The organism is Terriglobia bacterium (assembly GCA_032252755.1).
Taxonomy (GTDB): domain Bacteria; phylum Acidobacteriota; class Terriglobia; order Terriglobales; family Acidobacteriaceae; genus JAVUPY01.
The window spans coordinates 1-115343 of sequence record JAVUPY010000032.1; the positions used below are offsets into that span (position 1 = coordinate 1).

Annotated in this window: 92 protein-coding genes and 1 tRNA gene (1 of these 93 running past the window's edge); 43 read left to right on the forward strand and 50 right to left on the reverse strand. The window is 57.7% G+C overall.

The window, feature by feature from the left end; all coding sequences use genetic code 11:
- The 6 genes from cysK to ROO76_07875 form a co-directional block, all read left to right on the forward strand.
- On the forward strand, positions 1-924 hold a 924-nt coding region (gene cysK / locus ROO76_07850), incomplete at its 5' end, for a cysteine synthase A (GenBank protein MDT8068066.1).
- A 269-nt stretch (positions 925-1193) separates the two neighbouring features.
- Positions 1194-2189, forward strand: a complete 996-nt coding sequence (locus ROO76_07855) for a hypothetical protein (GenBank protein ID MDT8068067.1) — start codon at positions 1194-1196, stop codon at positions 2187-2189.
- A 142-nt stretch (positions 2190-2331) separates the two neighbouring features.
- A complete protein-coding gene (locus ROO76_07860) occupies positions 2332-3213 on the forward strand; it encodes a polyprenyl synthetase family protein (GenBank protein ID MDT8068068.1) in 882 nt (293 codons plus the stop codon).
- 32 nt (positions 3214-3245) lie between these two features.
- Positions 3246-4001, forward strand: coding sequence for a bacillithiol biosynthesis deacetylase BshB1 (gene bshB1, locus ROO76_07865; GenBank protein ID MDT8068069.1), 756 nt, complete (start codon positions 3246-3248; stop codon positions 3999-4001).
- Between the two features lie 111 nt (positions 4002-4112).
- On the forward strand, positions 4113-4916 hold the full coding sequence (locus ROO76_07870; protein ID MDT8068070.1) for an RNA methyltransferase: 804 nt from the start codon (positions 4113-4115) through the stop codon (positions 4914-4916).
- 81 nt (positions 4917-4997) lie between these two features.
- Positions 4998-6365: a replication-associated recombination protein A gene (locus ROO76_07875; protein ID MDT8068071.1), complete on the forward strand. Its 1368-nt coding sequence runs from the start codon at positions 4998-5000 to the stop codon at positions 6363-6365.
- Between the two features lie 68 nt (positions 6366-6433).
- On the opposite strand, the gene ROO76_07880 is transcribed toward ROO76_07875, so the two are convergent.
- Positions 6434-6841, reverse strand: a complete 408-nt coding sequence (locus ROO76_07880; protein ID MDT8068072.1) for a CoA-binding protein — start codon at positions 6839-6841, stop codon at positions 6434-6436.
- 208 nt (positions 6842-7049) lie between these two features.
- A complete protein-coding gene (locus ROO76_07885) occupies positions 7050-7478 on the reverse strand; it encodes a PilZ domain-containing protein (GenBank protein ID MDT8068073.1) in 429 nt (142 codons plus the stop codon).
- Positions 7479-8195: 717 nt separating this feature from the next.
- Between ROO76_07885 and ROO76_07890 the strand changes: the two genes are divergently transcribed.
- Positions 8196-9062 carry a DsbA family protein gene (locus ROO76_07890; protein ID MDT8068074.1) on the forward strand — a complete coding sequence of 289 codons (867 nt, stop codon included), beginning with the start codon at positions 8196-8198 and terminating at the stop codon, positions 9060-9062.
- On the forward strand, positions 9059-10852 hold the full coding sequence (locus tag ROO76_07895; protein ID MDT8068075.1) for a hypothetical protein: 1794 nt from the start codon (positions 9059-9061) through the stop codon (positions 10850-10852). Before ROO76_07890 ends, ROO76_07895 begins: the two co-directional genes overlap by 4 nt.
- Positions 10853-10921: 69 nt before the next feature.
- On the opposite strand, the gene ROO76_07900 is transcribed toward ROO76_07895, so the two are convergent.
- The 3 genes from ROO76_07900 to ROO76_07910 form a co-directional block, all read right to left on the reverse strand.
- Positions 10922-13390, reverse strand: coding sequence for an NEW3 domain-containing protein (locus tag ROO76_07900; GenBank protein ID MDT8068076.1), 2469 nt, complete (start codon positions 13388-13390; stop codon positions 10922-10924).
- A 698-nt stretch (positions 13391-14088) separates the two neighbouring features.
- Entirely contained in the window at positions 14089-16206 is a 2118-nt protein-coding gene (locus tag ROO76_07905) for a molybdopterin cofactor-binding domain-containing protein (protein ID MDT8068077.1), read from the reverse strand.
- Positions 16203-16712, reverse strand: a complete 510-nt coding sequence (locus tag ROO76_07910) for a (2Fe-2S)-binding protein (GenBank protein MDT8068078.1) — start codon at positions 16710-16712, stop codon at positions 16203-16205. The genes ROO76_07905 and ROO76_07910 overlap by 4 nt, the downstream gene beginning before the upstream one ends.
- Positions 16713-16956: 244 nt before the next feature.
- Between ROO76_07910 and ROO76_07915 the strand changes: the two genes are divergently transcribed.
- The 3 genes from ROO76_07915 to ROO76_07925 all read left to right on the forward strand — a co-directional run bounded on the left by ROO76_07915 (position 16957) and on the right by ROO76_07925 (position 19140).
- Positions 16957-17502 (forward strand): hypothetical protein, encoded by a 546-nt coding sequence (locus tag ROO76_07915; protein MDT8068079.1) that lies wholly within the window; start codon positions 16957-16959, stop codon positions 17500-17502.
- Positions 17503-17508: 6 nt separating this feature from the next.
- Entirely contained in the window at positions 17509-17748 is a 240-nt protein-coding gene (locus ROO76_07920; GenBank protein MDT8068080.1) for a hypothetical protein, read from the forward strand.
- A gap of 81 nt (positions 17749-17829) precedes the next feature.
- On the forward strand, positions 17830-19140 hold the full coding sequence (locus ROO76_07925; protein MDT8068081.1) for an NCS2 family permease: 1311 nt from the start codon (positions 17830-17832) through the stop codon (positions 19138-19140).
- An 85-nt stretch (positions 19141-19225) separates the two neighbouring features.
- Here the strand turns inward: ROO76_07925 and ROO76_07930 are convergent, their stop codons facing one another.
- The 15 genes from ROO76_07930 to ROO76_08000 form a co-directional block, all read right to left on the reverse strand.
- Entirely contained in the window at positions 19226-20635 is a 1410-nt protein-coding gene (locus ROO76_07930; protein ID MDT8068082.1) for a hypothetical protein, read from the reverse strand.
- Positions 20635-21357 (reverse strand): WecB/TagA/CpsF family glycosyltransferase, encoded by a 723-nt coding sequence (locus ROO76_07935; protein MDT8068083.1) that lies wholly within the window; start codon positions 21355-21357, stop codon positions 20635-20637. The genes ROO76_07930 and ROO76_07935 overlap by 1 nt, the downstream gene beginning before the upstream one ends.
- Entirely contained in the window at positions 21347-22372 is a 1026-nt protein-coding gene (locus ROO76_07940; protein MDT8068084.1) for a glycosyltransferase family 2 protein, read from the reverse strand. The genes ROO76_07935 and ROO76_07940 overlap by 11 nt, the downstream gene beginning before the upstream one ends.
- Positions 22360-23682 (reverse strand): hypothetical protein, encoded by a 1323-nt coding sequence (locus ROO76_07945; protein ID MDT8068085.1) that lies wholly within the window; start codon positions 23680-23682, stop codon positions 22360-22362. The genes ROO76_07940 and ROO76_07945 overlap by 13 nt, the downstream gene beginning before the upstream one ends.
- Entirely contained in the window at positions 23679-24746 is a 1068-nt protein-coding gene (locus ROO76_07950) for a glycosyltransferase family 4 protein (protein ID MDT8068086.1), read from the reverse strand. The genes ROO76_07945 and ROO76_07950 overlap by 4 nt, the downstream gene beginning before the upstream one ends.
- Entirely contained in the window at positions 24743-26191 is a 1449-nt protein-coding gene (locus ROO76_07955; protein ID MDT8068087.1) for an oligosaccharide flippase family protein, read from the reverse strand. Before ROO76_07955 ends, ROO76_07950 begins: the two co-directional genes overlap by 4 nt.
- Before the next feature lie 7 nt (positions 26192-26198).
- Positions 26199-27359, reverse strand: coding sequence for a DegT/DnrJ/EryC1/StrS family aminotransferase (locus ROO76_07960; GenBank protein ID MDT8068088.1), 1161 nt, complete (start codon positions 27357-27359; stop codon positions 26199-26201).
- Positions 27356-27781 (reverse strand): FdtA/QdtA family cupin domain-containing protein, encoded by a 426-nt coding sequence (locus ROO76_07965; protein ID MDT8068089.1) that lies wholly within the window; start codon positions 27779-27781, stop codon positions 27356-27358. The genes ROO76_07960 and ROO76_07965 overlap by 4 nt, the downstream gene beginning before the upstream one ends.
- A complete protein-coding gene (locus tag ROO76_07970; GenBank protein MDT8068090.1) occupies positions 27781-28293 on the reverse strand; it encodes a GNAT family protein in 513 nt (170 codons plus the stop codon). The genes ROO76_07965 and ROO76_07970 overlap by 1 nt, the downstream gene beginning before the upstream one ends.
- Positions 28294-28453: 160 nt before the next feature.
- Positions 28454-29374, reverse strand: coding sequence for a dTDP-4-dehydrorhamnose reductase (gene rfbD / locus ROO76_07975; GenBank protein MDT8068091.1), 921 nt, complete (start codon positions 29372-29374; stop codon positions 28454-28456).
- Positions 29375-29416: 42 nt separating this feature from the next.
- On the reverse strand, positions 29417-30310 hold the full coding sequence (gene rfbA, locus ROO76_07980) for a glucose-1-phosphate thymidylyltransferase RfbA (protein ID MDT8068092.1): 894 nt from the start codon (positions 30308-30310) through the stop codon (positions 29417-29419).
- On the reverse strand, positions 30298-31380 hold the full coding sequence (gene rfbB, locus ROO76_07985; protein ID MDT8068093.1) for a dTDP-glucose 4,6-dehydratase: 1083 nt from the start codon (positions 31378-31380) through the stop codon (positions 30298-30300). Before rfbB ends, rfbA begins: the two co-directional genes overlap by 13 nt.
- Positions 31381-31432: 52 nt before the next feature.
- Positions 31433-32641: a GNVR domain-containing protein gene (locus tag ROO76_07990; protein ID MDT8068094.1), complete on the reverse strand. Its 1209-nt coding sequence runs from the start codon at positions 32639-32641 to the stop codon at positions 31433-31435.
- Complete coding sequence (locus ROO76_07995) at positions 32641-35037, reverse strand: SLBB domain-containing protein (GenBank protein MDT8068095.1); 2397 nt, start codon at positions 35035-35037, stop codon at positions 32641-32643. Before ROO76_07995 ends, ROO76_07990 begins: the two co-directional genes overlap by 1 nt.
- Before the next feature lie 21 nt (positions 35038-35058).
- Positions 35059-35613, reverse strand: a complete 555-nt coding sequence (locus ROO76_08000; protein ID MDT8068096.1) for a UpxY family transcription antiterminator — start codon at positions 35611-35613, stop codon at positions 35059-35061.
- Between the two features lie 430 nt (positions 35614-36043).
- On the opposite strand from ROO76_08000, the gene ROO76_08005 reads away from it, so the two are divergent.
- The gene (locus tag ROO76_08005) at positions 36044-38722 is read left to right on the forward strand and encodes a hypothetical protein (GenBank protein MDT8068097.1); all 2679 of its coding nucleotides are present in this window, start codon (positions 36044-36046) and stop codon (positions 38720-38722) included.
- Between the two features lie 125 nt (positions 38723-38847).
- Here the strand turns inward: ROO76_08005 and ROO76_08010 are convergent, their stop codons facing one another.
- The gene (locus tag ROO76_08010) at positions 38848-40761 is read right to left on the reverse strand and encodes an ABC-F family ATP-binding cassette domain-containing protein (GenBank protein MDT8068098.1); all 1914 of its coding nucleotides are present in this window, start codon (positions 40759-40761) and stop codon (positions 38848-38850) included.
- A gap of 330 nt (positions 40762-41091) precedes the next feature.
- Here ROO76_08010 and ROO76_08015 point away from each other — a divergent pair, with 330 nt between their 5' ends.
- The 11 genes from ROO76_08015 (at position 41092) to ROO76_08065 (ending at position 51530) form a co-directional block, all read left to right on the forward strand.
- Entirely contained in the window at positions 41092-42390 is a 1299-nt protein-coding gene (locus ROO76_08015; protein MDT8068099.1) for a glycosyltransferase family 87 protein, read from the forward strand.
- 154 nt (positions 42391-42544) lie between these two features.
- Positions 42545-43102, forward strand: coding sequence for a MarR family transcriptional regulator (locus ROO76_08020; protein MDT8068100.1), 558 nt, complete (start codon positions 42545-42547; stop codon positions 43100-43102).
- A gap of 28 nt (positions 43103-43130) precedes the next feature.
- Complete coding sequence (locus ROO76_08025) at positions 43131-43565, forward strand: OsmC family protein (protein MDT8068101.1); 435 nt, start codon at positions 43131-43133, stop codon at positions 43563-43565.
- Between the two features lie 156 nt (positions 43566-43721).
- On the forward strand, positions 43722-44312 hold the full coding sequence (locus ROO76_08030) for a 4Fe-4S dicluster domain-containing protein (protein ID MDT8068102.1): 591 nt from the start codon (positions 43722-43724) through the stop codon (positions 44310-44312).
- Entirely contained in the window at positions 44309-45187 is an 879-nt protein-coding gene (locus ROO76_08035; GenBank protein ID MDT8068103.1) for a CoB--CoM heterodisulfide reductase iron-sulfur subunit B family protein, read from the forward strand. Before ROO76_08030 ends, ROO76_08035 begins: the two co-directional genes overlap by 4 nt.
- On the forward strand, positions 45180-47174 hold the full coding sequence (locus ROO76_08040; protein MDT8068104.1) for a CoB--CoM heterodisulfide reductase iron-sulfur subunit A family protein: 1995 nt from the start codon (positions 45180-45182) through the stop codon (positions 47172-47174). The genes ROO76_08035 and ROO76_08040 overlap by 8 nt, the downstream gene beginning before the upstream one ends.
- Positions 47167-47646 carry a hydrogenase iron-sulfur subunit gene (locus ROO76_08045; protein MDT8068105.1) on the forward strand — a complete coding sequence of 160 codons (480 nt, stop codon included), beginning with the start codon at positions 47167-47169 and terminating at the stop codon, positions 47644-47646. The genes ROO76_08040 and ROO76_08045 overlap by 8 nt, the downstream gene beginning before the upstream one ends.
- Entirely contained in the window at positions 47639-48610 is a 972-nt protein-coding gene (locus ROO76_08050; GenBank protein ID MDT8068106.1) for an oxidoreductase, read from the forward strand. The genes ROO76_08045 and ROO76_08050 overlap by 8 nt, the downstream gene beginning before the upstream one ends.
- A gap of 23 nt (positions 48611-48633) precedes the next feature.
- Complete coding sequence (locus ROO76_08055) at positions 48634-50157, forward strand: Ni/Fe hydrogenase subunit alpha (protein ID MDT8068107.1); 1524 nt, start codon at positions 48634-48636, stop codon at positions 50155-50157.
- A 30-nt stretch (positions 50158-50187) separates the two neighbouring features.
- Positions 50188-51276 carry a hypothetical protein gene (locus ROO76_08060; GenBank protein ID MDT8068108.1) on the forward strand — a complete coding sequence of 363 codons (1089 nt, stop codon included), beginning with the start codon at positions 50188-50190 and terminating at the stop codon, positions 51274-51276.
- Positions 51277-51441: 165 nt separating this feature from the next.
- A tRNA-Leu gene (locus tag ROO76_08065) sits at positions 51442-51530 on the forward strand.
- A 103-nt stretch (positions 51531-51633) separates the two neighbouring features.
- On the opposite strand, the gene ROO76_08070 is transcribed toward ROO76_08065, so the two are convergent.
- A complete protein-coding gene (locus tag ROO76_08070) occupies positions 51634-52608 on the reverse strand; it encodes a PAS domain-containing protein (protein ID MDT8068109.1) in 975 nt (324 codons plus the stop codon).
- 302 nt (positions 52609-52910) lie between these two features.
- Here ROO76_08070 and ROO76_08075 point away from each other — a divergent pair, with 302 nt between their 5' ends.
- From ROO76_08075 to ROO76_08095, 5 genes are all read left to right on the forward strand, one after another.
- Entirely contained in the window at positions 52911-53522 is a 612-nt protein-coding gene (locus ROO76_08075; GenBank protein ID MDT8068110.1) for a response regulator, read from the forward strand.
- Positions 53523-53897: 375 nt separating this feature from the next.
- A complete protein-coding gene (locus tag ROO76_08080) occupies positions 53898-54125 on the forward strand; it encodes a hypothetical protein (protein MDT8068111.1) in 228 nt (75 codons plus the stop codon).
- 92 nt (positions 54126-54217) lie between these two features.
- Positions 54218-54832, forward strand: coding sequence for a DUF4126 domain-containing protein (locus ROO76_08085; GenBank protein ID MDT8068112.1), 615 nt, complete (start codon positions 54218-54220; stop codon positions 54830-54832).
- Positions 54833-55018: 186 nt separating this feature from the next.
- Positions 55019-55636, forward strand: coding sequence for a DUF47 family protein (locus ROO76_08090; GenBank protein MDT8068113.1), 618 nt, complete (start codon positions 55019-55021; stop codon positions 55634-55636).
- 29 nt (positions 55637-55665) lie between these two features.
- Positions 55666-56724, forward strand: a complete 1059-nt coding sequence (locus tag ROO76_08095; protein MDT8068114.1) for an inorganic phosphate transporter — start codon at positions 55666-55668, stop codon at positions 56722-56724.
- A 154-nt stretch (positions 56725-56878) separates the two neighbouring features.
- Here the strand turns inward: ROO76_08095 and ROO76_08100 are convergent, their stop codons facing one another.
- Both ROO76_08100 and ROO76_08105 read right to left on the reverse strand, forming a co-directional pair.
- Complete coding sequence (locus tag ROO76_08100) at positions 56879-58780, reverse strand: alpha-amylase family glycosyl hydrolase (GenBank protein ID MDT8068115.1); 1902 nt, start codon at positions 58778-58780, stop codon at positions 56879-56881.
- Positions 58781-58847: 67 nt separating this feature from the next.
- Complete coding sequence (locus ROO76_08105) at positions 58848-62342, reverse strand: TonB-dependent receptor (protein MDT8068116.1); 3495 nt, start codon at positions 62340-62342, stop codon at positions 58848-58850.
- A 277-nt stretch (positions 62343-62619) separates the two neighbouring features.
- Here ROO76_08105 and ROO76_08110 point away from each other — a divergent pair, with 277 nt between their 5' ends.
- On the forward strand, positions 62620-65085 hold the full coding sequence (locus ROO76_08110) for a glycoside hydrolase family 31 protein (GenBank protein MDT8068117.1): 2466 nt from the start codon (positions 62620-62622) through the stop codon (positions 65083-65085).
- A 660-nt stretch (positions 65086-65745) separates the two neighbouring features.
- Positions 65746-66453 (forward strand): hypothetical protein, encoded by a 708-nt coding sequence (locus ROO76_08115; protein MDT8068118.1) that lies wholly within the window; start codon positions 65746-65748, stop codon positions 66451-66453.
- Positions 66454-66475: 22 nt separating this feature from the next.
- Here ROO76_08115 and ROO76_08120 read toward each other — a convergent pair whose 3' ends face one another.
- Together ROO76_08120 and ROO76_08125 are read right to left on the reverse strand one after the other, a co-directional pair.
- Positions 66476-68914: an ABC transporter permease gene (locus tag ROO76_08120; protein ID MDT8068119.1), complete on the reverse strand. Its 2439-nt coding sequence runs from the start codon at positions 68912-68914 to the stop codon at positions 66476-66478.
- A gap of 679 nt (positions 68915-69593) precedes the next feature.
- Positions 69594-70247 carry a LuxR C-terminal-related transcriptional regulator gene (locus ROO76_08125; protein MDT8068120.1) on the reverse strand — a complete coding sequence of 218 codons (654 nt, stop codon included), beginning with the start codon at positions 70245-70247 and terminating at the stop codon, positions 69594-69596.
- Positions 70248-70375: 128 nt separating this feature from the next.
- Here ROO76_08125 and nirK point away from each other — a divergent pair, with 128 nt between their 5' ends.
- The 5 genes from nirK to ROO76_08150 all read left to right on the forward strand — a co-directional run bounded on the left by nirK (position 70376) and on the right by ROO76_08150 (position 76753).
- Positions 70376-72277 (forward strand): copper-containing nitrite reductase, encoded by a 1902-nt coding sequence (nirK, locus tag ROO76_08130; protein ID MDT8068121.1) that lies wholly within the window; start codon positions 70376-70378, stop codon positions 72275-72277.
- 27 nt (positions 72278-72304) lie between these two features.
- Positions 72305-72631, forward strand: a complete 327-nt coding sequence (locus tag ROO76_08135; protein ID MDT8068122.1) for a cupin domain-containing protein — start codon at positions 72305-72307, stop codon at positions 72629-72631.
- A 294-nt stretch (positions 72632-72925) separates the two neighbouring features.
- A complete protein-coding gene (locus tag ROO76_08140) occupies positions 72926-73510 on the forward strand; it encodes a hemerythrin domain-containing protein (protein ID MDT8068123.1) in 585 nt (194 codons plus the stop codon).
- Positions 73511-73857: 347 nt separating this feature from the next.
- Complete coding sequence (gene malQ / locus ROO76_08145) at positions 73858-75390, forward strand: 4-alpha-glucanotransferase (protein ID MDT8068124.1); 1533 nt, start codon at positions 73858-73860, stop codon at positions 75388-75390.
- Positions 75391-75445: 55 nt separating this feature from the next.
- Complete coding sequence (locus ROO76_08150) at positions 75446-76753, forward strand: MFS transporter (protein MDT8068125.1); 1308 nt, start codon at positions 75446-75448, stop codon at positions 76751-76753.
- Between the two features lie 51 nt (positions 76754-76804).
- Here ROO76_08150 and ROO76_08155 read toward each other — a convergent pair whose 3' ends face one another.
- From ROO76_08155 to ROO76_08170, 4 genes are all read right to left on the reverse strand, one after another.
- Entirely contained in the window at positions 76805-78400 is a 1596-nt protein-coding gene (locus tag ROO76_08155; protein MDT8068126.1) for a glycosyltransferase family 39 protein, read from the reverse strand.
- 227 nt (positions 78401-78627) lie between these two features.
- Entirely contained in the window at positions 78628-79551 is a 924-nt protein-coding gene (locus ROO76_08160) for a PfkB family carbohydrate kinase (protein MDT8068127.1), read from the reverse strand.
- Positions 79552-79565: 14 nt separating this feature from the next.
- Positions 79566-80426, reverse strand: a complete 861-nt coding sequence (gene mtnP, locus ROO76_08165) for an S-methyl-5'-thioadenosine phosphorylase (protein ID MDT8068128.1) — start codon at positions 80424-80426, stop codon at positions 79566-79568.
- 186 nt (positions 80427-80612) lie between these two features.
- Positions 80613-82094, reverse strand: a complete 1482-nt coding sequence (locus tag ROO76_08170) for a hypothetical protein (GenBank protein ID MDT8068129.1) — start codon at positions 82092-82094, stop codon at positions 80613-80615.
- Positions 82095-82267: 173 nt separating this feature from the next.
- On the opposite strand from ROO76_08170, the gene ROO76_08175 reads away from it, so the two are divergent.
- A complete protein-coding gene (locus ROO76_08175) occupies positions 82268-82723 on the forward strand; it encodes a tetratricopeptide repeat protein (protein MDT8068130.1) in 456 nt (151 codons plus the stop codon).
- A 72-nt stretch (positions 82724-82795) separates the two neighbouring features.
- On the opposite strand, the gene ROO76_08180 is transcribed toward ROO76_08175, so the two are convergent.
- The 15 genes from ROO76_08180 to ROO76_08250 form a co-directional block, all read right to left on the reverse strand.
- Positions 82796-83863 (reverse strand): 3-isopropylmalate dehydrogenase, encoded by a 1068-nt coding sequence (locus ROO76_08180; protein ID MDT8068131.1) that lies wholly within the window; start codon positions 83861-83863, stop codon positions 82796-82798.
- 41 nt (positions 83864-83904) lie between these two features.
- Positions 83905-85350: a hydroxysqualene dehydroxylase HpnE gene (gene hpnE, locus ROO76_08185; GenBank protein ID MDT8068132.1), complete on the reverse strand. Its 1446-nt coding sequence runs from the start codon at positions 85348-85350 to the stop codon at positions 83905-83907.
- A complete protein-coding gene (locus tag ROO76_08190) occupies positions 85347-86288 on the reverse strand; it encodes a phytoene/squalene synthase family protein (GenBank protein MDT8068133.1) in 942 nt (313 codons plus the stop codon). Before ROO76_08190 ends, hpnE begins: the two co-directional genes overlap by 4 nt.
- The gene (gene hpnC, locus ROO76_08195) at positions 86285-87238 is read right to left on the reverse strand and encodes a squalene synthase HpnC (GenBank protein MDT8068134.1); all 954 of its coding nucleotides are present in this window, start codon (positions 87236-87238) and stop codon (positions 86285-86287) included. The genes ROO76_08190 and hpnC overlap by 4 nt, the downstream gene beginning before the upstream one ends.
- 117 nt (positions 87239-87355) lie before the next feature.
- A complete protein-coding gene (locus ROO76_08200; protein ID MDT8068135.1) occupies positions 87356-88393 on the reverse strand; it encodes a zinc-binding dehydrogenase in 1038 nt (345 codons plus the stop codon).
- A 34-nt stretch (positions 88394-88427) separates the two neighbouring features.
- Positions 88428-89546: a zinc-dependent dehydrogenase gene (locus ROO76_08205; protein MDT8068136.1), complete on the reverse strand. Its 1119-nt coding sequence runs from the start codon at positions 89544-89546 to the stop codon at positions 88428-88430.
- An 8-nt stretch (positions 89547-89554) separates the two neighbouring features.
- The gene (locus ROO76_08210) at positions 89555-90262 is read right to left on the reverse strand and encodes a hypothetical protein (GenBank protein MDT8068137.1); all 708 of its coding nucleotides are present in this window, start codon (positions 90260-90262) and stop codon (positions 89555-89557) included.
- A complete protein-coding gene (locus tag ROO76_08215) occupies positions 90259-91278 on the reverse strand; it encodes an NAD-dependent epimerase/dehydratase family protein (protein MDT8068138.1) in 1020 nt (339 codons plus the stop codon). Before ROO76_08215 ends, ROO76_08210 begins: the two co-directional genes overlap by 4 nt.
- Before the next feature lie 66 nt (positions 91279-91344).
- Positions 91345-91749, reverse strand: coding sequence for a hypothetical protein (locus tag ROO76_08220; GenBank protein ID MDT8068139.1), 405 nt, complete (start codon positions 91747-91749; stop codon positions 91345-91347).
- Positions 91746-92855 carry an adenosyl-hopene transferase HpnH gene (hpnH, locus tag ROO76_08225; GenBank protein ID MDT8068140.1) on the reverse strand — a complete coding sequence of 370 codons (1110 nt, stop codon included), beginning with the start codon at positions 92853-92855 and terminating at the stop codon, positions 91746-91748. Before hpnH ends, ROO76_08220 begins: the two co-directional genes overlap by 4 nt.
- Positions 92856-92887: 32 nt before the next feature.
- Complete coding sequence (gene shc, locus ROO76_08230; GenBank protein ID MDT8068141.1) at positions 92888-94840, reverse strand: squalene--hopene cyclase; 1953 nt, start codon at positions 94838-94840, stop codon at positions 92888-92890.
- 81 nt (positions 94841-94921) lie between these two features.
- On the reverse strand, positions 94922-95896 hold the full coding sequence (locus ROO76_08235; GenBank protein MDT8068142.1) for a 4-hydroxy-3-methylbut-2-enyl diphosphate reductase: 975 nt from the start codon (positions 95894-95896) through the stop codon (positions 94922-94924).
- Between the two features lie 443 nt (positions 95897-96339).
- Positions 96340-97932 carry a HAMP domain-containing sensor histidine kinase gene (locus tag ROO76_08240; protein MDT8068143.1) on the reverse strand — a complete coding sequence of 531 codons (1593 nt, stop codon included), beginning with the start codon at positions 97930-97932 and terminating at the stop codon, positions 96340-96342.
- Positions 97933-98043: 111 nt separating this feature from the next.
- A complete protein-coding gene (gene recN, locus ROO76_08245) occupies positions 98044-99738 on the reverse strand; it encodes a DNA repair protein RecN (protein ID MDT8068144.1) in 1695 nt (564 codons plus the stop codon).
- A 125-nt stretch (positions 99739-99863) separates the two neighbouring features.
- The gene (locus tag ROO76_08250; GenBank protein MDT8068145.1) at positions 99864-100259 is read right to left on the reverse strand and encodes a DUF6249 domain-containing protein; all 396 of its coding nucleotides are present in this window, start codon (positions 100257-100259) and stop codon (positions 99864-99866) included.
- Between the two features lie 95 nt (positions 100260-100354).
- Between ROO76_08250 and ROO76_08255 the strand changes: the two genes are divergently transcribed.
- Positions 100355-102448, forward strand: a complete 2094-nt coding sequence (locus ROO76_08255; protein MDT8068146.1) for an N-6 DNA methylase — start codon at positions 100355-100357, stop codon at positions 102446-102448.
- Here ROO76_08255 and ROO76_08260 read toward each other — a convergent pair.
- A complete protein-coding gene (locus ROO76_08260; GenBank protein MDT8068147.1) occupies positions 102429-103136 on the reverse strand; it encodes a hypothetical protein in 708 nt (235 codons plus the stop codon). The genes ROO76_08255 and ROO76_08260 overlap by 20 nt on opposite strands.
- A gap of 328 nt (positions 103137-103464) precedes the next feature.
- On the opposite strand from ROO76_08260, the gene ROO76_08265 reads away from it, so the two are divergent.
- Positions 103465-104391 (forward strand): hypothetical protein, encoded by a 927-nt coding sequence (locus ROO76_08265; protein MDT8068148.1) that lies wholly within the window; start codon positions 103465-103467, stop codon positions 104389-104391.
- Between the two features lie 31 nt (positions 104392-104422).
- On the opposite strand, the gene ROO76_08270 is transcribed toward ROO76_08265, so the two are convergent.
- The 3 genes from ROO76_08270 to ROO76_08280 all read right to left on the reverse strand — a co-directional run bounded on the left by ROO76_08270 (position 104423) and on the right by ROO76_08280 (position 107375).
- On the reverse strand, positions 104423-105823 hold the full coding sequence (locus ROO76_08270; protein ID MDT8068149.1) for a DUF58 domain-containing protein: 1401 nt from the start codon (positions 105821-105823) through the stop codon (positions 104423-104425).
- An 84-nt stretch (positions 105824-105907) separates the two neighbouring features.
- Complete coding sequence (locus ROO76_08275) at positions 105908-106528, reverse strand: DedA family protein (protein MDT8068150.1); 621 nt, start codon at positions 106526-106528, stop codon at positions 105908-105910.
- Position 106529: 1 nt separating this feature from the next.
- A complete protein-coding gene (locus ROO76_08280; GenBank protein ID MDT8068151.1) occupies positions 106530-107375 on the reverse strand; it encodes an alpha/beta hydrolase in 846 nt (281 codons plus the stop codon).
- Positions 107376-107733: 358 nt separating this feature from the next.
- Here ROO76_08280 and ROO76_08285 point away from each other — a divergent pair, with 358 nt between their 5' ends.
- The 5 genes from ROO76_08285 (at position 107734) to ROO76_08305 (ending at position 115154) form a co-directional block, all read left to right on the forward strand.
- On the forward strand, positions 107734-108294 hold the full coding sequence (locus ROO76_08285; protein ID MDT8068152.1) for a GNAT family protein: 561 nt from the start codon (positions 107734-107736) through the stop codon (positions 108292-108294).
- 41 nt (positions 108295-108335) lie between these two features.
- On the forward strand, positions 108336-108656 hold the full coding sequence (locus tag ROO76_08290) for an antibiotic biosynthesis monooxygenase family protein (GenBank protein MDT8068153.1): 321 nt from the start codon (positions 108336-108338) through the stop codon (positions 108654-108656).
- A gap of 365 nt (positions 108657-109021) precedes the next feature.
- Positions 109022-111850, forward strand: a complete 2829-nt coding sequence (locus ROO76_08295; protein ID MDT8068154.1) for an ATP-binding protein — start codon at positions 109022-109024, stop codon at positions 111848-111850.
- Positions 111843-113291 carry a sigma-54 dependent transcriptional regulator gene (locus ROO76_08300; protein ID MDT8068155.1) on the forward strand — a complete coding sequence of 483 codons (1449 nt, stop codon included), beginning with the start codon at positions 111843-111845 and terminating at the stop codon, positions 113289-113291. Before ROO76_08295 ends, ROO76_08300 begins: the two co-directional genes overlap by 8 nt.
- A gap of 69 nt (positions 113292-113360) precedes the next feature.
- Positions 113361-115154, forward strand: a complete 1794-nt coding sequence (locus ROO76_08305) for a DUF2339 domain-containing protein (protein ID MDT8068156.1) — start codon at positions 113361-113363, stop codon at positions 115152-115154.
- Positions 115155-115175: 21 nt separating this feature from the next.
- On the opposite strand, the gene ROO76_08310 is transcribed toward ROO76_08305, so the two are convergent.
- On the reverse strand, positions 115176-115343 hold the 3' portion of the coding sequence (locus ROO76_08310) for an amidohydrolase family protein (GenBank protein MDT8068157.1). Its footprint extends 672 nt past the window's final position; the window shows 168 of its 840 coding nt (coding positions 673-840); the start codon falls outside the window, past its right edge — the gene reads right to left on this strand; the stop codon is at positions 115176-115178.

Sequence of the window (115343 nt, forward strand, 5' to 3'; positions counted from 1 at the left end):
GTGCGGCTGAATCGCGTTACGAAGGGTATCGATGCGACGGTGGTCGCAAAATTGGAGAGCCAGAATCCGCTCAGCTCGGTTAAGGATCGCATCGGTGTGAGCATGATTGAAGATGCGGAGAAAGCGGGGAGAATCTCGCCGGGGAAGACCGTGCTGGTGGAACCGACGAGCGGCAACACGGGAATCGCGCTGGCGTTTGCGGCAGCGGTGAAGGGATACAGACTGGTTATCGTGATGCCGGACACGATGAGCCAGGAACGGCGAATCCTTCTGCGCGCGTTTGGCGCGGAGGTGATCCTGACGCCGGGACCGAAAGGCATGAAGGCGGCGATTGCCAAGGCAGAAGAAATTGTGCGCGACACGCCGAACGCTTACATGTTGCAACAGTTCAACAATCCGGCGAATCCGAAGATTCATTTCGAAACGACCGGTCCGGAGATTTGGAACGACACCGACGGGAAAATTGACATTCTCGTCGCCGGCGTGGGCACCGGCGGAACCCTGACCGGCGTTGGCGAGTACATCAAGCCGAAGAAGCCGGGCTTCAAGATTGTTGCCGTGGAGCCCACTGACAGCGCGGTACTGAGCGGCGGAAAACCTTCGCCACACAAGATACAGGGACTCGGTGCGGGCTTCATACCGGCGATCCTGGAGACGAAGCTGATCGACGAAGTTGTGACGGTCACGAACGACGAGGCGATCGAAATGGCTCGGCGGTTGCCGCGCGAGGAAGGACTGCTCGTAGGAATATCATCGGGAGCGGCGGTACACGCCGCGTTAAAAGTCGCAAGCAGGCCGGAGAATAAAGGGAAGCTGATCGTCGTCGTAATACCGAGCTTCGGCGAACGGTACCTGAGTACGGTTCTGTTCGAGAATTTGCGAAAAGAAGCAATGGAAATGGAAACCGTGGCAGTGCCTGCTTAGCGGCAGTTTCCACGGGACATCGGACCAACGATGCGGGAGCAACTTTGCTCCCGCATTTGCATTTATGCGGTTTACAAACAATTTTCTCGCCCTGTTCTCTCACCCGCCCGCATAGTCCTCACTTAGTACTCTCAATACGAAAATCTGCGTCCAGCTCACTTTGTGCTTGAGGCGGAGTTGATGGGCGGTTTAAGTTGGCCGGTCGACGTTCGTGAGCTGAAGTTTCAGTCGCGAGCGCGGCGAAAATCAAATCCCCTGGAGTATCGCGAATGTTTTTGTTGTTCCCCCGCACGATACGCACGATCACGCGCGCGACTGTCCTGACAATGCTTGCCTGCGGAACGGCCATGGCGGGATCTATCACTTACTATTCACCGAGCAGCGGGTCCACCGTTTCCTCGCCCATCCACGTTCACGCACAGGCAAGCTCGTCCACCTCTATTCAGTACACGAATCTCTACCTTGATGGAAAAAAGATTGCTGGCGTTTCCGGCGGCAGCATCGACAAATATGTCAGCGCGGGAAGCGGTAGCCACCGAATCGTTGTGCAGGCCAAGGACAGTTCCGGCTCCCAGTTCTCGAAGGCAATCTATGTTACGGTCAGCAGTACCACAACAAGTTCAACCAGCACGAAGACGTATTCCAATATCGACCAGATGAGTTCCTGGTCGAGTTGTTCCGCATGCGCAGGCTCCGGCGGCAGCGGGCCCATCGCTTACTACAGTCAAACACTCTACATCTCTTCTCCGTCAATGGACGGCAACTCGAGCAAGTTCCATATCGGCGGAAGCACACCTTACGCGAATGCACTGTGGTGGAAGCAGCTGGGTGCCAATAGCAGCGCGCATAACTTCACCTACGATCTCTATTTCTACCTGAAGAACCCGTCGGCGGCGCAGGCGTTGGAATTCGACGTCAACCAGTCGGTTAACGGAAAGAAATACATCTTTGGCACGGAGTGTACCGCGGCCCGCGTCTGGATGGTCTATTCTGCAAGCCTGCGCTGGGTAAACACGGGAATCGGTTGCCCCAAGCCGACGGCCTACAAATGGCACCACCTCATCTGGGAGTTTCAGCGCACCAGCGGCGGCTACGTGCACTTTGTGGCCGTGACGCTGGACGGAGTGAAGCACTACGTCAACCGGTCGTACGCGCCGAAGAGCAGTTCGGCGAACGAGATCAATGTCGCGTTCCAGATGGACGGCAACAAGTACATGACCGACTACGATACGTGGCTGGATAAGGTAAAGCTCACGTACTGGTAAAAGCCGAGCCATCGACCATCGTGCCATCGGATCATTGGCGAAGCATCTCTCAAGGACCCGATGGCGCGATTGTTTTCAATCTTCGCGGCCTCTCCGTTAATCCTTCCGCCTTTGTCGCTCGGTTCGTTATACTCGCTCTTTCATGCTGAAAGACACTCTTATCCAGGGTCAGCAGGCTGCGGACGCGGCGCTGGAGCGTCTGCTGCCCGGCCCGAACGTTTATCCACCGAAGATTCACCAGGCCATGCGGCACAGCGTTTTTGCAGGCGGCAAGCGGCTGCGGCCCATTCTGTGCATGGAAGCGGCGCGCATGGTCGCCGGAAAGCTTCCCGAGGGCGTCGAGGAACTGGGCGCGGCGATCGAGATGCTGCACACCTACTCGCTCATCCACGACGACCTCCCCGCGCTCGACAACGACGATCTGCGTCGCGGACGGCCGACCTGCCACGTTGCTTTTGGCGAAGCCACGGCGATTCTCGCCGGCGACGCACTGCAGACGTACGCGTACGAAGTGCTGGCAAAGCTGAAGTGTCCGGCGGAAGCCAAGGTGCGCATCGTCGAGGAATTGGCGCATGGGACCGGAACGATCGAGGGGATGATCGGCGGGCAGGTGATGGATCTCGAGGCCGAGCACACTAAGCCCGACGCGAAGACGCTCGAGTACATCCATCGCTCGAAGACCGGGGCGCTGATCACTGCCTCGCTCGTGACCGGCTGCTACTACGCGGGCGCAACCGCCGTTGAACTTCAGCGCGTGCGCGAATTCGGGCGCGCCTCGGGACTAGCTTTCCAGATCGCCGACGACATTCTCGACATGACGCAGACCAGTGAACAACTGGGCAAGACCGCCGGCAAAGATGCTAACGCCGAAAAGGTCACCTATCCCTCGCTCTACGGACTAGAAGCCTCGGAGAAGATGGCGATGAATCTGATCACGGTCGGCAGTAATGCGCTGGACAGCTTCGGGGCAAGAGCGGATACGTTGAAGGCGATTGCGAGATATTTAGTGGAGAGAAAGAAGTAAGAGTTCTCTGTGTCTCTGTGGTGGCCGCTTCTATGGAAACTGTTGACATCCTCGCGATAGCCGCGCACCGCGATGACGTGGAGCAGACGTGTGGCGGAACGCTGCTGAAGATGGCGGCGCTGGGGCATCGCACGGGCATTCTCGATCTCACGCAGGGAGAGATGGGCTCGCGCGGAACGGCCGATGATCGCGCCCGTGAAGCGGAGGAAGCGGCACGCATCCTGAAGGTCTCGTGGCGCGGTGCGCTCGATATTCCGGACGGTCGCGTGGAGAACACGTGGGAGAATCGGTTGAAGGTTGCGCGTGTCATTCGCGAGCGGCGGCCGCGGGTCGTAATACTTCCCTACTGGCAGGGACGGCATCCGGATCATTACACGTGTTCGACGCTGGGGTACGAGGCGTGTTTCCAGGCGGGATTATCGAAGCTCGGCAAGACACAGGGCTGGACGGAGCCTGACGATCTGGATGCCATTTCGCACCTGATTCCACACCGGCCTTACAAGATCGTCTATGCATCGCTCTACTACGACATTCGGCCGACGTTCGTGGTCGATATCACAGAACACTTCGAGGCGCGGTTCCAGGCGCTGATGGCCTACAAGTCGCAGTACGAGAACCAGGAGGCGGGGTCGAAGAACTTCCCTCTCAAGGAAGAGATCCGGCTGCGGCTCGAGACCATGGCGAGTTTCTACGGCATGCTCGCAGGCGTGAAGTATGCCGAGCCGTTCATTCAGAAAGAAGTTGGGGTGGTGGACGATCTGTTGGCAATCCCGGTGAAAAGCATCTGACGGAACCGAAGAACCGAAAATCGCGTAACCGAAGAACGTAAAAGCAACAGAATGAGGATCTGAAGGCGATTGCAACCATGCGTCGCCGAACAGGTATGATGTTCTCCGACCATGCACGACACCGTTCGACTTCGCCTCGTTTCCAGCCGCCAGAACAGTTTCGTTAAGGACCTTCGCGGTGCGTTTCACCACGGCGAGTTGACTGCCCAGGGCGACTGCGCCGTCGAGGGAGTAAAAGCTGTTGAAGACGCCATCCGGAGCAGCGTCCGGATCAGTGCCCTGTTCGTCGCCGAATCCGCTCGCGAGCGGGCGAATAAGCTGTTGCCGCAAATCGGCAGCCACACGGAAACCCTCCTCCTCTCGGACGACGTTTTCCGCAGCGCTGTCACCTCGGAATCGCCCCAGGGAATCGCCGCGCTGGTTCGAGTGAAGCAGCACTCGCTGGACGATCTGCTGCGCGTAATTGAGCCGCTGATTGTCGTTGCCGCCGGAATTCAGGATCCCGGGAATCTCGGAACAATCATCCGCTCCGCCGAAGCGTTCGGCGCTACCGGACTGGTGGCAGCCGAAGGGACTGTAAATCCTTATAACCCGAAGGTCGTGCGCGGCTCGGCAGGATCAATCTTCCGCTTCCCTGTTGCGAAGGTCGAAGGCGCCGCAACTGTTTCCGCTTTGCGCGAACGCGGCATCCGTATACTCGCCACGTCTTCGCACAAGAGCGTTCCTCTGCCCGAACTCGATCTGCGTGGTCCGCTGGCAATCCTCTTCGGGAACGAAGGGGCCGGGGTTCCTCGCGAACTGCTGAAGGAAGCCGACCAGGTCATCGGTATACCGCACTCGGAGAAAGTGGAGTCGCTGAACGCGGGAATCGCGGCGTCGGTGGTGCTATATGAGTGTGCGAGGCAGAGGAAATAACCCTCGATATTCTTGCGTTTTAAGCCCACCTACCTTCGTGCCTTCGTGGTTTCTTTCTCCCGGTCGTGAAACAATACCGACGTGAGTCTCTTCAATGCCATCCCGGATCCTGATGCTCCTGTTGATCGCTCACGACCGCTGGCGGATCGCATGCGTCCGCGCAATCTCGACGAGTTTGTTGGGCAGGAGCATATTCTCGCGCCGGGCAAACCGTTACGGGTGCAAATTGAGCGCGACGATACCGGTTCCATCATCTTCTGGGGGCCACCCGGCGTGGGCAAAACCACGCTGGCACAGATCATTGCCAAGCGTACCCGGGCTGACTTCATCGAGTTCTCAGCTGTGCTCTCCGGCATTAAGGAAATTAAGCAGGTGATGGCCGACGCCGAGCGGGCACGACAATATGGCACGCGCACGATCGTCTTCGTGGACGAAATTCACCGTTTCAATAAAGCGCAGCAGGACGCGTTCCTGCCGCACGTTGAGCGCGGAAACATCCGGCTGATCGGCGCGACGACAGAGAACCCGTCGTTCGAAATCATCTCCGCGCTGCTATCCCGCTGCCGCGTTTACACGCTTAATCAACTGACGGAAGAGCAGATCGTGGAACTGCTCCGCCGCGCGCTCGCCGACAAAGATCGCGGACTGGGGTGGCTGGAGCTTCGCGCCGAGGACGATGCACTTGCACGGGTCGCCGCTTACGCCAGCGGCGACGCCCGCAGTGCGTACAACGTCCTCGAGATCGCCTCGACGCTGGCGACCGAAGCCAACGGCGGGGCGAACGGTGGGCTCATTACAAACGCCATAGTGCAGGATGCACTGCAGAAGCGCGTGCTCCGCTACGACAAAACCGGCGAGGAGCACTATAACCTGATCTCGGCGATGCACAAGTCGGTCCGCAACAGCGATCCCGATGCGTCGCTGTACTGGCTGGGACGGATGATTGAGTCCGGCGAAGATCCGCTGTATCTTGCGCGACGCATTGTTCGCATGGCCGTGGAAGACGTTGGACTGGCGGACCCGCGAGCACTTGAAATCGCCGTCGCTGCGCGCGACGCCGTAGATTTCATCGGCATGCCAGAGGGTAATCTCGCGCTCGCAGAGGCGGTCGTTTATCTCGCCGTCGCGCCGAAATCGAATGCGCTATACACGGCGTACGGCGAGGTCCGGCGCGATGTCGAGCAGACCGCCGCCGATCCGGTGCCGCTGCATCTTCGTAATGCCCCGACAAGCCTGATGAAAGGAATGGGCTACGGCGCCGGCTATCAATACGCGCATAACCTCGAAGAGAAGGTCGCGGACATGCAGTGCCTGCCTGACAATCTCAAGGGCCGCATTTATTACCATCCTGGTGCCGAGGGAGTCGAGGCGCGTATCCGGCAGCGACTGCAGGAGATCAGAAAGTTGAAGGCGCAGAGGCGGAAGAGCGAGAAAACAAGTGACGAATGACGAAATTTCGAAGACGAATGCTTTGGTTCACATTCGCCATTCTGACATTCGTCATTTCGACATTCTTACTATCGCAGCAGTCTACGGTGATATTTCAGGATGCACTTGTCCATGACAACGAAGATCCCGGCCTGCCGGGCTTTCTCGGCGGCGGCTTCGTTAACTACCGTTTCCTGTAGCCATAGGGCGGGCAGTTTTAAGGCGATCACCGTGTCCACCAGGTCGGGAACCGCATCGGGACGGCGGAATACGTCGACGATATCTATCTTGATGTCGCTCGGAATGTCTCGCAGCGACCTGTATGACTTTTCCCCGAGCGACTGTTCGATGGTTGGGTTCACCGGGATGATCCTGTAGCCCTGCCGTTGCATGTATTCGGCAACGCCATAGCTAGGCCGCAGCGGACTGTTCGCCATTCCTACCACTGCGATGGTTTTCGCGTCTTGCAGTATCTGCCTGATCCGTTGGTCCGACATGAAGAGTGACTGGTTCCCCTCAGCGTGGACCTTCCCTTCCGAACGCGGAAGGCCGCCTAGAGTTAGAAGATAGAAACTACCAGAAAGTTTCGAGGAAAAGAATTATTCGCCGGAACTGGGGGCGGGTGTTTCCAAACGAAAAGCCCCGAAGAGCAGCGTACCATCGACCTTGGAACCTTGCGCTTCGTGGGATTTTCGGCGAATCCAGCTACGCCGGGCAACACGCGAGTCGGCAACTCTCGACCAGGAGAGAGCTCAACTCTTTCTCATTGGCGACGGCAAATTCAAAGCCATAGCGATACCCAGTCGACTGTCGCACGACGGCCGGCACGACCACTTCCTCGCTCTCGCCGCCCAGCGGACGATAAGCGAGTTGTACTTGCTCACCAGTCTGGAGTTCGCCCCAAACCAGGGCTGCGGCGCCTTCGCGGCTGAGGTTGCGGCAATATCCCTGGTAACGTTCACCGTTCGCGCGTGTTGCGGTCAGCAGCATTTCCAGTTCGATCCGCGGGCTGCGCCGACGGTCGTCTCGTGAAACGTAACTCTCTAACGATTCCTTCGATCCTGCAACATCTGCCTGTACGGGGGAGAACAGGCGATTCCTGATCCTGGCCCCCATATTTCGCACATCCAACACGGCAAGCCTCCTGGACTCGCTCTCATTTTGGGGCCCTCACAGCCACTATCGCCGTGACGGGTGCTGCTTCTGCAGCCTGGGCCTGATCGCATCCTAAGGTGAGTAGTACCGGACACCTAGGTCGAAAATTACAAACGCGTGTGAGAATCGTCACAAAACGAGCCGAGTTGGGAAGGTTCCCAAGTTGGGTTTCGATGGCAACACGCAAACCGCGCCACCGCACTTAGAAAGTAAGTTTCTTTGTAGCAGTAAACCATGTCGTTGGTCCGTACTTTCGGACGCCCCTGTTAATACGAACGATGTAGTCGGCACAGCATCCTAAAGTTCAAGTATTCGACCCCACCGAACGATGTAGGCTGACCTGCGTCGAAAGGAACCTTCAATATCACCTTTCGACGAATTGTTTACTCCAGAAATACCGCTAAACTCGCCTGAATCTCCCCCGTTGGCAGCAAGTAAGCCTCCCCCGGAAGAAAAAGGTTTAGCGTCGCGATCGTCTGCGACCTCTGGCCAACCCTCCCCCGCGGCAAACCTCGCAAGCGCAGTTGGAAACCGAGCGCTCCTTCGGATTCCGCACCACGCTCTGTTTCCCCAGACCCTCGCGCCGTACAGTTCATTGGTCTTGACGATTTCGGCTGAGCACTTTTCGGACGAACTCCCAGGTAGGCGAACGTCAGAACGAACTCTTTTAGAAACTGATCCTTCAGGAAACCGAACATGCCTTGTGAATCGAACCCGTTCCCGCACACCCTCGCGCCTCTCAGCGCGCGCCATTTCGCTGTGGCTCTGCTCGTTGCCTCCATCATCTTCGGAGCACTCGGAGTCACCCCTCCATGCTTGCAGGCACAGCAGGTCGGAAACGCCGCGCCGGCTGGATCGCAAAACGCTGCGCCGCCCCCGAAGGCGACAAATCCTCTCCCGGCAGAGTCCGCTGCCGAAGTCCTAGATCGCATCGCGAACTCGGGCCTTCCCGAACGCGGTGCTCACAGCGCCAAGGTCACCATCGTTTTCTTCGATGACTTCCAGTGCCCGTATTGCGCAAAGATGTACAGCACTCTGTTCGGCGAAGTGATGAAGAAGTACGGGGATCGCGTCAGAGTGGTGATCCAGCCTGTTGCAAACACCACCATCCATCCCTGGGCGAAACATGCCGCGGTCGATGCCGATTGCCTGGCGGCGCAAAACGCCGATGCCTACTGGGAGTTCTCTGACTACGTACACGCCAACCAGACCAGGCTCGGGACCGATGCCGACGTGGCACTCGATAAGCTCGCGATGGATGTGGCGAGCAGGTGGGCACTGGGAACCACTACTCTACAAAGCTGCCTCTCAGCACAATCAGACGCGGTGTTGAAGGAGTCATACACCTACCTCAAGGCGCTCAACGTCACTGCTGTTCCAACACTGTTTATCGGTCTCGAAAAACTGCATGGGGCCATTCCTTCTGCTGTTCTTGCGGATGCCATTGAACACGCACTCCGCGCCGGGCCCTTGTCAGGGGACTCACCGCTAAAGAACTCCGGCCCCCCGGCCACACCCAAGCTTGTTGCTGACAAGAAGATTTCAAAGGAGAATCCCAGATGACTACAACACGAATCATCACACGCTGTCTGCTGGTCGCCGTTTTGCTGTGGACCGTCTCGGCTATGGCTCAGGCGCCGGCCACGATCTTCCAGCTCAATGGTGACCCAGCCAACGACAACTTAACTTGCGTTTATGGAACTCCCTGCGACTATTGGGACCTGATTAACCAGAGCGGTTCTTCGGGAACTGGCCGCGGGCATTCCGCCATCAACTCGTTTGTCCTCGGAACTGCGACCACCGAAAGCTTCACTGGTGGCGGTTCTAAGGACCCCAATGACCTGAACCAGTGGGCATGGTCAGGCGGCCCGACCCCCAACAAAGATACGCTGTTGGCTGGCTACGCCGCAGCATATAACATTAGCGATTTCGACGTGATTTTCGGCGCTGACCGTTTGTCTCCAAATGGCGATGCGAACATCGGAATCTGGTTCTTCCAAGAGTCGGTGTGCACCGGCAACACGGGCAACTTTGTCGTCTGCGGAACCACCAATGTGGCCCACCATGTCAACGGCGACGTTCTGGTCCTCTCGGCATTCACCGGCGGCGGCGGCACCTCCACTGTCGCAGTATACAAGTGGGATAGTTCATGTTCCTCTGGGGTAAAGAACCCGCAGAATGGAGACTGCGCAGCCGCCCACCTGCGTCAACTGTTTAACTCGTCTAGCGTCTGCGGCTCGGCGGCTGCTTGCGGCGTCACCAACGGCAGCACCGTATCCGCTAGCTGGGCGAGTTACAGTAGCGGCTCTATTGCTTCGCCTCTGTTCTTTGAGGGCGGGGTAGATATTACCTCGCTGTTCCCTGGTGGCTCACAACCGTGCTTCGCCAGTTTCCTGGAGGAAACGCGATCCTCGCAATCGCCGACCGCTGTCCTCAAGGACTTCCTGCTGGGCGGGTTTCCCGTATGCGGCATGAGCATTACAAAGAATTGCGGCACCACTGGAGTTAGCTCAGATGGCACGTCTTTCGTCTATCCGGTGAACGGTGTTGTCACAAACACAGGTATCGGAAACTTGTACAACGTTGCGGTGCAGGACTGCATCAACGGTCCGAACAACACGTGCACTCCAACGGGTAATTCCCCCATCAGCGTTACCAACAATACCGTTGTGAACAATGTTAACTCTCCCAATTTCGGTACAAGTACATTGGGGCCGGGTGAAACTGGTACTTGGAGCGATTCGTCAACGAGCAGTGCGACATCTCAGTCGGATCAGGCGTACGCAATCGCAGCCGAGACACCGAACGGTTCACAGACCCTGCAGTCCACCAACACCGCCTCGACAACATGTACCGCGCAGGCGAACTCGACACTAACGGTGAGCAAATCCTGCTCGACCAGTCTCACGACTTCCGCAGCCGTTCAGGTCAGTTACGGTGGACAAGTCTGCAACACCGGTCCAAGCCAGGTCACTGGCATCGCGTTGACGGATTATCCGAACTCTGTCGCTATCACGAATGGCACAAACGGAACGGTCGTGAAGAGCGGCATCACCTTGGGTCCGGGAACCACAAATAGCCCAACTTGCGTCCCCTACGGTCCGTATACCTATAACCCAACCGCAGTTGACGAAACGATCAACGGCGGTACCGGAGCGGGCCGTTACTACTTCGACGATCTGGTCACCATCTCGTCGGCAACGCCTTCGGTTGGAACTCTGACGCAGTTCCAAAACACCAATCCTAATGGCGCAAACTACAACCCCGATGCGCGGATCAATGGAACATATGGATTTGGCACAGCCAGATGCCCGATCTGTGATCTGAATGAGTGCCCGGTCGCTGGTCAGTAAATAGTCTGCCAGTCTGATTCTTTCAGGCGCCCCCGATCTGGGGGCGCCTTCTTTGTTTAGTGTATGTCCTTAGTGAACCGTGAAACTCACGGTATTGCTGCTCACGGGTTGTGCAGGACTCGAACTCGTCGAACTCAAGACGGCTTGAGCGCTGACCGAATATGTTCCCGTGGGAGATTTCGGGCCCAGCTTATAGTTCCACGTGGCCGTCCCCTTAGAGCCGGTAGTCGCTGACTGCGTCACCTTGTTTCCTGTAGCCGTAATCAATGTGAACGTAACGCTCGCTCCGGCGGCTGGGGTTCCGCCGTTCAACACCGAGGCTGTAATAGGAACCGTGCTTTTTCGTGTGTAGCTGGAGGAAGATACAGAAACGTTCACACTCACGGACGGCGCACTTATGACCGTGATGTTGGCGGTACCTGATCCGGAGTGGGAATTATTCGCCGCAACCGCATTCACCGCGTAGGTCCCAGGCGACGTACTGGACGGTCCTGTTACAGTCATCGTGCTCGAGCCCGACTGTCCCGGACTGATTGTGATGGATCCGGCAGAGAAACTGACCGGCCATCCCGAAGGTTGCGTTGAACTCAAGCTGAAAGTGCTGGGCGAACATCCGGAGGAGTCATTGTTCGTTACCGACAGGTTGTAGCCAGCGCTGTTGCCCGGGTAGATACTCGGGTCCAGCGGTGAAAGTGTCACCGTCGGGTTCGCCGACGTGCAGGACGAGGCACCATAATTGACATTGACCGTGAGCCCAGCGCTAGTCGCACTCACTACTGACAGCGACAGATTGGTATACGGGTCGGCCCAGGTCTGGCCAGCGGCGAGCGGAGAGTTGTAACCAGTAGTAACGCTGGGAGTGAAATTGGGTAGATAGCTGTGCGCCGTACTACCCATTTGGCCTGGCTCCTCATAGTGAATGAGTGCACCGCTATAAGCACTCGCAAGCAAAGTGGAATCGTAACCATTGTCAGGCTGACGATATTCAACCCACAGGTAATATCCGGGGTTGTTGCTCCCGCGCTGGATCTTTAGTGCCTGGATACCGGAGGTGCCAATTTCAAGAGGTTGGACTGTATACGTTCCGCTGGTGTTCACCGCCTGCACTTTATTTGCAACCCAGCCCAGTGTCTCTGCATTCTGGGGGGCCGTGTACAGGCCGAGCGATCCACTCATCGTCGTCCAGTAGTCGCCCAGATCGTTCTCGGTGCCCGGAGCAGAAAGGGGCCCTATCACATCAGTAGCTATTGCTGGAACTAGCGTGCCCGAGTGCAACAACCCGAGGTTGTGACCAATTTCATGCGAGGCGAGTTGCACGCCTGACGACCGAGGCGTCGCATACGCAGCAGAAATAAACGATGGACTCCAATTATAGTTAACTCCGCCCGTGGTGTAGCCGCAACCAACTGATGCAAACCCCTGCCAACCGCAACTAAGGATGTCGGGAAAAACCAAGACGACCCGGCTGTAATTATTGGAGTTGTATCCGGCCGCTTGCGCGGCAGCCAGTGCATCCGAAAGGACTGCGCCGCTGACGTCTGAGCATGAGGTATAAGTTCCACTCAGGTTCAGAGGCCCGACAACGTCACCAGTGGCCCAAGTTTGGCCATACGACGCCTCTCGCAAGAACCCGTCCAGCGAAATCCCCGGGGTATTCGTTCCAAAGAAAACATCCTGCATCGCAGACTGAGTAACACCGGACGGCAAAGAGCCGTTGGGCAGATTCACCAGGAGAACAAGCGTGTTCTGCGCGCCACTCGTGCCGCAACTTGCGCTCTGTGCATAGCTCGTGGAAATCGCTGTTACGAACAGCACCACAACTACGCATACCACAATCTGTTTCGACACTTCACGGAGGCGGCGCAAGCTACGGAGGCCGCCTATGAAGGGCAGAAACATGCCGCCGAGTACGATCAGCGGCATCGTGGTCCCCTGTTGCTCCGTTCCGACTTTGGCGGATGGCGAACTCGAGACAACACTGCTGCTTTCAACCGCCATGTCGTAACCAATAACAATGCCAGTCACCGCCAGCACATCGTTGTTGTCGCCGAGGCTCGGTTCCGGTCCGGCAAAGTGCAGCCTCAATGGCTGCTGCCCCAATCTCATCAAGTAAAGTGACTGAGCTTTATGATTTGGATAGTCGGCAATCCAGTGCTCGACTCCGCCCATCATCGCCACGTGCTCTTCCAGGAGCGCTGTCGATTCGGGAAAATTCGTGCCCAGCTGTTCCAGCACTTCTGGTGAAAACGCGAAGGTCAGTGCGGTTCTTGCGTTTTCTTGCATGAGCGCAACTAACGCCGTCTGCCGGGTCTTTAGAACTTGCAAGGCTTGTCCGCGCAGCAGTTTGCGGCTCGACGGATTCGTGGCCATCTGCATCTGGGCGTGGAGGTTCAAAACCTTGTTGTTCAGTTGCCGCATCTGCGCGGCTTTCGCGCTTTCCTTGACCGCACTGGTTGGGTTCTGGGCAAAGCTGGTAAGCGATAAGAGCAATACAAATACGAGAATTCCGATTCTTGTTCCGGGGGAGGTCCTTACCATGAGATCTGATTCCTTTCCGGTATACGTGGGGCGAAGCGGGCAGAGAGTTCGACTTGCGGAGCCCGGTGTACCCATTGAGAAATGCATGAGTACTCTCCTGCTGGGGCCAAAATGTGAGGAACGAGTTAGAACCAGAGTAGGTGTTGTGATGTGCAAGAACTACTGGTCACGAGGACAGATTAAGTACAGGTAGCACCTGTACCTTCTTAACGACTTACGACTTGTTCCAGATTTTCGAAAAATCTTTGTCAAGAGCCAGAATTTGTCATTTTCGCCGCAAAATATTCAGAGCACTGCAAATATAGTTTTCGCCCGGATGTCACAGTACCCACCCTCAATCTGTTATTCTGAAAATAGAGTAGAAAAACAAAGGCGTCCGTCATGCGCGGACGCCTTTTCTGTCTCTCGGCTTCGTGCGCTATCCTTATCGCCCGCTGTGGGCGATAGGGTGGGACCGTTGTTCTTTATCCCATCTCGACCGTCAGTTCTGATCGCGAAACATGAATTGCGAGTTTTACGTCCGATAACGCACCAGGAGTCACATTTTTCGTGCGCAAATTATTGAATCAGAAAGAAGAGTCGGTGTTTTTAGATTTAACATCTTTGTTTTCATAGCTCCACACGGGAAATTTCCGTAAGTATTTGAAAACAGAGATTCGCAAAACAAGGGGTGGGTACTTTCTGAAAGGTACCCGCAGCTATCCCCCGATCGGCAAGTTGTAAGGTCTCACGCCGCTGGCCGCGAAGACCGCGTTCGCTATTGCTGGTGCGATGCCGACGATCGGAGTCTCGCCGGCGCCGGCGGATGGCTGATCTTTCCGGTCGATGATTATGATCTCAATCTGTGGGACGTCGGCGAATCGGGGCACACGGTATTCGTTGAAGCTCGCGTTTAGAATCTTTCCATCGGCAAACTTCACTTGCTCAAAGAGTGCTCCCCCGAGTCCCTGGATGATCGCCCCCATAATCTGGTTCTCGAGTCCGTTCGGATTCACGACGCGACCGCACTCGAACGCCTCAACAACGCGGAGAAGACGGAAACCTTTCGTACTGGGATCAGTCGCGATCTCGACGAAAGTCGCTACACGACCGCCCTTCTCGATTCCACCCGCGAGACCAAATGCTCGCTCTGCGCTCGGTTTCTGCTTGCTCCAGCCGAAGCGTTCCGCCGCGGCTTCGAACACCGCTCGCAAACGCTCGTCCTTGAGGTTCTTGATACGGAATTCCAGCGGATCCATCTGCAACTCGTGCGCAATTGCGTCCATATGCGACTCGCGCGCGAAGTGGTTCGCGGTTGCGGCGAGTCCGCGATACGAGCCTTGCCGCAGCGGCGACTTCGCAGGATGGTACTGGATCCGTTGGTTCGGAACGTCATAAGGAGTAATCATCGCCGCAGGTCCCGAATTGTAGTTCTGGAAGTCCCACGCGACTAGCGTTCCGTCGCGCTGCACGCCGCTATTCACGGTGATGATTCCGGCGGGACGGAAATACGCCCACGTAAATTCCTCCTCGCGCGTCCACACGACACGAACTGGTTTGCCTGCCGCTTTGGCGAGTCGAGCCGCTTCGATGGCCGCATCGCCCTGATGCTTGCCACCGTAGCCGGAACCCATGTCGGGCATGAGCACGCGGACGTGCGAGGGATCGAGGCGGAACGCGTCCGCGAGTTGGTCGCGAACCCCGAATGGCCGCTGCGTTCCAGTCCAAACCGTCAGGTGATCGCCATTCCACTCCGCGACGGCTGCGCGCGGTTCCAGCGGCGCATGCGCGATGTACTGAACGGTGTAGGTATGATCGACCTTAATGTCTGCGATGGGCATCGCGTTCTCGACCGAACCGACCAGATGCTCGTCGCTCATCTGGGTCGCGTCGAGATTCTTCATCAGGTAGTCGAAGAGCGTTTTGTTCGACGGCTGATCCGGAATCTTCCATTCGGCATTAATAGCGCCGAGGGCGTGTTTCGCTAATGCGAGGTCGGGCGCTACGACTCCGACGAAATCTCCGTCGCGGACGACTTGCACTCCGGCAAGTTTCTCCGCGGCCTTGGAATCCAGTTTGCTCAGCTTGGCTTCGAAACCGGATGGACGAACGACCATTCCGTAGAGCATTCCTGGACGCGAAATATCGGCGGGATAAAGATGTTTTCCGGTAACAATTTCCCGGCCGTTCACTTTCGTCAGCGGCTTGCCCACGAACTGATAGCCAGGATCAACATTGTCCGGCGGATCTGCGGCGATGGTCTCGACGAGTTTCGTGCCGCGGGTCAGTTCCCCGTAGGTGAGCGTGTGTTTCGTGCGCGGATTGGTGACTCGCCCGCCCGCGACAGTTAGCAGTTTTGGATCTTCCTTCCAGCGATCGGCCGCCATCTGCACCAGTACCTGGCGAGCGGTCGCCGCAGCGGCACGCAGTTGCGGAGCCATGGTGGGCGTTGTTCGGCTTCCAAAAGTGCCCATATCGAACGGAACGTGGGCGGTGTCGCCCATCAACATCGTCACGGATGCTATTGGCACCCGCAACTCTTCGGCGATTTGCTGCGCGAGCGAGGTGCGGATGTTCTGGCCCAGTTCCACCTTGCCCGTGAACCCGGTGATTCGGCCGTCTTCGCCGATGTGCAGCCAGGCGGCAAGGTCCCTGGGAAGTTCGTGTTCGCGGAAGGCGCGGCCGGATTCCTGCGCGACGGCCCGTGCCCCGGCGACGCAGATGACCAGACCGCCACCGAGCAGTTGCAGAAATCCGCGACGGTCCATATCGAACCAGTGGAGCGTGCCATCAATCTCGTGCTGGCGAATTTCGTGGAGCAAGGTTTCATCTTTCATCGCCGCACTCCTCCCGGTTCCCCGGGCACCGACGCCGTCTCATGCGAATTTCGAAGGGTTGCAGATGCATCCTTGATGGCTGCAATGATTCTGGGATAGGTTCCGCAGCGGCAGATGTTGCCGTTCATGTAGCGAACGATGTGCGCGTCGGTGGGATTCGGGTCGCTGCGAAGGAGGCCGACGGCGCTCATGATCATGCCCGCGGTGCAGTAGCCGCACTGCATGGCGTCATGTTTGAGGAACGCAGCCTGCACGGCGTGAAGCTGGCCATTTCGCTCCAATCCTTCGATGGTGGTGATCTTCTTTTGCGCCGCAGCGCTGGCGGGCGTGATGCACGACCTCACGGGAGTGCCATCGAGCAGCACGGTGCAGGCGCCGCATTGACCTTCGCCGCAGCCGTACTTAGTCCCAGTCAGTTGGAGATGATTGCGCAGGACATCTAAAAGAGGTTCGCCGGCGGATTTGTCGTCGACGCGGTGGTCCTTGCCATTGATACTGAGGATCATGGCTAACGCTCCAATCGGGAGATTATAGAACTGTAAGGGGTGCGAGGCTGCGGTAAGCGCAAAGGTGCCATTCGGGTGTCCGGCCGGGCAAAGCGGCGCCACGCTCTAAGAAAAAGCTACAAGCCAACCGCGGAAGTACCACTTATGATTTTGGCTGGAAGTTGCTGAACACTAGAAACTTACTTTGCATCCAATTCTGGAAGCTAAGTTGCTCGTACCCTCTCAGGTTGTGGTGGAGGAGATCATGGACGACCGACCCTCGCGTTCAAGTGCCGGGTGGCACTTTGCTGTTGTCATACTCACGGCAGCCCTGGTGGCAACGGGCGCCTTCTCGTTTCATCAACATAGGCTGGGAAAGCAGTCGGCCGATCGCACTGCCCAAGTGGCGGCCTCGCTCGACCAGACCAATGCACAGGTTCAGCAACTGACCGCGAAGCTCAACGAGATGACGGCGCCGAAGCCGGCTCCGGCGCCTCAAAGCATTCCAAAGCACAAGGCCGTCAGGACGCACATGGTCAGGATGGAGGACGGGCGCTGGAAGAAGATCCAGTCGCAGATCGATGCGCAGGGGAAAGCGATCGATGCGACGCGACAAGACCTTTCCAGCACACGGACGGAGCTGCAGGGCTCCATTGCGCGGACACACGACGAACTCTTGGTTCTGGAAAAGAAGGGCGAGCGCAACTACGTTGAGTTCGACCTGAACAAAGCGAAGCAGTTCCAGGAAGAAGGGCCCATCGGGCTCAAGTTACGGAAGGCGAATGTGAAGCATCAGTTCGCGGACCTGTAGCTGCTGGTGGATGACAAGTCACTGACGAAGAAGCATGTGAATCTGTATGAGCCGGCTATCTTTTACCCAGCCGACAGCGATCAACCGGTGCAACTCGTGATCAACGAGATCTCGAAGAATCACATTCACGGTTACGTGAGCTCGCCGAAATATGGGCGCGGAGAGTTGGCGGCAATGTCGCAACAAGGCTCGCAGAGCACCGGTACGGCAAGCAAGCCGCGGCAGAAGCTGAGCGTACCGCAATAAGAGTTGCAGAAACCTGTTCACTCCGGGACGCTTAACCAATAAACTCGGCCATGGGCGGTGCCACGGCACCGCCCTGCTTATATGCCGAATATCCTTCAGTACTTCCAGATTCATAAGCGCGGGTCGACGGTTTCGCGCGAGATCGTCGCCGGGCTCACCACCTTCACCACAATGTCGTACATCATTTTGGTGAATCCGGCCATCCTGCGGAATGCCGGCATTCCCGTCGAACCGGAGACGGTTGCGACCGTGCTGGCAGCGGTGCTCGGCTGCCTGTTGATGGCGTTCTATGCAAACCGCCCGTTCGCGATTGCGCCTTACATGGGTGAAAACGCGTTCATCGCGTTCACCGTCTGCCAAGCTCTGGGCTACAAATGGCAAACAGCTCTCGGTGCCATCTTCATCGCCGGAGTTGTCTTCATCATTCTCACGGTTCTGCGCATTCGGTCGTGGCTGGTCCAGGCTATTCCCACCTCCCTGCGCTACAGTTTCGCGGTCGGCATCGGGCTGTTCCTGACATTCATCGGACTGACCCAGACGGGGATCGTGACGCTGGGCTCTCCGGGAGCCCCGGTTAGAACCGGCGCATTGACGTCGCACTCGGTTTTGGTGGCGATTTTCGGATTCCTGCTTATCAGCGTTCTGACGATTCGCAAGTTCCCCGGCGCGATCCTGAGCGGGATCGTGATAACGGCGTTCGTGGCATTTCTTACCGGCGTTGCGCCATGGCCACACCAGTTCGTGAGTTTGCCGCCTTCCATCGCGCCGATTGTGGGCCAGATCGACTTACGCGGAGCGTTTTCCTGGAGTTCGTTCCCGATAGTGCTCACGATCTTCATCATGGCGTTCGTAGACACGATGGGAACGCTGATCGGGCTTTCCGCTCGCGCAGGTTTTCTCGATGAGAACGGAAATCTGCCGGAGATTGAGCGGCCCATGCTAGTTGATGCGTTGACCACTACGCTTTCGCCAGTGATCGGGACTTCGACATCGGGCGCGTTCGTCGAATCCGCGACGGGGATCGAGGCTGGCGGGCGAACCGGCCTGACGGCGCTGGTTGTGGCGATCTGCTTCGCGGGCGCCCTATTCTTCTCACCGTTTGTTGGGGCCATCCCACCCCAGGCATACGGACCGGCACTGATCATCGTGGGACTATTCATGCTCACGCCTATCGTGAAGATCGACTTCAGCGACTTCACCGAATCCATTCCGGCGTTTGCGGTGGTTTCACTCATGTGCTTCACATTCAATATCGCTGTTGGGATCAGCGCCGGGTTCGTTCTCTATCCGCTGTGCAAGTTGGTGGCCGGGAAACATCGTCAACTCAAGTCCGGGATTTGGGTACTTACCGGCCTCTCGCTTTTGTTCTTCATCTTCTATCCGTATGGATAAACAAAAATGCGCCGGTCCGCTTCTGAAATCGGACCGGCGCACACGCCGCAGGGTTGATCATCCTTCTTGAGGATGGCCAAACAGTCTACCGGGGCACGAGGTGAACCCAGGGGACTTCTTTCTGAGAGAAATAGTCGCGACGCTCTTTGAAGATGAAAGGCGGCGCGTGGTCGCCGACAATGACGAACTCCGTGTTCGGGAGATCGGGGCGCATGACCATTTCAGCGATGGAGCGTGTTGCGCGCAGTTGCAAACCAATGAGATCGCACGAAGCGTTGTCGGCGATAAGAGCCGCCGCGGTGCCGCACTTTAGCAGGTTGGATGCTTCGGGATCACGGGTCACAGGCAAGTGCGAATTCAGGGTCAACCAGTAAATGAATTTTCGGTGGCCGGGATCTGCGACGAGTTGATCGCCGATCCAGTGCGCGATGCTGGCGTCGCATATACCGCGAAAAGCTCCGCCGCAGTCCGGCAGGCCCATGTCGTGCAATTGCGGATGAAAGAGTTCCTCGTCGAAACCAAGGCCCCCGACCCAGTCACGTCGATTGAACATTTCTGATGCGAAGCCGTGGACATAGAGAGTTTTCATTCCGGCGCGCTTCATTTGCCACGGTAAGCAGTTGTTCATGACCGCGGGATCGTCTGTGGGTTTTTCTATGACAGCGCTTACAACGCCACACAACTCGCGAAACTCTCCCGGAACGGTTGCGCCCGTGAACGGCACGGCACCAGTCGAAACACGGTATTTTTCTTGAAGCTTAGGATCGGACCAGACGGAACCGAGCACCGACTTCCATTGCGGGTTGATTGCTTCGCCGCCTGATTCGAGGACAATCAGAACGATGTCGTGCGTTTTCGGAACCCCGGTAAACCAGCCGGCTTCCCGAGTGGCTGAGTCGACGGCGATCGGCTGGAGGCGATCGTGTTCTCGAAACATCGCCGATGCAATCGTCTTCGCCATACTCGCTCCAGCCGAGGTGCAGAGGTTCAAGCCAACGGCTTCGTCTCGCAGGCGCAGTGAACTGTTTCCGCCCCAGACTCCGACCGCGCTGAGTACCACGAGAAGACAGGCCATCCACGCGGTCTTCTGCCGCAAAACGAGCCTGGACCCACCGAGCGACACCAGCGCCCAACCAAGAAGGATTGCAGGTGCGACGACAACAACTGTACTGAGAAGCACGTGCGAGAGCGAAACCTCACGCAGGAAGACGATCGCGGTGAGAGCGTCTCGCTGACTGAAGTAGTACAGCGGCCCGAGGCAGCGTGCGACATCAACCAGGAGAGCGAGGGTCATCAGGGCGGTCGCTTGCCATTTCTTGAGAAATGGAGCGAGGACGGCGACGAGGAGATAGTCGAGGTTGATGGCGGCGCGCGGTAAAGTCTCGAGGACGTGCCCGGCGAGCCAGAAAAGCAGGTTGGGGACGACCAGGTAGGCGCAGAGAACGCGCACCCCGGCGAAGCGGCGTGGTTTGGTTTCAGAACCAGAAGATTTCATCAGGCGTATTGAAGGAATCGGAATGCGCGCAGCAGGCGACGAAAGCGCAGCCTTGGTTGTAATGCCAGGCGCCACAGGGATTCGAGACCCGCGCGCTGGATAAACAAAGGGGCTCGCGGCAAGGTACCGGCAATGAAGTCGAGCGTGCCGCCGGCGCCGATGATCCAGCGAATGCCAAGTGCTCTCAGCGGTTCGAGATGAGCGTCGGCCCAGAATTCCTGCTTGGGCGCGCCGAATGCGATAACCAGAACGGACGGGCGGAACTCCGCGATGCGGTCGAGAATTTTCGAGTCGGCGCTTTCGGGGAAAGGAAAGCTCATCAGCGGCGGCGAGTACCCGTCGATTTCAACGCCAAATTCCCGGCGGAGATTTGCGCGGGCCATGCGATTCACATCCGCTTCGGCGCCGAGTAGAAACATACGCAGGCCGTGCTGCGCCGCCATGCCACTCAACTCGTACACGAAGTCAGAGCCGGAGATTTTCTCAATATCGCGGCGACCTGAACGAAGTCGAGCAGCAACGTAGGGCCATTGGCCATCGAGAGTCGCCCAGTTCTCGTTGATGATGCGTCCCAGGTTCGGATCACGATTTGCCTGTTCAATGATCTCGGCATTGACGGTGACGATCAGTTTCAACTCGCTATCATCGCGGAGAAGGTCCTCCCTGCGCAGACCGCGAAAGGTAAGGTTCGCAAACTGTAGAGCGTAAAGATCAGTCGCCAAGGGCAGAAACCTCGCGGGCCCAACTGGGACGTAGTTCCCAGTATTCGCGCACCGCAGCACACAAAACCTTCGGCTTGCCGAAGTCGCCGAAAGCACAATGGCGAAGGCACTCGTAGATGTTGAAGAGCAGCACGGTGGTGAGCCAGAACGGGTACCGCGTTTCCGTAAACAGCAGGCTGTTTCGGACGACATAGCGAAACGAGAGATCGCTGAGGGCACGGAAATGCGATGCAGCGCCGGTAGACTTTCCTTCCTTGTGAACCAGACGCGCAGCAGGCACCCAGACGAGATCAATTCCGCGGGCGCGAGCACGAGCGCACCATTCTGTCTCTTCGAAATAAATAAAAAAGTATTCCGGCAGAAAACCTATCTCGGCGAGAACCTTTCGTGAGAAGAACATGGCAGCACCGACGATGTAATCGAACTGCGGTGCGCTCTGGACCAGTTCATCAACCCGGCTTCTCTTGCCGTAATGACGTGAGCGCCCGAACGCTGGGAAATAAACTGCGCCACCGGCGGCCTGAACCAGCGTTGGATCGTCCATATAGACCAACGTCGCGCCGTAAATTGCGGGTGGGCGGTCCTGACTTGCGGTCAAGAGACACGCAAGCGACAGTGGATCGAGGATCAGATCGCTGTTCAGCACCCAGAAATCGGAGATACCTTGGTCTGGCTCGACGAAGCGAACGCCAAGGTTGGCGCCTGCGGCATAGCCACGATTCTCTGCGGCGCGTAACAGAACTATCTCCCAACCGCCTTCAGACAGTCGATGGGAACTCGCCTCCGCGGCACCGACTGGCAATTCCTCAGCCGTGAATTCGCGGGACCATAGGCAAGACCTGGCATTGCGCCATGCAAGCAACTCTTCCCACGAATCGTCATCGGAGCCATTGTCAACGACGATGAGGCGGCGCGCTGTCTCAGGGGGGACATCGAGCGCCAGAATGCTCTCGATGCACTCAAGAGTGTCCCTCAGAGTGCGGTAGTGAACCACGATGAGAGCTACGCCGCGCACGACAGCCTCAACTCAGCCGTCTTCTGGGGCCGCGACAGCACGAACAGTGAAAGTGCGAGCGTGATGCCCCACCATTGCCCATTGAGAATGTTGAATACTCCGGCGGCAAGGAAGGTGGAGTAAAAGGCGGTTATTCCGACGGCCAGGGGATCCCAGGTTTCCTGCGTACGTTTCAACAGGCGTTTCCAGATGATCCACCACAGAAGCACGAATATGAGAAGGCCGACGACTCCCTGCAGGAGGAAAAGGTTCACGAAGCTATTGTCGATGAAGAGGCCCTCGGCTCTTGCCGGGTACAGATTGCGATAGTCGGAGGCCTGACCGGCCTGCGTGATTCCATAACCGAATAACGAGTCGAGCAGCGATCCGCGCAGCACGATGTCATGCCATGCCTGCTGCCAACTCGAGACACGCGCCCAAGTCGATGATGCGTCGGCAAGGTCGCCGGTCTTAGTCATGTCGGAGCCGAGAAAGTGAATGACCGCATATACCATCATTCCCACGGAGCCGAGCATGTAAGCGAAAGGCGCGAAGCGGAATAGTCTCATCCTGCCGCCTCGTTTCCGCCAGCGCACCAGAAATGCAAGCGAAGTCGCGCAGCAGAGGGCACAGAGAAACACGTTGCGTGTTTGAGAGAGGGCGACACCGCTAAGTGCCAGCATCGAGAGTATCCATGCGAGTACACCGCTGCGGCCGAAGACTGCATGCGAGAATGCGATGCAGAAGGCCAGAACTGAAAAGAGACCAAATTGAAACGAGGATGCAAAAACGGATGAAGGGCGAAAGGTTCCCAGGACATTCGCCGCGACCATCTTTGAAACGTTGTCGGCATTCGCAACTTCGAGAATGGGGTCGCCGACGAGGTATTGCATCCAGCCAAAGAGGAGGATCGCAATCGCACCCCAGAGTATCCAGTTCGGGATACCTGCTGGACCGGTTGCATCGTGCGGCCTCGCACAGCCAATCATCAGCAGCGCCGTCGCCGGATAGAAGACTAGCGTGTGAATGATTAATGCGACGTACGCCGGACCAATATCACCAAAGCGAAGGAGGAATACGGAACTGACAATCGTGTAGAGCAGGGAAATCAGGAGGAATCTGAATACAGTGGAGTCGATGGTTCTGCGCGCGCCGAAGCTCAGGAGCACGACACAGAATTGTGTTCCGCAGAGGCAAAGCAGAATTGCCTCGACATGGTAGAACGCAAAGCCTTGCACGCCAACCGCTGCCAGGAACGCGCTTATGACGTTGCTCATCAGCAGCAGGAAAAGTCCCGAGAGATACCACTGGCGGGCGGAATTCGAGTTCATAGCGCCGGAACCGTAGCGGCATGAGTTTGCACTGTTCGAAGAGATTCGTCAGAGAGCAACGCAGACCACTGGTCGGCGATTCGCTCCCAGCCATACTGGGAAGCGGTTTGCGAGCCAGCGCGAAGAAACGGCGTCCGGTCGCGGAGCGCAAAGACCTTCTCCATGGCTTCGCAGATGCTCTCGCTCGAGTTGGCGAGGATTGGGATGTGATCGACGCCTGGCAATCCGAAATCCATGGGTGTTGCCACGCATAATGCTCCGGAAGCCATCGCCTCGAGAGGTGGGTAGCCAAAACCCTTCTGCGTGACGGTGCTCACCAGCACGTCGAGGCCAGCGTAGTATTCAGCAAGTTCCGCTTCGTTCCTGGGGTGCACGGATTCGTATTCGAAGCCGTTGGTTTCCTCGCAGAGGTCATACGCGATCCGGACGCGGAACTTATGGCCGCGCGCACGAAGCTTTGTCATGGCGCGAAAGAAGTGACGGCTTCCCTTCCAAGCTTCCCGGCGACTGATGTGGCCCACGATAAGTCCCTGGTTGGGGTGCGGCCGCGGGCGATAAAGACCGAGGTCGATGCCTGGGGGGATTTCTGCGACGCGGGTGCGATCTCCCGCGGTGAGACCGCGCATGGAGCCAGCGCAGTTGACGATCTTCTCCAACGGAAGCAGGTAGGATGTTGCGGCGACAAGCATCATTGGCCAGCGGCGCACAAGGTGAAGGATAGAATCGGAGTAGAAGTCGGGCTCATACGCCTGGACGTAATAAAGCTTCCGGCCCTGGAACAAGTGGTTCAGATGCAGGGCCAGTGCAGTGGGATGAGCTGTTGCAATCGCGACGTCCGCACCGATCGTCACGCCAGCAAGCCACGCGATCCGGCCGAGCGCATTAGGGTAGTGTTTTGGCGCGAAAACGAATTCGCAGGAGGTTGGAAACGGCAATTCGCGGCGCGTCTCCGCGACGTAGTTCGTGACCTCGAGTCCGCGGGCCTGCAGGAGATTCCCGATGCGGAACACGACCTTGACACCGCCGTTCTGCGGGATGCCATACAAAAGGAATGCTATCTTCACGCTTCCGCTCCCGTAGCGCACGCTGCAAGGCGAGAATCACGTGCGGAGCGAATCAGCACCCAGGCTTGTAGCGCGCTGCCAATAGCTGCAAGCGACACTCCCGCACTGGAAACTGTTGTTGCCTCCCAGCTGATTGCGCTGACTACCGCCAGGACTACGATCCCGAACACCAGGGGCAAGATCAGGTGTCGTGGAAAATTCCAGTTCAATTTTCGGCGGCAATATTGCCACGCGTAGCCAAGATAACCGAGGTACGCCACCGCGAAAATTACCCCGAGCCATTCGAGGCCAAGTCCAGCCCGCAGTATCACCTGTGTTGCTCCGATCATGGCAAGGTTCCATCCGAGTTCGCCGACGAGGAAGGCGCGCGTGTCGGCAAAGGCGATCATCGGCATGGCCACGACGAAGCTCACGATCTTAAAGAAGTCACCGAGGAGCATCCATCGCATCATCTGTGTGGCGGGTAAAAATTCACGGGAATAGAGGAGCGTAACGATCATTGGGCGAAACGCCATGATGGCTGCGATCAGCGGCACAACAAGCAACAGTGACGTCCTCAGCACATCGTCGATCAGTTTCTTGCGGTTGTCAGTCTCCGCGGCAAGCGTTGGCAGATAGTAGGTGGAAAACGATCCGAGCACGAGCATCACGTAGACCATGCTGATGGTCCATGCGACGTCGAAGAGTCCCGCTGAACGCAAGCCAAGACGTGCACTGACGGAGCCCCGCAATACGAGCACGGTCCAGCCCTGCATGGTTGCGGCGGCGAAGGTCGCGAAGGCGAGAGCCGTAAACTGACGGGTAGAGTTGCGGTCAAAACTGCCAGGCCAGATTTGAATCCGCTCACGTAGAAGGAAGAAACCGCCAATTACCAATCCCGGCAATTGCGATACGGTGAGGACCGCTGCAAATCGCTCGGGCCGCAGGAGGCCAAGTCGCGGCAGTAGGAACCAAACCAGCGCGGCGAGTGCCACCGCGTTCGAACTCTGCGCGATCGCCAGGCGTCCAATCCGGCGAATGCCGTTCAGTGACCCAAAGACGAATGCCGTCGCACCCGCGACTATGACCGCAACACCTGCCAGGCTCACGGCGTCGCCTGCCGGTCCCTGCACACCGGGCAGCAGCTTTGGCGCAAGCCAGCGAGCGGAGAGCATCATAACTACGCCGACCAGCAGGGACCCGCCGCAGAGTAACACCAGGGCGGTACCGAGAAAGCGCCGGCGGTCTTCGCCGGTTCGCGTCGACATACCCTGAACAAGCGCTGTCTGGCCGCCGGTGATGAACATGGCGGACCCGGCAGTGATCGTCTGCTTGACCAGGGAAAATGAACCCAAGGCTTCGACACCGAGGCGAGCGGCAATCAGCTTGATTGCCAGCATGCCGAACAGCACGCTCACAAGGGAACCGGTGCCGGTCTTCAGAATTGCTTTGAGAAGATTGCGCAAACGAGCTTCAGGTAGTTTCGGGGAGGAGGCCGGTGTCGACCCCGGCCGCAATTTGCAGCGTGGCCGACGACGGGAGAATTTCTGTTATGACCTCAATGACACGGTCCTGCTGCGCGAGAGTAAGGTGAGGACCGATAGGAATGCTCAGGACCTCGGATGCGAGTTGCTCGGCAATTGGCAGGGCACCACGTTTGATGTCGTGTGCAGCATAAGCTCCGGAGAGGTGCGGCGGAATCGGATAATGAATGAGGGTCTGAACTCCGCGACGCTCCAGTTCCTGGCGGAGCCAGTCCCGCCGGGGGTGACGAACGACGAAGAGGTGCCACACCGGTTCGGAGCCCTCGACGACGCATGGAAGCTCAAGGCCCGGGATTCGATCGAGTGCCTGCTGATAGCGTGCTGCCAGTTGTCGACGACGGCTGTTCCATTTGTCGACCACTCCTAAACGAACTCGCAAGAGTGCTGCCTGTAACTCGTCGAGACGCGAATTCACGCCGCGAACCTCGTTGCAGTACTTTTCGCGCGAGCCGTAATTACGAAGGACTCGAACGGCGTCCGCAAGCCGATCGTCACTGGTGACTACCGCGCCACCATCGCCGTAGCACCCGAGATTCTTGCCTGGATAGAAGCTGAAGCCGGCGGCGTCACCCAACGAACCGACACGCCTTCCCTGCCATCGGCCTCCGTGGGCCTGCGCAGCGTCCTCGATGACCGCCAGGCCATGTTTCCTGCCGATCTCGCAAATCATATCCATCTCGGCCGGTTGCCCGTAGAGGTGCACGGCGAGGATGGCTTTTGTCCGCTTGGTGATGGCCGCTTCAATTCCCTGCGGATCGAGATTCGCGGTGTGGAGCCGTGGCTCGACCGGAACAGGTCTCGCGCCAGTCTCGCTTACCGCGAGCCAAGTCGCTATGTAGGTATTGGAAGGAACGATGACCTCGTCGCCTGGGCCGATTCGATATGCGCGCAGGATGAGGTGCAGGGCCTCGAGGCCATTGGCGACTCCGATGCAGTGCTTCGCGCCGCAGTATGCCGCGAACTCCTGCTCAAAGGTTTGCACCTCGGCTCCCATGATGTAGCGGCCTGAGTTCATCACCCGGTGCCATGCGGCGTCGAGTTCGGTACGCAGTTCGCGATAGCTCGCCTGCAGATCAAGAAATGGGATCACACGCTACCCTCCATCGTCAGCGCAGCAGAGCGAAATTCTTCGTAGACTCGGTAGTAGTCCCTCTCGTCGTAAAGGGCCGATGCCAGAACCATGCACACTGAGCCGGGATTGAAATCGACCTCGGCGGCCCAGATCATCGGCGGGACGTGTAAGCCTCGCCATGGGCGGTTCAGGGTTACGCGCCGACTCCGGCGACCATCGTCCAGGGTGACGCCGAAGCTGCCCGCGAGACAGATGAGGCACTGGTGCAGCGCGCGATGCGCATGCGCTCCGCGATCGGCACCCGTTGGCACGTCATATAAGTAGAAGACGCGCTTGATGTCGAACGGCACGTGCCTGGAACTCTCAATGAAAGTGAGGTTGCCGCGGGGGTCGGCAATCTTTGGCAGTTCGATTATTTGGCAATCGTCGATGGAGGCCATTAGTCGAGATAGGGGTCTCCACCCCGATGTAACTGTCGCAATACTTCGCGATTGTCTTCCAGCGCTTTCGCCCAGCGTTCCAGATTCATGGAAAGCCCCAGTTCCGACATTTCGAGTCCGTCGAGTTTCGTGAAGCCGTCGTACCGAAGGTCATGCTGCCAACCGCTGCGCAGGTAAAATCCGAGAGCTGACTTATTCTCCGCAACGACGGTGCAATAGACTTCCATGACCTGCAGCACTTCAAACGCAAACGAGAGGCAAAGGAACTCTGCCGCGATCGCGTAGACACGCCGGTCGTCCTTCGGCATGGCAATTCGTCCAAACTCGCACTTCGAGCCCGCGGCAATGTTGTAGAGCGATGCGGTGCCGGCAAAACAATCCTCGATCAGTATGACGAAATTCAATGAGTCGCGACGCATCGACTCGCCTTTCAGCCAGCGTTCGTGCGCCTCGGGCGTCAGGTGATCGTGGTGAATGTAGCGGTTCACCTTGGGGTCATTGCGCAGCTTCACTATGTTCTCCGTGTAACGTGAGTCGGAGAGCACAAGGCAGCAGGCGTCCGTTCCGTACCGCAATGGCATGCGCCTGGTATTGACAGATTGAAGCCAGGTACGAGAGCTCGTGGAGTTCGTCGAGCAAGTCGATATCGAATTCAGGCTATTTTTCAATGTGTCACCCTTCTGTCATTCCCAGCACGCTTTGCTCCATGCAACTACGCCAGTGCGGCAACTCGATGGCAAATCGTGCGTTAAGCTTTTCTGTTGCCAGTACGGAGTAGGCTGGTCGTTTTGCTTTCGAAGGAAACTGGTCACTGCTAATGGGCACGACACGTTCGACGCGGAGCCCATCGCGCAACGGTGTCGAGCGCGCGAACTCGACGATAGCCGAAGCGAAGTCATGCCAGGTTCCATGCCCCGCACAAACGGCGTTATAGATGCCGGAGGCTTTTTTCGCCGCGGTGTAGAACCGCATCCTGCGGTAACGGGCGTCTTTCTGCAGTTTCTGCAGGACGCCCCGGGTTGCCTGGGCAAGAGCGGATGCCGAAGTCGGCACTCCTACCTGGTCGTTTACAACCGTCAGTTCTTTCTTTTCCTGGGCGCGCCGCAGGATCTTCTGCAGAAAGTTTTCGCCGCGTTCGCTGAACACCCAACTGGTACGGAAAATGAGGTAGGCTCCACCGACCTCCTCGATCGCTTCCTCGCCCAGCAACTTGGTCTCGCCATAGGTATTGAGCGGTGCGGTGGTATCGCGCTCGAGATAAGGCTCTCGCTTCTGACCGTCGAAGACGTAGTCCGTTGAGAAGTGGAACAACACGGCTTGCGCCCGCAGAGCCTCTTCGGCAATTATGCCCGGAGCGACTCCGTTGACGATCTTTGCGCGACGTGGCTCAGTTTCCGCACGGTCTACATTGGTATAAGCTGCCGCGTTGACGATCACGTCCGGCGTCATAGAACGCAGATAGCGTCGCAACTGTTTTGGGTTTTCGAGGTCGGCGCTCTCCCGGCCCACTGCTATTACAAGCCCGCAGCGCCCAAGTTCACGCTGTAGAGCACAACCAAGCTGGCCGTTTCTGCCAATCACGACGATTCTCATTTTCGTATCCGTAGGTACAAGGAAATCCGGAGGAGTGGAAGATTACGAGCCGCGCACCTCGGAGAAACGGGCCTCGCGGACCAGGTCCATCAGGTACTCTCCATACCCATTTTTCACCATCGGATCAGCAAGCCTTTGCAACTGTTCGGCATCGATGTATCCGTTGCGGAATGCGATCTCCTCCGGGCAGGAGATTTTGAGGCCCTGGCGGCGTTCGACTGTCTGTATGAAATTTGTCGCATCACAAAGCGAATCATGTGTCCCGGTATCGAGCCATGCCATGCCTCGCCCGAGCCGTTCTACGACAAGTTTTCCTGCGTTGAGGTAGTGCCGATTTACATCGGTAATCTCCAATTCGCCCCGCGCCGATGGCCTCAGGTTCGCCGCGATTTCGACGATCTCATGGTCATAGAAGTACAATCCCGTGACTGCATAGCGAGAGCGAGGGCGCGCCGGTTTCTCCTCCAGACTGATTACCCGTCCCTGCGAGTCGAACTCGACGACGCCGTAACGTTGCGGATCGACCACCGGATACGCAAAGACGGTGGCGCCTGATTCGCGGGCCACCGCACGTCGTAGCAAAAGAGTTAATTCGCCACCAAAGAAAATGTTGTCGCCCAAAACGAGGGCGCAGGCGTCTGTGCCTATGAACTCGCGTCCAAGCACAAATGCCTGCGCCAGTCCGTCCGGGGAGGGCTGGACTGCGTATTGAAAACTGAGACCCCACTGCGAGCCGTCGCCCAGCAGTTCGGCGAAGCGGGGTGTGTCCTGAGGAGTCGAGATGATAAGGATGTCGCGAATGCCCGCCAGCATAAGCGTGCTCAGCGGGTAATAGATCATGGGCTTGTCGTAGACCGGGAGCAACTGCTTAGAGACTGCCTGGGTGACCGGATAGAGGCGGGTTCCCGCGCCGCCGGCCAGGATTATGCCTCGCATGAGGTCTCCCGGTGTTCATAGTTGAGCGCGACCCATTGCTGGTATGCGCCGCTCCGAATCTCCTGCACCCACGCCTCGTGATCGAGATACCACTCCACAGTCTTTCGAAGTCCCGACTCGAAGGTCTCCGACGCCTCCCAGCCCAGTTCCTCTTTGATCTTGTTCGCTCCAATCGCGTAACGGCGGTCGTGTCCAGGGCGATCTTTTACAAACTCGATCAATTCTTTGTGTGGCATCCGCGCCGGCCGGAATTCATCGAGCAGCTCGCAGATGGAGTGCACCACGTCAAGATTGTTGCGCTCGTTTCCACCGCCGATGTTGTATGTCTCGCCGGGTGTTCCCTTTTTCAGAACAGTGCGAATGGCGGCGCAATGATCTCGAACGTACAGCCAGTCGCGCACATTCTGTCCATCGCCGTAAATGGGGAGCGCTTCGGAGCGAAGGCCGTTCATGATGATGAGAGGGATCAGCTTCTCCGGAAACTGATACGGTCCGTAATTGTTAGAACAGTTCGTGGTGAGCGTCGGGAGGCCGTAAGTGTGGTGATATGCGCGAACCAGGTGATCAGCCGCGGCCTTCGACGCCGAATATGGACTGTTTGGCGCATATGGTGACAGTTCCACGAACGGATCATCCTCGGGGCCTAGTGATCCGTACACCTCGTCTGTAGATACATGGAGGAACCGGAAAGCCCGTTTCTCGGGCTGGTCCAAGGTGAGCCACCAATTCTTGGTTTCATCCAGCAGCCGAAACGTGCCCTCGACATTGGTCCGTATGAACTCACCCGGCCCAAGAATGGAGCGGTCGACATGGCTTTCTGCCGCAAAGTGCACCACCGCCCTCGGTTCGTAGAGCGACAGGACCTGGCTGAGGATTGCGCGGTCGCCAATGTCGCCGAGCACGAAGGTATGCCGCCGGTCGTTGCGAAGCGCCTGCAGGTTACGGAGATTTCCGGCGTAGGTGAGCTTGTCGAGATTGATTACGGGCGAGCCTTCGTGGCGCATCCACTCCAGTACGAAGTTGGAGCCGATGAACCCAGCACCGCCGGTTACAAGAATGGTATCGCTCATTGATCCCTGATCAGGAAGTAAGTGGGGTATTTTGCGAACAACGGTTCACGATTTACCGTCGCAACCGCCAGCTATTTTGGAGTTCCTCGAGTTTGCCGGAGCGTACGGGATCGTTGAAAGCGCGTTTGCGTGAATCCTGCAATACTGTTCCGAGGACTGCACAAAATCCAAAGAAAACGATGCTTGCGGCGACGATCAACAGTCGCGGCGGCCTGGATGGCTTTTCCGGCGGCGCCGCGGAATCGACAACCTGGAACACGGTTCCTTCTCTGGCTTCATCGAGGCGAGCGGACTCGTATTGGGCTGATAACAACTCGAAGAGCGTCTGCTGATATTTCACTTCGCGCCACTTGCTCGCGTACTCCACCGCTCCGGCGCTTAGCTTTCCCGTACTGCCGCTCTCTCCGTCGCCTGCGCCCCGCTCCAGTTTTGCCAGTTGCACGCGGAGCGCCGCCGCCTGTTCCTCCGCAAAGCGCAAATCCGGATTGCCTTTGGCGGCGAAGGCGCGCATCGACTGCGCTTCAGCTTCCTTTGCCGCCAACTGGCCGCGTACGATGCCAATCTGCTCGAGTAGTACCTTGGCGTTCGCTTCGATGTCTATTACGCCGGTACGTCGCTGCGTTTCTGCCAGGGCCACCTCCGCCGCGTCAAGGTCTTGTCTGCATTTGCGGATCTGCTGCTCAAAGAACAGCCGCCGCTGTCCGGCCTCTGTCAGCGCAAGTTCCTGGCTCAACCGCTGTAGTTCTTCGACGTAACCATTCGCGAGCGCTGCCGCGCGTTTCGGATCACGATCGTCAACGGTGATGTTGATAAGCCCGTCTTTACCAGAACTGATGTCACTGAGTTTAGCGAGCCTGGTACGGGCATCGACCAAGCGACGTTTCTTGTAGACCTGTTGTAGTTGGAATCTCTGGATCAGTGCATTGGCGACGGTATCGCTCTTCAGGAGGCCGACGTACAGGTCGTTCTGATTCTTGATTCCGAGGTCCCGAGGACTGATCCCGGCCAGCGCCGTCAATTGTCCGGCGAGCAGGTTGGCGCTTTGCTGGTTCGACTGCGGCGGAAGCAGCGTCGTCTTCCCCTTGTAGTACCGCGGCAGAAGCAAAACCAGCAGCACGGACAAGACCGCCGCTCCACCGACAATCCAGGCTATGCGCTTTCTCGCGCGCGTCAGGACGAGGAGGACGTCGAGGAAGTCCACGGCTCCGCTCAGTTCGAGCGGTTCAAGCCGTTCTTCGGATTTTTCCAGTGTATCTTGCATCATTGATTCAGGACATGAACAGCTGCGACGCCTAGTGCAAATTGCGAAATGACTTGGCTCCAATCCTTCAAGTTACGCATGAAGTTCGCGCGTTCCAGGCGGAGAGGGAGAACGATGGTGTCCCCCGGCAGAACACCGGAGAAGCCGCTCTTGCGTCCCATCCAGCCCTCGCGCGAAACCAGCGATCCGTCGGCGCGAATGATGAATGTCTTCTTCTCGTCCGCGTCCCGGGTTCCGCCGCCGGCGCGCTGAAGGTACGACTTAACCGATTGATGCTGCGCGAACAGAAACGCGTTCTCGTTGTAAACGGCTCCCATTACATTGACGGTCGCTGGTTGCCGCGGAATGAACAACCTGTCCCCGTCTTCGAGCTCCACATTTGGAAAATCATCGATGGAATGGGCGTCCGGGTTCAGGCCCAATACGATGCGGCCCGTCGGCTGGATCTTTCTGAGTTCTGCGACCATTCGCTTCTGCCGTTCTGTCTCCAGCGCACGTTCTTCGGCGTCCTGCTTGTCCTGCCCCGGATCGGCGGCATGACGTGAGAGTTCCTGATCGAGTTGGTCCAGATATTTCTCGTAGCGCTCTGTCTGCTCCTCTTTCACCGATTCGCGGTCAAACTGCGCCGCAAACAAATAAGCCTCCGCCGTTGGACCACCGGCACGTCGCAACAGATCGCGGAGGGTCTCGCCGGGATTGACGCGATACACACCCGCGGCATTGACCTCACCTTCAATGCGGACGTAGCGGCTCTGGCGGTTTGCCGGAACCGCGATGTCGGCCTGCGAAAAAATCGTAATGACGTCCCCGGGCTGCAATTCGAGGTTATCCGCCGCGTCGCCGTTCAACGCGCGGGCCAGGTTGAAGGGCAACAGTTCGGTGGAGAGGTCCGGCTTCATGCGCTGCACCAGCGCATAAGCCCAGTTGATATCGGCTCCGTTCCTCTGAACTTCATTCCGAAGTTGCGTTTCGTCGGTCGGCTTCTGCGGAGAATCCTGGGAAGAGGTATTGTCCGGCGAATCTCCGGCGCGTGCGTAGGAGCGGGAAGAAGAAGTATCGATAGTGTTTACCGAATCGTTCGTCGATTGTGATTGCGATTGCGTTTCATCCAAGGGTTCAACGCGAGCAACGAGCCTGTTCTGACGCTGCCAGTAATCGCGAGTGACAAGGAACTCGCGGGAAGGAATGATGTCACGGATACGCATTCCACTCTTGAACGCGTATCGTCCAGGATTGGCGACATTACCGCGCAGGGTGATTGTGTCGTCGAACTTCGGAGATACCGAATCGATCCGAATGACATCGCCGTTATTAATGGTCTGTCGCAGACCCTGGTCGTCCAGGCCACATTCGAGGACGCGCCTGGATTCCCTTCCCTCAATTCTTTCGATGACGACGCGCCTGGTTGACGCCGTGGGCGCAAGACCGCCGGCCAGATTGACCACATCGCCTAGCGTAGATCCTCCGCGGAGTTCGTAAATGCCAGGTACCTGCACACTGCCGTCAACGGCGACAACGTGGGCGACGGGAGGAACGTAAACGACGTCTCCCGGCAGAAGCGGAACATCTTTGGATTTATCGCCGTGAAGCAAGTCGTAGAGATCGAATTCGACTACTATTTTTGCTCCGCGCCGGAGTTGAATGTGCCGCATCGAGCCTCTTGCGGTCGGGCCACCGGCATCGAACACGGCGTTGACCAGCGTGCTCAATGAACTTACGGTGTACGATCCGGGACGTTTGACATTCCCGACAACGAACACCTGGATACTGCGAAGCTGCCCAAGCGTCACGGTCATGTCGAAACCACGAAATACTCGTTCCATGGAAGTCCGAACATAACCCGGCAGCTGCTCATAGCGAAGGCCCGCGACGGTCAAGGAACCGACCTTCGGAATTTGGACCTGCCCATTGCGATCGACAACCAATTGGAGATCAACGTCGACGGCACCCCATGCACGCAATAAAAGTTCGTCGCCGGGTCCGATGACGTAGTCGGCCGTGACTGGAATCTGATCTACCGGTGCAAATGTAGACGGCACATCGACGAAGAGTTCGTGGCCGAAAACTGGCAGTTCGTGTCCGAGGGATTCCTGGACGAACTTTTGGAATTCCGTTTGAGTTTCGGGCTCAGGTTCGGCAGGCCGGGTCTCTTCCGGCCATTGCCGCTCCGGCGATCGCTTGTCCGACCATTGCTTTTCGTTTTGCAGCCTGTCTGTGTCGCGTGTCCGCGATGGCAAAGAGGGATTCCTGCGCAGGTCTCTCGTCTCGCGGTTGTCGATCTCAGGACGAGTAACCGCAGGCTGCGGAGTTGGCGGTACCGTCCGTTGATCATTGGCGGACTGTGCCAGCGCTCCCAGCGAGACGAGCGCGCTTAATATCAAAAGCCAGATTCTCATGAGAAAAATCGGTGGTGCACGTCAGATTATTTCGAGGTCGCAGAGATCTATCTCGACGGCGACGGATTGCTGAATCAAGTCCATAGAAAGGATGACGCGGAACTTTTCGCGGTAGCGTTCGAGGATCCCGGTGGCTCCGGACAAAGGTCCGGATTTAACACGTACCGTTTGTCCGAGCTTCAGAAAGGGATGTGGTTCGGCCCGCAGCGTCGCGAGGCCCTGTCTCAGGCGCTCAATATCGAGATCGTCTAGCGCAACCGGCAGACCGCCAAAGCCGACCAGGCGTGACACGCCGGGCAGAACCTGGACACGCAAGCGCTCCAGCAGAGGAATCCGAACGAACAGATAGCCGGGGAAAAGCGGGAGTGTGATCGTCTTGCGGCGATCTTTCCAGCGGTGTACCTCATCGTACAGCGGGAGAAAACATTCGATAGCACGACCAGCCAGTTGCGCCGCGACCTGCTTCTCGTGGCGGGCCATGGTACATGCGACGTACCATCTGGGAACGAACCCGTCCGCGGCTTCATCCGCGGCACTTGAGCCGGCAAGGGTCTGCCGCTCACGGTACTGCAGCATTGCACTCCTCCGACGATAGCTTCGCCCTGTCACTCACAACTGCCGAGTAACTTGGCTTCCATTTGCGATTTCCAGGTTGCTATCGCGCTTCGGGGAGCGCGTCTCTGCCGAGGTAGAATCCTGGTCCGCACTTCACAGTGTCGAACAGAACACCTGGGCAGAACCCGATGTGTCTGGGACAACTGTAGTTTGTGCCTGAAGTTCTCAAGACGCCGTGATGCAGGTCACTTTAGTGTGGTATTTGGCACACGTTTCGATGAACTTATCGTTCCCGCCTTGGAACAGAGTTTCGAAACGGCAGTAACAAGCGGTACTCCTGATCGTGTTTCCTTCTTAGACTTGATGACGGTCAGATGTGTTGTCGGATGCGAATAGCCGTCGATGGCAATTTCATGGACACGCATTCCAGGCCGCACAAGGTTCCCAACGCATGCCATTATCGCTCCCAAATCCTTTCGTACATCGGTTTCTATCGCTTGTCTTCTTTCTTTTTCTCATTGGCACGACGGTGTTTGCGCAGGAATCGAATTTTCCCCGCCTGGTTCGTTATGCGGGTTCGCTACCTGCTGCCTCAACTACGTCCGCACCTTATGTGATCAATCTCACATTCTCTTTGTTCAGTGATCAGCAGGGAGGCACCGCGTTATGGAGCGAGCGTCAGAACGTGCAGGTCGATGCCAACGGAAAATATGAAGTCCGCCTGGGAGCCTCTTCGAACGACGGACTCCCGCCGCAGTTGTTCAGCGCAAATCAGGCTCGATGGCTCTCCGTCACCACCGAAGAAGGCGTAGAACTGCCGCGCGTGCTCCTCACGGCCGTTCCGTACGCAGCCAAGGCCTCCGACGCCGAAACCCTCGGCGGTCATCCGGCCACAGCATTTGTATTGCAGGACCAATCCGCGTCCAAGTCACTGGCTTCAGCGTCGACGTCCGGGTCATCGAGCATTAGTTCGAATATTACGATAAATCCCGGCACTCCCAACTACCTGGCGAAATTCCTCGATGCCTCGACGATTGCGAGCTCCAGCGTCTCGGAGAACTCCACGGGGCTTGGGCTCGACGTACCCTCTCCCACTCAGCGCTTCGACGTTTATGGGAGGATCAAGCTTCGCGCCCGCGGATCGGCGACGTCAGGACTGTGGCTCACGGATCAGACGGGAAATCAACAGCTATTCCTTGGTCAAATTGGCCTCGATGCGGCATCTCCCATCGGATTTTGGCACGGGGGTGCGTGGCGATTCGCGATGACCAATGCCGGCAATGTCGGAATCGGTGTCGGAATTGCTCCGACGGCACGGCTCGACCTCGGTGGCCGGGCCGTTATCCGGGCCAGCAGCGAGGGAAGCTCGGGAATCTGGTTCACGAGCGCGAACGGGACTCGCGTTCTTTTCATCGGACAAAAAGGAATTTCGTCCACTGACGCACTCGGTGTCTGGCACAACAACGCCTGGAGATTCACCGTGGACATGAATGGCAATGTTGGGATCGGCGTCGATCCGCAGTTCCGTCTCGATGTCGCTGGCCGCGTGCGCCTCCGCGCCTCCGGGACCCAGCCATCTGGTACATGGTACAGCGGTGAAAGTGACGCTCCGCAGTTGTTTATTGGCCAAACTGATACGGTCGCCGCTGCACCGTTCGGAATCATGCACGGCGGCAGTTGGCGTTTCATCGTTCAGTCGGACGGCAAGATTGGTATCGGAACAACAGCGCCGACTGCACCCCTGGAGGTGGCCGGAAACTTGAAGCTCTCCAGCGGCGGCAAACTTGTGTTTCCCGACGGTACTGCGCTTTCGACGGCCGGCGCCGCCACGCAGCAGACGATTACATCGAACGATCCCGCCCTCGTGGTCACTACCTCTGGTTTGACGACGCAATTGGCACTCGCGAACGGAGGTATCAGTTCAACGAAACTCGCGGACGGTTCTGTAACGACGGACAAACTTGCCGACGGCTCTATCACTTCAGCGAAGCTGGGGACAGCTCTTTCGCCAACGGTTATCGCGGGTGTTGCCGCCACTATTGGGTCGAACACGTTCACGGGATCACAGCTGGTCCAGGGCTCCCTCACTACGACAATCAGCGACCCGGTAAACGACACCCTTATTGCGCGCAACACCTCCGGGACTGGAGTAGCCGTGGCACTTCGCGCAGAGTCCAGCAGCACGGTGGGAACGGCGGTCTCCGCGATCGCTCTCTCCTCGACGGGAACAGCGATGGGAGTAAACGCGAGGACCGGCGCCACCGAGGGCCAGGCTGTTTACGGCGAGGCATCGAGCTCGACCGGACTCAACATCGGCGTGCATGGGGTCTCTAGAAGCTCGCAGGGCGTTGGCGTACAGGGCGACGCCACATCAACCCAGGGAACCAACTATGGCGTTGTCGGCATCGCCTCCGCCGGCAACTCTTCCGCGGGGGTATACGCTCAGAACAATGCCATATCGACTGCCTCAACGAATTACGCCCTGATGGCTCGTAACCAGGGTAATAACGGAGTCGGAGTGTTCGGCTACGCAACCAGTCTCAGCGGTGCTACGTACGGGGTTTACGGCCGCGTAGATTCTGCGAACGGCGTGGCCGGTATGTTTGTCAGCTCTGTGCAGACCGGCAATGTACTCGTAGCCGGCAATCTGAGTCGGAAAGTTTTCCGCGTGGATACGACTGGAACGGTGTTCGCGCTAGGGTCCTTCAATCCGAATGGGGCGGATTACGCCGAGTCTGTTTCTGTCCGCGGCGCAAAACAGGAATACCGACCGGGTGACGTGCTCGTCGTTAATAGCGACGCCGATCGCAGTTTCGCGCTCTCGGCGGAACCTTACTCAACCGCCGTCGCCGGGGTGTTCTCCTCAAAACCGGGTATCGTCGGTTCGCGACATCCACTCGAATCCAGTACCGATGAAATTCCCCTCGCAATGGTCGGGATAGTTCCCTGCCGCGTCTCTGCGGAAAACGGACCGATTCGGCGCGGCGACCTCCTTGTCACTTCATCAACACCTGGTCATGCGATGCGTGGCACCGACCGCTCGCGTATGCCGGGTGCGATTGTCGGAAAAGCTCTCCAAAACCTGGAGAAAGGAACAGGCGTAATCGAAATCCTCGTCTCGCTTCAATAAGATCCTGCTCCCCCTCAATGCAGGTACCCCATCCTAGCCGCGTCTTGGCTAGGGTGGGGTTGTTGCTTTACTGCTCTCCTTGTCTCAGTTATTCGGTTCAGCGAATCTTCAGTTCTTCGGTTGCTTTACACGTTCGTTTGCAGAAACTGTGAGACCTCTTCCCATTCCTGCATCAGCGACGCAACCCGCTTGCGCTGATCCTCCAATTCCGAACTCAGGCGCTGCGTCTCTTCTACGCTGACGAAATTTGCCAAGCCCGTCTCGCACTCGGCGATCTTCTGCTCGGAGGCCTCGATCGCCTTCTCCAATTCCGAGCAGCGCTCCTCCATCTGCCGCATCTTGATCGGATTTACCCGTTTCTTTCCGTCCGGTCTTTCTGGCATCGGCACATCATCCAGCGTCGGCTCGGTCCTGCGAATCTCTGCGCGAGGCGCATTTCCCTGCTTGCTCCAGAGATAGTCTTCGTAGTTCCCGGGAAATACCGTGACATGGCCGTCGCCGACTTCGAAGATGCGGGTCGCGAGTTTATCGATGAAGTAGCGGTCGTGCGAAACGAATACCACCGTTCCCGTGAACTTCTGCAAGGATTCGAGTAATACGTCTTTGGCGCGCAGGTCGAGATGGTTAGTCGGTTCGTCCATCAGCAGGAAGTTCGAAGGATGCATGAGCATTCGCGCGAGGGCATAGCGATTCCGCTCGCCCCCGCTCAGCACCCCAATTGGCTTAAAGACGTCGTCATCCGAAAACAGGAAACATCCCAGCAGGCTGCGCAACTCGGTGTTGCTCGCGCCTGGAGCCAGAGTGCCGAGGTCGTCCAGGACCCTCGCTTCCTGATCGAGCACCTTGTACTGATCCTGGGCAAAATGATCCGGCTCGACGTTGTGTCCCAGGCGCAACGATCCAGTCGTGGGCTTCTCGATCCCCGCCAGCAACTTAATTAGCGTCGACTTCCCTGCCCCATTCACACCGACCAGGGCGATCCGTTCGCCACGCTCAATAATGAAGCTCGCGTTCGAAAAGACCTGCTTCTCGCCATAATTCTTTCCAACGCCGTCGAACTCCGCGACGATCCTTCCGCTCGGCTTTGGCTGCGGAAACTTGAAGTGGATGGTCTTTTCTTCCGGCGGGATTTGAATTCGCTCGATCTTTTCCAATTCCTTAATACGACTCTGCACCTGCTTCGCCTTCGTCGCCTGGTAGCGAAAGCGATTGATGAACGCTTCCAACTGCTCGATTCGCTCGCGCTGGTTGTTGTAGGCGGCTACCAGCGAATCCCGGCGCTGCTGCTTTTCGCGCAGATACTTCTCGTAATTGCCCGTATAGAAATGGACGTCCTTGTTCCATATCTCGGCAATCTTCTTTACCGTCACATCGAGGAAGTAGCGGTCGTGCGAGATCAGCACATAGGCGTACGGGTACTCCGATAGGTAGTCTTCGAGCCAATTGCGGGTTTCAAGGTCAAGATGGTTTGTGGGTTCGTCCAGCAGCAGCAGGTTCGGCTTTTGCAGCAGCAGCTTGGCAAGCGAAATCCGCATCTGCCACCCGCCGCTGAATTCTTCCGTCCGCCGCTCCCAGTCCTCCTTGCGAAAACCGAGCCCCGACAGTACCGTCCCGATCTGCGCCTCGATGGTGTACGCATCGCGCGTGTGGAACTCGGACTGAACGCGATGGAACCGGTCCGCCACGTCAGCATATTCCGCACTCTCGTGGTCCAAGTCCGACATTCGGTTCATCAACGACTCTAGCTCGCTCTCCATCGCATCGATGTCGGCGAAAACCGTGCGGCACTCCTCCCTCACGGTCCGCCCCTCGAGCCGCAGACCGTCCTGAGGCAGATACCCCGTGCTCGTGCCCTTGGTCACCGCCATCGACCCGTATTCGAGCGTCTCCATCCCGCCGAGGATCTTCAGCAGCGTAGACTTCCCCGTGCCGTTCGCCCCCACCAGTCCAACGCGGTCCTGGGGCGTGATCAGCCAGTTCAAATTCTCAAAAAGGAGTTTTGGGCCAAAACGCTTTCCGGCCCCCGACAACTGAATCATTGCAGAACACCGGGCTCTCTGAGATCACCGCTTACAGCATTCGTGCCAATTTATTGAGCCTTTCTAATCGTAACAGTATTCACGCCTGAATCCGAAGCCCCGGCAGATCAGGTGGTTGTGACAACGCCACCAGCTGGTCTCGTCCGCCGAAATGCGTTATTAGCGATCCCAAACTGTTGGAATTTCTGCAGCACGCTAGACACTGGCGCCGGGATTTGAGACCTTCGAACGCACGGCCTTCTTTTCCCGACGTTACTGTCGGGAACCAGCCTGAATACTTCGTCATCCGGGTGCCAGCGTCGGAGTTGCTCTATACTTTGCGAAATGAAATTGAGGCAGCATCTTCCTAAGCTCCTGGTGGCGATTGCTTTTCTGTTCTTCCTGGTCCGCGGCCCATTGCGTGCGATCCACTCGACCGGGTACAACGATTTTGCAGGTTCGTTCACCATTGCTCACGTCTGGCTGCGGGGCCTCAATTGTTATTCGCCCAGCGTGGTGGTCGATCAGTGGGTCAAGGACGGCCGTCCCGCACTGGAATTTGTTCTGCGAGCTGCTAAGGACACATCGATGGGTGGGTCGGGAACGGGCCTGCCACCCTGCATCCCTTTCATCGCACCATTCACACTGCTGCCTGCCTTGGTCGCCGACCAGGTCTGGATCTGGTTCACAGGCGCGATAGTGTTCGCAATGCTGCTGTTGCTCTTTCGCTCCAGGAACCTTCTTTTTCTCGCCCTCGCACTGTCGCTCGCGAATCTGCATACCGGGATCAAGGGTGGCAATGCGTCTACGCTCGTTATCGCCTGTCTCGGCTTCAGCTACCTCTGGCGTTTCGAACGCCCGATCTTCGCCGGAATACTGCTTGGTATAGCGGGATGCTTTAAGCCGCACTTGGCCGGTGCTGGGCTGCTATTTTTTATTTTTGAGCGCACCTGGGGGCCGGTGATGGTTTCCGTGCTGACAGGTCTGGCTGCTACTGCGATGTTTGCGCTACGTCTTGAATTCACTGCTATTGGCAGCTCGTGGATCCCCGAGCTGCTCACCAGGACTGTGGCCATCGGTTACACGGGTGGTCCCGACGATTTCTCGCTCGCGAACCCCGCGCGCTATGAACTGGTGAACCTGCAGGTAATTCTCGGGTCGGTTCTCTCCGATCGCGCCGTCATCAATACCATTGCGATCGGTATCGTGGTGGTCCTCGTGGCGCTGTGGGCCTACTGGATGATTCGTCGCGAAGTATCGCCCCTGCTTGGCTTCGCTGCCATTAATGTCATACTCCTGCTCCCCAGTTACCACCGCATTAACGACGCCGGAGTGATCGTCTTCGCCGTCGCAGCCGCCGCGACCATGCGGTACGGCTGGGCGATCGCGGTGGCATTCATTCCTTTCATTGCGCCGGTTCCTTCCGCAATCATGCGTTTCATCGCCACTGGCCGACTCCCGGCCTCATTGCTGCAGAACAAGCCGTTCATCGTTTTGGTGCTCTGTCACGAAATCTGGATAATCCTTGCTGTGGCCTTGTTCTTGCTGGCAAAGATGCAGAAATCTCCGGGCCGAAGTTACCGCGAAAAGGACGAAGCCGTGGTCATTGACGGGGTCTCTTCAGGAGCACAGTCTCAGGCTTCGGCATAGCCATCAGATTGCTGCCGAGATTGACTCTCAGGCCAAAGAGCTATTTCTTAAAAAAAAGAAGTTGCAGGAAACAACTTTCGTACTATCATTTGGTCATACAACTACGTTAACAATTAACGTGGTTAACCGTATGCAAGGGCCGAACAGAACATTGATGGATCTTCTTGGAAGCGCTCATGTTTTTGCTTCGGCGCTCACGAATGTGCTGGAGCGAAAACTGATTGGACAGTTGTCCGAGGGGCTGCTCACTCCGACTCAGATTAAGGTCTTGCAACTCATATCTCGCACTGAAACTCATTGCATTGGAGACGTCGCCGTTTTTCTTGACGTGAGCGATGCCGCGGCAAGCAAGACTGTCGAAAAGCTCGTAAGAGGCGGCTGGGTCAGAAGAATCGAGGCCAAGCCAGACCGTCGTGCGACAGACCTGTTCTTGACCAGTTCGGGAAAGAAGTTGCTGAAGGCCTATGACGCGGCCCGACTGCGAAGCATCTCTGCGATTTGCAGGGACATGCGTAGCACCGAGATTCTCGAATTATCAAAGCGCCTGGATGTGCTATCGGCCCGGATCGTGAAGCACGTTGTACGCTCCGAGGATATCTGCCTGCAGTGCGGCATTCATTTGCGGGAGCGTTGCGTAATTCGTGAAGAGAGTGGAGACGTTTGCGCTTACCGTCGGACGAGGAATAAAGAGGAGTCGGTACAAAGGGCCTAGTTTCCAGAGATATGAACCGGAGGGCCTTATGGAGAGATCGTCAGAAGCGCTCTGGAAGGTTGATTCGGTGATGGTGCACGCCGGAAGTGCGGAAGACGGCGCATCTTTCTTCTGTACGGGTGCCGGGTACTATCACTCCCTCTGCGAATACGCATGTGAGTCGCTGGCGCGTGCGGTTGCCTCGTGCATGTGTGTCGTCACCATGAAAGTGCTTAGCGGGCGGAGCCTCGCCCCCGACCAGTTGAAGGTAAAGGCCCGGGTACGTTTCGCTGAAGCTTCCCGCGAAGCCGAACTGGATTCGATATACGTGAATGTAGTTGCAAGCGGTAGTGCCCTGACAGCCGATACGTTTCGAGAGATCGTTGAAGACGCACGGGCACATTGCCCGATTTGTCGTTTGTTGGAACAAAGAGTCTCCATTGAAGCGATGGTAGAACCGGAGCTTCAGCAAGCAAGAACGTAGTCCAAATTGGACGCGCCTGCCAGTTCATCGGCACAGCACGAACACTCTCGCGTCCCAGGCCCCTTGGGTCGTCTTCCTTTTACGAAGCATTACGACTCGACGGTGCGGAATCTCTCGCCCGGTCGTCTTCGAGCGTCCGTCGACCAAGGACCGCCAATGAAAATCCAACGGATCGTGAAGTTCGAGGTTGAACGTGACCCGAAGTTCGCCAAGTGGGTCAGCCAGACAGTCGGTGGCGAACGGATCCGCCATTGCCTCCAGTGTGGACTGTGTAGCGGCAGTTGCCCGCTCTCCCTCTACATGGATTACACCCCGCGCCGATTGATGCACCTCTCACGCGAAGGTTTCAAAGAAGAGGTTTTGAGCAGCCTCACCATCTGGCTCTGCACTTGCTGCTACGCGTGCATGGTGGAGTGTCCGAAGAAGATCAATATCACCCACATGATGTATGCCCTCAAAGAGCGTGCGATTACCGAGGGCTTCTATCCCAAGCGACTTCCAATGCCGGTGTTGGCACGGTCATTCGCACGCAGCATTCGCAGGCATGGCCGAATCACCGAGAGCTGGCTGATTATGCGAGTCTTCCTCCAGACCGCGATTTTCAGGCTATTTGGCATGTCCAAGCTGGGGTTGCGCTTGATGCGTGCCGGCCGCATGCCTCTTATCCACGACAACGTCGCCAAAGTTGGTGACGTACGGAAGATGCTGGACACAGTCGTTGCTGCCGAGGAGGAGCTGGCCATATGACCTACGCATACTTCCCCGGATGTTCGCTGCGCGGCACGGGCAAGGCATACGACGAATCCCTCGTAGCCGTGTTCCGTGCGCTAGATATCGAAATGGAAGAGTTGCCGGACTGGAATTGCTGCGGCGCCACGACTTACATGTCGTTCGACGAGATTCAGTCTTACGCGCTCGCGGGGCGAAACCTTGCGATCGCCGGTAAGATGAAACAGGATATCGTCGCTCCCTGCGCCGCTTGTTACCTGGTCCTCAATAAGACTCACTACTATGTGCACGACTACCCGCACATTCGTTACACCGTAGATAAAGCGCTGGCAAGCATCGGGTTGGAATACCAGGGGCAGGTCAAAGTCTTGCACCCATTGGAAATCCTCTTGAACGATTTCGGGTTGGCGAAGCTCAAATCGAAGGTGAAACGCCCGTTGCGGGAGTTCAAGGTTGCGCCCTATTACGGGTGCCAGATCGTGCGTCCTTATTCATTATTCGACAACCAGCGAAATCCCACCTCGATGGACAAACTGCTCGAAGCATGCGGCGCCAAGGTCGTTTACTACCCGGTCAAGACACGTTGCTGCGGCGGCAGCCAGAAGGGCAGCCTGCCGGAGATCGGTTTGGACCTGATTTACTACCTGCTCAAGACAGCGGTGGACAACGGCGCCAACATTATTTCTGTTGCATGTCCGCTCTGCCAATTCAACCTGGAAGCGTTCCAGAAGGAGGCGGCCCGGGATCGAGTCCGCCAGCCTCTCCCCATTGTTTACTTCACGCAGCTCATAGGCTTGGCTCTGGGAATCGACGAACGGGCCTTGGGCCTGAATCGCGCACTCATCCCGTTGTCTGCAGCTCTGACCCGAAAGGAGGAGCTGGCACATGTCTGATCCGGGACTGGATTGTCGGATTGGTGTTTACCTCTGCCATTGCGGAAGCAACATTGCCGCGACGGTCGATGTGATGGCACTCGCAGAGTATGCGCGAACCCTGCCGAACGTGGTGGTCGCCCGGGAATACAAATACATGTGTTCGGACCCGGGCCAGGAGCTCATCTGCACTGATATTGCTGATAAGAAGCTGAACCGCATCGTTGTTGCCGCGTGCTCGCCGATGCTGCACGAGAAGACGTTCCACAATGTCTTGAGCAGGGCCGGACTCAATCCGTTCTATCTGCAGTTCGTAAACATTCGGGAACACGTCTCATGGGTGCATCAGGACCACAAGGCCGCAACGGCGAAGGCTATGGACCTCGTACGCGCGGCGACGAGGCGTGTTGCACTTCATAAGAGTCTCGAAAAACGGCGCGTACCGATCAATCCGAACGTTCTCGTGGTTGGTGGCGGGATTGCCGGAATTCACGCTGCACTCACCATGGCCGATGCCGGCAAACATGTGTACCTGGTGGAACGGGAGCCCACGATCGGCGGGCACATGGCAATGTTCGACAAAACCTTTCCGACCCTCGACTGCGCCGCCTGCATCCTCACGCCAAAGATGACGAGTGTCGGCTCCCATCCGAATATCTCGCTTTGGGCGTATTCGGAGGTCACGCAGGTGGAAGGCTACGTCGGCAACTATAAGGTTACGGTGTGCCGAAAGCCCCGCTACATTATCGAGGACTTGTGCGTCGGATGCCAGGAATGCATTACAGCCTGCATCTACAAAGAGGGCAAAACACCCGACGCTTTCAATCAAGGACTGAGTAAGCGCAAGCCCGTCTATCTTCCCTTCCCTCAGGCCATACCGCAGAAGGTCCTTATCGATCCTGATGCGTGCATCGAGTTCAAGACTGGGAAGTGCAAGAAGACATGCGTGGAGGCCTGCGCCGAACGCAACGCCATCGACTTCAAACAGCAAGAGAGCATCGAGGAGATCGACGTCGGGGCCATCATTCTCGCGACCGGATTCCGGACCTTCGACGCACAACGAAATGCCTATTACGGGTACGGGCAGTACAAGAACGTATATACGTCGCTGGAAATCGAGCGTCTGATCAATGCCTCCGGGCCGACCAGTGGTGTGCTTCAGATGCGGGATGGACGCCAGCCACAATCGGTGGGGATTGTTCACTGCGTCGGTTCGCGCGATCAGAACACGAATCGCTGGTGCTCGAAGGTGTGCTGCATGTACTCGCTCAAGTTGGCGCACCTTATCAAGGAGCGTACCGGGGCCGAGGTCTACAACTTCTATATCGACATGCGAACTCCCGGTAAGGGATATGAGGAGTTCTATGACAGGCTGCTCGATGAGGGTGTCCACTTTGTGCGGGGACGGGTAGCCGAGATATCCGATTGGCCGGCGCATCCGTCAGAAGAGGGCAAGCTCATCATTCGGGCCGAGGACACGCTGGCTGGCTTTGTCCGCCGCATTCCGGTGGACATGGTAGTGCTATCGGTCGGTCTTGAGCCGAAAGCCGACGCGCGAGATGTCGCCCGACTCTTCAACATGAGCTGCGCCAGCGAAGGCTGGTTCCTCGAGCGCCATCCGAAGCTGGCTCCGGTCAGCACCTTTACGGACGGCGTATTTATTGCGGGAGCCTGCCAGGGCCCGAAGGATATTCCCGAGACCGTCGCACAGGCGGGAGCCGCCGCCGCAGAAGTCATGGCACTGATCGATGCCGGCGAGATCGAACTCGATCCCTACACGGCATATGTGCTCGAAGAACACTGCTCGGGCTGCAAGACATGTATCCCAATGTGCCCGTACGGCGCAATTGCGTTCGATTCAGTGAAATCAAAGGCGAGCGTCAACGAGATACTCTGCAAGGGATGTGGAACTTGCGTTTCCGCGTGCCCGTCCGGATCGATCAACCAGAACTTTTTCGAAGACGAAGAGGTGTTTGCCGAGACAGAAGGAGTGCTGCTCCATGCCTAACGGTCAAGAAGATGCCACAACGGTGTTTGAGCCCAGGATCGTAGCGTTCTTCTGCAACTGGTGTACGTACCTGGCGTCCGATCTGGCGGGCAGTTCCCGAATGAAGTATCCGCCGAATTCGTGCGTCATCCGCCTGATGTGTTCCGGCAGGGTGGATCCGCAATTCATTCTGAATGCATTTGCGCACGGGGCTGACGGTGTCCTGATCGGCGGGTGCCATCCCGGCGATTGTCACTACCGCGAAGGCAATTACAAGGCACTTCGCCGGTTCCGGCTGTTGCGCAGGATGCTCGTCAAGATGGGGATTGAAGAGGAGCGGGTCCGACTGGAATGGATTTCGGCGGCGGAAGCGGATCGTGTTCGTGATGTCATTCGTGAAATGGTCGGCAAGATCCGCGAACTTGGCCCGCTGAAGCTTGACCTCGTTCCAAAAGCAGAAATGACAAAAGCGGAGGAACTGATCCATGCCTGACAAGCCGAAGATCGCTCTGTACTGGTGCGCGTCGTGTGGAGGATGTGACGAGGCGGTCGTGGATCTCGCCGAGGGCGTATTGACGCTGACGGATGCTGTTGACATTGCTTTCTGGCCGGTGGCTCTCGATGGCAAACGGAGCGATGTTGAAAATCTTGCCGACGGAGGCTTGCTGGCAACTCTGATCAACGGGGCTGTCCGTAATTCCGAGCAGGAAGAAATGGCGCATCTCCTTCGTGCCAAATCGCAGTACATAATTGCGTTCGGGGCATGCGCTCACCTGGGAGGAATTCCCGGGTTGGCGAATCTCTATTCGAGCCAGGACATCCTCTCAGCGGCCTTCAACGATTCACCAACCACGGAGCCAGACGCGGTGTTGCCGCGCACGAACACACTCGACGAGATGCACGCGCTGGGCCTGCCCGAGTTCCGCGAAACGGTAAAGACGCTCGACCAGGTTATTGCGGTGGACTACTACATCCCCGGATGCCCTCCCAGCCGAAAAGTCGTATCCGAGGCCTTGCGGGCGCTCGTCTCCGGCGAACTGCCCGATCGGGGAACTGTTCTCGCTCCCAATATTGCCCTTTGCGAAGAGTGCCCGCGGAAAGAGAGTAAGCCGGAGAAACTCTCGCTGGAATCGCTTCACCGAACCTATGGAATCGAGATCGATCCGGAGAAGTGCCTGCTTGCGCAAGGGATCGTGTGCCTGGGGATGGGTACACGCGCCGGGTGCGATGCGGCATGTATTCGCGGAAATATGCCGTGCACGGGATGTTTCGGCCCCAGCGACAGGGTGCGAGACCAAGGGGCAAAACTTTTGTCGGCATTGGCGTCGAGTTTGTCCGCGACCGAGACAGAAGCTATCGATTTGGCGCTCGCTGAACTTCCCGACGAGGTCGGAACATTCTATCGGTATAGCTTGCCGGGATCCTTGCTGCAGAGAGCGTTAGTGCATTCGAAATAGCCGTTGAATCGTGGAGGGTGGAAATGTCTCACGCAACGATCGAGCCCGTTGGAAAAGGCGAGAAGAAGACGATCACCATCGACCCCATTACCCGTCTTGAAGGCCACGGAAAAATATCTATATTTCTTGACGATGCCGGAGAAGTCGAACGAGCGTACTTCCAGGTTCCCGAGCTTCGTGGGTTCGAGAAGTTCGTCCAGGGGCGACCGGCAGAGGAGATGCCGCAGATCACGTCAAGGATTTGCGGGGTGTGTCCGATGGCGCATCACATGGCCGCAACGAAGGCTTTGGATGCTGTTTTCCACGTTACGCCACCCCGTGCTGCGCACCTGATTCGGGAACTCGCGTACTCCATCTTCTACATCGAAGACCACCTGCTGCACTTCTTCTTCCTCGGAGGACCGGACCTGATCGTCGGCCCGGACGCGCCTTCGGCAGAACGCAACGTCCTTGGGGTAATAAAGGTGCTGGGGATCGATGCTGCCAGGAAGGTTATTTCGACCCGCCAGCAATTGCGGGATTTGAACGTTGAGATTGCTGGAAAGGCGATTCACCCCGTGTTCGGGTTGCCGGGTGGAGTGTCAAAGGCTCTGGGTGCCGAAACTATCGCCAAGGCTAAAGAACTCGCGCGCGAAGCCAAAGATTTCACGTTGAGTGTTCTGGATATCTTCGAGAACAAACTCTTCCCGGTTTATGCGGACGCGATCAAGTCTGACGGTTACACACACGCAACCTATTACATGGGCCTGGTTGACCATGAGAATCGGCCGAACTTCTACGACGGCGAAGCGCGAATCGTCGGTCCCGATGGACGGGAATGGAAACGGTTCCGCGGCATGGATTACCTGAACGTCGTTGCCGAGCACGTCGAGCCCTGGAGTTACGTCAAGTTCTGCTACCTGAAGCCCATTGGCTGGAAAGGTTTTCAGGATGGCGCAGAAAGCGGAGTTTACAGTGTGGCCCCACTGGCGCGACTCAATGTCGCGGAGAAGATGGCGACGCCACTTGCACAGGCAGCACTCGAACGGTACCGGTCGACATTTGGGGCAAGGATCGTTCATCACACGCTTGCCAACCACTGGGCACGGCTGATCGAAACTATCTATGCGTCGGAACGGATGGCCGAAATAGCCGCCGATCCGGAGATCGCCGATCGCCACGTCCGTACTATCCCAACGGAGAAGCCGACTGAAGGTGTGGGAATCGTCGAAGCGCCGAGAGGAACATTAATTCATCACTACAAGACCGACGAGCGCGGCATCATAACCAACGCCAACCTTATTGTTGCGACGCAGCACAATGCCGCACGAATTGCCATGAGCGTCGACAGGGCCGCGAAGGACCTTATTCATAGAGGAATCGTGACCGACGGGATCCTGAACCGAGTCGAGATGGCGTTCCGCGCCTACGACCCGTGTAATGGGTGCGCAACTCACGCCATCGGTCAGGCAATGCCAATCTTTATAGAGGTCAGGGGCAAACATGGGAACCTGATCGAGACTCTGGAACGTGATGTGAACGGGACGGTCCGCAGGACTATATTTTAGTCCTGAACGTACCCGTTCCAAGGAGGCCTCATGCTGGCAAAGATGAAAGGCCTGAGCTTTTGGCGAGTCTTCCTCGTCGTGGTCGTCCTTGCCGGCACTGCGGCATACATCGTCGATCGCGTTCGCGGCTATCCATTCCATCTCTATGAAGTGTTTCCGTGGGATATCTCCGCGACACTGAACATCTTCTGCGGTCTCTCACTCGCCGCAGCGGGCATGACCATTGCGGCGGTGCTCGCAGTTCTGGAACTCTCCGAATATCGATTGCTGCGAACAACCAGCCTGGTCATCGCTTATCTCGGTTTTGTGTGCGCACTGATCGCAAGCATTCTGCGATATCGCCTGGACTGGAATACTGTCTGGAGTCTGTGGTCGCCGCATTCGATTCCTGCCGGCGCTGGGGTAGCCCTCGTGCTGTATTCCGTCATCCTCCTGGACGACATCTACTCGGCGCGTCGGAACCGGCCCGGGAGCGAATTTGTACGACTTCCCGCGGTTCGCTACGTGGCGATGTTATTGACGTGTATTGCCGCATTCGTGGCTGGTCTCCAGGAATCCGCCTTCCTCAACGTCATGGCAGTCGCGCCAGACCGCTTTTCTCCCATCTGGGTGAGCGCCATGTTACCCGTGAATGCGTTTCTCTCTGGCGTATCTGCCTGTCTCGCGCTGATGGTCTTCTCTTTCTGGCGTTTCGGTAGCTCGACAAGCAAAGTGGCAGAACCGCTGACGGTCGCCGCCATCGCTCTTCGTGTCGTTTTGATTGTGACGATCGGGATGCGAATACTTGAGCTCACCGATATGCACCAGTGGCACAATCTGGCAAGCAATCACTTGTATGGTTACCTGTTCGGGCTGGAACTCGTCCTCTTTCTCACGCCCGCCCTGTTTCTTCTGAACGCACGAAAGGGCGAGTATCGACTGGTGTCGGAAAGCAGCCTGATGGTGATTGCTGGATTTGTCACGAATCGCCTCAACACGACCATCACCTCTCGCGAGATCGTGACAGGCACATCCTTCGAGCCGAGATTCTCCGACATGATCTTCGCGCTCGCATTGATCGCCCTGGCCACAGCCGCATTCGTGTACACGATGAAGCGCCGGTTGGAATCCCACGCGTAAACGATGCACCCTGTCGTGCACTCGGCAAAAGAAAGGCGCGCTGGATCGCCACCGTTTGAAAGATCCGATCGTGGCGCACGCCGAGAGCCGTCCTGGAGTTGTTACATCACACCTTCCCGGCGAGGGCGGGTGATAAGATCAAGAAAACAAGATATATGGTTTTGTGCCGGGATGGCGAAACTGGCAGACGCAGCGGACTTAAAATCCGCAGGCCCGAAAGGGCTGTGGGGGTTCAAGTCCCCCTCCCGGCACCAATTACGAACGAGTCTGCCTACTCCAGGCGTAATACACGCACGCGCGGTTATGACTTGCGGGCGCTCAAATCGGCTATAAGTCCCACCATCGTTATTGAGGCCATCACTGCACGGGCCTCTGCCCATCCAGTCCACGAGGAAGATGGGGATTTCTGTGCAGTTCGTTCGAGCGCCGAATGAACTCGGCGATGCGCTGGATTGATTGCTCCAGAACCTCAATGTAGTGTGCCGATTGTTGATCACAGGACGCCTTCAAAATGTGAGCGGCGCCACTGGCGGCCTCCAGCGGGTTATTGATTTCGTGTGCCATTTCTCCAAGCAGTTTCGCCTTGGCCTCCCAGGCGCGCGCAATCTCCAGCGCCCTACGTTGCGAAAGATCAAAGTTGCTTTCCAGCACGAACTCACTGCCGTCAGCGTCGAACCTTCGCCAGCGACTCGCAACATGAATGTAGTGGCCGCTCTGGGTGCGGTGAACCAATTCGCCTTCCCAGGAACCTGTCGCCTTTAGTTGCGACTCAATCTCCGCCAAACTAGCCGGAAATTTGGTATCCAGTAATTCGTGGCTCCGCCGGTCTTTGGCTTCTTTCCACGTATAGCCGTACAGCAGTTCCGCTCCGTTGTTCCAATACACGATTCGGTCTTCCGGGTCCCGAACCAAGATGGGTTCGTAAGCTAGATCAAGTAATCTAGCCTGCGCGCGAAGCTTGATCTCTCGGCGCTTGGTATCGGTTATGTCCCTGCTGACGCCGATCATGATTTGTCCCGGCCGTCTCTCTTGCGCCAGGCACCCGTTGGAGACGAGCCATCTGGTTTCACCACCAGGCAGATCAACTCGAAACTCGACGGAATAGTTCTTGCCCGAAGACACAGAATCGCGAACGCATTCCTTCACCCGCTCACGATCCGCCGCCGAGACACACTCGAAGAATCGTTCACCCGTTGTCAGTTCCGCAATCGGGCGGCTGAATAATTCGACGCTTCCCGGCTGCCACCGGAGTTCGTCGGTGTCGACGAACCACTCCCAGATGGCAAGTTGTGCGGCCTCTTGCGCCAGCCGGAGTTCTTCGGCTCTGAACATGATCGTAAACTCCATGAGTTGTGGGTAAACAACAACGAGGACGACAACCTTTGATCTGTCGCAACGAAATTAGATGCGAACTACGGTTTGGCAACATTCAAATGCAGAGACTTGCACTATCCCAGTGTGTATCAATTGCTTAGAGACAACTCCTGCCCATGGGACTAAGGGTTTCCTGATGTTGCTGCCTCAGCAGCTCTCGTTATAAAGTGATAAACACTGGAAGTCATTTCTCAGAGTTCCTCAAGAACCTCTGTGGTGGCAGGGTTCGCACCGAAACCTGCGATCAAGGAAAGTTGCTTATGAGCAGCAAGAAGTCAATTTTGCTTGTCGATGACGAGCCGAACATTAGATTGGTTCTCGGCGCAATACTGGAACGCGCCGGCTTTGCGGTTACTGCTGCCGAGGACGGATTTGCGGCTCTCCGGGCGATTCAGCGGTGCCGACCGGACCTGGTGATCACCGATCTGCGAATGCCAGACATGAACGGCTTCGAGTTGCTCTCTGTTCTCCGCGCCAGATTTCCAGAGCTACCGACAGTCGCGATAAGCGGCGAGTTCCTGACCATCGATGTAACGCAAGGGCCGATTGCAGACGCTTTCTTCCAGAAAGGTAACTACGCACTTTCCGACTTCCTCGATAAGATATCGCAGTTGGTTGAAGCGCCCAGAAACAAAGATGCCGAGTGCGCTGTCAGGAGCAGCACGCTCTGGACCCCGACGGGTGATGCCCCAGTGATGCTTACATGCACCAACTGTCTCCGCACGTTTCCCATCGACCCGTGTGAGGGACACATGCAATCCAGGGCGACGAACTGCATTTTTTGCGGATCGGCCCTCGAGATTCAACTTGTAGCCATTGGATTAGCTCAACCGTCTACTCCACCCGGTGCACAATCGGAAGCCGCTGATTAGTGGCAAAAGAGGCCTGCAGGAACTCCCGTTCCAACGACATTATTTCTACCACTTTTTGGGTAAGCACATACTTATATAATTCGGCGAAGATGCTTGTTTTCAGTTACTTACTTCGTGTACAACCGAAATCTGCATATGCTCGCTCCATATTTTCCACTGATGTTTTCCGTTGCTCCATCCTTTTTTTCAGGGTAAAGTAAACAGTTTGATAAGTGAGTCGGGAACCCCGCTGTACGTATCTAATGAGATGTAGGCTCTCGTAGGTAACTCAAGAGGCTTTTCTCGGGTTCGGTACGTCTATATCAGTAAAGGCAGTTGGAGACCCTCAAGTTTTCCCGCCACAAAAAACTCATCGCAGAGGTAGGACACTTACTCATGGCAAAAAGACGCGGCAATCCTAACTGGGGAAAGCCGGAGCCCATCGGTCCGGTTACCCCCACCATCACCGAGTTCGAGCAGGTGGTTCGGGAGTTCAAACTGACTCCTGATCAGTACATTCGCTCGACTCGTCTGCGCGAGTGGGCTCGTCGCAACAAGAACTCGAAGTACGTGCCCGAGCCACTCCTGGAAGCCTGGGGCTTCGAAATCGAATCGACGCTCTAAGCTGCTACGTCCGTTTCACCAAAGGCCGCCTTCGGGCGGCCTTTAAACTTTGCCGCGTTGTCGTTTTGCCGTTTTAAAATACCCCGATTGCAATGCCTTTCTCCGCCGCCCAAATCGTTCCCCTGATCATCGCCACGAGCTTTGCTGCCGGTCTCAACGTCTACGCAACGGTGGCGACCCTCGGACTTTTGGGCCGATTCCATGCTGTCGCTCTTCCCGGCAGTCTGACGCTGCTGCAGGACTGGCGCATAATCGCCGTTGCCGCCGCGCTTTTCGTTCTCGAACTCTTCGCCGACAAGATTCCCTATTTCGATCTCCTCTGGAACGCCGTTCACACTTTCATACGTGTGCCTGTCGCCGCACTCCTCGCCTACTCCGCCAGCAACCAACTCTCTCCCGAATGGCACTTCGCCAGCGTCGCTCTTGCATCTGGTGTGGCCCTCGCGGCTCATGGGGGAAAGACCGCGCTACGGGCCGGCGTGACTCCCTCTCCCGAACCTTTCTCCAACATAGCGCTGAGCGCCTCGGAAGATGTGCTCGCGATATTCCTTACCTGGCTCGCAACGCAGCATCCTTTTATAGCTGCCGCTCTCGCGCTCGTCCTCGTCGCTTTGCTGATCCTCGCGATCCGGTGGATCTGGCGCATGCTCCGCGCCGTCATTCGTCGCCTTCGCCGAGGCCCGTCACCTGCGCCGGCCCAAACCTAGCTCCGTGCCCGGTTTCGGCCTTGAATTTGGCTTGAGACTTTCAGCTTTTCGACTTTCAGCGTTTTGCTCTTCGGTTGTTTTGTTGACCCTCTCTCCCTCGGATGAGATAGTTAAACGTTTGAGGTGTTTATACCGCGCCGTTCCGGGAGCCGATTCCTGCCGGTGCGTTCCTACGGAGTCCAATAGATGGTTCGCCTTGTTCCGCGCGAAACCAAATTTTTCGACATGTTTGCCGAAATGGCCAGCAATCTTACCGAAGGCGCTGTGACTTTGCGCGGCCTTTTGCAGAACTATAAGAACGTTCCCGAGACGGTTCAGAAGATCAAGGACATTGAGCACAAGGGCGACGACCTGACTCATGCCGTCGTGGTCAAACTGAACCAGACCTTTATTACACCTTTCGACCGCGAGGACATTCACGCTCTCGCCAGCGCGCTTGACGACGTCCTCGATTACATCAACTCCGCTGCCGACCGCCTCCTGATGTACAAAGTCAATTCGGCGCCGCAATCCGCTGCCAAACTCGCCGACGTCATCGTCCGCCAAAGCCAGGAACTCTCCAAGGCCGTTTTACTTCTCGAGAAAAACCAGCAGAAGGTTCTCGATCACTGCGTCGAGGTCAATCGCCTCGAAAACGAGGCCGACGCCATCTCCCGCGACGCCATCGGCAAGCTCTTCCAGGAAGAGAAGGATCCCATCCAGCTCATCAAGATCAAGGAGCTGATGGAAGTTCTGGAGACCGCGACCGACAAGGCCGAAGACGCCGCCAATGTCATGGAATCGGTAATTCTCAAGAGCGCATAGTCATGCGCCGTTTTCCGCATTCTTAAGGAATTCAACGAGTGGACACAGGACTCATACTTCTACTCATCACCGTTGCCGTAGCCCTGGTATTCGACTTCCTCAACGGCTTCCACGATGCAGCCAACAGCATCGCTACCGTAGTTTCCACCCGCGTCCTGTCGCCGAAAATCGCAGTCGTCTGGGCCGCGTTCTTCAACTTCGTCGCCGCCTTCCTGCTCGGAACCGCCGTCGCGCACACCATTGGCAAGGGCATGATCCAGCTCGACATCGTGACGCAGTACGTTGTTCTTGCCGGACTCGGCGGCGCAATCGTTTGGGATCTACTGACGTGGTGGTGGGGGCTTCCGACATCCTCTTCCCACGCCCTCATCGGCGGCTATGCCGGTGCTGCCATCGCTCGCGCGGCCATCCTGCGCGGTTGGGGGACCGCCTTCAACGTCATCATTGCTTCCGGATGGATCAAGACCGTCGCATTTATCTTCATCGCCCCCATCATGGGCCTGATCCTCGGCTGGATCTTCATGATCAGCATGTACTGGATCCTGCGCAGCCGCGCACCGCGCACCGTCGACAAATGGTTCCGGAAATTACAGCTTCTCTCCGCCGCCGCATATTCCATCGGCCACGGCGGCAACGACGCGCAGAAGACGATGGGGATCGTCGCCGGCGCGCTCTACACCGGCGGACTCATGAGCAAGGCGGACATGGCGGGTAACTGGGGCATCTATCACTACCCCATTATTCTTGCCGCGAACGGTGCCATCGCTCTTGGAACCTACTTCGGGGGTTGGCGCATCGTCCATACCATGGGATCGAAGATCACGAAGCTGAAACCCGTCGGCGGCTTCTGCGCCGAAACCGCCGGAGCCATTACGCTCTTCGGCACCGCGCTCGCCGGAATCCCAGTCTCGACCACTCACACCATTACGGGCGCAATAGTTGGTGTCGGCACCACGCACCGTATCTCCGCGGTGCGCTGGGGTGTCGCCACCCGTATCGTCTGGGCATGGGTTCTGACGATCCCGGCGTCAGCGGCGGTCTCAGCAATCGCCTTCTGGCTCATCCGGCTCGTGAACCACAACGCATAGCTGGCCCGTGCAATAAAACGGTCTCGCGGAATAACAAAACCCGTCATCCTGAGCGGAGTCGCGAAGCGACTTAGTCGAAGGACCCGCATTTCTCTCTCAATCGGTCCCCCCTGCTTTTTCGCTTCGTCATCACTGACAATCAAGAGGAAGGCCCCTATTTCACTTCGTAGATCTCCACTCCATACCTCGGTGCCGCAATCGTCACGGTTTCATTCGCAATCGCTGCCGACTGCGCCCCCATCAGTGGCTCCAACCCGTGCACCGACTCCATCGGTGTATCTTTGAGATCCAGTTTGATCGACTCCGCACCCTCATTGAAGATGATGAGCACCTTCTCCTTCCCATCGTCCCGCAGATACGCGAAGAACTTCTCCGCCGCCCCAATCGTCCACTGATGCCCATCTTCGAGTGCCGGGTGAGTCTTCCGCAGCGCGATCAGGCTGCGCAGGTATTCGAAAATATCCTTCTGCTGCTGAGTTCTTCCCTGTTGGGAGAACGCATCCTGCGGGTCTCCCTCCCACCCTCCCGGAAAATCATGCCGGTTGTCCGGATCGTCTCCGCCGGTCATCCCAATCTCGTCGCCGTAATAAAGTTGCGGAATACCACGCAGCGTCATCAGCAATCCGAGCGCTGCCTTCAACTTTCCCGGCGTCGCTCCCGGTTCACTCAGGAATCGCTTTATGTCGTGATTCCCCACGAACGTCACCAGGTCGTCCGGCCTGAGATAGAGATCGTCATACCGCATAATCTTCTGCAGGGCGTCCGCAGGCTTGCCCCTCACCAGCACCTCGCGAATCGTGCTCTCCACCGGGAAATCGAACATCGTCCACAGCCCATCGTCGATTCCGTCCCACTCCTTGCGGCCGCCTTCAAAGAACGAATTGATCGTCGGGTCAGTATTATTGACTTCCCCAATCGTGTTCACCTGCGGATAGATCCTGAACAGTTTGCGATGCCAGTAGCTCCAGAATTTCCGCGACGAATACGGAAACGTATCCAACCGAAACCCATCCAGCCCGCCCGTTTCCATCCACCACACAGCGTTATCCAGCAGATACTTCGCCACGTGCGGATCGTCCACGTTCAAATCCGGCAGCACGTCCGCAAACCATCCTTCGAGAATGTCCTTCTGCTGCTGAAAACTCGCGTGCGGATCGACGAGGTATTCGAAGTGATAATCGAATGGCGGATGATCCTGCGGCGTACCATGCAACCACGTCGGCAGCGGCGGATGCTTCGCCCAGGCGTGATCCGGCCCAACATGGTTCACAACGTAATCGAAGAAGAACTTGATACCGTCCGCGTGCGCTACCGCGGCCAGCCGCTCGAAATCCTGCAACGTCCCGAAGTGCGGGTCGACCGCGTACATGTCGATCACGCCGTACCCGTGATAATCGTTGGCGTTCTTCCAGAACGGCGTCAGCCATAGCGCCGTGACCCCCAGCTCTTTCAAGTACGGCAAGTGATCCGCTATCCCTTTCAAATCGCCGCCATGGAATCCGCGCGGCTTACTCCGATCGTAATAACCCTTCGCGCCCGCCGGATCGTCATTCGACGTATCCCCGTTCGCAAACCGGTCCGGCATGATCAGGTACAGCACATCGGTTTTCTTTAGCCCGAAATGACATACCGCCGTGTCATCCTGAGCGGAGCCGCGTAGCGGCGTAGCCGAAGGACCCTTTGTTTCTGTCTGTGCTGCGCACGGCTCTCGCTTCAGTATTGGAAACTCAAACTCCGCTCTTCCCTTCTCCCCCGCAACCACGAACTTCGCCGTCCCCGACTTCACATCCGGGGCCAGTTTCAGCCACACGAATAGATACCCTTCGTTTCCGGGCTCAACCCGGTCCACGCTCACGCCCGGATAATCCGTCGTAACTTTCGCCCCGTCGAACCCCGCCCCACACACCAGCAGCATCGGATTCTCCGGCAGACCCGCCCACCAGTTCGGCGGCTCCACCTTGCTGATGCTCAACGCTCCTTGAGCGACTGCTTGCACCGCAAAAACAACCGCGAGGAAAAAAAGAACCGCTGCCCGTTGCCATTGCGCTCTGCGCATAGAAGTGATCGTCCCCCGAAAAGAAAAAGGGGAACAGGTCGCCCTGCTCCCCGCGGTGAATGAAAGGTTAGAACATCAATCGAACTGCAATCTGCATGCGACGTTCAGATGACAGTTTGGTCGTGTTCTGTACCCCGAAGTTGCCGTTTGTCCAGGTCGGACCTCCAAAATTCGAATCCGGGTTCTGGAACTGTGGCGTATTGGTCACGTTGAACATTTCAAGACGCAGTTGCGACTTGAAGTTTTCGTAGATCGGGATGTCCTTGAAGATCGACATATCCCAAACATGGCTTCCCGGCCCATGGAAATAGTTACGTGCCAGGTTGCCGATCTGTCCGGCAGGTGCCGAAGTGAACGCACCGGCCGGGCAAACCAACCAATACGGGTTGCCATTTGAATCATGGCTTCCCGGGTTGACCTTGCAGCCGCCATTGTAGACAGTTGTCAACCGGCTGTTGTTGTAGAACACGTTGATCGGCGAGCCGCTCTGGAGGGTGACAATGTTGTTCCACTGCCATCCGCCAAGGACGTAATCGACCGCGGTCGGAGCGCCGCTTAACCACCGGCGTCCTTTACCCCACGGCAGTTCATAAAGGACTGAAGCGACAAGAGCGTGCCGGATGTCAGTATCCGAGTTGCCCTTGTTGTAGCTGAGCAACGGGACTCCGTCCGGACCGACAGAGATGCCGCCGCCGTTGTTGGTGCTGGAAGTGCTGAATGCACTGTTGGAGTTGTCCAGCGTATGCGACCAGGTATACGAAACCGTGTACTGCAAACCGCTCGACATGTTACGTCGAATACTGGCCTGCAGGCCGTTGTACATTCCGGTACCAACGTTTGCCATCTCCGTAATTTGGCCAACCGTCGGGAACCACTGCACTCCGGTACCAAATGCTCCCTGGTTCGCCTGGAACCGCGTGGACAGGTGGTCCATCTTGGTCCCGATATATCCAACTGACACTGCCGTGTTCTTGAATAGTTCGTGCTGTACCTGCAAGTTCCACTGCTGTACCGACGAGTTCTGGTTGTTCCTCGGCCAGTACAGAATGTTTGCAGCCGTGCTCAGGTTTTTCGGATCAATTGAGGGGACTGCCGGAGGCAGCGCACCTGTCGCACCCACCGGATTGTTGCTCCCGGGGGCAGCAGCGCCGCTCAACGTAATGCGATATCCCGTCGAGCAGGTAGTTGGAGTCGGACAAGCCCAGTAGGACGAATATCCATTGAAGTCTGGGTTGTTCGGCAACTGGTTATCAACACCGCCACGGTCGAGGAAGTAGAACATTCCATAACCGCCGCGAAGGACAGTCTTGCCCGTTCCGAAAACGTCGTAGGCAAATCCGAAACGCGGAGCAATGTTGTTCTTGTCCGTGTTAATCAGCGAGCGAGGCTGCCCAGCATCCGTCGGGCGGACCAGGGTACCCGTCGCAGGGTCGAAGTTCGACATCCGGTCGCTCACTTCGAACGGCCAGGTGAACAGGTCGTAGCGAATTCCGAGATTCAACGTCAGTCGACTGGAGATGCGCCAGTCGTCTTGGGCAAAGTAACCGGTCTCCCAGTTCCTTGTCTTGTAGTAACCGCTCATGTCGCCAACCTGGTAACCGCCCATGAACCCGGCTTCCAGTTCGGCAACCTGCGCACCCGTGAAGGTACCCTGTCCGGAATAGCCCCAAGGCATACCTCCGCAGCCCGGTCCGCAGTTGTTGTCATCGATCCAGAAGTAGCCTTTCGCGCGGTTACCCTGCACAAAATCCAGCTTCCGGTTGATGATGTTGAACCCGAACTTGAAAGTGTGCCGGCCCTCGCTGTAGCTCACCGTGTCGGTGAATTGCAAAGGTTTCTGTGGCACTGAGTAGAGTCCATAGTCACCCGTGTACTCCAGTTGCCGGCTTGCTCCCCAGCCACCGATCAGCGGCATTCCCCCGAGAAGGCTGTTGCGGTTCGCGTTGGGAATACCCAGGTTCTCTCCCATCGGTGTTCCTTGGAACGGCGGCTCATAGGCATACAAATCGCGGGTATATCCGAACCGGAATTCATTGATGACCCTGGCTCCAAAACTGTGAGTCCAACCTACAGCAATAGCACGAGGATGCGTCGGGTTGTTGCCTGAGCCCCAGCCCGAAGGCAGGTCATGATTCGCATCTCTCAGAAGGTCGCTTACGGTCATCGCATCCTGAGCGTAGCTGCCACGCACAAAGATGGTGTCCTTGGCGCCTACGACGTAATCCAACCGCGCATCGGCATCGTCGTAGTTACGAAGCTGTTGGCGTGACGGCTGGAAGTTTGCGGCATTGATTGCCACACCGGTGATGTTCGGAAGCGGATAGGCGTTCACCAGCGCCACGCCGACCGAATTCTGATACATAGGATCGATTATGTTGATATTCGGTCCTCGCGAGCCAGTCGCTGCGTCACCGACCCAGCCGAATGGCAGACAAGTCTGTGGATTAAACACATAACCCTGACTCGTCGCCAGCGGCGTGCCGACCAGGTTCGGACAAATCTGGGCAACGGGCACCGTCGTCATGCTGGGTCCACCCGGGCCCAGCAGCTCGGTGAAATTGCCTTCCCGCATCAGCGGAGTGGGAACCCACGTCGGGCCATCGCTCGTCGGAATCTTCTGCCGCAGTCCCTGGTAATCCATGAACAGAAACAGCTTGTTCTTTACCAGCGGACCACCCAAAGTTCCGCCGAACTGGTTACGAATGAATGTATTGTCGTTGTTGTGCCATGCCCTTGCGTTGAATTCACCGGACTGACGGAACCAGAAAGCCGAGCCGTGAAAAGCGTTCGTGCCCGACTTGATGGAGGCCTGAACTACCGCTCCGCCCGCGCGCCCGATTTCTGCCGGGGCAACGCTGGTGTTGACTTTGAATTCCTGGATAGCTTCGACCGGCGGGAAGAAGACGATCGAATTGATCATTGAATCGTTATTGTCTACGCCGTCGAGAATGTAGTTGTTGGCTTGCTGGCGCAGTCCGTTGGCGGACAGTGAAGCGCCGCCCGTATCAGAGTTGCGCCAACCTTCTGAACCAGTTCCGCTTCCGCCGCCCATCGACGTGTCGCCGTAGTTGCCGCGCGTAACGCCCGGTGTCAACAACGCGAGCTGGGTGAAGTTGCGGCCGTTAAGCGGAAGTTCCGTTACTTGGCGGCCCTGGATCACTTCCCCTGTTCCCGAAGTCGTAGTTTCGACCAGAGGAATTTCGTCGGTTACGTTGACTACTGTTTCGACGCTTCCCGGCTCAAGTTTCAGGCTGATTTCCTGCACCTGTGAAACTTCCAGGGTGATATCCGCCGTGGCGGTTTTGAAGCTCTGCTGCTTTACTTCAACGTGGTACTTTCCTGCCGGCAGAGCGGCTACAACATACGAGCCGCTTCCATCGGTTTCTACGGTTACGGCTCTCGCGGTTCCAACGTTCGTTACTGTTACGGTCGCGTTCGGAATCGCTGCGCCGCTCTGATCTGTGATTGTTCCAACTAGGCGTGCGGTGTCGCTCTGTGCAAAAGCTGCAACGGTGAACAGAACGAGCGCAGCCAGACACAAGACGATTGTAATTCGCCTCATTTGCCCCTCTCTTTTTTTAAAAGCAACTGACTTGATTACGGGAAGAACCCGCAATGGCTTACGTACGTCAGAGCCGACGCGAAACCGACTATGGGGTTCGGATTATGGCTAAATCGGTCTTCTTATTTTCGCGCTCGGCAAAATCCGCTGAATGGGGTTGCGGATATTCGTAAACCGATTTCTATTCTGCTCCATGCCTAAACGATTTACAACGGGTTGACAAAAGCTTTTCCACAGGTAGACGCTTCTATTTTCATCTTCAGGAGCCTACTTTCATATGTCTTCTCGCCCGCTGCGGCTTTCACTCTGCACCTTAATACTGATTACTTTCTCGATTCCGCTTTTCGCCCTCGCGGAAACCCGCACGACTGGCCCGGTCAGCGCCGTGCGCGAAATCTCCGACGGGGCGCAGTTCCGCGCCGGCGATGCCCTCGTCCGCATCACGATGGTCGCTCCCGGAATCTGGCGTCTGCGCTACGCAATTCAGCCGAGTTTCCCGCCCGACCACTCCTTCGCCGTCGTCCCGCAGCCCAAGCTTCCAGCCAACTCCGTTCGCATGACTCAATCGGCAACCGCGCTGAAGCTGACTGACGGCAACGTCAACCTCACAGTCAACAAATCCAACGGCATCATCTCCATCTTGCAGGCTACCGGCGAAACCCTTCTTGCCGATCAACCGGATCATCCCGCGACCTGGAGCGGCACTGGCTTTCGCATCTACAAGACGATGACTCCGCTCGAGGCCTTCTTCGGCCTCGGCGACAAGTCCGATGGCATGAACCACCGCGGCTACGCTTACACCAACTGGAACACCGACGCCTTCGACTGGCAGCAAGGCACAGATCCGCTCTACAAATCCATTCCCTTCTTCATCGGCATGACCGCGAACGGCACCGCCTTCGGCGTTTTCCTCGACAACACCTACCGAACCAGCTTCGACTTCGGCAAGGAATCCAACTCCTACTTCTCCTTCGGCGCCGACGGCGGCGAACTCAACTACTACTTCATCGCCGGACCGACTCCCAGGCAGGTCGTCGAACGTTACACCTCGCTCACCGGACGCACTCCGCTTCCGCCGCTCTTTGCGCTCGGATTTCAGCAGTCGCGCTACAGCTACTATCCCGAAGCGCGCGTCCGCCAGATCGCCGACGAGTTCCGCACGCGCAAGATTCCTTGCGACGTCCTCTATCTCGACATCGATTACCAGCAGGGATACAAAGCGTTCACCATAAACCGCGACTACTTCCCGACTTTCGAGCAGATGGTGAAGGATCTCGACCAGCAGGGCTTCAAGACGGTACTCATCTCCGATCTCCACCTGAAGAAGGAGGTCGGCTACAAGCCCTACGACCAAGGCACCGCCCGCGACTACTTCGTCAAGAATCCTGACGGCTCGCAGTACGTTGGCCGGGTTTGGCCCGGGCCTAGCGTCTTCCCCGATTTCACGCTCACTCCCGTGCGCAAGTGGTACGGCTCGCTTTACAAGATGTTCACCGACATGGGCGTCGCGGGTTTCTGGAACGACATGAACGAGCCTGCGGTGTTCCGATATCCCGAGAAGACGATGCCGCTCAACACAGTCCATCGCGTCGATGCCGAGACTGAGAACCGCAATCCCGGAGGACCAGTCCGCACGACCGATCACCGCGAGATTCACAACGTCTTCGGCATGGAGAACGTTCGCGCCACGCACGATGGACTGCTCGCACTTCGTCCCAACGAGCGTCCCTTCGTGCTCACGCGCGCGGCCTTTGCAGGAACGCAGCGCTATGCGGCGACTTGGACTGGCGACAACTCATCGACCTGGGTTCACTATCGCCTCACGGTTCCGACGCTGCTCAACATGAGCGTCAGCGGATATCCGCTCGTCGGCGCCGACGTCGGCGGATTCGGCGAAAGCCCGACACCGGAGCTGCTCACGCGATGGATCGAGCTCGGCGCGTTTCAGCCTATCGATCGCGATCACACCACCAAAGGCTCGCGAAACCAGGAACCGTGGGTCGACGGTCCCGAGCAGGAAACCATTCGCCGCCGCTATATCGAAACTCGCTATCGACTCCTTCCTTACATCTACACCTCGATGGAGGAGACTTCGCGAACGGGAATCCCGCTGATGCGGCCGATGTTCCTCGAGCATCCGATCCTGGGGCTGATGGAAAACGTCAACGATCACGAGTATTACTTCGGTCCCGATCTGCTCGTCGCACCGAAACTCCTCGAGACGCTCGACTCTTACGACGTCAATCTTCCCGCGGGAACCTGGTACGACTACTGGACTGGACAGAAAGTCGAGGCGAAAGAACAGCCCGCGTGGGACGCGGAGACTGTGGAGGGCGCGCCCAAACCGCCGATGATTGAGACTCTAAAACTCGATCCGAAGCTCGACGAACTTCCTGTCTATGTTCGCGGTGGCTCGATCATTCCGCACCAGCCACTGGTGCAGTCGACGGCCGAGAAACCGGTCGGCCCGCTTCAACTCGCCGTCTACCCTGGTCCAAACTGTTCCGGCTCCGTCTACACCGACGACGGCCACACCTTCGACTACCAGCAGGGACACTACTTCCGCCAGTCCTTCACCTGCGACGCAACTCCGCGGGGCATAACCGTGAAGCTCGCCGCTCCCGAAGGAGACTTCACGCCGTGGTGGACACAACTGCGCATCACGGTCTACGGCCAGCGAGAACCAATCTCGCGCGATGTTCTGTTCTCACGGGAAGCGCAGACGATCTCGATTAATTACTGATTACAGATTCCTGAATGGATGCCCCTTCCTGGTTCAGCCAGGAGGGGCATTTGTCTTTCTATTCCGGTTCACCCGATCTTCGGTTATCGGTTGCTTTCTATCTCCGCTGTACTTCCCTCAGCACCGCTCTCGCCAACGAAACCGAGTCGGCGATTACGCTGGATACGCGAGGACTCGGCCGAATGTCCTCCCCACGCAGCCGAATCACCGCAATCAGAGAAGCGGCAACCAACAACGCGCCGTCCAGCCGGCTTGAATTGGCCGCCAAACCGATACTCTGCAGCGGTGCCCTCGGCGTATCCATCGCTCACCAGCTTAGGAGAATAAATAGCGAAAGTCAACGCCGGTCCGTCAACAGTGGAAGTGGAGCAGTTTTCAACAGCACCCGAGTGTGAGGAGCACCGATTCTCATTGACACCTCTGCCAACAAGCCCATAATTGCGCACAGCAGTCGTCTCTCCGAAGCGCAATTCTTCGATTCTGGTCCACACGCCCCCTGAGACGACTTCGGGTCCACGGGGAAGAACCCACAACAGGATTATCCAGGCGCGGTAATAACTCGAGCCGAAGAGCGCTCGTTCACTGCCGCAAATCACCTTCTCGCAAGGCTCCGCCGCATGCACCTTGGCAGAGTCAAACGACGAACGCAGGAGGTGCACCGTGGGTTATCCGTTACTCGCGCTGCTGTTGACTTCGCAGCTTTTGATTTTCGATCTTCTCGGACAAGAAACTCCACGCGTTCATCGCGCACCACCCGCACCGCATGCAACTACATTTCCCGTCTGGCTCATGAGAAAAGTCGATGCGAAAAAGATACGAGTCGGTGATGAAATACGTTTCAAGTCCTATAGCGGGTTTTTGATCGGAAAAACCGTTATTCCTTCGGCGATTTTCTGCGGGCGCGTGGTCTACGTGCAGCGACCCGATGAGAATGAGGAGCGAGAGTCACGCTTAGGAATCGTCGTGGAACAGGTGAAGTGGAAGAGCTCTTCTCTTTGGCTGAACGCGTACATTGTGGGTTTCGGATCGTATCGCGTGACAACCGAAAACCTGGGGAAAAACCGACAACCTGATTGGTTTGAAAATCGGCCACCGGGAACATCCGAGTTCGAGCAGAGCAGCGGTTCGACGCCTCCAGCAAATGTCAAAAGAAGATTTTCGACGGATTTCGACCTGGATAGCTTACGTTCGATCGGTGAAAATCGGCGTGATGTCCGCACACTCGACTACAGCGAATCGATTACCGGGGTTTACATACTGCAGACGACTGTTGATGGCAAGCACCGCACAATTCTGGTACGCCGAGACAAGAACATAGTTTTGCCCAAGTACCTGCCGGTGATGTTGGAACAAATCGACGAACAGTGATCAGAAGGTAAAACTTATTGTTTTACTCCGCCCGCAGTGTTTCCATCGGATTCACGCGCGTAGCACGCCATGCGGGCAATAGACAGGCGGCCGCTGCGATCGCGACCAACAGTACAATCACAGCCGCGAAAGTAACAGGATCGTGGGACCCAATGCCATAGATCATCGTGCTCATGAGGCGCGTGACTACGAAGGCACCGGCCAAACCAATCGCCGCGCCGAGCAGTGCGAGTCGCATACCGTGTCCCACCACGAGCCGGACGATGTCTCGCCGTTCCGCGCCCAGCGCCACGCGGATGCCAACTTCCTGTCGGCGTTGATTCACCCAGTACGCCAGCGTGCCATATAGCCCCAGGCCCGCCAGCAGCATCGCAATTGCGGAGAACAATGCCAGGGTGATCGTCGTGACACGCTGCGAAACGAGAGAGTCTGAGATGATCTGGTCCATCATCACCAGTTGCGCCAGCGGAAGACCCGGATCGCGCGCGGCCACTACTTTGCGAATGGACGCGGCCACGGTTTCCGGTGCGATGGCCGTCCGCACCACGAAATGCATCGAAGGGCGCGGCTGGAACTGATCGTAAGAAAGATACATTGCCATGTGGCCCGGGTCGTCCACCGTGTCAAGGCGTGCCGCGCCGACGACTCCGATGACCTCGCAGTTGACCGGTTCCTGCGGGCTGAGGATGCCGAGGTTTGCCGTCAATTGCTGCCCGATGGGATTCTCGCCGGGGAATAGTGTTCTGGCTAGCCGTTCGTCGATGACCACTGTCGGCGGCCTTCCCTTGAGATCGGATCGACCGATCGCGCGCCCCGACAGCAGCGGGATTCCCGAGGCCTCAAGATATCCCGGCAGAACCAGGCGTACATTTGCGCTTTCCTCCTGTGAGGGATTTATCGGAGGGCGCGATGCCGCCCACACTGGATAATTTCCCCAAGGGTTCTTGATCGGCAGCTTGTCCACGAATCCAACCCCTGTTACGCCGGGAATGGTGGTCAAGTCATCGCGCAGTCCATCGAAGAACTGGAACCGGCGATCCGGCGGATACGCGGAGTTCGGGAGTTGGATCTCGCCGGTTAGCAGATGTTCGGTGTGGAATCCGAGATTGGTCTTCGCCAGTTCGGCGAAGCTGCGCACCAGCAGTCCCGCGCCGACCAGCAGCACTAGCGAGACCGCGACCTGTCCGACGACGAGCGCCGCGCGCAGCCGCTGTCCGCCGCGGGTTCCCGTGCTGCGGACGCCGTGGGCCAACTGCTCGCCGGGGTTCAGTGACGATGCGCGTAACGCGGGCACCAGGCCAAAGAGCAGTCCGGTCAGCATCGAGACGCCTACGGCGAAGAGCAACACCGGCCAGTGCATCCCGGTCGGCGTGACTCCCGAGCGCGTCAGGCCAACTGCGATCGGCAACAGCCTCTGCAACCAGAACGCCAGCGCGACACCGACTGCTCCCGCAAGCATCGCCAGCATCATGCTCTCGATCAGCAACTGTGCGAGGATGCGTCGTCGCGATGCACCCAACGCAGCGCGAATCGCCAGTTCCTGGCCGCGCAGCGCGCCTCGCGCCAGCAGAAGGCCAGCGACATTCGCGCAAGCGATCAGTAAGACCAGTCCGACCGCGCCCATCAGCAGATACATGCTTGGCGTCTGCGAGCGCAACATTCCGGACTGCAGCCGCTCGAGGGTGAATCCCTTCTCGCTGTTTGTCTCGGGATACTGGTGTCGCAAGCGGTCGGCGATCGTGTTCGCCTCGGCCTGCGCCTGCTCCATGCTGACTCCCGGCTTCATGCGCGCGACGAGCAGCCAGTTGTGGAAGAGGCGCGTCTCGGGGCCGTCTTCCTCGCCCTGTCGCATCGGCGTCCACATGTCGGCGTCGGCCAGCAGCCGCGCTGAGGGGGGAGCCACGCCGATGATCGTCGCCGAGATTGTCTGCTTCGCGACGCCGCTCAGCATCAGCGGTTGTCCGAGCGCCTTCTCAACGCTGCCATAGCGACGGCGAGCGTAGCCTTCGGTCACCACGGCGACGTACGGCGCTCCGGCCTTCCCTTCCTCAGGGCGGAACCAGCGGCCCGCGGCAGGCGCTACCTTCAGGGTGTCAAACCAGTTCCATGACACGTACATCGCCGCCGCAAACTCCGGACGCTTTCCGCCGGCGACGATGACTTGCCGCGCGCCGGGAGAAGTTGCGGCTACCGACTCCATGGTCGAATTCTGGTCGCGGTAATCATAGTAGTCGGGAAATGAGGAGACTGGGTTGATCTCGCCGCTGAAGGTGGTATCGACCAGAACCAACCGATCGGGATTGGGGAACGGCAGCGGCTTGAGCAGCGCCTGGTGCAGGATGGAGAACATTGCCGTGTTCGCGCCAATGCCAATGGCCAGCGTTGCTACCACAACCGCGATGAATCCGGGGTTTCTCCTCCACATTCGTAATGCGTGGCGAACATCCTGGCTTATCTCCATTCCGGCAGTCCTCCGGCTAATCGCTCAGATGATAGACGTTTCACGAGTTCCTACGTAACTATCTCGCTCAAGTGAAGCCAGTCAGCTGCGTGCTCGTTTCGGAGAGCCACCCCTATTTATTCAGATCCTTGTTTGCAATATTTTGCGGAAATTTCCCTGCTGAAAGACTGAGAGGCAAGAACTTAAATCTGAAAACATCCAGAGATCGTTTCTTTTCAGGATATTGCGCGCGAAAAATGTGATTTCCGCATCGTGTTATCGGATATAGAGAGCGAGGCACAAGGTGCAAGAATCCCTCTATGCGCAAAAACCCGGTTCCCAGGTTTCGGTTCTCAGTTCCCGCCGAAAAGCAAAAGCACCCGAGACGAACCAGATCGAGTCCGAAGGACGACTGGTGGTAGCTCAGGATCTTCAGTCCTGGGAAATGGAAGGCGCACATCTTCCCTTCACTTGGCGTGCGCGGGTTGAGAAAGAACGGAAAGCAACCGAAGAACCGAAGATCGGGTGAACCGAAGACCGGACTTCCGTGCTAAAAGCGACGGCGCCCGCTGGGGGCGCCGCTCGATGCACTGTGTCCAGAACTATTGTAAATGTTGGCGTCAAGAGGGTCGGTGGTTGGGGATGAGAAAATTCCCGGGGAGTTCCGAAATGGGAAAAGTCGACCTGGGCAAGACACACTTTAGATCAATTTCCGCTGCATGGCATTCATGACGGCTTCAAGCCGGTTGCGCGTTCGCAGCTTCTGATTGATGTGATGGAGATGGTTGCGAAGAGTCTGCGGGCTTATCTCGAGAACGCGAGCCACCTCGTCAGAATCCTTGCCGTCGGCAAACATACGCAGGATCTGGATCTCTTGTTCGGAAAGAGGAGAAATCGGGGCGGCGCGGACCGAGGTTTCACCGGCGGCGGTGAGCTGCTTTGAGAGGTCGAGCATTGTGCGCACAAGATTTTCAGCCCGTTTTTGCTCAGTGATGTCGTGCGCCAAGTGCAGAAGTAAGCGGTGGCTGTTACGCGGATTATCGAAGACCAGGGTGGACATGTTGATCCACAGCCGATCACCGCTCTTCTTCTTAACACTCATGTCGAAGTTCGGTATCTCGGTCCTGCCACCGCTGCAATCGAGGACGCTAGCGTGTTGATGGCAGACGTGTGTGCCTAAGGGATCGACACCCTCCAGTACGTCGAAGCAGGTTTTGTGCAGAACCTCGCCCGCGCTGTAGCCGAGGAGTTTCTCGGCACCCTTATTCCAAGACAAGATTTCACCCTGAGGGGTAACCGCAAAGGCCGCATCAGTGGTGCGCTCAAGCAGGGCAAATACTTCACTCTCCAGCACTTAGGTACTCCGTGACAATCGTTGAAGTGAGCGGTACGCGTGTTCCATTGAGATATATCGCTTCACGACTCAATTATAGGTCAGCTGATCAAGACAAAACACCGCCTCGACAGCACAAAGAGGCATATATGCAACCAAACAGTGGTTCTAAAGTTCGCCTCACGATTTCGTCACTCGGGCTGTTGTTCCTGTTCTTTTTCGGATCGGCTCATGTTCAAGCCCAAACGTCCTCGCACGCGATGCATATGGGGACGGCAAACTCCACCAGAACAGTGGATATTGTCCGCGCCCCCACGGATGTTCCGCCTCCGATAGGCAATCGCGGGCCCGCCGTAGTTCGGGTAACACTGACGGCTGAGGAAGTGATTGGGGATCTGGATTCGTCCAGCGGAACCAAGTACCGGTACTGGACCTTCAATGGCAAAGTTCCCGCGCCAATGATTCGCGTGCGCCAGGGCGATACGGTGGAAGTGACGTTGAAGAACGATGCCGGCAGCCACATGGTTCATTCGGTCGACTTCCACGCAGCACTTGGGCCGGGTGGAGGCGCAGCATTCTCGCAAGCTGCTCCTGGGCAGTCAAAAACGTTCAGCTTCAAAGCGACCACACCTGGGTTATTCGTGTATCACTGCGGGACCCCTATGATCGCCGAGCACATTGCGAACGGGATGTACGGGCTGATCCTGGTGGAACCCGCGGGTGGGCTGCCGCATGTGGATCATGAGTACTACCTGATGCAGGGCGAGTTCTACACTGCCGGACCAGAAGGAACTCCGGGATTACAGCAGTTCAGCGCGGCCAAGCTGATGAAAGAAGAACCGGACTATTTTGTGTTCAACGGAGCGGTTGACGCACTCACAAAAACAAGGTCGATGCAGGCGAATGTCGGCGATACGGTCCGTATATTCTTCGGCGATGCTGGACCGAACAAGGCGTCTTCGCTGCACATGGTAGGCGAGATCTTCACCAAGGATTATCAGCTAGGTTCCATGTCGATGCCCCTTACCGGTGTTCAGACCGCAAGCGTGCCGCCCGGCGGGGCCGCAATGCTGGAATTAACGGCGACTGCTCCGGGCAATTTTGCCCTGATGGACCATGCAATGTCGCGAATGGCCAAAGGACTAATGGCGAATCTCGCGGTGACTGGAACGGATACTGCAAAGTTGATGTCCGAAGGCCCGGTCTCGGCTGAGTCGGGAGAGTCCGTGCTGAGCGGCATGACGAAGATAGATATGGAAGCTCCGGTTGAAGGTTCCGCGCGGAGCGTATCCATGTGGGCCGGCAGTGCAGATGAAACGGGTACAAAGGTTACGGAACCCACGGCCATGTCTATGCCAATGGAGCATACCTCCGGGCGAATTGCAGCGGCATCCGGCTCGCCTACTATAGCGAAACGCGGCTCGCCGACTGAATTGGATGGATGCATGAACACGGTGAGTGGCGGCGAGGTGATGCTGAAGCTTCTTGGTTCTTCCAAGATCTATCGGCTGGAAGCGCAGCCGTTCCTGTTCTCGGAGAATTCTGGCCGAATCGTCCACGTAACCGGGCATGTGGGAAGTGTCGTGGAGGTGGAGGATCCTAATATTCCAAGCTTTGTGGTTGATACCCTCCAGGCGGTTGCCCCCAATTGTTCGGTGAGAATGAGTGCGGCGGATGTCCGGAAGATCGTGACCAAGGCATCGAGCGCAACGGTCCGGATGGGAGAAATGAGATTCGAGCCCGCGAACCTGACGGTCGAAGCAGGGGAAAAAGTGACTTGGAAGAACTCATCAAATGTCACGCACAACGTGGTTGATGATGCAAGCAAGGCTGTCTACCTGAGAGATGTGAACCTGCCGTCTGGGACCAAACCGTTCGATTCCGGGTACCTTGTGCCCGATCAGACTTACTCACGTGTGTTCACGACGCCGGGGATTTATCGTTACGTCTGCACGCTTCACGAAGCAAGCGGGATGAAGGGAACGATCATCGTAAGACCGAGGACGACGGAGGTGGCCAGTAGCAATTCCGGAAGTAAAGCAGATCAGTGAAGGCTAACCGTCGGGGAGGATAGGAAGATGGAATACAAATTCATGCCGAATCTTAGTAGCGAAATAACTGTCCCGAACGAAGGAATTATCAGCAAGGTGATACACAAAGACCAGTTTACGAATGTCACGCTGTTCGGCTTTTCGAAAGGCCAGGAACTCTCAACGCATTCCGCGCCGACCCCAGCCATCTTGCAGTTCTTGAGTGGTGAGGCAGAAGTCAGACTAGGGGACGACACGGTGAAGGCCAATGCAGGATCGTTTGCCTATATGCCGCCGACATTGCCACATGCGATTTCAGCGACAAGTGAGTGCATTATGCTGCTGATCCAAATCAAGGTGCCTGGGAATCAGTAAGCGGAGGAGAAAAGATGATTACCAAGTGTGCAAATCCGGCGTGTAGCAGGCCCTTTCAATACCTGCGTGGTGGCCGGCTCTATTGCTTTGAACTTCGACCGCAGACTTTTGTAGGGGGTACGCGAAAGAGATTAGCCGTGTATTTCTGGATCTGCGATAGCTGTGCCAACAGTCTATCGCTGGAATTCGATGCGGAACGAGGAGTGTTCCTCAAGGAGTCATGGGAGCGCGCCGTTCCGCCAAAACAACTGCATTGTGAGGCGTGCAAAGACGTTTAAGCGTCGAGGAGTATCTATGACAAATGCGATGGAAACACTTGAGCGCGAGCATCGAACGATCGAAAAGGTATTAGCCGTTATGGCGAGAGTACAGGAACAACTGGATCTCAAGCACGATATAAATGCGGAGATTCTGCGCGATTTGCTTCAATTCATGAGGATTTTTTGCGACCAGTATCACCAGGCGAGAGAAGAAGGCTACCTGTTTCCATTGTTGGAGGAGAGGGGAATACCAGCCACGGGCTGCCCGATTGCAGTACTGAAGAGTGAACACGGGAAGATTCTGCGCCTGGTTAACGAGCTTTCAGAATCAACTGCGGCCTATTTGGCCGATGGACACTCGGGAAGATCGAACCTGAAAGAAGCGCTCCACAATCTGATGAGCTTTTTTCCTGAGCACATATGGAAAGAGGATTACCTACTATTCCCGATGGCGGAAAAAGTGCTCTCTCCTTCCGATCAGGAGATCCTGCTTCGACAATTCGCTCTCGCCGAACTCGACTTGGGGGGACGAATCAATGAGGAATTCGAAGCCCTGGCCGAGAATCTCTCAGAACGGGTAGAGTGCTGCCCGCAATGCTCTAACCCGCAGGTCGCTTAAGGGACGCTTATGAACATTCTTGACCATATTGCGATCCGGTTGGCGTGCCCTGCTTGCGGCAATCACTATGATGTACCGCTGAGTGATGTGATGCTTTCGCATGAGGTCGTTCGAACTGGATGCCCGGTCTGCCATGAAACAGAGTGCCCACCCGTATTCCAGGTACGACTGTTCGGCTGCGCAGAAATCAAAGAATTGGGAGGAGCGTGGAAGAAGGTCGTGGAAAAAGCTGAGCGAGCAGGCGGAGAACTGGTTGTGTCAGGCGACTCGCGAGATCGTCCAGCCCCAAATCAACTGTCGCGCTAACAGTTTGCTTTCCCTATCCTCTCCGAATTACTCTCTCCTCGATGTCATTCCCACGATCCAGCGGCCTTCTTCTGCATCCAACTTCCCTTCCCGGACCTTATGGCATCGGCGATCTGGGGCCTGAAGCGTATCGGTTCGCCGACTTCCTCCACGGAGCCGGACAGACGATCTGGCAGGTGCTTCCGCTCAATCCCACCGGTTACGCGGATTCGCCCTACCAATGTTTCTCGGCGTTTGCCGGGAATCCGCTGCTGCTGAGCCTGGACCGGTTGATGGAGCAGGGTCTGCTGCGGCAGGCGGACCTCGAGGGGACTCCCGAGTTCCCCAAGGACGAGGTCGCGTATGGGCGGGTGATCGATTGGAAATATCCGATCCTGCGAAAGGCAGCTCGAAATTTCTTTTCGAACAACTCGGGAGATTTGCACTCGCAGTTCGATGCCTTCTGCGAAGCGAACGCCGCATGGCTGGACGACTTCGCGCTCTTCATGGCAGTGAAGGAAGCTCACGGACTGGTGATGTGGACGCTGTGGGACAAAGCGATTGCGCGCCGCGACGCCAAGGCGATGAAGTCGTGGCGCGAGCGTTGCGCTGTCTCGATTGCGGCGCACAAGTTCTGGCAGTTCGAGTTCTCGCGGCAGTGGCGCGCACTGCAGCGGTATTGCCGCGAACGGAAGATCCGCATTATGGGCGATATACCGATCTATGTCGCGCATGATTCGGCGGACGTTTGGGCGAGACCGGATTTGTTTCACCTGAAGCCGGACGGTAACCCGGCGCTGATCGCGGGGGTTCCGCCAGATTACTTCTCGGCGACAGGACAGTTGTGGGGAAACCCAATTTATCGCTGGGACCTGATGAAGGCGAACGGGTATACGTGGTGGATCGAGCGGTTCCGCGCGGCGTTGGCGCTGTTCGACCTGATGAGGGTCGATCACTTCCGCGGGTTCGAGGCGTATTGGGAGATTCCGGGAGGAAATAAGACGGCGCAGAATGGGCGCTGGATCAAGGGTCCGGGAGCGGAACTGTTCGACGTGGTCACGGCCACTCTCGGGCCGCTGCCGATCGTGGCAGAGAACCTTGGGGTCATCACGCCGGATGTCGAGGCTATTCGGCATCGCTTCGGGTTCCCGGGAATGGCGTTGATGCAGTTCGGGTACGGTACGGATCCGCAGGGACCGTCGTTCCGCCCTCATAACTACGTTCGCGACCTGGTGGCTTATACCGGAGGTCACGATAACGACACGATGGTTGGGTGGTGGACGTCGGGCGTAGCGGACAGCACGCGGAGCGAAGAGGATCTGCGACGCGAGCACAAGTTTGTGTCGGAGTACTTCGGGTTCTCGCTGGACGATCCGACGGTGGAGATCAACTGGGTGTTCATTCGCGCGCTGTATATGTCGGTGGCGAACACGGCGCTGGTGCCTGTGCAAGACGTGCTGGGGCTCGGCGGCCTGGCGCGGATGAACCTGCCGGGGCGTCCGTGGGGAAACTGGAAGTGGCGGCTGGTGGAAGGGCAGCTTACGGAGAAGCATCAAGCTCGATTGAAGGAGTTTACGCGTGTCTACGACCGCTAGTAGCGCACCGAAGGTAGTAAGCAAACCGCGGCTGTCGTTCTGGCAGATATGGAATATGAGCTTCGGCTTCGGCGGAATCCAGTTCGGCTGGGGCCTGCAGATGGCAAACATGAGCGCGATCTACGAGTATCTCGGCGCGCATGCTGATCAGCTTGCGTACCTGTGGCTGGCGGCGCCGCTTACGGGACTGTTGGTGCAGCCGATCATCGGCCATGCGAGCGACAGGACGTGGAACGCGCTGGGACGCCGGCGGCCGTACTTCCTGGCAGGGGCGATCCTCAGTTCGCTGGCGCTGGTGCTGATGCCTCGGAGTTCGGTTCTGTGGATGGCGGCGGGGCTGCTGTGGATACTCGATGCGTCGATCAACGTCAGCATGGAGCCGTTTCGGGCGTTCGTCGCGGATATGCTGCCGGAAGAACAGCGAACCAGCGGGTTCGCGATGCAGAGCATATTTATCGGCATCGGCGCGGTGGTGGCGTCGGCGATGCCTTACATGCTGACGCACTGGTTCCACGTCAGCGACACCGCTGGCGCCACCTCGGCGATTCCCTTCACGGTGCGGCTGTCGTTCTATCTCGGCGCGGCGGCGTTCTTTGGAGCGGTGCTGTATACGATTCTGACGACGAAGGAATATCCGCCCGACGATATGGAAGCGTTTCGGCGGATGAAGGCGGAGCATACGGGCCTGGCACAGAATGTGGGCGAGATCCTGCACTCGATTCGGACGATGCCGAAGACGATGAGGCAGCTTGCGCCAGTGCAGTTCTGCACGTGGCTGGGACTGTTCTGCATGTGGCTGTATTTCGGCGTGGCGATTGCGCGGAGTGTGTTTGGCGCAACCTCGCCGCAGTCGCCGAGCTATACCGATGGGATCAAGTGGGGAGGCATCTGCTTTGCGGCGTACTCAGTGGTGACGTTCGTATTCGCGTTCGCGCTTCCCGCGATTGCGAAAGCGATAGGCCGGAAAGGCACACACACGCTTTGCCTGCTGTGCGGCGGGGCGGGGTTGCTGTCGGTTGCGATGATTCATACGCCGATGATGCTGATGCTGCCGATGGCGGGAGTTGGGATTGCGTGGGCGAGCATTCTCGCGATGCCGTATGCGGTTCTGGTGGGATCGCTGCCGCCGGCAAAGGTTGGCGTCTACATGGGGATTTTCAACTTCTTCATCGTGCTGCCGGAGATCATTGCGGGAGCGCTGTTTAATCGCGTGGTCAATTTCCTGATCCCGCGGCTGCCGGCTTCGATGGATGTGAGGCTCGCGGTAGTCATGATCGGCGGGTGCGCGCTGATTCTCGCAGCGTTGCTGATGCTGCGGGTCGAGGATGCCAGCGATCCCGCAAGGGCAGCAATTAGCAACTAGCAACCAAAGACGCGTATCTCCTGGCGCGGGCATTCTCAAAATCCTGCATTTTTATTTTTCTACCCGGTACACGCTGACGCGTGGTTTACCCGGCGTGTCGAACTGAACCCAAAGCACCAGGTGCTGCGGGAAACGATGCACGGAATACCAGACATCGTCTCCGCGGATGGCGACGACGTAGTTGGCGTACTTCGCGGGGTCGGCAAGCGATTCTTCCCATTGGGTGTGCGCGCCTTCCCAGATGACCCGGTGAAGCGGGATTCCGGCGCGTTGCAGAGCGCCGACGTAGTCCACGGTTCCCATGAGGATGATGGAGTGCGGGGGAATTTGGCGCAGAGCCTTGGCCAGGCGACGCTCGAGCATGACGCGGGTGATGCTGTTGACGCGGGCTTCGCGAAGAGAGATTGGTGTTTGGACGGCGACGAGAAGATAACTTGCGGCGACGATCGCGACGAGAGCGATTTGTGCGGCCCACCTGATCTCTTTGCGCCACGAAGCTGCAAGCAGTGCGTAGAACGCCACGGAGATGAATACGGCGAAGGCCGGCAGAAGTTCTATCCCATAGCGCACGTTGTAGTAAGAGTGCGGCCACCATACCGGCATGAAGATGGGAACACTACCGTAGGCGACGGAGTAGGCGTAGAACGGGATTGGAAGCAGCAACAGCAGGTAACTTTTCGGCATGTGGTAGCGCAACACGAGCAGTGCGCCTGCCAGGGCGATCAGGAAGAATGGCGTCTCGAGCCAACCACCAGAGACATTCAGCTTCGCGTCTTTCAAGAAATAGATCGTCGAAGTCATCAATGATCCGGTACCGGGATGAGGCGGACTGCCGGCCTGCATGGATCGAGTTTCGATGGCCTTCGCGGAGTAGGGGCCGTTCATGAAGTCGAGTGGGCGACCGGAGAGCGCGTAGTTCTGCGCGAGCCAGAGTGCACCCATGAGGGCGCAGAGGGCCATAAATGCGATGAGCGAACGTGCAACACGATGGGATTCGTAACCCACATCTGCTGACTGCGGCAGATGTGGGGCACCAGTTCCCTTTCGCCAAGTCCACCATCGGATAAGGACGACAATTCCGAAGATGGCGCTGTACACCCAGCCGTCGTAGCGCGTCAGCATGGAGGCGGCGAGCGCGATGGCACAGTACTCGAGCGATTTGTGCGGCGGATATTTCTCGCGGAAAGCGTCGTCGGCACGCAAGCCAATGAGGAATCGATCGAGGTAGACGAGCGACCAGATGAAAAAGACCAGGAAAACGGGCTCGGTCATCGCGGTCGACTGCAGATAGAGCAGGTTCGGGTTCAGGCCGTAGATGGCGGCGGCGAGCAACGCCGGCCATTTCCCCAGTCGCAGGAAAACGAGCTTGTAGATGCCAATGACGCCGAGGATGTAGGCGAGCATCGATGGGACGGAGGCGCCCCAGCCGGTCGTCCACATCTGTTGATTGACGATGAACGGAATGATGAGCAGGTGCGGCAGTGGCAGCCAGACGGTGCCGAGACGGAGAAGGCCGGGATTGATGCAGTCGAATACGTGGCGGGCAATATTGATGTGCGCCACGGCGTCGCCGTATAGAAGGATTTCGTGGCGGAAAAAGAACCAGATGAAAGAGCAAAGCGAGACGAGGGTAACAAGGGCGAGCATACGCACGGAGATGCGAGACTCGGCAATCTTTATCGGGGGCGCGGAGTCGTGCTTCCGATGTGGAAGGCGCCTATTGTCCGGGGATGTTGAAGTGACCGGCATTGAACTTGGACTCCGCAATCAGGGGCGTGGGGAGAGAAAACCTAGGGGGCTGAAGCCGCAGCGGCCTTGAACGGCGGCTGAAGCCGTGCCCCTTCAAAGCAATCTACGACATAGCTTCTCATTCCTCAATCCAGGTGCGTCAAATTCCTAAACGCGCGGAAGCGCTCGTCGATCTCAGCCTTGGTCAGGTTCTGCAGGCGCTCCGGACCGAAGCGCTCGACTGCGAACGAACCCATGACGCTGCCGTAGAACATGGCGTGCTTCAGTGTCTCGCGCGAAATTTCTTTCTGCGAGCCGATGTAGCCCATGAAGCCGCCGGCGAAGGAGTCGCCTGCGCCGGTGGGATCGAAGACCTCTTCGATGGGAAGAGCCGGGGCTCGGAATGCTTTTACGCCGTTGCCGTATGAGTTCTCTTTGAAGAAAATGGTCGCTCCGTACTCGCCGTGTTTGATGACGAGTGCCTTGGGGCCTATCTCGAGGATATTGTTGGCCGCTCGCGGCACGCTGGTGTCGCCGGTCAGCATCCTGGCTTCAGTGTCGTTGATGAGCAGAATGTCGACGCCTTTGAGAGTCTCCATGAGCTGCGGGCGCGTGTTGTTGATCCAGTAATTCATGGTGTCGCCGCCGACGAGCTTTACGTGCGGCATGGAGTCGCGCACCTGCTTCTGCAGGTCGGGCTGGATGTTTGCCAGGAAAAGGAAATCGCTGTCGTTGTAGGCGGCGGGAATTCGTGGCTGGAAATTCGCGAAGACGTTCAGGTCAGTGAACTTGGTTTGCGCCTCATTGAGATTCTCGCCATACTCTCCGCCCCAATGGAAGGTCTTACCGTTGGCGTGCTCGATGCCGCGAGTGTCGACGCCATGCGAGGTGAGAACCTGTTCATGTTCCTGGGTGAAATCTTCGCCAACAACAGCCAGCACCCGAACTTCCGTAAAGTAGCTTGCGGCGAGGGAAAAGTAGGTCGCGGCGCCCCCAAGGATTTTGTGGCGCTCGCCGAATTGCGACTTGATGGTGTCGAAGGCGACTGAGCCGACAACGAGGATAGACATTTAAATCGCCTCCGTTAAACGTACTTTCCGATGATGAGTTTCAGCTTCTCTTTCGTTGCGGCCGGGATCGCATCTTTTGAGGTGATGATGGCGCTTGCCAGGGCCGACCCGCATTTGCAGGTGCGCTCTTTTGGCATTGCTTCTACGGCTTCACGTACGACGTTGCAGGCGTTCTCGGCATTCTTCAGCAGCACGGCAACGATCTGATCGACGGTGACCTCGTCGTGGTGCGGATGCCAGCAATCGTAGTCGGTCACCATGGCGACGGTGACGTAGCAAAGCTCGGCTTCGCGTGCTAGCTTTGCCTCCTGCAGGTTGGTCATGCCTATGACGTCCATGCCCCACGAGCGATAGAGATTCGACTCGGCTTTTGTCGAGAACTGCGGCCCTTCCATGCAGATGTAGGTTCCGCCGAGTTTGACGTTCACGCCGGCGCGCTTGCAGGCGTCGTGAACGACTTTCTGGGAGCGCTCGCAGATGGGATCACCGAAAGCGATGTGCGCGACGACTCCGTCGCCGAAGAAGGTTGAAACGCGATGCTTGGTGCGGTCGTAGAACTGGTCGGGAAGCACGAAGTCCAGTGGAGCGTGCTCCTGCTTCAACGAGCCTACCGCCGAGATGGAGAGGATGCGCTCAACTCCGAGCTGCTTCATGCCGTGGATGTTGGCGCGGAAGTTCAGCTCCGAGGGCATGAGGCGGTGTCCGCGGCCGTGGCGTGCAAGGAATGCGACTTTTCGGCCGCCGAGGGTGCCGACCATGTAGCTGTCGGAAGGTTTGCCGAAAGGGGTTTCGAGCGCGACCTCGTGGAGGTCGGTGAGGCCCTTCATTTGATAAAGACCACTACCGCCAATAATGCCGATTTCAGCTTGTGCCAATCGCGGAAGCTCCTGTGTGGAACTGAAAAGCAAGTGGAACTAGGAATTATAAACAACGGCAAAACTGGACCGCGGATTTGCGCGGATCACACTACGTCAAAGCTTGAGGCCTTACCAGCGACCCTCGGCGAAGCCCCGGTCGTTCTTGCCTTTGTTTTGCCGCTTTTCCCTTTGCCGTTTTGCCGTTCATTCAATTTCAACGAAGACTGCGTCCCTCAGCTTGTCCGCCGTTGCCGGGTCGAAGCTTTCGCTGACAAATGCGGAGTCTCCGCGGAGTTCGATGATGACTGGCCCTTCTTCGGTCATCCACTCGCCGCGGGTTCCCTGGCCTAAGGGCTTGGTGGCGGTGAGTTTCGAATAGCGCTTCTGAAGAGCTTTGGCGTAGTCGTCGGCGAAGAGTTTGGCGGCGTCCGGTGACGCCCACTTTGAGACGTAGACCATGGCCATGTTAGCTTCGTCGAGTTTGCCGTCGGAGCCGACCTTGGTGCCGGGCTCCTTATAACTCAGGTAGTAGCCGCCGCGCCAGCTTGGAGAGATCGCATCGGCGGTCTCGGTGTTCAACCATTGCTTGAACATGAGTTGAACGTCGTATTCGCCCATGAAGCCGTAATCCCAGCGCTGCCACTTCTTGCCGAGAACCTTGTCGAGATCGGCAACTTTGACGTTCGGCACGGTTTCGCCAGACAAGTATGTCTGCGGCTCCATGATGTTGCGGGTCGTGGTCGGCGGATTCGTCAGCAGGCCGGCAAAGCCGCCCTCGGTCCCACGTTTAAGTTCTACTTGAAGGACGAAATTCATCCCGTCCGAGTAGGGGAACATGAGGCTGTCGCGCAGGAACAACGGTGCTTTGCTGAAGACGGGAGAGCCGGAGATGTCGCCGCCGCCCATGCCGGCGCGCATCATGCCAACAAACTGCGGGGCGTCGGTGACGCGGAGTTTGTACGCGCGCAGCATATAGTCGAGGAGGACGATCATGCCCTGACCTTCGATGACGGCTTCGCGCGCGCCGCGCCGCTCATCCTGCTCGATCTCTTCCTGGATGTTCCTGGGCTTGCCGCCGGCCTCCATCCACTTTTCCATGTCGTAGTTCTGATCCTGCAGGGCATGCGTCAACTCGTGGGCCATAACCGGTTTTTGCTCTTCGGCATCCACCCAGTCGAGCATGTTCACGGTCTTGGTTTTGGGATCGTAGTAGCCGGCCACCTGCTCTTTCATGAGCGTGAGCATGAAGGAGCGGAGGTCGAAGTCCCTGGGAAGGAGGCGGAATTTCTTCAGGCTCGTCTCGGACTTCTCCAGTTTTTCGGCGTCCTTGTCCTCTTTCATGCGCTTTTCGAGGAAGGCTCCGACTTCTTCGCGCGTGACGAGGCGGCGCTTGATGGGTTCCTTGATGGGCAGGCCGGAGTCTTTGCTGACGAAAGCAAGGATGTCGTCGAGCGATTTAAAGAGCTGCTCGGCTTCAGCCTGCGAGAGATGGTGCTCGCGAGGAACGATGGTCTGGTCCTGCCCCTGGGGTGCCTGCGGCGGCGGCGAGACCTTCTCCGGCCCAGGTTGCTGCGGGGGCGTCTGCGTGGGTGCCTGCTGAGCGACAGCGGCTAGTGCGAGCAGCAATGACAGAAGCGGGACAAGAAACCAGTTGCGGAGTGGGTGAGCCGGATGAGTTCTGTTCACAAGTTCCTTCTGGGCAAAGTCTATACCCTTAGATGTTGCTGGCGTCGGTTGAGTCCGGGCCGCGATCCGCTTCTCCTTCGTCCGCTGCTGAATCGGGCTGTACCAGATTACCCGATTGGCAGCGTTTGCGATTACCATGTCCGAACATGCCCGAAGGTAACCCAGAAAAGGCAATGGAGTACTTCAAACTGGCCTACGACAAGCAGGCCGAAGGAGAGTACCGCGAGGCAATCGAGCTATATACGAAGTCGATTGAGGCCTTCCCTTCCGCCGAGCCGTACACGTTTCGGGGCTGGGCTTATTCATATCTCGAGGATTACGAGCAGGCGATTGAAGACTGCAAGCGGGCCATCGAAATCGACCCGGAGTTTGGGAATCCCTACAACGATATTGGCGCTTACCTGATTGAGCTCGACAAGCCGGATGAGGCGATTGTTTGGCTGGAGAAGGCGATCGGGGCCAAGCGGTATGAGGCGCGCTGCTATCCGTACTACAACCTCGGGCGGGTGTATGAGGCTCGGCACGAATGGAAACGGGCGCGGGAGTGCTATCAAAAGGCACTGGCCGAGAATGGGGAATACCTCGCGCCGGCGAGGGCGTTGAAGAGGTTGAGCGCAATGTTCAACTGAAGGAATTGTGCCATCGGGTGATCGGGCTATCGTGCCATCGAAAAGCAATCGCACAATGGCGCACTGCCACGATTACAAGACGCGCTTGGCAATCCATTCCGTCAATTCTCTCGTTCCCATTGTCCCGCCGACGTCGGTCGTGAGCTTTTTCTCTTTGACGGCTGCGGCGACGGCGGTTTCCATCTTTTTGGCTTCGGCGGTGAGGCCGAGGTAGTCGAGCATCATGGCGGCGCTGAGGATGGCGCCCATTGGGTTGGCGACGTTCTTGCCCGCGAGGGGTGGGGCGGACCCGTGGACGGGTTCGAACATGGAGGTGCGGCCCGGGTGAATGTTGCCACTCGCAGCCATGCCGAGGCCACCCTGGAGAGCGGCGGCGAGATCGGTGAGGATGTCGCCGAACATGTTGTTGGTGACGATGACTTCGAGAGATTGCGGCTCGCGCACCATTTGCAGGCAAAGGGCGTCGACGTACATGTTCTGCGGCGTGATGTCGGTGTAGTCGGCGGAGACCTGCTTGAACACCTTTTGCCAGAGACCTCCGGCGTAGCTCATGACGTTGGATTTGTCGGCCATGAGGACCCTCTTGCGGCCGTGGTGGCGGGCGTAGTCGAAGGCGAAGCGGATGATGCGCTCGACACCCTTTCGGGTATTGATGTCTTCCTGCGTGGCGACTTCGTCCGGAGTGTCGCGCTTGAAGATTCCGCCCATGTCCATGTAAACGCCTTCGGTGTTCTCGCGAATGACGGTGAAGTCGATCATCTCGGGCGTGACATTTTTGAGTGGGCAGAGAGCAGAGTCGAGCAGTTTGACCGGGCGGACATTCGCGTAGAGGTCCATGCGGAAGCGCATTCCGAGCAGGATTTCCTTGGCGTGAATGTTGGTTTTGACGCGAGGGTCGCCGAGGGCGCCGACGAAGATGGCGTCGAAGTCGCGCGCGAGCATCTCGAAGCCGTCTGGCGGGATGGTGGTGCCGTCCTTCAGGTACCGGTCGGCGGACCAGTCGAACTCGGTGAACTCAACCGACGCGCCAGTTGCGCGGATCACGTTGAGGGCGGCGGGAATGACTTCTTTGCCGATGCCGTCGCCGGGAACGACGGCGATCTTGTGGGCGCGTTTTGAAACGTTCTGAGTCACGGGCATAGATAGTATCGGGAAACAGCGTAATCGGCTAATCGGAACCGTTAACGGAAGAGGCGCATGAGGCCGCGCGCGGGCAGGTCGGGGACGAGGAAACGCGAGTCGTCGCCGCGGGTATTGGCGAGCACCTGCGCGGTGATGTAGCCACCGCGGACGGCGCCTTCCATGGTGGCGGGCCATCCGGTGGCGGTCCAGTCTCCGGAGAGGAAGACGCGGGGCCAGGCGGTGAGCGGGGTGGGACGATGACGCTCGAGGCCGGGTGCAGGCGAGAAGGTCGCGTGGACTTCTTTCACGACTGTTGATTTCAGGACGCGAGCTTCCTTCGCGGCGGGGAAGAATTCTGCGAGTTCACGGAGCGCGAGGTCGAGGATGTCGTTGCGGCTGCGGGTGAGAAGCGATTTCGAGGAACTCACTACGAGTTCGAGATAGCTACCGGCGGCGAGAGGCGCATCGGGCGAACTGGCACGTTCGAGAATGCGCGATTTCTGGAACATCCATTGGATGGTGCGGTCGAGGAGCACGGCGTGATCGAGTTGCGTGATCTCGCGATCGAACCAGAAATGGATGCCTGTGATGGGCGAGCTTGTGAATTGCACGAGTTGCTCGCGGATCGGCTCGGATTCGGTGGAGTGCGGGAGGATCGAATCGAGATGCGAGAACGGGACGGCGGAGATGAGGTAGTGGAAGACGATCTCTTCGCCGCCGACGCCGACCGAAACGTGGTCGGCGGCGGGAGTGAAGGATTCGACCGACGAGCGCAGATGCACCTGGCCGCCGCGTTCGCGGATGTAGTCGGCGGCGGAGCCGTAAAGTCGCGAAAGCGGAACCGTGGGAACGCCCATGCGTCCGGCTTCGGCGGACTTGAGGAAAGCGTCGCGGAACACCATGGCACCGTAAGCGACGGAGACGCGTTCGAGGTCCTCGTTCAGCGCGCTGACGAGTACGGGTGACCAGAAGCGATCGATCGCCTGCTGCGTCTGGCCATGATGACGGAGCCACTCAAGGAAGCTTTTGCCATTATCCGCAGGAACGCGCGGCATCAGTGCTGTCATAGCGCGGCCGATGCCGAGTTTGTCGGTGAGGGAGAGCAGATCGAAGCGCAAGAACGATGGCGAGGCGTGGAAGGGTGCGGGCCATCCGGATGCGCCGATTTCGCCAGCCTGGCCGCCCGGAAGCATGAAGGTGAGGCGGTCGTACCAGCGGATCTTGTCCTGCACGCCGAGGCGTCCGTAGAAGTCGACAAGGTTGGTGCAGCAGCCGAGCAGGATGTGCTGGCAGTTGTCGACGATTTCGCCGGTGCCGGGATGCTCGTAAGACGACGCGCGGCCACCGAGGTATGGGCGGCGCTCAAACAGCGTGACGCGATAGCCGGCCTCGGAAAGAGCGCAGGCGGCTGCGAGTCCGGAGAGACCGCCGCCAATGACGGCGACGGACGCAGCGGTGCCGGCGTCGGTGAGGATCGGCGCGGGTTGGGTAAGGGTCGAACTCACGTAAGACGTTTCAGGAAACCTTTGAAAAGGATACCTGACTTTTCGAGTCCGCTGAGACGAATGCGGCGGGAGTAGACGTCGTACTGGCGCTCGACCATGCGATCGAGCAGGCGATGGTAGATGGTGACGAGCGTCCAAAGGGCACCCTGGCTGTCTTCGTCGATGAGCGGCAGGAGTTTGTCGGCGGCTTTGTAGAATTCGCGAGCGCGATTAGCTTCCATTTCCAGCAGCGGGCGCAGACGTTCGAGATTCGAACCGGAGACGAGTTCTTCGGCGGAGATGCCGAATTGCTCGAGGTCTTCCTGCGGTATGTAGACGCGGCCGAGCGAGCCGTCTTCCTTGATATCGCGAAGGATATTCGTGAGTTGGAAGGCGACCCCAACTTCTTCGGCGAGTTGCTCGGCGAACTGCTCCCGGTAGCCGAAGATGCGGATGCATGTCAATCCGACGACGGACGCGACATGATAGCAGTAGTCGTAAAGTTCGGCGAAGGTGCGGTAGGCAATGCGGACGGTATCGGGCGCGGATTGCGCGAGTTCGGCGGGTGAGGGATCGCCAGGACTGTTGGCGTAGAGGTCCATGGCAGTTCCCTGCACCAATTTGTCGAGGAGTTCGGTGGGGATGTTGTATTTCTGCTGGGCGTCGCGCAGGGCCATGAAGACGGGATCATCGGTGGCGGAGCCTTCGACGACGCGATGGAACCGGTCCAGCCATTCACTCAGTTTGCGGCGACGCTCAGGGATAGGGAGTGAAGCGTCGTCGGAGAGGTCGTCGGCGTGGCGCATGAATGCGTAGACGGCGGAGAGGGCGTTGCGCTTGGGGCGCGGCAGTGCGAGGAATCCGTAATAAAAATTGCGCGCGGCAGAGCGGGTGATGTGGCGACAAACGCCATACGCGGTCTCGAGTTGGAGTGGATGCTGCTGCACGGCGGCGCTCATGCCACCTTCCCGACCAGGGCCCGAAGCAGCAGTGCCAGCTTGCGCGGCTTGGAGATCACGGGACGCGACTTGAGTACATCATAGCCCTGCTTCTCGATAGCATCGAGAATCGCCTGGCCACCGCGCGAGAAAAGTTCGATATCGAGGGCAAGATGGCGATCGACCTTCTGAACGAGGGGCAGGCCGCGATCGAACCACTCTCGTGCGCGGGCGACTTCGAACTTCATCATCTCGCGGAACTGCGGGGTAAAGCGGCGCTGGGCGATATCGGACTCGGAAACACCGAAGAGACGTAGACTCTCCTGCGGCAGATACATGCGTCCGTTGGCGTAATCGCGAGCGACATCCTGCCAGTGATTCGCTAACTGAAGGGCGGTACAGGTGCAGTCGGAAAGCCGCTGGCGCTCTGCGTCCGAGTAACCGCAGAGATAGAGTACGAGGTGGCCAACAGGATTGGCGGAGTTCTTGCAGTATTCGAGTACCTCGTCAAAGTTTTCATAGCGCGTCTTGGTCTGGTCCTCGCGGAAAGCGATCAAGAGATCGGAGAACTCATGGTGAGGAATTCCAAACTGGCGAATGGTTTCTTCCAGCGCGATGAACACGGGATGACGTGATCCTGGTTGCGAGATGTCGGCGAGATGCGCGTAACAGGCATCTAGTTCGTGCTGCCAGAGATCGAGTAATGCAAGCGACAGTTGGGTATCCCCGACTTCGTCGCCGAGATCGTCTGAGATTCGACAGTAGGAGTAGACGTTGAAGAAGTGCTGGTGCAGGTGCTTCGGTAAAAACCAGGAGACTACGTTGAAGTTCTCGTAATGGCCACGTGCAAGACGCGCGCAGTAGGCCTGCGCTTCGGCGAGAGAAGGCGCCACGTCGGGGATCTCGTATCCGGCGGGAAGTCGCGACCAGGCAGTGCGGACGTCGAGAGCCTCGTTGGTGGTAGGGTCCATAGGATTCCACAATTGACGATTTTCTCAATGACGATTGGAAAATCAAAGTCCAACAGCAGATTCCCCGGGCTGACCACCCCAACGAGATGCGCTCGTTGGGGACCGCGCGCCACGACCTTAGTGTCCCGGGATGATCGCTGTCTTGATGTCTCCGTTGCGGTTGCTCATGTGGCGCAGCACCTGCTGCAAGCGAGAGAGCGGTGCTTCTCCGGTAATGTAATCGTTGGCTCGGATCTTCCCTTCTGTAATGAGCGCAAAAGCGCGGCGCACAGTCTCCGGGGTGTGATGGAATGTCGCCTTGAGCGTGATCTCCGAGTAGTGGAGACGCTGTGTATCGAGGTTGACCTTCGTGCCGCTTGCGCATCCGCCAAAAAAGTTTACCGTCCCGCCCTTGCGTACCATGTCGATAGCCCACTCCCAGGCCTCGGGACGACCGACAGCTTCAACGACTACGTCGGAGCCACGACGATCATTGGTGAGGGCGCGGACGGCATCGACGGCATCGTTAACCTTCGTGATTTGTACCACATCATGGGCGCCCATTTTGCGCGCGCCCTCGACCTGCGAGTCGCGCTTGACGACGGCGATGACGTTGCAGCCGACGAGTTTGGCGACCTGCATGAACATCATGCCGATCGAGCCACCCCCGATGACGGTGACGGTGTCGCCGATTTCGAGGCCGGTTTCATGCAATCCGCGCAGCACGCAGGCGAGCGGTTCGACCATCGCCGCTTCTTCGTAGCTTACGTCGGGTGGAACCGGCAGCATGTTGGTTTCGACGATGCGCTTGGGAATGCGAATGTACTCGGCGTAGGCACCGTTGTTGAAGAGCAAGTCTTCGCAGAGATTTTCCTGGTGCTTGGAGCAGTAGAAACACATTCCGCAGGGAGCGGAGTTGAGAGCGACGACGCGCTGGCCTTTGCGGAACCCTCGGACGCCCGGACCAAGTTGCTCGATGGTTCCGGCGAGTTCGTGCCCGAACAGGGCCGGGGGCACGATCATTCGGGCGTGATAACCGCGCTGGTAGACCTTCAGATCCGTTCCACAGGTGAGCGCGACGTGCACCTTGATGAGGACTTCTCCGTCGCCGACGCGTGGGATAGGAACTTTCTCGATCTTAACGTCCTCTTTACCGTAGAGGACTGCTGCTGTCATTTGTCCGTTCACTCTCTAATTTCCTTCCTTCTTCTCACACTGCTCTTCCGTGGTCCGGTTGAATAGCTATCTTCATGGTGTCCGGCTTGGGACGAGCAGCCAGTTGTAACGCCTCCACGGCCTGCTGCAGCGGAAATCGATGGCTGTAAAGCGAAGCCAGATCCATTTCGCGACTGAAGACGAAACGAAGCGACTCCTCCTGCAGATCCACGGACGCGCTATAGGAGCCCAACAACGCTTTTTCGTCGACGCAAACAGCGGCGGAATCGATGACGGCGTCACTGTGTTGCGTTTGCGCAAACAACAAAACGCGACCACCAGGACGCGCGGCATCCATGGCGGGCCGAATCAGAGCATTTCCTGCAACGGCAAGAATGACCGCATCCGCGCCCCTGCCTTCTGTCAATTCCCGGGTTCGCTCGACTGCGTTGACTGCGGATGCGTCAATGGTCGTGGTGAGACCAAAAGACATGGATATTGTAAGCCTCTGGGCGAATAAATCGGAAGCGACAACCTTGGCACCGGCACGCTTGGCGAGAAAACCCATCATGAGACCAATAGGGCCTTGACCGATCACAAGTACGGTTTCGCCGTGCTGGAGACGAAGCGTCTCGATGCCTTTCATGACGGTGTTGACGGGCTCGATGTAAGAAGCCTGTTCATAACTGACGTCGTCGGGAATCTTGACAGCTCCACCGTTGTCGACGATCCAGTCCATGACTCGAACGTACTCGGAGAATCCGCCGCCCGAGGGTTCGTAACCCGCGGTGACGCCAACCTTCTTGTAGACCGGGCACTGTGAGAAAACCTTGTTGCGGCAGTAGTAGCACTGGCGGCATGGGATGTGATGGAAGACCATGACGCGGTCCCCGACGGCGAAATTGCGAACGCCTGTGCCGGTGGCAACGATGTCTCCGGCGGTTTCATGGCCGAAGATGCGCGGGGCCGAGTGCGAGCCGGTGGAAATCTTCTTGAGGTCAGTGCCGCAGATGCCGCAGGTATGCACGCGGATGAGGAGTTCGCCGGCACCAATCCGCGGGACTGGGACGGTCTCCATGCGGACGTCGTTGACGCCGTAATAAACGGCGGCAAGCATGTGGGAAGGGATTTTACCTTCCTGCCGCCGATCGCCGATTTGAGTTGCTACGGACAAGAGTCTCCTTAACTGACGCGCATGGTGTTGAGAAGCTGGTTAAAAGAAGCAGCGCTGTCGATGCGTGCCAGGAATTCGCAGAGCGCATTCGCGGCCTTGTCGGCATTGCGCTTCAGGCGTACGAGTGCGGACCAGAGCGCAGGACGGACTGCGGCATGCATCGCGAAACGGTATGCATGGAACTCACCACGGCTGTCGATGAAACGGTCCATGGGCGGCAACCCCAAGCTGGCTTCGTCGGAAATGGCTTTCACTGCCAGGAAGCGAACACCGCGGGCTTGCGCTATCGCGGCGACGTATGCGGCCTCCATATCGACGGCGTCGGCGGCATATTTAGTTTTGAGTTCCTGTTTCACGCGCGGATTCACTATGTCGGCGACGCTGACGAGAGTTCCCTCTCCACCGTCTATGCTAAATGTTTGTTCCTCCGGCAAGGCCAGCACTTTAGTGGGGACAACCACCGTGCCGACGGCCAGGGACTCGCGTATCGCTCCGGCGAAACCGGCTGAGATGATGAGCGCCGGTTGGCGGAATGTAAGTACGGCGTCGGCGGCCTGCCGAGCAGCGCGGGGGCCGATGCCGCCGGCAAAGGCGATCACGTTGCCTCGTTCGTAAAAGCGATAGCGCGGACCGAGGATCACGTTCCAGCCGCGAATCAGTGGAGCGATCTCGCGCTCCATGGCGGCTATGATGGCGACTTCCGTGCGATCGCTCATGCCGTCATCACCGCGGGCTGAGAGTAAGCGGGCGCGTAGCCGTGGGCGACGAACCACTCGGCGGCGCGGCGGAGACAATCATCGACTGGAGCGGAGTGATAGCCCAGTTCCTTTTCCGCGCGCCCGGACGATACCCACATTTTCTTGCGGCCCATGCGAACGGCGTCGAGGGTGACGCGGGGTTCGCGACCGCGAATCTTCCCCGTCCACAGTTCATCGCAGATACCGGCCATCAGCGTGACCGCGTGCGGAACCTTGACCGTGGGAGACGGCAGTCCGGTGATGGCGGCGAGTTTGTCGAGCATCTCCTTCAGTGTGAGATTCTCGCCACCGATGATGTAGCGCACGCCGGAGTGACCTCTCTCGGCGGCAAGCAAGTGGGCGCTGGCGACGTCCTTCACGTCGACGAGGTTGAGGCCGGTATCGGAGTAGGCTGGAAACTTGCGCTTGAGGAAATCGACCACGATGCGGCCAGTGGGCGTGGGCTTGATGTCCTGTTCGCCAATGGGCGTACTCGGGTTAACGATGACGACGTCCACGCCTTCTTTCGCGGCATTGATGGCGACTTGTTCGGCGAGAAACTTGGAGCGCTTGTAGTGGCCGATCATGTCGGTGAGCGAGACCGGCGTTTCTTCATCCGTAATTGGGCCGCCATGGCCGAAACCCATGGTGGCTACACTGGAGCAGTAGACAATGCGGCGGACTCCGGCGGATTGTGCGGACTTGATGATGGCTTCCGTCCCAGCGACGTTGGCGGCGTACATCTCCTCGGGATTGCGGGTCCAGAGACGGTAGTCGGCGCCGACGTGGAAGACGAGTTCGCAACCCTGCATAGCGGGCGCGAGAGAAGAGGGATCGCGAAGATCACCGAGGACGATGTCGGCGCGGAGATGCTCGACATTATCGCGGCGACTGGTTGGGCGAACGAGAAGGCGGAGGTCGGCGCCAGCGACTGCCAGCGCTTGCGCGACGTGGCTGCCGACGAATCCGGTGGCACCTGTGAGAAAAGTTCTCAGTTGTCAGTTCTCCGTTCTCTTCGTTCTCCGTTCATCGTTCTTCATGAAAGCACAAACAAAGCGGCACTACTCTTGCGTGTCGGGCGCGAGGTTGTAGACCTCGCCCTTCGCGCGCTTCTCCCAATATTTCCTGACCCAGGCTTCCCAACTCTTGCCGGCGGCGGTGTCGCGGCCGCTGAATGCGAGGGCGGCGATGTCCGAGTATGGGATGGACTGGCGCTGGTTCGAATCTTTCGGCAGGATGCGAACGAGGGATGCGTTCAGCGTCGGAGCCGATTTGCGATCAAAAATGTAACCCTCAACGATAGTTCCGTCTTTCTTCGTGATCGTCACGTCGCCGCGATAGTCGAAGGCCTTCTCGAGGGCTTCGCGGATTTCATTTTCGGCGGCGAGTTTGGGAACCCAACCCTGGAGCGTGGCGTGCTCGGTAATCGAAGCTTCATTTTGCATGTGCTTTTCAGACACGGTCATCGCTCCTGCGGCGCAATTTGCACGAGGGGATTGCGCGCGTGCGCTGGGATGACTTTGTTCTTCTTCAGCGCGTCCATGGCTTCGGGATCTTCGTAGCGATTGTTAACCATGGCTTTCACGGTTGCGACCATGCCGCCGACGGAATGAAACGTATCGTTCACCGCCGACGGTTCGAAGCCGCTGTGCACCATGCAGTTCTGGCACTTTGGGTTTCCGCTGGCGTGTCCGTAGCTCTCCCACTCGGTCTCTTCCATCAGTTCCTGAAAGGTTTCGGCGTAACCGTCTTGCAGCAGGTAACAGGGTTTCTGCCAGCCGAAGACGTTGTACGTGGGAATGCCCCAGGGGGTGCAATCGTAGTCGCGCTTGCCCATGAGGAATTCGAGGAAGAGCGGGCTCTGGTTGAAGCGCCAGGACTTGCTGCGGTTGCTGAGAATCTGACGGTAGAGTTCTTTCGCCTGCTGACGGGCGAGGAAGTGCGACTGGTCGGGCGCCTTCTCGTAGCTGTAGCCCGGCGAGATCATCATGCCTTCCACGCCGAGCGACATGATCTCGTCCATGAAACGGCGAACGCTCTTGGGATCGGCGCCTTCGAAAAGAGTCGAATTGGTGGTCGTACGGAACCCTTTTTCGAGAAGCAGCTTGATTGCTTCAATTGCGATGTCGTAGGTGCCTTCACGGGCGACAGCGAAGTCGTGATGTTCGCGTTCGCCGTCGAGGTGAATGGTGAAGGTCAGGTACTTGCTGGGCTTGAAAAGATGGAGCTTCTCTTTCAGGAGAAGCGCATTGGTGCAGACGTAGACGTATTTGCCGCGAGCGATCAGACCTTCGACGATTTCGCCGATCTGCGGATGCATGAGTGGCTCGCCACCGGGGATGTTCACGATAGGCGCGCCACATTCTTCAACCGCTTTAAAGCACTCTTCTGGAGAGAGCTGGCTCTTGAGAACGTGTGCTGGATACTGGATTTTTCCGCAGCCGGCGCAGGCGAGATTGCAGCGGAAGAGAATCTCCAGCATGACGACGAGCGGGTACCGCTGACGTCCGGCCAGCTTCTGCTTCACAACATAAGAAGCTACGGTCCACATTTGGGATACTGGCACGGGCATGAACTAAAAACTCCTCCGGGAACTTTTCATCGCTAAAAGTTGTTGGTCACCTTGGCGTACTTGGTCAAGGCAAGCAGCGGGAAATACTGGTAGTACAGCGTGTACTTCAGGTAGAACACGCGCGGGAAGCCCGTTCCCGTGTAGGGCCACTCGTACCAGGAACCATTCTCTTGCTGATGCTGCAATAAATACGCGATGCCGCGACTGAGTGAATCGCTGCGGGTGTCTCCCGCGGCAAGTAGGCCAAGTACGGCCCAGGCTGTCTGCGAACAAGTGCTCTGGCCGACGCCCTTCTGCGTCGAATCGTCGTAGGAGCCGCAACTCTCGCCCCAGCCGCCGTCGGCATTCTGAACCATGCGGATCCACTCGGCCGCTTGCTGAACCATGGGCTCGTGGTTGTCGATGCCGATGGCATCGAGGCCGCGGAGCACGCACATTGTTCCGTAAAGATAGTTGACGCCCCAGCGTCCGAACCAACTACCGTCAGGCTCCTGCTCGGAACGAATGAACTTGAGAGCGCGCTGCACGGGCTTGTCTTTCAAGGTAAAGCCGTTCGTCGCGAGACACTCGAGAACGCGGCCGGTGATGTCGACGCTCGGTGGATCGAGCATGGCATTGTGATCGGCGAATGGAACGTACTGAAAGACCATGCGCGTGTTGTCTTTGTCGAACGAGGCCCAGCCGCCGTTCTTGCACTGCATGGCGAGCACCCACTTGAGAGCGCGCTGGACGGACTCTGACTGGAAACGCTCTTCCGAGGTGTCGACGTGGCTGAGGCCGAGCATGACCATGGCGCTGTCGTCGACGTCGGGATAGAACTCGTTGTTGAACTCGAAGTACCAGCCGCCCGGTTCCACATTCCGGACCTTCACGGACCAATCGCCCTTCGTCCGGATCTGTTTTTTCAGCATCCATTCGGCGGCATTGACGAGACGAGGGTCCCGACGGTTATCGCTGGACTCACCGAGGGCGAACATGGCGTAGGCGGTGTCCCATACCGGCGACATGCAGGGCTGCATACGGAACGTGTCTTCTTCCTCGATGCCGAGCTTCTCGAATTCGTCGAGTGCGCGGATAAACTGCGGATCGTCCATGGAGTAGCCGAGGCAGCGCAGCGCAATGATGGAGTTCAGGATCGCCGGGTAGATGGCCCCGAGACCATCGGACATCTCGAAGCGCTCGAGCATCCACTCCTCCGCGGACTTCAGGGCGATGCTGCGCAGGGGGCGGACATGCACACGCTCGAACCAGTGGGCGATGAGATCGATAACAAGGAACGTGTTTCGCCAACTGAGGATCTTGTCTTTGTTCCACTTCAGCTTGAGCGAGGTATGATGGCGACCTTCGGGAAACAACTCGTCGATTGCCATGTGATCCGGAATCTTCTTGAACGGCTTCTTGGCGTAGCAGATCGAGAGCGGAATCAGGATGGCGCGCGACCACGAGGAGATTTCGTAGATGTTGAACCAGAACCAGTTCGGGAACAGGACGATCTCCGGCGGAATCGCGGGAACTGCATCGTAGTCGTACTGGCCGAGAGCGCAGAGATAGAGCTTCGTGAAGGTATTAACTGCCGGGACGCCGCCCTGGCTGAGAATCCACTGGCGAGACTTGGTGAGCGCGGGATGATCGGGAGCGTAGCCGGCCATCTTCAGCGCGAAGTAGGCCTTCACGGCAGCACTGATGTTCGAGGGGCCACCGTTGTAAATCGGCCAACCGCCGTCTTCATTTTGGAAACGAAGAATGTGATTCGCACATTTGGCAAAACGCTTCTCGTCGACCGTCCCGAGAAGCATGTGCATGAAGATGTAGTCGGAAACGAGGGTGGTGTCGGCTTCCAGTTCACCGAACCAGTAGCCTTCCGGATGCTGACGGGAAAAAAGGTGCTCGCGTGCGGCGGATATCGCGCTCGCCAGGCGAGACTTGATGCCGTCGATCTTTCCAAAGCGTATTTCTGCGACCTGCTTGGGGGAGGTCTCGTCCATAAGTTCTCAAAAATTCCTGGTAACTATCCCACCTGAACGCGTAACAAACGCGCATTGAGAATGGGGCACCCAGTTACCTTATCAATCGGCCACGGCCGGGGCGGAGCCAATGGCTTCGACAATTTCCGGCGGCAGCGCAAAACGTACGTTCTCCGAAACGACCTCTACCTCTTCCAAGTTCGTGTAGCCGCGATCGCGCAGGTAAAGGATCGTTTCCTCGACCAAGTGCTCAGGGGCCGAAGCTCCCGCGGTCAGGGCAATCGTATTTGCGCCCTCCAGCCACTCGGGCTTGATAGCGCGGCAATTCTCGATCAGGTACGAATTTGTGCGCAGGTTCTGCGCGACTTCAACTAATCGGTTCGAGTTCGAGCTATTATCGGAACCCACAACGAGAACGAGGTCAGCCTGCTTGGCGACGTTCTTGACGGCTACCTGACGGTTCTCGGTTGCATAGCAGATGTCCTGGGCATGCGGTCCCTTGATATTGGGGAACTTCTTCTTCAGAGCCTCGATGATGTCCTTGGCCTCATCCAGCGAAAGCGTCGTCTGGGTCAGGTAAGCGACGCGGTTCGGATCCGGCACATGGATGTCTTCCACGGCTTCCGGCGTGCTCACTACCTTCGTAACGGCTGGAGCTTCGCCCAGAGTGCCGATGATCTCGTCATGGTTGAGGTGTCCGATGAGGATCAACGAGTAGCCTTCCTTGGCAAACTTGACGGCCTCAACGTGAACCTTGGTGACCAGCGGGCACGTGGCATCGATAACCCGCAGATTTCGGGTCTTGCTGGCATCGCGGACCTCCGGGGCGACACCGTGGGCAGAATAGATGACGCGCTCGCCTTCCGGTACTTCCTCGATTTCGTCGACGAAGATGGCGCCCTTGGCGCGAAGATCCTCGACGACGTGACGGTTATGAACGATCTCCTTGCGGACATAGATCGGCGGGCCGAAGGTATCGAGCGCGATGCGGACGATGTCGATGGCGCGAACCACTCCGGCACAAAAGCCGCGTGGTTTCAGGAGAAGCAATGTCTTTGCGTCGTTAGTCTGAGTCATCAGTTTTGCGTATGCCACCAGCGCGAAAAACCCGCAGTTACCCCACCATTACCCTATCGTAATTCCAACGGAATCACGAACATAAGCACAGAGAAAGGCCGGGTTCCAACAGCGCACGGCGGGAATTCCGCAGTGAACTGCTGCCCTCGCCCAGTCCTGCCAAATATGGCAGAGATGAGAGGACGGCCCTGCCACAGTTGGACCCCCTGATAGTACAGATGCGGTACGACAAACGGCATGCAGTACGGGGGATCTCCCAATGCGTGCAGGGTAGAACGCCAGCAACTAACCTGTGACAGCATTGTACAAGGAAGGAACCCTCACTAGACGCCGAAAGGTGCCGGATGGGTTACGGACCTACCTTCCATTGGGGGAACGAAGAAAGAGCGAAAGCACAGGACAAGGTTCAAGAACAAGGGGAAGCCGTACTGGGTATTCCCGTTTCAACTGCCGGATGTGGATTCAGCGCGAAGGGGTTCTTCCGCCTCTTTCGTTTTGGCAGCGTGTGCGAGTTTGGCTGCCGGAAATGTGAGGTGGAAAACAGTGCCGTGGTTCTCAAAATCGGTAGAACTGGTCACGGTGATGGTGCCACTGTTGCGGGCGACGAGTTCCCGGGAGACCCAAAGGCCGAGACCGGTGCCGACGTCTTTCTTCGTCGTAAAGAAGGGATCGAAAATTTTCATCAGGTTCTGCTCGGCTATGCCATATCCATTGTCGGCAATTTCGATTATGACGGTTTGATCGGCGGTAGCGATGGTGATATCGAGACGACCGCTTTCGCCGTGCATGGCGTCTACGGCGTTGGCGATGAGATTGGATAAGACCTGCCGGATTTCGCCAGTCTTGGCGAAGATTTCCGAGTCGGGGTCGCAGTGACGGCCGACCGCAACCTTCCCTTCCAACTTGTTGCGATACACGTCCAGAACTCCATCCAGCAGCGCAGAGACCTTGATGACGGAGGGCTTTGCTTCTTCTCGATAAAACCCGAGGGTACGCCGGGCAATGGCGGCAACGCGGACCAATTCGCTCTCGGTAATCTCAAGGTATTTGGCACGCAGGTCCTGGGGCACGCTCTCGGTTTTCAAAAGGTAAATGATGTTCGTGATCGACTCGAGCGGATTGTTGATTTCATGCGCGATGGATGCAGCCATTCGGCCAGCCGCGGCAATCTGGCCGCTGCGGAGGAGGGCGGACTCCATCTCGACTTTTTTCCGGTCGGCCTCGTTCAGAGTGGTCGCCGTCCAGACTGCAAGGGCCGTGAATACCGTCGCGAAAGCTATGACGGAAAGCGCAATGCCAAACCGCTCGGTGACGAATCCCCCTTCTTCCGCCCAGAGTTGAATAGCTCCAAAGGCGGGAAGCAGGATGATGACGGCGACTATCATTTGCCGGGTCGCGACGGCACCGGCGAACGGACTGAGAAGGGTCTCAGCAGTCACTGGTTGCGCCGGCCCGCAGAGCAGAGCGAAACCCAAAACCGCGAAAAGAATGGCCGTATGTACGGCCATCACGTGACTATAAAGCTGTTGTACTCCATAAAGATATGCAATAAGGCTCAAGTATGAGACGAGCAATACCGGAAGCGAGAAGTATTCGCTTAAGCCGCGTCTCGGTATCCGCAACGTCACCAGGCTAATGCCCGCCAGCACGAAGCCGATGGCGGTGTTGGGGACGAAGCGGCCCGGCAAGGGGATATTCCAGTCGGAGAGCCGGTGCGCCATGAAAAGGCGGTCTATACTGAGGTCGATTCCGAACACGTATTCGGTAACGGTCGCCAGCGCAAACATGCCGACCAGGAGGCCGATGATCGCTCCGAGTTCAGGACGCCAGCGGCCACCCGAGACTTGCAACAGAATCGAGACCCCACACAGGACAAAACAGAGCGCAGTGTTGGGCGCGACGAAAGTACCCAGAGCTTCACCCTTGAGAATGGGGATACGGAACTGCCAGCCCGCAATGACGCAAAGGCCCGCGAGAATGTTGATGCCAGCGAGCCAAACTGCTATCCGGGGCAGAAGGTTGCGAGAATCCGTCATTGGGGGCGGCGCAAATCAATGAAGGTGCGATGGTGCACTATAGTGCATCACGTGTGCAGTTGGATGCAATCGGGAGAGCCTGAAAGTCTTAAAAAGAGGGCGACAGGCGCATTATGGCAGAGATTTGCCTGCCACCTGGGTCAGCATCTGCTCGGCATTCTTGAGGCTGGCTTCGGTGAGCCTGGCTCCACTGAGCATGCGGGCGATCTCTTCCACGCGCTCTTTCCCGTCCAGCGGAAGCACGGTGGTCCGGGTGCGGCCGGCGGATTCCTTTTTTGCGATAAGGAAATGGTGGTCGGCGAACGAAGCGATTTGAGGCAGGTGGGTTATGCAGAGAACCTGCTTCGTTCGCGAGAGGGCTTTCAGCTTCCGGCCGACAGCTTCGGCGGCTCGACCGCCAATGCCGGTGTCGATCTCGTCGAAAACCAAGGTTCGCTGGTGGTCGGACTTCTTCGTGCCACGACCCGCTTCGACCGAAGCCTTGAGGGCGAGCATGACGCGCGAGAGTTCCCCGCCGGAAGCGATGTGCTCGATGGCACCGAGGGGCTCGCCGAGATTAGCTGAAATCAGGTACGCGACCTGGTCGAAGCCGGTCGAGGTCCAGTTCCCTTCCTCGTCGGAGCCGCTGACGTCGATCTTGAACTTTGCCTTCATGGCGAGATCGTTGACCTCGGCTTCAACGGTCTTCTCGAGTTTGTGGGCTACTTCGTAGCGCTTCTTGGAGAGCGTACGGGCCTCGGCCAGATACATTTCGGCAGCCTTGTCAAGCTGCTTCTTCAAATCACGGAGAACCTCATCCTTATTTTCGATTTCGTTGAGCTTGCGGCGGAGGTCGTCCGCGTAGGTGAGCACGTCTTCCAGCGTGGTGCCGTACTTGCGGCGGAGACGATCGATGAGGGCGAGGCGGTCTTCAACTTCGGCGAGACGCTCGGGGGAAGCGTCTATGCTCTCAGAATAGTCGCGAAGAGTAATTCCGATTTCGGCAACTGTGATGCGAGCGGACTCAATCTGGGAGATCGATTCCTGGAACTTCGGGTCGAAGCGCGCGAGATCTTCAAGTTGCCTCATGGCAGCCGCGATCGTTGCCGACGCGGATTGCGCATTGTCGTACAGCGAATCGTAGGCGGAGAGGGCGGCATTGAGGATGCGCTCGGAGTTGGCCAGCACGCGTTTTTCGGATTCGAGCTTCTGGTCCTCGCCGGCATGAAGCGCAGCATTGTCGATCTCTTTGAGCTGGAAGCTCCAGAGATCGACGAGACGGAGTTTGTCCTTCTCGCCCTGCTCGAGTTCGGCAATGTGCTGGCGGATGCGGTTCCACTCGGCGAAGGCGTTCGTGACGGCAGCCGTGTCGATCCCGGAAGCGGTATCGAGGAGAGCAAGGCGCGCGGGTGGATCGAATGCCATCATCGACTCATTCTGCGCATGGACAATGGCGAGGTGCGGCGCCAGTTGCTTGAGAACCGCGACAGTCGCAGGCTGATTGTTGACGAAGACGCGGGCCTTGCCGGTGGAAAGGATTTCGCGACGAAGTATGACCTGGTCGGCGTCGGAGTCGAGTCCGTTGGCTTCGAGGGCCTCGCACAATGGCCTCGAATCGGCTTCGAAGACGGCGGTGATGATGGCGCGGTCGGAGCCGTGCCGGATCACGTCTGTCGAGGCTTTTTCGCCGAGGAGCAGGGCCAGAGCGTCGATAAGAATGGACTTGCCGGCGCCGGTTTCGCCGGTCAGGAGATTGAGGCCGGGGCCGAACTCCACGACCACGTTGTCAATGACGGCGTAGTTTTCAACCCGAAGTTCGAGCAGCACCAGAGAGCCCTTTTGAGAGGGAGTCGAGCGAAGGATAGCACGGGAAAGAAAAACAAACCACGAAGGACACTAAAGGGCATGAAGGACTCAGCTCAGTGGTCCTTCGTGCCCTTTGTGGTTAAGTCTTACTGGTGAACCTGCAGGTCGCGCTTCACCATCAGGTGGTCGACGAAGAAGCCGATGCCGATGGCGAACGGGATCAGGCCGAAGTAGGACGCGATGTAGGCGTCGTGCTCAATGCGGCCGATGAGGGCAAAGGTTGCCGTCCAGCCCAGGGCCGCGCATACGAGCAGGATGCCGGCACGACGCGAGCGCGCTACCTGTGTAAGTTCGGGCTCCATGGGGACCGCCACGCCGCGGGCGATAGCCGCCATTCGCTCCTCGCTCTTGAGCCGTCGAACCCGGAAATAGGTGTACAAAGCCGCGAGCGGGATACCGCACGTCAAAACCACTGCCGCCAATCCGATGAACTCTCCGCCGTTCATATCATCCTCCGTGCCGCGCCGAGGGCGCTGGGTCACTGTCTGAAACCCACTGACAATGGAAGATACGTTGGGGGAGGTAAGGAAGTTCCGGGAGAGTCGGGCGCTCTCATGCGAAAATCGAGGGTTCTGTCATGGGTACGACAAATCGAGAGACGAGGACAGCGGAATTCGAGCTACCAGGATTCATCCAGGCCGTCCGGGAGAGGATGGCGGACGACTTGGTTCGCCGAGGTCGTCGCGCCCGGTGGAACGATGTTTCTGTTGGGCGATCTGTCGACCGGATCCTCATTCGACTTCTGTTCCTGCGGATGTGCGAGGACCGCGGCGTGCCCCTTTCAGAAGCACAATGGCGAACAATCGAGAAGACGCTGGGGCTTGTGCCTTCCGACGACCAACTTCAGGACTCGAATGTGCCCGACCGCCTTCTGGCGAACCTTGCCGATGGGTTTGCACGCGATTGGCCGGATTTGGCGGCCATTACCACAGAGGCTCTCGGCTCGATATACGAGAGCTTCCTGGCGAAGAGATTGACTCTTGCACGGAGCGGGCCTCGGTTCGAACCGGCACGAGACAGGCGCAAGCACGCGGGGGCCTTTTACACTCCGCAATACATCGTTGACTACATCGTCGAGGAAACAGTGGGGAAACTCGTCGCGGGCAAGTCTCCGGCTGAGATGAGAACGATGCGATTCGTCGATCCGGCGTGTGGCGGGGGCAGGTTCCTGCTGCGAGTGTATGAGCGAATGCTGGAGGAGCACTCGCGCTGGTTCGAGCGGCATCCTGAAGAGCGGGAATATGCAACGGGTGATCGTCATGGGAAGGTGCGACTGCCGTTTGCTATTCGACGACAAGTTCTGGCGGAGTGCGTTTTCGGGGTCGACTTCGACGCAGAAGCGGTCGAAGTAACCAAGCTGTCGCTGATTTTGAAATTGCTGGAGGGCGGCGGAGAGGCGCAGAGACCGGATCTCGCAGAAGAGTTGCCGAACCTCTCAACCAACATCAAGTGCGGAAACTCGCTCGTTGCCCCCGGACCGGATACGCCAGATGGCCTCGCCGGGTTCTCATGGGAGCAGGAATTCACAGAGGTCTTTCGCTCCGACGGGTTTGACGTTGTGCTTGGTAATCCGCCTTACGGAGCAGAATTGAGCGGGGTTGTGCGCAAGTACCTGGGGAACCGCTTCGACCTTGGAACCAGCGATACAGCGGCGTTAATGATGGTTCACTCGTTGCGAGCGCTCACAAAGCCCGGTGGTGTTAACGGATTTATCGTGCCGAAGGCGTTTACGTACTCATCGAGTTGGGAGAAAGTTCGCGGCGAAATGATCGACGCACTGACGACGCTGGTGGACGTCGGAAAAGTCTGGCCGAAGGTGAAGCTCGAGCAGGTTATCTATGTTGCAGAGAAGGGCGCGAGCACGGGGACCTACACCAATCGGCGGCGGGAGGAAGAGCGATTCTGTGATGTCGCTGAAATTCAGAAGGAACACAGTGGCACGTTTGGTTTCTTTCTTAATGGGATTACGCGAGCGGAACTTGAGGTGGGGCTAAAGATTCGGAATGTTGGGAGTTTCCTGGGCGAGTACATCACGAACACACGCGGCGCGATGATCCAGGGCGATGTTTTCGAACGGGCCGGAGGGCGCCGGGTAATCGGCGGGAAGCAGATTCAGCGCTTTCGGATCGCCGGCGAGAAGGGATTCGTCTCGACGAACGCCGACCTACCAGAGAATGCGTTCGTGCGGCCCGGGAGCATCCTGGTGCAGAACATCGTTGCACATATCGAGAACCCGGTGGATCACATCAAGATCACGGCTGCCATTGCAACTGACAAGATCGCGCCGCAGATCGTAATACTCGACACGGTCAACCAACTGGCCAACAACTCAGGGCTTTCTTCTTATTTCTTTCTTGCCATCCTGAATTCGCAACTGATGAATTGGTTCGTGTACCGCTTCATCTTCGCCAAGGCGATTCGCACGATGCACTTTGATGGGCCTGTGACCGTGCGCATTCCGATTCCGCGACTCACCTCTGCAAACAAGCTCGTATACGAGGAGGTTGTGGATGCTGTGCGGGCTTTGACTTCTGATGGCTCTTGCCAGGCGACTACGGTTATCGAGCGAGGCTTGCAGACACTGTACGGACTCGGACCAAAAGATGTCGCGGTAATCGAAAGCGCGATGCCCGAGATGAACGCGCGATCGGCTACTGCTTTTCGGCCATGACTGTCTGGCCGGTTTTCTCTATCTCGACATACTTCCCGTTTCGGAAGCGCAGGCGCTCAGTGCCCTTCACTGTGTGAAGATCATAAGGGCCCTTCATCGCCATGTCTTTTCCGGAGAGCGTCAGCACGATGTCGTCGTAGCTGGGATTTGAACCGGGCACGAACCGGAGGTCGCGGCGATAGCCGAAGCACGGATAGGAGCCGCCGCAGTCGTCCTCGTTGTTATCGGCGGCGATAATCTGGAACGCATCCTGCACCCCGCCCTTCCACGGCACGAGCAGCGCCTCCTGCGTCATGGTCTGCGCCCGGCTCGTGGTGACGCGCAGCAGGAGCGCGTGGCGGTCCGGCCCAAGCTGTACCAACTCTGCCGCGGGCGGCTTACCAAAATCGCCGAAGACAAGCGCGGCGCGGCTGACACTCTCCAGTTGCCACCCATTGGTGCCGGAAACGAATACCGCCGCGGAGATGAGAGGTGCACAACCTCTACAATCGAAGGGCTGTCCGGCGGGCTTCGCCCACGTGAGCATGTAGTATTTGCGGATGCCGTTCTCGCTGGTTTCCTGCGTGAAGAATGGGCGTGCCCTGATTTCGTCCTTGTCTGCAAAGTTGGGATCCTTCACCGCTCCCTGGGGCACGCGATACAGCGACGCCTTGATGATGAGATCGAAGTTGCCAAAAAGCGTTCGCATGGCCTCGGTGCTCTCGAACGGACGCGACTCAGCGGGTTGGGCCTGATGACGAGCGCACCCGGCGAACAAGAGGGTCCCGAAAATCAAACTTGCGATTAACTTGCGCATAACCAGGGTCTTGCCCCTCAATGTGTAACCCCGACACTGGCACAGTGTTGTCCTCGACAAGTGCATCCAACACCACACCCGCAACTCTCATCCAACTTGTTTCGAGGTAGTAGGGGTGTGTTCTAACATGTTTCATAAACGCGGGAGCACTCATTTACTTTTCTTCACATTTCTGAGTTCGGTAATGCTGGCGGCAGTCGCGTGTTCGGGGGGATCTCGCGTGGACCTGCATAAGACGCTCGAGTCCAACTGGCGCGAACCAGGAGAGGGTGCAGACCCAATGCTGATTGCCGCTTATCAGCCTTGGTTTGGGCGTCCGAACCATATCAATGTCGGATACTCTTCGCAGGATCGGGTTGTCCTCGAACGACAGGTTGGCGAAGCCAAGCAGTTGGGCATTCGCGCGTTCATCGTGAACTGGTACGGCAAGCGCGACCACTTCGAGGACACGAGCTATTCCCTGCTGCAAGAGGTTGCGGCGGAAAATGGATTCAAGACTGCGATCATGTACGACGAAAACGATCGCGACCCGGGGAGCACGACCGCGGCGGTCATCTCCGACCTGCAGTACGCCTACGATCGCTACATTTCGCCGCAGGTGCCGGACCGGGATGCCTACCTGCGGTTCAATGGGCGGCCGATGATCTTTATCTTTCCGAAGTCGAACCGCACAAACTGGAATCGCGTGCGGCAGGTACTGAACTCGTGGGAAGATCCGCCGCTGCTCATCTACGAAGGTATCAACGAGAAATTCGTCGATGACTTCGACGGGTTCTTCGCGTGGGTGCATCCGGGCAAAGAAGGATGGACGCGCAATGGCAGCAACTGGGGTGAGGATTACCTCGAGAACTTCTACAAAACCATGAACAACAAGTACCCGAACAAGATCCCCGTGGGAGGGGCGTGGCCCGGGTTCAACGACTCGAGGGCTTCATGGGGCCGAAACCGCAGGATGGACGCGCGTTGCGGGAAAACGTTCGAGGAGTCACTGCGTCTCTTCAGGCGCTACTACAACGCCGATCATCCGCTTCCCTTCCTGATGATCGTGACCTGGAATGACTACGAAGAAGGCACCGCAATTGAACGGGGATACGCCCATTGCGGTCGCGGGCAGTCATCGCCATATAACACCTTCGGAACCGAGTAACAGAGAGACCCGGAACAGAAAGCAGCAACACTCACCCGCGAATTTCGTTCATGAAGATGAAGTAGGACATCTGCCAGAGTTCGGTGGGGATGCTGCCGCGTGGGCGCGCGGTCACTACGAGGTTGTACTCGTCGGTCGCGGGCAACTTCTCGAGTACGGACAGTTCGTTGTTCGGCTCAATCAGGGCGAGGTACTCGAGGAAATGGTAGATGTCGGGATCGCCGCTGTAACCATTCCCCGCGAACGATATGTCCGTGTGCTCTCCCGCGAAGTGCCACGCCAGCGAGGCCGCCATCGCGACGGCGCGCTCGTAGACTTCGGGGCCGACGGATCCGGGAGTCGTGTTGTCAAAGATGAGGCGCATCTTGCGCTCGTCCTCGCGAGTGAACTCGCGAACTTTGAGCGAACCAGATTTCGCGGTGGACTTCCAATCGACGTGGCGCGCGGAGTCTTCGGGTTCGTATTCGCGAATTCGGTAGAGATCGTATCCGCGGCCTCGGACATACGTTTCGAATTCGCCGGTGATCAGCGGCAGAACCTCGAAAAATTCGTCGGTGGGTTCGACCGAGGGATAGACGATGATCTCGCGAGTGAGCGGCACGCGACGTGTCTTCACCAGGAAGGAAAACGGAAAACGTGTCGAAAGCCCGAATCCGTTCTGCACGAATCGTCCACGGCGCGGAAAAAAGAGATCGACGTCGGCGTGACCGGATTCGCCCGCCGGAACATAGGGAAAATAGACACGTTGATCGAAGAAGTTAGGGACCGGTGCGCTGACACGCACTCGTTCGAGCGCGACGTCGGGCCAGCGAATCCAGGATCGGTGACTCTGGGTGGACTTGGGAAATTCAAAGGTGGCGCGGTGCCAGACCCAACGCACCTTTTGGCCTTTTTGCTTGGGCGGGATGACGCTGGCGGAGAGCAGGGGCAGCAACTGGCGTCGGACGTGAAGGATGAATCGGCCGAGCATGTGCCGGCCGGCAAATACCTGGCCCGGCAGCACGACTTCCAGATCGACGTCTTTGAGGTTCATCGCAGAGGCAACTCCGCTCACGAGAACCGCGGCCAGCATTGCGGCCACAACAAGAAATAGCAGGTTATTGCCGGTGTTGAGTGCGGCGATGCCGATGACGACCGTCAAAATGATGTAGAAGACGCCTTCTTTCGTGACTTCGTAGTTGAAGGCATCGCGAATTCGGCCGACCCCGACGCGGCGCGCCAGGTACGGAACCGTGGTGACACCCACTGCTGTCGCCAACACCAGCGCCAGCGATGCAAACGCCATGCTCGCGATCATGTTCCCGCCTTCGCTGAAGGCGGTGGAAAGCAGCGCCATGCCGAAGGCAAGCACGAGGCCAATCACCGCGATCACAAAGCGAATCCACGCTTCGCGATCGACGCCAGCGAGAATGTCTTTCAGAGTGTCACGCATACCGAACTACTGAGGAGCAAGGTTCAAGGCACGAGACGACTCGGGTTTGTGTCCTTGCACCTTGCACCTTGTACTTCACAAGAATCACTCTTCGATTAACCGCGCTTTCTTTCTCGCGCGGTAGGTTCGCCAGATCATATACGCGATCCAGAGCGCGATTATTCCGATGACCAGGTTGACCCGGCCCATGATTCGAACCAGGTCATCCCATTCTTCGCCGAACTCGTAGCCAACGACGGAGATCACGCTGACCCAGAGCGCAGCCCCGAGGAAATTAAAGATGGTGAACTTCCGCCAATCCATTTTCAGCGCGCCGGCCATCGGTCCGGCAATGATTCTCATCCCGAAGACGAAGCGCGCGAAGAAGATTGCGAGCGGGCCGCGCTTGGCGAATAGCGCCTCGCCTTTCTGAATGACACTTGCGGGAATCCGGAAAAGGTGCGAGTAGCGGTCGAGCAAAGGGCGGCCGCCCTTTCGACCGATCCAGTACCCGATGTTGTCGCCCAGGGTGGCGGCAGCTATTCCGACCACGATGATGTAGCGTAGTTTGAGTTCCTGCTGGTCGAAGGCGAGAAAGCTTGCGAAAAGAAGAACGGTTTCGCCGGGCACGGGAACGCCCGCATTTTCGAGCAGCAGGGCGAAGAAAACAGTCCAGTAGCCGTACTGGTCAAAAAAGCTTCGCAATAGCTCGAGTCCGTCGTTCACCTCAGCTCCTCAGAAAATCCAGCAGGATGCGATTGAATTCCTCCGGGTACTCCTCATAGGGGAGGTGCCCGGCGCGATCCATTACCACAAGCTTCGCATTCTTCAAGTGGCGCTTCAACTCTTCTCCGCCAATCAAAGGTACTACTCTGTCTTTCCGTCCCCAGATCAATAGCGTCGACAAATCGCCGATCTGTTCCACCGCCGTCCTGAGATACGCTAGATCGCTGCGCCAGGTTCGACAAATCGCGATCCCATAATCGATGGTTCGCGGCTCGTCCAGTCCCTTCTGATAGCCATCCCGTGTCGCCTGTGTCAGCAGGGAGTTGTCGCCATACATGCGTTCCAGCATCGACAACTTCGGGATACCAACGATCGGCGCGAGCATCTTGAAAAATGCGGCACCGATGGGGTGTCCGAAGATCGCCGTCCGCTTGTGCCCCCGCGTGGTCCAGGGGTTCACACCGTCAACCGAGACCAATTTTCCTATCAGTCCCCGGCCCTTCTGGCGGTCGCGCGCGGCCATCGCCAGCACCAAGCCGCCACCATGCGAAGTTCCAACCAAAGCTGCGTCTCGAATGCTAATCTCGGCCATCCAGTCGAGCATCCGGTCGGCAGTTGTGGGCAGGTCATACGGTACTGCCCCAACTAGCGGACGATCCGAAAAGCCCATGCCCAGCAGATCCACGGCGTATACGGTGAACTCTTTGGCCAGCGCCTCCCAGTTGAATCGCCAGGAGAACGAGTAGCCGAACAGTCCATGAATCAGCACTACCGGCGGTCCGGAACCCCCGCGCAAATAGCGCATCCGGTGGCCCGCCACAGTGGACCAGCATTCTTCACCAAACATGAAACGGTCCTTGCGTAATTGGTCCGTTTTAAGCTTTGGAGCGCTTACCAGTTCCTCATTGCTGTTGCGATTTGTAAATGTGACCTTGGTATCCGTCGTTGTCTCCACAGTCCCGGCACTCTTGTGCCTCGATCTAAATCGCTTGCTGCCGGACAACCGTTCCGGACGGGGTGGAATCTATCCCGAACATATCGCCTCTGTCGCTTCTGTGTGGGGAGTCTCCAATGGCTCCCCTTTTTTACTGAAGTTCAATCGGTTTTCAGATATCCGCTCTCCGTAAGAAGCCAAAACCCGCGACAACAGAAGCGTAGCACCTTCTTTGTCATAAGGCGGTGAGATGCTAGATTTCTGTCCAGCAATGGGTGAGAAAAACTTTCCGCGGAAAATCGAGACTGAGCGTCTCATCTTACGTCCCTATCGCGCTGGGGACGCTCTCGAGCTACTCGGGTTGGTGGATGGGAACCGCCTGGAACTGATTCGAGAATTCGCACAGATTGCGGCGCTGCAGAACCGGGAACAGATGGATAACTTCATTCTCACCAAGCGCGAGCAGTGGGAACAGCGCAAAAACTTCTGCTATGGGATCTGGCAGAAGGGTGCCGAGCAACTGATCGGGCAAATACAGGTAAAGAACATTACGTGGGAGATACCGGCAGCTGAATTGAGCTATTTCATTGGCAAGGAATCGCAACGGCGTGGATACGCGAGCGAGTGTATTCGCGCGGTTGTTGCAATGGCTTTCGACGAACTTCAATTTGAACGAATCTTCGTACGGATTCTTCCATCCAATGTGAAAAGTCGTGCGATCGCGAAGAAGCTCGGTTTTCAGGAAGAAGGTCTGCACAGAAACGCATTCCGTTGTGGATTCGGGCAATTGCACGACGTTTACTATCTGTCGGCTACCAAAGGAAATCACTGAATTCCAAGTAACAGATCCATCCAATTTGTGCGGAGAAAGACATGGCCGTAACGCTTGTTAACTGTTTTGAGGTGCCCACCGGTCGAGAGGACGAATTCTTCACCCTGTGGCAGGAAGTGAATGAGTACATGCGTGCGCAGCCCGGGTATCTGGGCCACACACTCTATCGCGCAGTGAACCCTGATGCTTCGTTTCGTTTCGTCAACGTCGCCAATTGGGAATCCGCCGGGCACTTCCGCGCCTCGCACAGCGACGAATTTCGAAAATTAGTCAGCCGACCTGAATGGACCGCTTTTACCTCCAAACCTGGACTTTACGAGGTCGTACACAAGGGCGAGGCGCAAGCCGCAGCAGCAGGATAATCGGCGGCTACCTGCTTCCCGGTTGAGCGTTCCCTTCCGCGATCTCCGATGTGCGGTGCGGGCACCTTGTCGCCTGGATCGCGTGGAATCGCAGTGCTCCACATGTAAGGCCCCGATCACCAAATGCCAGTGTGTAACTTCTTCTATTTCACTGCGCTTAGGGCTGGATATGCTTTTTGGGAGCGGATTTCCATTTTCTGTAACTTTGGCCAGAAAACTAAGGGTATAATCCAATAATCCTATATACCGCACGCACTTAGCGGGATCAGATGGCTACCGACCTAGTGGCACCCGACTTGCAGAAAACAGAGCGGGAGAATTCCGTCTCGTCGAGGCGAAGTTCTCGCCAGGCGCCTAACGGTCCCATGACCAAGGATCTGCAAATCCGGTTCGCGGCCATCCTCCTCGGAATCCTCACCGTCACCGCGGTAGTCTTCGCCTGGATCAATTACGAAAAAGAAACCCAGTGGGAATCGCCCGTCGATGGCGTGTGGTGGGTAGAGCACGATGGCCGCGTAATGGCACAGCGCGTCGACCCCGCCGGTCCGGGCGACAAGGCAGGAATTAAGGTCGGAGACCAACTGGTCGCTATCAACGGCGCACAGGTTCATCGAACTGCCGATGCGGTTCGGCAGATGTACCGCACTGGTGTCTGGAAGCAGGCGACGTACTCGGTCGTGCGTGATGGCATTCGCGTTGATATTCAAGGCGTCCTGCTGGCTCCGGCCGACCGCTCGTTCAATCTTGGCCTGCGAATCATCGCGCTGATTTATCTCGGCATCGGACTGTATGTCCTCCTCAGGCGCTGGACTGCGCCGAAGTCGACGCACTTCTACCTGTTCTGCCTGGTTTCATTCATCTTCTACTCGTTCAAATACACGGGGAAGCTGAACCAGTTTGACCTTAGTATCTACTGGGGCAATGTCGTTGCGTGGCTGTTGCAGCCGGCGCTGTTCGTGCATTTCGCGCTGACCTTCCCTGAAAAGAAGGTGTCCCTGGCGCGAAGAAATTGGCTGGCGTGGCTGATTTACATACCGGGCGCGCTACTCCTGGCGATGCACTTCTTCTTCGTGCAAATGACACCGCCGAGCGAACTGGTCCGCTGGAACCTCGACCGCATCCAGATGGTTTACCTCACGGGGTATTACATTTGGGCCGCCGTGGTGCTGTTCCAAAGCTATCGCAATTCGCGCACGCCGCTGATGCGCCAGCAGATGAAGTGGGTGACGCGCGGCACGGTCCTTTCAGTCGCGCCCTTCACGCTCTTCTATGTCATTCCGTACCTGATGGGCGCATCACCGTCCTTCGCGATGAAGTTCTCGGTGCTGTCGCTGGTTTTCGTGCCGCTGACTTTCGGCTACGCGATCTTCCGCTACCGGTTGATGGATGTGGACCTGATCTTCAAGCGGGGCATGGCCTATACGCTGGCAGCGGCAACGATTGCAGGAATCTACTTCGCGGCCGTCGGCATGACAGCCGAGTTGTTCCACAAGAATTTCCCGAGCATGGGCCCGTCGGGATTGATCGCCGCGATCGTGGTGACGGCGCTGCTCTTCGATCCATTCAAAAACTACATCACCGACCGGCTCGACAAGATCTTCTACCGCAAGCGTTACGATTTCCGTAAAACGCTGCTGGAATTTGGCCGCGATTTGAACTCCGAAACGGATCTCGACCGGTTGCTGTCGATGGTCATTGACCGCCTGTCCCGCACCCTGGAAATCGACCGCATCGCGATCTTTACGGCGACGGATAATGAGTTCGGGGACAGCTTCGTGCTTGCGAAGTCGTTCGGCATCGCGCAAACAACGGCGCTCGACCTGAGCTTCCTCGCCGATCGCCCTGAATACCAGTCCGGGCACCTGTTCTTCGACAACACCCACCAGGCGGTTCGGGAAACCGAGAGCGCGCAGCAGACGATCCAGAAGCTCGACCTGAATTACTACATTCCCTGCACGGTGATGAACAAGACGATTGCCGTGCTCGGCATGGGCAAGACGAGCGAAGGCGACTTCCTGTCAAGCGAAGACGTCGAGTTGCTCGAAACGTTGGCCGGATACATCGGGATCGCCATTCAGAATGCTCGGCTGTACGATTCACTCGCGACCAAGGTGCAGCAGTACGAACGCCTGAAAGAGTTCAACGAGAACATCGTCGAATCGATCAACGTTGGTATCTTCACGCTCGATCTCGACGACCGTATCGAATCCTGGAACGCGCAGATGGAAGTGATGTATGCCCTGCCGCGCGCCGAAGCCATCCGCCGGCCGATCAGCGAAGTTCTCCCGGCAAGCTTCTGCGAGGAGTTCTACCGCGTCCGGCAGAATGCGGGCATCCACAATCTTTACAAGTTCCGCCTGGGCACCACGGCGGGCGATACGCGCACCTGCAATATCGCGATCGCCCCACTCGTCACCCGCGACTTCAGCGCTGTGGGCCGCGTGGTGATCGTAGACGATATCACCGAGCGCATGGATCTCGAGGCGCAACTGGCGCAGTCCGACAAGATGTCGTCGATCGGTCTGCTGGCCGCCGGCGTCGCGCACGAGGTCAACACACCGCTGGCCGTCATCTCTTCGTACGCGCAGATGCTCGCCAAGCAGTTGCAGGGCGACGAGAGACGCTCTGCCCTGCTGGACAAGATCACGCGGCAGACCTTCCGTGCGTCGGAGATCGTTAACAATCTGCTGAACTTCTCTCGCACCAGCGGCACCGAGTTCAAGCCGGTGGACCTGAATAAGATCATTCACGACACGCTGGCGCTGCTGGAACATCAGTTCAAAACCGCGGGGATCAAGGTACAGGGGGACTTAACAACCGGCTTGCCGCCGATCCAGGGCAACGCCGGGAAGCTGCAACAGGTCTTCCTGAACCTGTTCCTGAACGCGAAAGATGCGATGCCCAAAGGGGGCACTCTCAGCGTTGCGACGACGAATGGTCGCGCCGTGCACGTCACCGTAGGCGATACCGGCGAAGGCATCGCGGCGGAACACATTCACCGGATCTACGATCCGTTCTTCACGACCAAGAACCGGCCGAAGCAGGGCAACAGCGGCGGCACCGGACTTGGGCTCTCGGTTACCTACGGCATCATCCAGGAGCATGCCGGGAAGATTCGCGTTGAGAGCAAGCCTGGCGAAGGCACGCGGTTCTTCATGGAATTCCCAATGATTCGAAAGGCGGTCAATGTCTGACGTACTGGTTTCCCGCCCTCCCAACGCCCAGAACGGCGCAACGGCGGGGACGATCCTCATCATCGATGACGAGTTTGAAATCCGCGAGTCGCTGCAAACGTTGCTCGAAATGGAAGGCTACGCCGTGGAGGTCGCGGAGGACGGCGAACAGGGCCTGAACCAGATCGCCACGCGTCCCTTCGATCTCGTGCTGCTCGACTTCGCGCTTCCCGACCGGAACGGCATCGAAATTTTGCGCGACATTCGCGAGCGCGCGCCCGAACTCGCCGTCATCATGATCACCGCGTATGGCACGGTGGAAAACGCCGTTAACGCCATGCAGGGCGGTGCAGTCAACTTCATCCAGAAACCGTGGCAAAACGAAAAGCTGCTGGCCGACGTAGCCGCTGCGATCGGTCGTCGGCGCGCGGAAGAAGAAAATATCCAGCTCAAGCGCATTCTCAACAAGCGCTACCGCTTTGAGAACATCGTCGGCAAGAGCGAGCCGATGCAGAAGATTTACGACCTGGTGCAACAGGTCGCGCCGAGCCGGAGCACCATCCTGCTGAACGGCGAGAGCGGCACCGGCAAGGAACTGATCGCGAAGGCGATTCACATCAACTCGCCGCGCAAGGATCGCCCGTTCATTCCTGTCAATACCGGGTCCATGCCGGCCGACCTGCTGGAATCGACGCTTTTCGGCCACGTAAAGGGCGCTTTCACCAGCGCGGTGGCAAGCAAAAAGGGCCTGTTCGAAGTCGCGGATAAGGGCACGCTTTTCCTCGACGAAATCGGAACGATGTCGATGGAGACACAGGCGAAGATCCTGCGCGTCTTGCAGGACCGCAAATTCATGCACCTGGGCGGCATTCACGAAGTGCAGGTCGACGTCCGAATCGTCGCCGCGACGAACGTCGATCTCCGCCAGGCTGTGAAGGACGGCAAGTTCCGCGAGGACCTCTTCTATCGCCTGAACGTTATCACCATCGATCTGCCGCCGCTGCGCAATCGCAAGGAAGACATCCCGCTGCTGGTCGACCACTTCGTAAAACGCTTCTGCGAAGAGAATCAAAAGCCGCTACTCACGGTGACCTCCGCAGTACTGCACGCGCTGATGGATTACAACTTCCCCGGCAACGTTCGCGAGTTGGAAAACGTGATGGAGCGCGCGGTGGTGCTGGCCTCCGGAACGATGGTCACGCCGGACCTGCTGCCGGACAGCATTGTGGGCCGAAGTTCCACACTGGACCTGATCGGCTCGCGGCCTGACGCTTCCCTGTTTGACATCATGGAAGACGCCGAGCGCCGCATCATAAGCGAGATGCTGGAAAAATGTGCGTGGAACCAGACTGAAGCCGCCAAGCGCTTCCGTATCCCGCTCTCCACGCTGAACCAGAAGATCAAGCGTCTCGGTATAGAACTCGATAAGCGCAACGGCAACGGCCGCGAAGCTACCGCGTAAGTAGTCCGCTTCGTGTCCCACATCTGCCGCCGTTCGCAGATGTGGGTCTTTTCTGCTACTTTTTTCTTTATGTCCAAGGTTGACGACGAACTGGCTGCTCTGCGGGCCCAGGTAGCTACCCTGACCTCACGCATCTATCGTCTCGAGCAGCAAGCAGGAATTCCGTCGGAGCAACCGGTGCCTCCGTTTCGAGCGCCAGCGCCAGTGATCCCCGCGCCAACACCTTCGCCAAGGCTGCCGGCTCATCCCTCAGCGCGCGAGCCCCACCCCGGAGGCCTCGAGAGTAGGATCGGGCAGCTCTGGCTCAATCGCATCGGCATCATTGCCACCCTCATCGGCATTTCCTATTTCATCAAGTACGCATTCGATAACAACTGGATCGGTGCGTCGGCGATCATCGCGCTTGGACTGATTGGCGGTGTTGCGCTGATCGCATGGAGCGAGCTGTTTCGGCGAAAAGGGTTCGCGGGTTTCTCCTATTCCCTGAAGGCGATCGGCATCGGCACCCTCTATCTATCGCTCTGGGGTGCCTGTCAGGTCTACCAACTTATACCCGCAGCGGTTTCGTTCGTGGCAATGATCGCCGTGACGATCTTCACAATGTTCCTCGCCCTCAAGCAGGACGCGGAAATCCTCGCGGGGTTTGCGATGCTCGGCGGCTTTGCCACTCCTATCCTGCTCTCAACCGGGCAGAACCAGGAGGTGGTTCTCTTCTCCTACGTGTGCCTGCTCGATCTTGCCGTGCTCGCAATGGTGGCGCGGAAGCCGTGGCGGCGCTTGCTGGTCGGCAGTTTCATCGGCACGATCATTCTCTACTGGGTTTGGGAATTTTCGTATTACAGCGGCCCGCAGCGCCCCCTGACGGTGTTCTACGCGGTGCTATTCGCCGCGATCTTCGCTGTCATTCCGCTGCTCACGCCGCTCACACGCTCGCGCTGGCACCAGGGCTTCTCGATCACGCTCACCGTCCTGCCGCTCGCAAATGCCGCGCAGTTGTTCGCGGCCCTCTACGCCATGTACGACCAGGACCAGCCCACGCTTGCCTGGTACGCCGCCGGACTGACAGTCGTTTATGTTCTCCTGGGATTTCAACTCAAGCGCCGCGCCGGCGAGCCTGACGTCGTCCACCTCGTCGATCTCATTCACGCGACAATCGCTTTCACATTCGCCACACTTTACGTGCCTCTGGCGTTCCAAGCACACTGGATCACTATCGGGTGGCTTATCGAATCGGGCCTGCTGCTGTTCGTGGCCAGCCGCATCAAGACCGATTTCTTACGTTATCTCGCGACCGCGACCTTACCCCTCGCGATCGTTCGCCTGCTATTTTTCGAGAGCTTCCAGGTTCAAACCGTCATGCTCAACGAACGCTTCGCGACTTACCTCGTAGCGATCGGGGTTCTCGGTGCAATCGTTGCTGCCGGGTATCGGAACGCGAGTCCGCGCGAAATGCCGTTTGTGCGTGCTGCGGCAGTGCTGCTGAACGTGCTGGCCCTCGTCGCACTCACACTCGAAGCCTCCGACTATTTCAACCGCGAACTTGCCGCGTGGTTCCGCACGCACAACGTCGTCTCCCATGCCGGGACCCAGCAGATCATTTTCCAGCGGAACCTCAGCTTCTCTGCGATCTGGCTCGCTTACGGTGCCGCGCTGATGATTTACGGCTTCTGGAAGATGTCGTCATTTGTGCGCTGGCAGGCTTTGGTGCTGATCGCCTTCACCGTCGGAAAGGTCTTTCTCTACGACGTTTCAGAACTACAGCAGGGGTACCGCATCGTGAGCTTTATCGCGCTGGGAATCGTGCTTATGGTGCTGTCCTACGCGTATCAACGCGATTGGCTGAAACTGTCATCCGCACGTTGAGTTACGCGCCGTGGGCGAAGATTATCCCCAAATCTCCTTCGCAGTTCCGACCAGAATCCGCCGCTTTACTTCTTCACTCAGCGGCAGCGCGCGGAAATCGTCGAGATTGCCTTTTATATCCGGCACGCCCGGCCCAGGCCAATCCGTGCCGAACAGCGACTTGTGTGCGATTTCCTCCAGCCGCGGAAA

What these genes read in the sequence shown, in the direction of transcription:
- ROO76_07855 (MDT8068067.1), top strand. Translation starts at nt 1,194, where the DNA reads ATGTTTTTGTTGTTCCCCCGCACGATACGCACGATCACGCGCGCGACT.
- ROO76_07860 (MDT8068068.1), top strand. Translation starts at nt 2,332, where the DNA reads ATGCTGAAAGACACTCTTATCCAGGGTCAGCAGGCTGCGGACGCGGCG.
- bshB1 (MDT8068069.1), top strand. Translation starts at nt 3,246, where the DNA reads ATGGAAACTGTTGACATCCTCGCGATAGCCGCGCACCGCGATGACGTG.
- ROO76_07870 (MDT8068070.1), top strand. Translation starts at nt 4,113, where the DNA reads ATGCACGACACCGTTCGACTTCGCCTCGTTTCCAGCCGCCAGAACAGT.
- ROO76_07880 (MDT8068072.1), bottom strand. Translation starts at nt 6,841, where the DNA reads ATGTCGGACCAACGGATCAGGCAGATACTGCAAGACGCGAAAACCATC.
- ROO76_07890 (MDT8068074.1), top strand. Translation starts at nt 8,196, where the DNA reads ATGCCTTGTGAATCGAACCCGTTCCCGCACACCCTCGCGCCTCTCAGC.
- ROO76_07895 (MDT8068075.1), top strand. Translation starts at nt 9,059, where the DNA reads ATGACTACAACACGAATCATCACACGCTGTCTGCTGGTCGCCGTTTTG.
- ROO76_07900 (MDT8068076.1), bottom strand. Translation starts at nt 13,390, where the DNA reads ATGGTAAGGACCTCCCCCGGAACAAGAATCGGAATTCTCGTATTTGTA.
- ROO76_07905 (MDT8068077.1), bottom strand. Translation starts at nt 16,206, where the DNA reads ATGAAAGATGAAACCTTGCTCCACGAAATTCGCCAGCACGAGATTGAT.
- ROO76_07910 (MDT8068078.1), bottom strand. Translation starts at nt 16,712, where the DNA reads ATGATCCTCAGTATCAATGGCAAGGACCACCGCGTCGACGACAAATCC.
- ROO76_07915 (MDT8068079.1), top strand. Translation starts at nt 16,957, where the DNA reads ATGGACGACCGACCCTCGCGTTCAAGTGCCGGGTGGCACTTTGCTGTT.
- ROO76_07925 (MDT8068081.1), top strand. Translation starts at nt 17,830, where the DNA reads ATGCCGAATATCCTTCAGTACTTCCAGATTCATAAGCGCGGGTCGACG.
- ROO76_07930 (MDT8068082.1), bottom strand. Translation starts at nt 20,635, where the DNA reads ATGAAATCTTCTGGTTCTGAAACCAAACCACGCCGCTTCGCCGGGGTG.
- ROO76_07945 (MDT8068085.1), bottom strand. Translation starts at nt 23,682, where the DNA reads ATGAACTCGAATTCCGCCCGCCAGTGGTATCTCTCGGGACTTTTCCTG.
- ROO76_07965 (MDT8068089.1), bottom strand. Translation starts at nt 27,781, where the DNA reads ATGGCCTCCATCGACGATTGCCAAATAATCGAACTGCCAAAGATTGCC.
- rfbD (MDT8068091.1), bottom strand. Translation starts at nt 29,374, where the DNA reads ATGAGAATCGTCGTGATTGGCAGAAACGGCCAGCTTGGTTGTGCTCTA.
- rfbA (MDT8068092.1), bottom strand. Translation starts at nt 30,310, where the DNA reads ATGCGAGGCATAATCCTGGCCGGCGGCGCGGGAACCCGCCTCTATCCG.
- rfbB (MDT8068093.1), bottom strand. Translation starts at nt 31,380, where the DNA reads ATGAGCGATACCATTCTTGTAACCGGCGGTGCTGGGTTCATCGGCTCC.
- ROO76_07990 (MDT8068094.1), bottom strand. Translation starts at nt 32,641, where the DNA reads ATGCAAGATACACTGGAAAAATCCGAAGAACGGCTTGAACCGCTCGAA.
- ROO76_07995 (MDT8068095.1), bottom strand. Translation starts at nt 35,037, where the DNA reads ATGAGAATCTGGCTTTTGATATTAAGCGCGCTCGTCTCGCTGGGAGCG.
- ROO76_08000 (MDT8068096.1), bottom strand. Translation starts at nt 35,613, where the DNA reads ATGCTGCAGTACCGTGAGCGGCAGACCCTTGCCGGCTCAAGTGCCGCG.
- ROO76_08005 (MDT8068097.1), top strand. Translation starts at nt 36,044, where the DNA reads ATGCCATTATCGCTCCCAAATCCTTTCGTACATCGGTTTCTATCGCTT.
- ROO76_08010 (MDT8068098.1), bottom strand. Translation starts at nt 40,761, where the DNA reads ATGATTCAGTTGTCGGGGGCCGGAAAGCGTTTTGGCCCAAAACTCCTT.
- ROO76_08020 (MDT8068100.1), top strand. Translation starts at nt 42,545, where the DNA reads ATGGATCTTCTTGGAAGCGCTCATGTTTTTGCTTCGGCGCTCACGAAT.
- ROO76_08025 (MDT8068101.1), top strand. Translation starts at nt 43,131, where the DNA reads ATGGAGAGATCGTCAGAAGCGCTCTGGAAGGTTGATTCGGTGATGGTG.
- ROO76_08030 (MDT8068102.1), top strand. Translation starts at nt 43,722, where the DNA reads ATGAAAATCCAACGGATCGTGAAGTTCGAGGTTGAACGTGACCCGAAG.
- ROO76_08035 (MDT8068103.1), top strand. Translation starts at nt 44,309, where the DNA reads ATGACCTACGCATACTTCCCCGGATGTTCGCTGCGCGGCACGGGCAAG.
- ROO76_08040 (MDT8068104.1), top strand. Translation starts at nt 45,180, where the DNA reads ATGTCTGATCCGGGACTGGATTGTCGGATTGGTGTTTACCTCTGCCAT.
- ROO76_08045 (MDT8068105.1), top strand. Translation starts at nt 47,167, where the DNA reads ATGCCTAACGGTCAAGAAGATGCCACAACGGTGTTTGAGCCCAGGATC.
- ROO76_08050 (MDT8068106.1), top strand. Translation starts at nt 47,639, where the DNA reads ATGCCTGACAAGCCGAAGATCGCTCTGTACTGGTGCGCGTCGTGTGGA.
- ROO76_08055 (MDT8068107.1), top strand. Translation starts at nt 48,634, where the DNA reads ATGTCTCACGCAACGATCGAGCCCGTTGGAAAAGGCGAGAAGAAGACG.
- ROO76_08060 (MDT8068108.1), top strand. Translation starts at nt 50,188, where the DNA reads ATGCTGGCAAAGATGAAAGGCCTGAGCTTTTGGCGAGTCTTCCTCGTC.
- ROO76_08070 (MDT8068109.1), bottom strand. Translation starts at nt 52,608, where the DNA reads ATGTTCAGAGCCGAAGAACTCCGGCTGGCGCAAGAGGCCGCACAACTT.
- ROO76_08075 (MDT8068110.1), top strand. Translation starts at nt 52,911, where the DNA reads ATGAGCAGCAAGAAGTCAATTTTGCTTGTCGATGACGAGCCGAACATT.
- ROO76_08080 (MDT8068111.1), top strand. Translation starts at nt 53,898, where the DNA reads ATGGCAAAAAGACGCGGCAATCCTAACTGGGGAAAGCCGGAGCCCATC.
- ROO76_08085 (MDT8068112.1), top strand. Translation starts at nt 54,218, where the DNA reads ATGCCTTTCTCCGCCGCCCAAATCGTTCCCCTGATCATCGCCACGAGC.
- ROO76_08090 (MDT8068113.1), top strand. Translation starts at nt 55,019, where the DNA reads ATGGTTCGCCTTGTTCCGCGCGAAACCAAATTTTTCGACATGTTTGCC.
- ROO76_08100 (MDT8068115.1), bottom strand. Translation starts at nt 58,780, where the DNA reads ATGCGCAGAGCGCAATGGCAACGGGCAGCGGTTCTTTTTTTCCTCGCG.
- ROO76_08105 (MDT8068116.1), bottom strand. Translation starts at nt 62,342, where the DNA reads ATGAGGCGAATTACAATCGTCTTGTGTCTGGCTGCGCTCGTTCTGTTC.
- ROO76_08110 (MDT8068117.1), top strand. Translation starts at nt 62,620, where the DNA reads ATGTCTTCTCGCCCGCTGCGGCTTTCACTCTGCACCTTAATACTGATT.
- ROO76_08120 (MDT8068119.1), bottom strand. Translation starts at nt 68,914, where the DNA reads ATGGAGATAAGCCAGGATGTTCGCCACGCATTACGAATGTGGAGGAGA.
- nirK (MDT8068121.1), top strand. Translation starts at nt 70,376, where the DNA reads ATGCAACCAAACAGTGGTTCTAAAGTTCGCCTCACGATTTCGTCACTC.
- ROO76_08135 (MDT8068122.1), top strand. Translation starts at nt 72,305, where the DNA reads ATGGAATACAAATTCATGCCGAATCTTAGTAGCGAAATAACTGTCCCG.
- ROO76_08140 (MDT8068123.1), top strand. Translation starts at nt 72,926, where the DNA reads ATGACAAATGCGATGGAAACACTTGAGCGCGAGCATCGAACGATCGAA.
- malQ (MDT8068124.1), top strand. Translation starts at nt 73,858, where the DNA reads ATGTCATTCCCACGATCCAGCGGCCTTCTTCTGCATCCAACTTCCCTT.
- ROO76_08150 (MDT8068125.1), top strand. Translation starts at nt 75,446, where the DNA reads ATGAGCTTCGGCTTCGGCGGAATCCAGTTCGGCTGGGGCCTGCAGATG.
- ROO76_08155 (MDT8068126.1), bottom strand. Translation starts at nt 78,400, where the DNA reads ATGCTCGCCCTTGTTACCCTCGTCTCGCTTTGCTCTTTCATCTGGTTC.
- ROO76_08160 (MDT8068127.1), bottom strand. Translation starts at nt 79,551, where the DNA reads ATGTCTATCCTCGTTGTCGGCTCAGTCGCCTTCGACACCATCAAGTCG.
- ROO76_08175 (MDT8068130.1), top strand. Translation starts at nt 82,268, where the DNA reads ATGGAGTACTTCAAACTGGCCTACGACAAGCAGGCCGAAGGAGAGTAC.
- ROO76_08180 (MDT8068131.1), bottom strand. Translation starts at nt 83,863, where the DNA reads ATGCCCGTGACTCAGAACGTTTCAAAACGCGCCCACAAGATCGCCGTC.
- ROO76_08190 (MDT8068133.1), bottom strand. Translation starts at nt 86,288, where the DNA reads ATGAGCGCCGCCGTGCAGCAGCATCCACTCCAACTCGAGACCGCGTAT.
- hpnC (MDT8068134.1), bottom strand. Translation starts at nt 87,238, where the DNA reads ATGGACCCTACCACCAACGAGGCTCTCGACGTCCGCACTGCCTGGTCG.
- ROO76_08200 (MDT8068135.1), bottom strand. Translation starts at nt 88,393, where the DNA reads ATGACAGCAGCAGTCCTCTACGGTAAAGAGGACGTTAAGATCGAGAAA.
- ROO76_08210 (MDT8068137.1), bottom strand. Translation starts at nt 90,262, where the DNA reads ATGAGCGATCGCACGGAAGTCGCCATCATAGCCGCCATGGAGCGCGAG.
- ROO76_08220 (MDT8068139.1), bottom strand. Translation starts at nt 91,749, where the DNA reads ATGACCGTGTCTGAAAAGCACATGCAAAATGAAGCTTCGATTACCGAG.
- hpnH (MDT8068140.1), bottom strand. Translation starts at nt 92,855, where the DNA reads ATGCCCGTGCCAGTATCCCAAATGTGGACCGTAGCTTCTTATGTTGTG.
- shc (MDT8068141.1), bottom strand. Translation starts at nt 94,840, where the DNA reads ATGGACGAGACCTCCCCCAAGCAGGTCGCAGAAATACGCTTTGGAAAG.
- ROO76_08235 (MDT8068142.1), bottom strand. Translation starts at nt 95,896, where the DNA reads ATGACTCAGACTAACGACGCAAAGACATTGCTTCTCCTGAAACCACGC.
- ROO76_08240 (MDT8068143.1), bottom strand. Translation starts at nt 97,932, where the DNA reads ATGACGGATTCTCGCAACCTTCTGCCCCGGATAGCAGTTTGGCTCGCT.
- ROO76_08255 (MDT8068146.1), top strand. Translation starts at nt 100,355, where the DNA reads ATGGGTACGACAAATCGAGAGACGAGGACAGCGGAATTCGAGCTACCA.
- ROO76_08260 (MDT8068147.1), bottom strand. Translation starts at nt 103,136, where the DNA reads ATGCGAACGCTTTTTGGCAACTTCGATCTCATCATCAAGGCGTCGCTG.
- ROO76_08270 (MDT8068149.1), bottom strand. Translation starts at nt 105,823, where the DNA reads ATGCGTGACACTCTGAAAGACATTCTCGCTGGCGTCGATCGCGAAGCG.
- ROO76_08280 (MDT8068151.1), bottom strand. Translation starts at nt 107,375, where the DNA reads ATGTTTGGTGAAGAATGCTGGTCCACTGTGGCGGGCCACCGGATGCGC.
- ROO76_08285 (MDT8068152.1), top strand. Translation starts at nt 107,734, where the DNA reads ATGGGTGAGAAAAACTTTCCGCGGAAAATCGAGACTGAGCGTCTCATC.
- ROO76_08290 (MDT8068153.1), top strand. Translation starts at nt 108,336, where the DNA reads ATGGCCGTAACGCTTGTTAACTGTTTTGAGGTGCCCACCGGTCGAGAG.
- ROO76_08295 (MDT8068154.1), top strand. Translation starts at nt 109,022, where the DNA reads ATGACCAAGGATCTGCAAATCCGGTTCGCGGCCATCCTCCTCGGAATC.
- ROO76_08300 (MDT8068155.1), top strand. Translation starts at nt 111,843, where the DNA reads ATGTCTGACGTACTGGTTTCCCGCCCTCCCAACGCCCAGAACGGCGCA.
- ROO76_08305 (MDT8068156.1), top strand. Translation starts at nt 113,361, where the DNA reads ATGTCCAAGGTTGACGACGAACTGGCTGCTCTGCGGGCCCAGGTAGCT.